129 protein-coding genes, 1 tRNA gene and 1 rRNA gene (1 of these 131 only partly in view) are annotated in these 114,702 nt (G+C 44.8%); 74 read left to right on the forward strand and 57 right to left on the reverse strand.

Annotated features, from left to right (window positions below; genetic code table 11):
* Window positions 1-193: 193 nt before the first annotated feature.
* The 5 genes from NZ952_04480 to NZ952_04500 all read right to left on the reverse strand — a co-directional run bounded on the left by NZ952_04480 (window position 194) and on the right by NZ952_04500 (window position 5,570).
* A complete protein-coding gene (locus tag NZ952_04480; protein ID MCS7120441.1) occupies window positions 194-1,186 on the reverse strand; it encodes an NAD(P)-dependent oxidoreductase in 993 nt (330 codons plus the stop codon).
* Window positions 1,183-2,139 carry an SDR family oxidoreductase gene (locus NZ952_04485; protein ID MCS7120442.1) on the reverse strand — a complete coding sequence of 319 codons (957 nt, stop codon included), beginning with the start codon at window positions 2,137-2,139 and terminating at the stop codon, window positions 1,183-1,185. Before NZ952_04485 ends, NZ952_04480 begins: the two co-directional genes overlap by 4 nt.
* Complete coding sequence (locus NZ952_04490) at window positions 2,099-2,602, reverse strand: dTDP-4-dehydrorhamnose 3,5-epimerase family protein (protein ID MCS7120443.1); 504 nt, start codon at window positions 2,600-2,602, stop codon at window positions 2,099-2,101. The genes NZ952_04485 and NZ952_04490 overlap by 41 nt, the downstream gene beginning before the upstream one ends.
* 40 nt (window positions 2,603-2,642) lie before the next feature.
* Window positions 2,643-3,686: a glucose-1-phosphate thymidylyltransferase gene (locus tag NZ952_04495; protein ID MCS7120444.1), complete on the reverse strand. Its 1,044-nt coding sequence runs from the start codon at window positions 3,684-3,686 to the stop codon at window positions 2,643-2,645.
* Between the two features lie 105 nt (window positions 3,687-3,791).
* Window positions 3,792-5,570, reverse strand: a complete 1,779-nt coding sequence (locus NZ952_04500; protein ID MCS7120445.1) for a DUF2070 family protein — start codon at window positions 5,568-5,570, stop codon at window positions 3,792-3,794.
* A 247-nt stretch (window positions 5,571-5,817) separates the two neighbouring features.
* On the opposite strand from NZ952_04500, the gene NZ952_04505 reads away from it, so the two are divergent.
* Window positions 5,818-6,087 (forward strand): hypothetical protein, encoded by a 270-nt coding sequence (locus NZ952_04505; protein ID MCS7120446.1) that lies wholly within the window; start codon window positions 5,818-5,820, stop codon window positions 6,085-6,087.
* Window positions 6,088-6,132: 45 nt separating this feature from the next.
* Here the strand turns inward: NZ952_04505 and NZ952_04510 are convergent, their stop codons facing one another.
* Both NZ952_04510 and NZ952_04515 read right to left on the reverse strand, forming a co-directional pair.
* Window positions 6,133-7,008: an RNA methyltransferase gene (locus tag NZ952_04510; GenBank protein MCS7120447.1), complete on the reverse strand. Its 876-nt coding sequence runs from the start codon at window positions 7,006-7,008 to the stop codon at window positions 6,133-6,135.
* Window positions 7,009-7,695: 687 nt separating this feature from the next.
* Window positions 7,696-7,830, reverse strand: coding sequence for a hypothetical protein (locus NZ952_04515; GenBank protein ID MCS7120448.1), 135 nt, complete (start codon window positions 7,828-7,830; stop codon window positions 7,696-7,698).
* 152 nt (window positions 7,831-7,982) lie between these two features.
* Between NZ952_04515 and rrf the strand changes: the two genes are divergently transcribed.
* Window positions 7,983-8,102, forward strand: a 5S ribosomal RNA gene (gene rrf, locus NZ952_04520).
* 10 nt (window positions 8,103-8,112) lie between these two features.
* On the opposite strand, the gene NZ952_04525 is transcribed toward rrf, so the two are convergent.
* The 4 genes from NZ952_04525 to NZ952_04540 form a co-directional block, all read right to left on the reverse strand.
* On the reverse strand, window positions 8,113-9,984 hold the full coding sequence (locus tag NZ952_04525; GenBank protein MCS7120449.1) for a glycoside hydrolase family 127 protein: 1,872 nt from the start codon (window positions 9,982-9,984) through the stop codon (window positions 8,113-8,115).
* Window positions 9,985-10,045: 61 nt separating this feature from the next.
* Entirely contained in the window at window positions 10,046-12,265 is a 2,220-nt protein-coding gene (locus tag NZ952_04530; protein ID MCS7120450.1) for a DEAD/DEAH box helicase, read from the reverse strand.
* A 37-nt stretch (window positions 12,266-12,302) separates the two neighbouring features.
* On the reverse strand, window positions 12,303-14,345 hold the full coding sequence (locus tag NZ952_04535) for a minichromosome maintenance protein MCM (protein MCS7120451.1): 2,043 nt from the start codon (window positions 14,343-14,345) through the stop codon (window positions 12,303-12,305).
* A 22-nt stretch (window positions 14,346-14,367) separates the two neighbouring features.
* A complete protein-coding gene (locus NZ952_04540; protein MCS7120452.1) occupies window positions 14,368-14,916 on the reverse strand; it encodes a hypothetical protein in 549 nt (182 codons plus the stop codon).
* 388 nt (window positions 14,917-15,304) lie between these two features.
* Between NZ952_04540 and NZ952_04545 the strand changes: the two genes are divergently transcribed.
* On the forward strand, window positions 15,305-15,904 hold the full coding sequence (locus NZ952_04545; GenBank protein ID MCS7120453.1) for a DUF99 family protein: 600 nt from the start codon (window positions 15,305-15,307) through the stop codon (window positions 15,902-15,904).
* Between the two features lie 46 nt (window positions 15,905-15,950).
* Here NZ952_04545 and NZ952_04550 read toward each other — a convergent pair whose 3' ends face one another.
* On the reverse strand, window positions 15,951-16,220 hold the full coding sequence (locus NZ952_04550; protein MCS7120454.1) for a 50S ribosomal protein L35ae: 270 nt from the start codon (window positions 16,218-16,220) through the stop codon (window positions 15,951-15,953).
* Between the two features lie 149 nt (window positions 16,221-16,369).
* On the opposite strand from NZ952_04550, the gene NZ952_04555 reads away from it, so the two are divergent.
* Window positions 16,370-16,789 carry a toprim domain-containing protein gene (locus NZ952_04555; protein ID MCS7120455.1) on the forward strand — a complete coding sequence of 140 codons (420 nt, stop codon included), beginning with the start codon at window positions 16,370-16,372 and terminating at the stop codon, window positions 16,787-16,789.
* An 81-nt stretch (window positions 16,790-16,870) separates the two neighbouring features.
* Entirely contained in the window at window positions 16,871-18,007 is a 1,137-nt protein-coding gene (gene dnaG / locus NZ952_04560) for a DNA primase DnaG (GenBank protein ID MCS7120456.1), read from the forward strand.
* Here the strand turns inward: dnaG and NZ952_04565 are convergent.
* Entirely contained in the window at window positions 18,004-20,391 is a 2,388-nt protein-coding gene (locus tag NZ952_04565; protein ID MCS7120457.1) for a DNA polymerase II, read from the reverse strand. The genes dnaG and NZ952_04565 overlap by 4 nt on opposite strands.
* A 130-nt stretch (window positions 20,392-20,521) precedes the next feature.
* Between NZ952_04565 and proC the strand changes: the two genes are divergently transcribed.
* Window positions 20,522-21,319 carry a pyrroline-5-carboxylate reductase gene (gene proC, locus NZ952_04570; protein MCS7120458.1) on the forward strand — a complete coding sequence of 266 codons (798 nt, stop codon included), beginning with the start codon at window positions 20,522-20,524 and terminating at the stop codon, window positions 21,317-21,319.
* Window positions 21,320-21,324: 5 nt separating this feature from the next.
* Here the strand turns inward: proC and NZ952_04575 are convergent, their stop codons facing one another.
* Window positions 21,325-21,876 carry a nicotinamide-nucleotide adenylyltransferase gene (locus tag NZ952_04575; GenBank protein MCS7120459.1) on the reverse strand — a complete coding sequence of 184 codons (552 nt, stop codon included), beginning with the start codon at window positions 21,874-21,876 and terminating at the stop codon, window positions 21,325-21,327.
* Between the two features lie 52 nt (window positions 21,877-21,928).
* Entirely contained in the window at window positions 21,929-23,038 is a 1,110-nt protein-coding gene (gene hypD / locus NZ952_04580; GenBank protein MCS7120460.1) for a hydrogenase formation protein HypD, read from the reverse strand.
* A gap of 303 nt (window positions 23,039-23,341) precedes the next feature.
* Between hypD and NZ952_04585 the strand changes: the two genes are divergently transcribed.
* Window positions 23,342-23,467 (forward strand): hypothetical protein, encoded by a 126-nt coding sequence (locus NZ952_04585; GenBank protein ID MCS7120461.1) that lies wholly within the window; start codon window positions 23,342-23,344, stop codon window positions 23,465-23,467.
* Window positions 23,468-23,555: 88 nt separating this feature from the next.
* On the opposite strand, the gene NZ952_04590 is transcribed toward NZ952_04585, so the two are convergent.
* The 3 genes from NZ952_04590 to NZ952_04600 form a co-directional block, all read right to left on the reverse strand.
* The gene (locus tag NZ952_04590; protein ID MCS7120462.1) at window positions 23,556-23,792 is read right to left on the reverse strand and encodes a HypC/HybG/HupF family hydrogenase formation chaperone; all 237 of its coding nucleotides are present in this window, start codon (window positions 23,790-23,792) and stop codon (window positions 23,556-23,558) included.
* 34 nt (window positions 23,793-23,826) lie between these two features.
* Window positions 23,827-26,190 (reverse strand): carbamoyltransferase HypF, encoded by a 2,364-nt coding sequence (gene hypF / locus NZ952_04595; protein ID MCS7120463.1) that lies wholly within the window; start codon window positions 26,188-26,190, stop codon window positions 23,827-23,829.
* A gap of 71 nt (window positions 26,191-26,261) precedes the next feature.
* The gene (locus NZ952_04600) at window positions 26,262-27,470 is read right to left on the reverse strand and encodes a methionine adenosyltransferase (GenBank protein ID MCS7120464.1); all 1,209 of its coding nucleotides are present in this window, start codon (window positions 27,468-27,470) and stop codon (window positions 26,262-26,264) included.
* 182 nt (window positions 27,471-27,652) lie between these two features.
* Here NZ952_04600 and NZ952_04605 point away from each other — a divergent pair, with 182 nt between their 5' ends.
* Window positions 27,653-28,198, forward strand: a complete 546-nt coding sequence (locus NZ952_04605; protein ID MCS7120465.1) for a CBS domain-containing protein — start codon at window positions 27,653-27,655, stop codon at window positions 28,196-28,198.
* Between the two features lie 41 nt (window positions 28,199-28,239).
* Here the strand turns inward: NZ952_04605 and NZ952_04610 are convergent, their stop codons facing one another.
* Window positions 28,240-28,710, reverse strand: coding sequence for an Lrp/AsnC family transcriptional regulator (locus NZ952_04610; protein ID MCS7120466.1), 471 nt, complete (start codon window positions 28,708-28,710; stop codon window positions 28,240-28,242).
* Window positions 28,711-28,873: 163 nt separating this feature from the next.
* On the opposite strand from NZ952_04610, the gene glnA reads away from it, so the two are divergent.
* From glnA to NZ952_04630, 4 genes are read left to right on the forward strand one after another with little or no spacing between them, the layout of a single operon-like run.
* Complete coding sequence (glnA, locus tag NZ952_04615; protein MCS7120467.1) at window positions 28,874-30,334, forward strand: type I glutamate--ammonia ligase; 1,461 nt, start codon at window positions 28,874-28,876, stop codon at window positions 30,332-30,334.
* A gap of 23 nt (window positions 30,335-30,357) precedes the next feature.
* Window positions 30,358-30,591 carry an Lrp/AsnC ligand binding domain-containing protein gene (locus tag NZ952_04620; protein MCS7120468.1) on the forward strand — a complete coding sequence of 78 codons (234 nt, stop codon included), beginning with the start codon at window positions 30,358-30,360 and terminating at the stop codon, window positions 30,589-30,591.
* Between the two features lie 22 nt (window positions 30,592-30,613).
* On the forward strand, window positions 30,614-30,877 hold the full coding sequence (locus NZ952_04625; GenBank protein ID MCS7120469.1) for an Lrp/AsnC ligand binding domain-containing protein: 264 nt from the start codon (window positions 30,614-30,616) through the stop codon (window positions 30,875-30,877).
* 38 nt (window positions 30,878-30,915) lie between these two features.
* Complete coding sequence (locus tag NZ952_04630) at window positions 30,916-32,130, forward strand: 2-isopropylmalate synthase (GenBank protein MCS7120470.1); 1,215 nt, start codon at window positions 30,916-30,918, stop codon at window positions 32,128-32,130.
* A 128-nt stretch (window positions 32,131-32,258) separates the two neighbouring features.
* Here NZ952_04630 and NZ952_04635 read toward each other — a convergent pair whose 3' ends face one another.
* The 3 genes from NZ952_04635 to NZ952_04645 all read right to left on the reverse strand — a co-directional run bounded on the left by NZ952_04635 (window position 32,259) and on the right by NZ952_04645 (window position 34,683).
* Window positions 32,259-32,528: a hypothetical protein gene (locus NZ952_04635; protein ID MCS7120471.1), complete on the reverse strand. Its 270-nt coding sequence runs from the start codon at window positions 32,526-32,528 to the stop codon at window positions 32,259-32,261.
* Window positions 32,529-33,084: 556 nt separating this feature from the next.
* Window positions 33,085-33,504, reverse strand: a complete 420-nt coding sequence (locus tag NZ952_04640) for a ferritin-like domain-containing protein (protein MCS7120472.1) — start codon at window positions 33,502-33,504, stop codon at window positions 33,085-33,087.
* 252 nt (window positions 33,505-33,756) lie between these two features.
* On the reverse strand, window positions 33,757-34,683 hold the full coding sequence (locus NZ952_04645) for a serine/threonine protein phosphatase (GenBank protein ID MCS7120473.1): 927 nt from the start codon (window positions 34,681-34,683) through the stop codon (window positions 33,757-33,759).
* A gap of 92 nt (window positions 34,684-34,775) precedes the next feature.
* Between NZ952_04645 and NZ952_04650 the strand changes: the two genes are divergently transcribed.
* Window positions 34,776-35,837, forward strand: coding sequence for a Coenzyme F420 hydrogenase/dehydrogenase, beta subunit C-terminal domain (locus NZ952_04650; GenBank protein ID MCS7120474.1), 1,062 nt, complete (start codon window positions 34,776-34,778; stop codon window positions 35,835-35,837).
* On the opposite strand, the gene mch is transcribed toward NZ952_04650, so the two are convergent.
* The 8 genes from mch to rpl12p form a co-directional block, all read right to left on the reverse strand.
* A complete protein-coding gene (gene mch, locus NZ952_04655) occupies window positions 35,824-36,807 on the reverse strand; it encodes a methenyltetrahydromethanopterin cyclohydrolase (protein MCS7120475.1) in 984 nt (327 codons plus the stop codon). The genes NZ952_04650 and mch overlap by 14 nt on opposite strands.
* 28 nt (window positions 36,808-36,835) lie before the next feature.
* A complete protein-coding gene (locus tag NZ952_04660) occupies window positions 36,836-37,645 on the reverse strand; it encodes a formylmethanofuran dehydrogenase subunit C (protein MCS7120476.1) in 810 nt (269 codons plus the stop codon).
* A gap of 11 nt (window positions 37,646-37,656) precedes the next feature.
* Window positions 37,657-39,366 carry a formylmethanofuran dehydrogenase subunit A gene (locus tag NZ952_04665; GenBank protein ID MCS7120477.1) on the reverse strand — a complete coding sequence of 570 codons (1,710 nt, stop codon included), beginning with the start codon at window positions 39,364-39,366 and terminating at the stop codon, window positions 37,657-37,659.
* Window positions 39,367-39,466: 100 nt separating this feature from the next.
* On the reverse strand, window positions 39,467-40,039 hold the full coding sequence (locus tag NZ952_04670) for a 30S ribosomal protein S7 (GenBank protein ID MCS7120478.1): 573 nt from the start codon (window positions 40,037-40,039) through the stop codon (window positions 39,467-39,469).
* A 57-nt stretch (window positions 40,040-40,096) separates the two neighbouring features.
* On the reverse strand, window positions 40,097-41,041 hold the full coding sequence (gene argF, locus NZ952_04675; protein ID MCS7120479.1) for an ornithine carbamoyltransferase: 945 nt from the start codon (window positions 41,039-41,041) through the stop codon (window positions 40,097-40,099).
* Between the two features lie 28 nt (window positions 41,042-41,069).
* Window positions 41,070-43,955 (reverse strand): leucine--tRNA ligase, encoded by a 2,886-nt coding sequence (gene leuS, locus NZ952_04680; protein ID MCS7120480.1) that lies wholly within the window; start codon window positions 43,953-43,955, stop codon window positions 41,070-41,072.
* Window positions 43,956-43,959: 4 nt separating this feature from the next.
* On the reverse strand, window positions 43,960-46,740 hold the full coding sequence (gene alaS, locus NZ952_04685; protein MCS7120481.1) for an alanine--tRNA ligase: 2,781 nt from the start codon (window positions 46,738-46,740) through the stop codon (window positions 43,960-43,962).
* 265 nt (window positions 46,741-47,005) lie between these two features.
* Window positions 47,006-47,314 carry a 50S ribosomal protein P1 gene (gene rpl12p / locus NZ952_04690; GenBank protein MCS7120482.1) on the reverse strand — a complete coding sequence of 103 codons (309 nt, stop codon included), beginning with the start codon at window positions 47,312-47,314 and terminating at the stop codon, window positions 47,006-47,008.
* An 84-nt stretch (window positions 47,315-47,398) separates the two neighbouring features.
* Between rpl12p and NZ952_04695 the strand changes: the two genes are divergently transcribed.
* Genes NZ952_04695 through NZ952_04715 form a run of 5 tightly spaced genes read left to right on the forward strand, consistent with a single transcriptional unit; the run spans window position 47,399 to window position 50,250 of the window.
* Entirely contained in the window at window positions 47,399-47,698 is a 300-nt protein-coding gene (locus NZ952_04695; protein MCS7120483.1) for a protein translocase SEC61 complex subunit gamma, read from the forward strand.
* Window positions 47,699-47,709: 11 nt separating this feature from the next.
* Complete coding sequence (locus tag NZ952_04700; GenBank protein MCS7120484.1) at window positions 47,710-48,201, forward strand: transcription elongation factor Spt5; 492 nt, start codon at window positions 47,710-47,712, stop codon at window positions 48,199-48,201.
* Complete coding sequence (locus NZ952_04705; GenBank protein MCS7120485.1) at window positions 48,194-48,691, forward strand: 50S ribosomal protein L11; 498 nt, start codon at window positions 48,194-48,196, stop codon at window positions 48,689-48,691. Before NZ952_04700 ends, NZ952_04705 begins: the two co-directional genes overlap by 8 nt.
* A gap of 48 nt (window positions 48,692-48,739) precedes the next feature.
* A complete protein-coding gene (locus tag NZ952_04710) occupies window positions 48,740-49,390 on the forward strand; it encodes a 50S ribosomal protein L1 (protein ID MCS7120486.1) in 651 nt (216 codons plus the stop codon).
* 11 nt (window positions 49,391-49,401) lie between these two features.
* On the forward strand, window positions 49,402-50,250 hold the full coding sequence (locus tag NZ952_04715; protein ID MCS7120487.1) for a 50S ribosomal protein L10: 849 nt from the start codon (window positions 49,402-49,404) through the stop codon (window positions 50,248-50,250).
* Between the two features lie 7 nt (window positions 50,251-50,257).
* Here the strand turns inward: NZ952_04715 and NZ952_04720 are convergent, their stop codons facing one another.
* From NZ952_04720 to NZ952_04730, 3 genes are all read right to left on the reverse strand, one after another.
* Window positions 50,258-51,076, reverse strand: coding sequence for a hypothetical protein (locus tag NZ952_04720; GenBank protein ID MCS7120488.1), 819 nt, complete (start codon window positions 51,074-51,076; stop codon window positions 50,258-50,260).
* A 90-nt stretch (window positions 51,077-51,166) separates the two neighbouring features.
* Window positions 51,167-51,391: an Lrp/AsnC ligand binding domain-containing protein gene (locus NZ952_04725; GenBank protein MCS7120489.1), complete on the reverse strand. Its 225-nt coding sequence runs from the start codon at window positions 51,389-51,391 to the stop codon at window positions 51,167-51,169.
* A gap of 16 nt (window positions 51,392-51,407) precedes the next feature.
* On the reverse strand, window positions 51,408-51,638 hold the full coding sequence (locus NZ952_04730) for an Lrp/AsnC ligand binding domain-containing protein (GenBank protein MCS7120490.1): 231 nt from the start codon (window positions 51,636-51,638) through the stop codon (window positions 51,408-51,410).
* Between the two features lie 173 nt (window positions 51,639-51,811).
* Between NZ952_04730 and NZ952_04735 the strand changes: the two genes are divergently transcribed.
* From NZ952_04735 to NZ952_04810, 16 genes are all read left to right on the forward strand, one after another.
* A complete protein-coding gene (locus tag NZ952_04735; GenBank protein MCS7120491.1) occupies window positions 51,812-52,267 on the forward strand; it encodes a 30S ribosomal protein S13 in 456 nt (151 codons plus the stop codon).
* Window position 52,268: 1 nt separating this feature from the next.
* A complete protein-coding gene (locus tag NZ952_04740; protein ID MCS7120492.1) occupies window positions 52,269-52,814 on the forward strand; it encodes a 30S ribosomal protein S4 in 546 nt (181 codons plus the stop codon).
* Window positions 52,811-53,209 (forward strand): 30S ribosomal protein S11, encoded by a 399-nt coding sequence (locus tag NZ952_04745; protein ID MCS7120493.1) that lies wholly within the window; start codon window positions 52,811-52,813, stop codon window positions 53,207-53,209. The genes NZ952_04740 and NZ952_04745 overlap by 4 nt, the downstream gene beginning before the upstream one ends.
* Before the next feature lie 103 nt (window positions 53,210-53,312).
* A complete protein-coding gene (locus NZ952_04750) occupies window positions 53,313-54,155 on the forward strand; it encodes a DNA-directed RNA polymerase subunit D (GenBank protein ID MCS7120494.1) in 843 nt (280 codons plus the stop codon).
* Window positions 54,124-54,495, forward strand: a complete 372-nt coding sequence (locus NZ952_04755) for a 50S ribosomal protein L18e (GenBank protein ID MCS7120495.1) — start codon at window positions 54,124-54,126, stop codon at window positions 54,493-54,495. Before NZ952_04750 ends, NZ952_04755 begins: the two co-directional genes overlap by 32 nt.
* A gap of 10 nt (window positions 54,496-54,505) precedes the next feature.
* Window positions 54,506-54,949, forward strand: a complete 444-nt coding sequence (locus NZ952_04760; protein MCS7120496.1) for a 50S ribosomal protein L13 — start codon at window positions 54,506-54,508, stop codon at window positions 54,947-54,949.
* A gap of 2 nt (window positions 54,950-54,951) precedes the next feature.
* Window positions 54,952-55,362 carry a 30S ribosomal protein S9 gene (locus NZ952_04765; protein MCS7120497.1) on the forward strand — a complete coding sequence of 137 codons (411 nt, stop codon included), beginning with the start codon at window positions 54,952-54,954 and terminating at the stop codon, window positions 55,360-55,362.
* A gap of 28 nt (window positions 55,363-55,390) precedes the next feature.
* A complete protein-coding gene (locus NZ952_04770) occupies window positions 55,391-55,618 on the forward strand; it encodes a DNA-directed RNA polymerase subunit N (GenBank protein ID MCS7120498.1) in 228 nt (75 codons plus the stop codon).
* A gap of 5 nt (window positions 55,619-55,623) precedes the next feature.
* Window positions 55,624-56,874, forward strand: a complete 1,251-nt coding sequence (eno, locus tag NZ952_04775) for a phosphopyruvate hydratase (protein ID MCS7120499.1) — start codon at window positions 55,624-55,626, stop codon at window positions 56,872-56,874.
* A gap of 14 nt (window positions 56,875-56,888) precedes the next feature.
* Entirely contained in the window at window positions 56,889-57,536 is a 648-nt protein-coding gene (rpsB, locus tag NZ952_04780; protein MCS7120500.1) for a 30S ribosomal protein S2, read from the forward strand.
* 106 nt (window positions 57,537-57,642) lie between these two features.
* On the forward strand, window positions 57,643-58,497 hold the full coding sequence (amrB, locus tag NZ952_04785; GenBank protein MCS7120501.1) for an AmmeMemoRadiSam system protein B: 855 nt from the start codon (window positions 57,643-57,645) through the stop codon (window positions 58,495-58,497).
* A gap of 26 nt (window positions 58,498-58,523) precedes the next feature.
* Window positions 58,524-59,507, forward strand: a complete 984-nt coding sequence (mvk, locus tag NZ952_04790) for a mevalonate kinase (protein MCS7120502.1) — start codon at window positions 58,524-58,526, stop codon at window positions 59,505-59,507.
* Window positions 59,497-60,300: an isopentenyl phosphate kinase gene (locus tag NZ952_04795; protein ID MCS7120503.1), complete on the forward strand. Its 804-nt coding sequence runs from the start codon at window positions 59,497-59,499 to the stop codon at window positions 60,298-60,300. Before mvk ends, NZ952_04795 begins: the two co-directional genes overlap by 11 nt.
* Entirely contained in the window at window positions 60,278-61,414 is a 1,137-nt protein-coding gene (gene fni / locus NZ952_04800; protein ID MCS7120504.1) for a type 2 isopentenyl-diphosphate Delta-isomerase, read from the forward strand. The genes NZ952_04795 and fni overlap by 23 nt, the downstream gene beginning before the upstream one ends.
* The gene (locus NZ952_04805) at window positions 61,411-62,490 is read left to right on the forward strand and encodes a polyprenyl synthetase family protein (protein ID MCS7120505.1); all 1,080 of its coding nucleotides are present in this window, start codon (window positions 61,411-61,413) and stop codon (window positions 62,488-62,490) included. Before fni ends, NZ952_04805 begins: the two co-directional genes overlap by 4 nt.
* Window positions 62,491-62,544: 54 nt before the next feature.
* Window positions 62,545-64,284 (forward strand): glutamate--tRNA ligase, encoded by a 1,740-nt coding sequence (locus tag NZ952_04810; protein MCS7120506.1) that lies wholly within the window; start codon window positions 62,545-62,547, stop codon window positions 64,282-64,284.
* Window positions 64,285-64,344: 60 nt separating this feature from the next.
* Here the strand turns inward: NZ952_04810 and NZ952_04815 are convergent, their stop codons facing one another.
* The 6 genes from NZ952_04815 to kae1 all read right to left on the reverse strand — a co-directional run bounded on the left by NZ952_04815 (window position 64,345) and on the right by kae1 (window position 69,082).
* On the reverse strand, window positions 64,345-64,614 hold the full coding sequence (locus NZ952_04815; GenBank protein ID MCS7120507.1) for a KEOPS complex subunit Pcc1: 270 nt from the start codon (window positions 64,612-64,614) through the stop codon (window positions 64,345-64,347).
* Window positions 64,592-66,055 (reverse strand): DHH family phosphoesterase, encoded by a 1,464-nt coding sequence (locus NZ952_04820; GenBank protein MCS7120508.1) that lies wholly within the window; start codon window positions 66,053-66,055, stop codon window positions 64,592-64,594. The genes NZ952_04815 and NZ952_04820 overlap by 23 nt, the downstream gene beginning before the upstream one ends.
* Before the next feature lie 11 nt (window positions 66,056-66,066).
* Window positions 66,067-66,507: a 30S ribosomal protein S15 gene (locus NZ952_04825; GenBank protein MCS7120509.1), complete on the reverse strand. Its 441-nt coding sequence runs from the start codon at window positions 66,505-66,507 to the stop codon at window positions 66,067-66,069.
* 294 nt (window positions 66,508-66,801) lie between these two features.
* Window positions 66,802-67,410, reverse strand: a complete 609-nt coding sequence (locus NZ952_04830) for an XTP/dITP diphosphatase (GenBank protein MCS7120510.1) — start codon at window positions 67,408-67,410, stop codon at window positions 66,802-66,804.
* Between the two features lie 6 nt (window positions 67,411-67,416).
* Entirely contained in the window at window positions 67,417-68,055 is a 639-nt protein-coding gene (locus NZ952_04835) for a Kae1-associated kinase Bud32 (protein ID MCS7120511.1), read from the reverse strand.
* Entirely contained in the window at window positions 68,039-69,082 is a 1,044-nt protein-coding gene (gene kae1, locus NZ952_04840) for a KEOPS complex N(6)-L-threonylcarbamoyladenine synthase Kae1 (GenBank protein MCS7120512.1), read from the reverse strand. Before kae1 ends, NZ952_04835 begins: the two co-directional genes overlap by 17 nt.
* Window positions 69,083-69,195: 113 nt before the next feature.
* Here kae1 and NZ952_04845 point away from each other — a divergent pair, with 113 nt between their 5' ends.
* Both NZ952_04845 and NZ952_04850 read left to right on the forward strand, forming a co-directional pair.
* Window positions 69,196-69,579 (forward strand): MarR family transcriptional regulator, encoded by a 384-nt coding sequence (locus tag NZ952_04845; GenBank protein ID MCS7120513.1) that lies wholly within the window; start codon window positions 69,196-69,198, stop codon window positions 69,577-69,579.
* Window positions 69,576-70,181, forward strand: a complete 606-nt coding sequence (locus tag NZ952_04850; protein MCS7120514.1) for an RlmE family RNA methyltransferase — start codon at window positions 69,576-69,578, stop codon at window positions 70,179-70,181. Before NZ952_04845 ends, NZ952_04850 begins: the two co-directional genes overlap by 4 nt.
* 22 nt (window positions 70,182-70,203) lie before the next feature.
* Here NZ952_04850 and NZ952_04855 read toward each other — a convergent pair whose 3' ends face one another.
* Both NZ952_04855 and NZ952_04860 read right to left on the reverse strand, forming a co-directional pair.
* Complete coding sequence (locus NZ952_04855; GenBank protein ID MCS7120515.1) at window positions 70,204-71,385, reverse strand: hypothetical protein; 1,182 nt, start codon at window positions 71,383-71,385, stop codon at window positions 70,204-70,206.
* Window positions 71,386-71,508: 123 nt separating this feature from the next.
* Window positions 71,509-72,147: a hypothetical protein gene (locus NZ952_04860; protein ID MCS7120516.1), complete on the reverse strand. Its 639-nt coding sequence runs from the start codon at window positions 72,145-72,147 to the stop codon at window positions 71,509-71,511.
* A gap of 330 nt (window positions 72,148-72,477) precedes the next feature.
* Here NZ952_04860 and NZ952_04865 point away from each other — a divergent pair, with 330 nt between their 5' ends.
* On the forward strand, window positions 72,478-72,624 hold the full coding sequence (locus tag NZ952_04865; GenBank protein MCS7120517.1) for a hypothetical protein: 147 nt from the start codon (window positions 72,478-72,480) through the stop codon (window positions 72,622-72,624).
* Between the two features lie 23 nt (window positions 72,625-72,647).
* Here NZ952_04865 and NZ952_04870 read toward each other — a convergent pair whose 3' ends face one another.
* Together NZ952_04870 and NZ952_04875 are read right to left on the reverse strand one after the other, a co-directional pair.
* Window positions 72,648-74,405, reverse strand: coding sequence for an ATP-dependent DNA ligase (locus NZ952_04870; GenBank protein ID MCS7120518.1), 1,758 nt, complete (start codon window positions 74,403-74,405; stop codon window positions 72,648-72,650).
* A 39-nt stretch (window positions 74,406-74,444) separates the two neighbouring features.
* Complete coding sequence (locus tag NZ952_04875; protein ID MCS7120519.1) at window positions 74,445-75,335, reverse strand: zinc ribbon domain-containing protein; 891 nt, start codon at window positions 75,333-75,335, stop codon at window positions 74,445-74,447.
* Between the two features lie 171 nt (window positions 75,336-75,506).
* Here NZ952_04875 and fen point away from each other — a divergent pair, with 171 nt between their 5' ends.
* From fen to pheT, 3 genes are all read left to right on the forward strand, one after another.
* Window positions 75,507-76,541: a flap endonuclease-1 gene (gene fen / locus NZ952_04880; GenBank protein ID MCS7120520.1), complete on the forward strand. Its 1,035-nt coding sequence runs from the start codon at window positions 75,507-75,509 to the stop codon at window positions 76,539-76,541.
* A 118-nt stretch (window positions 76,542-76,659) separates the two neighbouring features.
* The gene (locus NZ952_04885; GenBank protein MCS7120521.1) at window positions 76,660-78,168 is read left to right on the forward strand and encodes a phenylalanine--tRNA ligase subunit alpha; all 1,509 of its coding nucleotides are present in this window, start codon (window positions 76,660-76,662) and stop codon (window positions 78,166-78,168) included.
* Window positions 78,169-79,875, forward strand: a complete 1,707-nt coding sequence (gene pheT, locus NZ952_04890) for a phenylalanine--tRNA ligase subunit beta (GenBank protein MCS7120522.1) — start codon at window positions 78,169-78,171, stop codon at window positions 79,873-79,875.
* Window positions 79,876-80,313: 438 nt separating this feature from the next.
* Here the strand turns inward: pheT and NZ952_04895 are convergent, their stop codons facing one another.
* The 4 genes from NZ952_04895 to NZ952_04910 form a co-directional block, all read right to left on the reverse strand.
* Window positions 80,314-80,520, reverse strand: coding sequence for a 50S ribosomal protein L24e (locus NZ952_04895; protein MCS7120523.1), 207 nt, complete (start codon window positions 80,518-80,520; stop codon window positions 80,314-80,316).
* Window positions 80,521-80,569: 49 nt separating this feature from the next.
* Entirely contained in the window at window positions 80,570-80,788 is a 219-nt protein-coding gene (locus NZ952_04900) for a 30S ribosomal protein S28e (protein ID MCS7120524.1), read from the reverse strand.
* Window positions 80,788-81,168, reverse strand: a complete 381-nt coding sequence (gene rpl7ae, locus NZ952_04905; protein ID MCS7120525.1) for a 50S ribosomal protein L7Ae — start codon at window positions 81,166-81,168, stop codon at window positions 80,788-80,790. Before rpl7ae ends, NZ952_04900 begins: the two co-directional genes overlap by 1 nt.
* A 140-nt stretch (window positions 81,169-81,308) precedes the next feature.
* Window positions 81,309-81,530, reverse strand: coding sequence for a NifU family protein (locus NZ952_04910; protein MCS7120526.1), 222 nt, complete (start codon window positions 81,528-81,530; stop codon window positions 81,309-81,311).
* Window positions 81,531-81,911: 381 nt separating this feature from the next.
* Here NZ952_04910 and psmA point away from each other — a divergent pair, with 381 nt between their 5' ends.
* The 20 genes from psmA to NZ952_05010 all read left to right on the forward strand — a co-directional run bounded on the left by psmA (window position 81,912) and on the right by NZ952_05010 (window position 92,487).
* On the forward strand, window positions 81,912-82,646 hold the full coding sequence (gene psmA / locus NZ952_04915; protein ID MCS7120527.1) for an archaeal proteasome endopeptidase complex subunit alpha: 735 nt from the start codon (window positions 81,912-81,914) through the stop codon (window positions 82,644-82,646).
* The gene (locus tag NZ952_04920) at window positions 82,646-83,335 is read left to right on the forward strand and encodes a ribosome assembly factor SBDS (protein MCS7120528.1); all 690 of its coding nucleotides are present in this window, start codon (window positions 82,646-82,648) and stop codon (window positions 83,333-83,335) included. Before psmA ends, NZ952_04920 begins: the two co-directional genes overlap by 1 nt.
* Window positions 83,336-83,349: 14 nt before the next feature.
* Complete coding sequence (rrp4, locus tag NZ952_04925) at window positions 83,350-84,048, forward strand: exosome complex RNA-binding protein Rrp4 (GenBank protein ID MCS7120529.1); 699 nt, start codon at window positions 83,350-83,352, stop codon at window positions 84,046-84,048.
* Window positions 84,045-84,791, forward strand: coding sequence for an exosome complex exonuclease Rrp41 (gene rrp41 / locus NZ952_04930; protein MCS7120530.1), 747 nt, complete (start codon window positions 84,045-84,047; stop codon window positions 84,789-84,791). The genes rrp4 and rrp41 overlap by 4 nt, the downstream gene beginning before the upstream one ends.
* The gene (gene rrp42 / locus NZ952_04935; GenBank protein MCS7120531.1) at window positions 84,788-85,585 is read left to right on the forward strand and encodes an exosome complex protein Rrp42; all 798 of its coding nucleotides are present in this window, start codon (window positions 84,788-84,790) and stop codon (window positions 85,583-85,585) included. Before rrp41 ends, rrp42 begins: the two co-directional genes overlap by 4 nt.
* The gene (locus NZ952_04940; protein MCS7120532.1) at window positions 85,586-85,852 is read left to right on the forward strand and encodes a 50S ribosomal protein L37ae; all 267 of its coding nucleotides are present in this window, start codon (window positions 85,586-85,588) and stop codon (window positions 85,850-85,852) included. It begins immediately after the preceding gene.
* A gap of 160 nt (window positions 85,853-86,012) precedes the next feature.
* Window positions 86,013-86,450, forward strand: coding sequence for a hypothetical protein (locus tag NZ952_04945; protein ID MCS7120533.1), 438 nt, complete (start codon window positions 86,013-86,015; stop codon window positions 86,448-86,450).
* Window positions 86,447-86,737 (forward strand): KEOPS complex subunit Pcc1, encoded by a 291-nt coding sequence (locus NZ952_04950; GenBank protein MCS7120534.1) that lies wholly within the window; start codon window positions 86,447-86,449, stop codon window positions 86,735-86,737. The genes NZ952_04945 and NZ952_04950 overlap by 4 nt, the downstream gene beginning before the upstream one ends.
* Window positions 86,738-86,866: 129 nt before the next feature.
* Entirely contained in the window at window positions 86,867-87,187 is a 321-nt protein-coding gene (locus NZ952_04955; GenBank protein ID MCS7120535.1) for a ribonuclease P, read from the forward strand.
* 120 nt (window positions 87,188-87,307) lie between these two features.
* Complete coding sequence (locus NZ952_04960; GenBank protein MCS7120536.1) at window positions 87,308-87,763, forward strand: 30S ribosomal protein S19e; 456 nt, start codon at window positions 87,308-87,310, stop codon at window positions 87,761-87,763.
* 15 nt (window positions 87,764-87,778) lie between these two features.
* A complete protein-coding gene (locus NZ952_04965) occupies window positions 87,779-88,111 on the forward strand; it encodes a DNA-binding protein (protein MCS7120537.1) in 333 nt (110 codons plus the stop codon).
* 1 nt (window position 88,112) lies between these two features.
* The gene (locus NZ952_04970; protein MCS7120538.1) at window positions 88,113-88,268 is read left to right on the forward strand and encodes a 50S ribosomal protein L39e; all 156 of its coding nucleotides are present in this window, start codon (window positions 88,113-88,115) and stop codon (window positions 88,266-88,268) included.
* Between the two features lie 151 nt (window positions 88,269-88,419).
* Complete coding sequence (locus NZ952_04975) at window positions 88,420-88,683, forward strand: 50S ribosomal protein L31e (protein ID MCS7120539.1); 264 nt, start codon at window positions 88,420-88,422, stop codon at window positions 88,681-88,683.
* 4 nt (window positions 88,684-88,687) lie between these two features.
* Window positions 88,688-89,410 (forward strand): translation initiation factor IF-6, encoded by a 723-nt coding sequence (locus NZ952_04980; GenBank protein ID MCS7120540.1) that lies wholly within the window; start codon window positions 88,688-88,690, stop codon window positions 89,408-89,410.
* Entirely contained in the window at window positions 89,361-89,567 is a 207-nt protein-coding gene (gene rpl18a, locus NZ952_04985; GenBank protein ID MCS7120541.1) for a 50S ribosomal protein L18Ae, read from the forward strand. The genes NZ952_04980 and rpl18a overlap by 50 nt, the downstream gene beginning before the upstream one ends.
* Window positions 89,548-90,027 carry a prefoldin subunit alpha gene (gene pfdA, locus NZ952_04990; GenBank protein MCS7120542.1) on the forward strand — a complete coding sequence of 160 codons (480 nt, stop codon included), beginning with the start codon at window positions 89,548-89,550 and terminating at the stop codon, window positions 90,025-90,027. The genes rpl18a and pfdA overlap by 20 nt, the downstream gene beginning before the upstream one ends.
* Before the next feature lie 6 nt (window positions 90,028-90,033).
* Window positions 90,034-90,945 (forward strand): signal recognition particle-docking protein FtsY, encoded by a 912-nt coding sequence (ftsY, locus tag NZ952_04995; GenBank protein MCS7120543.1) that lies wholly within the window; start codon window positions 90,034-90,036, stop codon window positions 90,943-90,945.
* Between the two features lie 35 nt (window positions 90,946-90,980).
* On the forward strand, window positions 90,981-91,556 hold the full coding sequence (locus tag NZ952_05000; GenBank protein MCS7120544.1) for a DUF998 domain-containing protein: 576 nt from the start codon (window positions 90,981-90,983) through the stop codon (window positions 91,554-91,556).
* A 146-nt stretch (window positions 91,557-91,702) separates the two neighbouring features.
* On the forward strand, window positions 91,703-92,017 hold the full coding sequence (locus NZ952_05005) for a MoaD/ThiS family protein (protein ID MCS7120545.1): 315 nt from the start codon (window positions 91,703-91,705) through the stop codon (window positions 92,015-92,017).
* Between the two features lie 29 nt (window positions 92,018-92,046).
* Window positions 92,047-92,487 (forward strand): molybdenum cofactor biosynthesis protein MoaE, encoded by a 441-nt coding sequence (locus NZ952_05010; GenBank protein ID MCS7120546.1) that lies wholly within the window; start codon window positions 92,047-92,049, stop codon window positions 92,485-92,487.
* On the opposite strand, the gene NZ952_05015 is transcribed toward NZ952_05010, so the two are convergent.
* Window positions 92,476-94,020, reverse strand: a complete 1,545-nt coding sequence (locus tag NZ952_05015) for an FGGY family carbohydrate kinase (GenBank protein ID MCS7120547.1) — start codon at window positions 94,018-94,020, stop codon at window positions 92,476-92,478. The two genes, NZ952_05010 and NZ952_05015, sit on opposite strands and share 12 nt — an antisense overlap.
* 35 nt (window positions 94,021-94,055) lie before the next feature.
* Complete coding sequence (locus NZ952_05020; GenBank protein ID MCS7120548.1) at window positions 94,056-95,318, reverse strand: L-rhamnose isomerase; 1,263 nt, start codon at window positions 95,316-95,318, stop codon at window positions 94,056-94,058.
* Between the two features lie 114 nt (window positions 95,319-95,432).
* Here NZ952_05020 and NZ952_05025 point away from each other — a divergent pair, with 114 nt between their 5' ends.
* Both NZ952_05025 and NZ952_05030 read left to right on the forward strand, forming a co-directional pair.
* Window positions 95,433-96,113 (forward strand): class II aldolase/adducin family protein, encoded by a 681-nt coding sequence (locus tag NZ952_05025; protein ID MCS7120549.1) that lies wholly within the window; start codon window positions 95,433-95,435, stop codon window positions 96,111-96,113.
* Between the two features lie 83 nt (window positions 96,114-96,196).
* A complete protein-coding gene (locus NZ952_05030) occupies window positions 96,197-96,943 on the forward strand; it encodes a HesA/MoeB/ThiF family protein (protein ID MCS7120550.1) in 747 nt (248 codons plus the stop codon).
* Window positions 96,944-96,992: 49 nt separating this feature from the next.
* On the opposite strand, the gene NZ952_05035 is transcribed toward NZ952_05030, so the two are convergent.
* The 3 genes from NZ952_05035 to NZ952_05045 form a co-directional block, all read right to left on the reverse strand.
* Window positions 96,993-98,585, reverse strand: a complete 1,593-nt coding sequence (locus tag NZ952_05035) for a B12-binding domain-containing radical SAM protein (protein MCS7120551.1) — start codon at window positions 98,583-98,585, stop codon at window positions 96,993-96,995.
* Window positions 98,586-98,745: 160 nt separating this feature from the next.
* A tRNA-Glu gene (locus NZ952_05040) sits at window positions 98,746-98,841 on the reverse strand.
* A gap of 200 nt (window positions 98,842-99,041) precedes the next feature.
* Window positions 99,042-99,257, reverse strand: coding sequence for an NFYB/HAP3 family transcription factor subunit (locus NZ952_05045; protein ID MCS7120552.1), 216 nt, complete (start codon window positions 99,255-99,257; stop codon window positions 99,042-99,044).
* A 177-nt stretch (window positions 99,258-99,434) separates the two neighbouring features.
* Here NZ952_05045 and NZ952_05050 point away from each other — a divergent pair, with 177 nt between their 5' ends.
* Both NZ952_05050 and NZ952_05055 read left to right on the forward strand, forming a co-directional pair.
* A complete protein-coding gene (locus NZ952_05050; protein ID MCS7120553.1) occupies window positions 99,435-99,662 on the forward strand; it encodes a 30S ribosomal protein S17e in 228 nt (75 codons plus the stop codon).
* Window positions 99,663-99,728: 66 nt separating this feature from the next.
* Window positions 99,729-100,091, forward strand: coding sequence for a hypothetical protein (locus NZ952_05055; protein ID MCS7120554.1), 363 nt, complete (start codon window positions 99,729-99,731; stop codon window positions 100,089-100,091).
* A gap of 35 nt (window positions 100,092-100,126) precedes the next feature.
* On the opposite strand, the gene nucS is transcribed toward NZ952_05055, so the two are convergent.
* Window positions 100,127-100,903, reverse strand: a complete 777-nt coding sequence (nucS, locus tag NZ952_05060; protein MCS7120555.1) for an endonuclease NucS — start codon at window positions 100,901-100,903, stop codon at window positions 100,127-100,129.
* 56 nt (window positions 100,904-100,959) lie between these two features.
* On the opposite strand from nucS, the gene NZ952_05065 reads away from it, so the two are divergent.
* Together NZ952_05065 and NZ952_05070 are read left to right on the forward strand one after the other, a co-directional pair.
* On the forward strand, window positions 100,960-101,544 hold the full coding sequence (locus tag NZ952_05065; protein MCS7120556.1) for a class I SAM-dependent methyltransferase: 585 nt from the start codon (window positions 100,960-100,962) through the stop codon (window positions 101,542-101,544).
* Window positions 101,545-101,578: 34 nt separating this feature from the next.
* Window positions 101,579-101,740: a 30S ribosomal protein S30e gene (locus tag NZ952_05070; GenBank protein MCS7120557.1), complete on the forward strand. Its 162-nt coding sequence runs from the start codon at window positions 101,579-101,581 to the stop codon at window positions 101,738-101,740.
* A gap of 26 nt (window positions 101,741-101,766) precedes the next feature.
* On the opposite strand, the gene NZ952_05075 is transcribed toward NZ952_05070, so the two are convergent.
* Complete coding sequence (locus NZ952_05075; protein ID MCS7120558.1) at window positions 101,767-101,949, reverse strand: MarR family transcriptional regulator; 183 nt, start codon at window positions 101,947-101,949, stop codon at window positions 101,767-101,769.
* A 162-nt stretch (window positions 101,950-102,111) separates the two neighbouring features.
* Here NZ952_05075 and NZ952_05080 point away from each other — a divergent pair, with 162 nt between their 5' ends.
* Both NZ952_05080 and NZ952_05085 read left to right on the forward strand, forming a co-directional pair.
* Entirely contained in the window at window positions 102,112-103,233 is a 1,122-nt protein-coding gene (locus tag NZ952_05080) for a radical SAM protein (GenBank protein MCS7120559.1), read from the forward strand.
* Between the two features lie 133 nt (window positions 103,234-103,366).
* Window positions 103,367-104,194, forward strand: coding sequence for a class II glutamine amidotransferase (locus NZ952_05085; GenBank protein ID MCS7120560.1), 828 nt, complete (start codon window positions 103,367-103,369; stop codon window positions 104,192-104,194).
* 4 nt (window positions 104,195-104,198) lie between these two features.
* Here the strand turns inward: NZ952_05085 and NZ952_05090 are convergent, their stop codons facing one another.
* Window positions 104,199-106,475: a glycoside hydrolase family 3 C-terminal domain-containing protein gene (locus NZ952_05090; protein ID MCS7120561.1), complete on the reverse strand. Its 2,277-nt coding sequence runs from the start codon at window positions 106,473-106,475 to the stop codon at window positions 104,199-104,201.
* Between the two features lie 211 nt (window positions 106,476-106,686).
* On the opposite strand from NZ952_05090, the gene NZ952_05095 reads away from it, so the two are divergent.
* Entirely contained in the window at window positions 106,687-107,514 is an 828-nt protein-coding gene (locus NZ952_05095) for an aspartate dehydrogenase (protein ID MCS7120562.1), read from the forward strand.
* Window positions 107,515-107,627: 113 nt separating this feature from the next.
* The gene (nadC, locus tag NZ952_05100) at window positions 107,628-108,479 is read left to right on the forward strand and encodes a carboxylating nicotinate-nucleotide diphosphorylase (GenBank protein ID MCS7120563.1); all 852 of its coding nucleotides are present in this window, start codon (window positions 107,628-107,630) and stop codon (window positions 108,477-108,479) included.
* A 5-nt stretch (window positions 108,480-108,484) separates the two neighbouring features.
* Here the strand turns inward: nadC and NZ952_05105 are convergent, their stop codons facing one another.
* Window positions 108,485-109,714: a tRNA (guanine(10)-N(2))-dimethyltransferase gene (locus NZ952_05105; GenBank protein ID MCS7120564.1), complete on the reverse strand. Its 1,230-nt coding sequence runs from the start codon at window positions 109,712-109,714 to the stop codon at window positions 108,485-108,487.
* 108 nt (window positions 109,715-109,822) lie between these two features.
* On the opposite strand from NZ952_05105, the gene NZ952_05110 reads away from it, so the two are divergent.
* Window positions 109,823-110,797 (forward strand): hypothetical protein, encoded by a 975-nt coding sequence (locus tag NZ952_05110; protein MCS7120565.1) that lies wholly within the window; start codon window positions 109,823-109,825, stop codon window positions 110,795-110,797.
* 37 nt (window positions 110,798-110,834) lie between these two features.
* Here the strand turns inward: NZ952_05110 and NZ952_05115 are convergent, their stop codons facing one another.
* Entirely contained in the window at window positions 110,835-111,323 is a 489-nt protein-coding gene (locus NZ952_05115; protein ID MCS7120566.1) for a PqqD family protein, read from the reverse strand.
* A 130-nt stretch (window positions 111,324-111,453) separates the two neighbouring features.
* Between NZ952_05115 and NZ952_05120 the strand changes: the two genes are divergently transcribed.
* The 3 genes from NZ952_05120 to NZ952_05130 form a co-directional block, all read left to right on the forward strand.
* Window positions 111,454-112,257 (forward strand): NAD+ synthase, encoded by an 804-nt coding sequence (locus NZ952_05120; protein ID MCS7120567.1) that lies wholly within the window; start codon window positions 111,454-111,456, stop codon window positions 112,255-112,257.
* Between the two features lie 13 nt (window positions 112,258-112,270).
* Entirely contained in the window at window positions 112,271-114,169 is a 1,899-nt protein-coding gene (locus NZ952_05125) for an ASKHA domain-containing protein (protein MCS7120568.1), read from the forward strand.
* A 66-nt stretch (window positions 114,170-114,235) separates the two neighbouring features.
* Window positions 114,236-114,702 carry the 5' portion of a pyridoxal phosphate-dependent aminotransferase gene (locus NZ952_05130; protein MCS7120569.1) on the forward strand. The gene runs 703 nt beyond the window's last position, so the window shows 467 of its 1,170 coding nt (coding positions 1-467); it begins with the start codon at window positions 114,236-114,238; the stop codon falls past the right edge of the window.

Genomic DNA, 114,702 nt, shown 5'->3' on the forward strand with positions numbered 1-114,702 from the left:
ATCACAAGATCAATCTTACCAACCAACGCCCAGCAACCGCCTCACAACCATCAACCTACCTGCCAAAATAATGCATTAAATTAGATAAAATAAGTTTTTGTCTCTGTATTCATTGAAAAGACAATGGTTCATTTTGTGTTAACTCTTTGCTCTCACTCGTTTTGGAAAAATAATTTATTTTTTGTAGCCTTGCTTAGAGTGCGGGGTTCATTTCAAATAGTTGCTTATACCACTTTATCACATAAGTTTCATCTGTATCTTTTAATATGCCCTGTTTCAGGTTATCAAAAATTTCTTTTGCCCCCTTTCCAGGCGTATAAGCAGCCTTAAATCCCAATTTATTACTTATCTTATCGAAGTTGACAATATATGACCTTGTGTCAGGTTCGCCATACCATTCTATCTCATAGGATACGCCTATGGATTCGCCTATCAACTTTGCCAAATCATAAATTCTGAAGTTCTGATCGTTCGATCCAACATTAAAGACTTCTCGGTTAACTGTCTCACTATCAGCCTCCATAACTTTCAGAATTGCTTCGGAAACATCCTTTACATGAACGAATGGTCTCCACTGCGAACCTGGTCTCATTACCCGAATTTTGCCGCTTTTGAAAAGTGATAGGGTCATGCCATTTATGACTAGGTCGAACCTCATCTTGCGTGACGATCCATAGCATGTTGCAAACCTTAGAATGGTTACGCAGAATTTGTCGTTTGAGAGGGGTAGAATCCTCTTCTCAGCCTCAGCTTTTGTTCTTCCGTATTCTTCTAGAGGCTTCAGTGGAGATTGCTCATTCAGGATTTCAGTTTGAAATCCGTAGACGCTGCATGTGGAGGCGAATATGTACCTTCTAACTCCATATTTCTTGCTGAGGCTTGCGACTCGAACTGGCCCCTCAAGGTTCATCTGCATAAACCTGATCGGATCTATCTGTCCTGATGGGTCTGGCTGCGATATGCTTGCAAGATCAACCACGACGTCAATGTCCTTTAGTAACGATGGATCAAAACTTCTGGTGTCTTCTTTGATCAGCTTGAAGCATGGGTTTCCTACTAGATGCTTTATGCCAACGTCCCCGAAGAAGAGCATGTCTAAGCATATTGTTGAGTAGCCTCTTTCTAGCAGGTTCTCCATAAGGATGGATCCGATATATCCGGCTCCTCCAGTTACAAGTACGTTCAACCTTGCCCCCTCCCAGCTTCCTCCTTTTCTCTACATAGAATATCCAGTGCGGTTTCGGTTGAATAAAAGTCTGTTTTCAGAATACTTCTGGTAAATGTGGAGTCAAGACTAGAATCCTTAGGTCTTCTAGCAAACCATTTCATGTCACTCATCCTTGCCTCCGAAATTAACCTCTTGTCCAACCCAAGTCTTTCAGAAATCCTTAATGCAAACTCAAATCTACTCATTCTTTCTCCCACAACATGGAATATGCCTGTAAGTCTCCGTTCGATTATTTCTAGGACGGCCTTTGAGAGTAAGGTTGCTTGGGTTGGACTGGTATATTGATCGACTAATGCTTTAACCTGCTCTCCTCTCTCAAGTTTTTCTATGACAAACTTGGCAAAATTCATCCTTCCGGGTCCAAAGCCGTATATAGAGCTGGCTCTAACTATTGCGCAATCTATAGATGCGGATCTGAAGGTGGCTTCGCCTAAAAGTTTTGTTAGGCCGTAATAATTCACTGGGCAGGGCGCATCCAGCTCCTTATAGCCGCCAGTCTCTCCGTCAAAGACATAATCTGTGGAGAGATAAACTGTAAATGCTTTAATCTTTGACGCCATAAACGCTAATGTGAGACTTGGATTTACTGTTGTCTCCCAGGCCAATTGCCTGTCTTTCTCGCAGAGGTCCACGTCTCCAAGTGCAGCCATATGAACTAGAACATCAGGTCTCTCGTTGGCGACGACTTCTCTCAAAGAATTTAGATCAGAGATATCCATGGATATTTTTTTTAACTTCTCCTCCTCAATAGGGATAGGATTTCTCCAATGCAGAGCGACGACTTCATGGTTGCGCTCCAGAGATTCAAGGGTTGTTCTAAATCCTGGGAGACTACTTGCACCTGTAATAAGTATCTTCACTTTTTCTTCCTCATTTGTGCGGTGGATAGTTCCAATCCCAGGTCTTGCCAACTCTCGGGTCATCTGTTTTTCCGTTTACGGACTTTGGCACAATTAATGGGTCGTTCCATGGCCTGCGCTCCTCATCCGGGTCCTTATAGTTGTATAGTCTTGTTACAAAATATAAGGTTAGGGAGGGCTCGTTTCCCAGAGTTTTGGTTCCATGCCAGAAGTTTCCCGGGATTCTTACCACTTGGATCTTATGCTCACTTCCTACTATTTCATCTAGCTCACATGTCTCTTCATCATACGCGCAGATTTTCATTGCTCCTCTTAATACGACGAAATAGTCGATCTGCCCCCTTAGATGCCTATGCCAAGCCCTGACTATGCCAGGATAACTGTATGAAAGGTTCGCCTGTACAATCCATTCGTCCCCGAGGAATTCTCTCCAGTCTTGCCTGAGTATCTCACAGAAGAATCCTCTCTCGTCAGGTATCTTCTTAAGCTCAAACGTCCTTATTCCTTCCAGCATCTTCAAATTCCTCCTCAATATTACCTAACCTAGATCCGCTCTAAACCTCAACTTCGGAATAATCTCCAATATTCAGCCTTATAGAGTTTCCTTCCTTGCTTCCAGTTATTTTGGCGTTTCTCCCAATAAGACTTTCTTCTAGGCGGTTAACATCTCTTATGATCGCATTCTCCATTACCACGCAGTATTCCACATTTGAGCGGATCACTTGTGTGTTGTCCCCTATGCTGGTATACGGCCCTATGAAAGACTTCTCTATGAATGCATTTTTTCCTATGACCGCTGGACCACGAATAGTGCTGTCGGTTATTTTCGCTCCCGCCTCTATTTTCACTCTGCCCTCGATTCTACAGTTTATTGTATCCCCTTTGACTTCGCTTTTGAGGTATTCGTCTAGTATCTTCGCATTCGCGGTAAGTATGTCATCCTTTTTGCCCGTGTCAAGCCACCATGTGTCAAGTATCTCGGCGTTAACTCTGAACCCCATATTGATCATCTCTTGTATCGCATCTGTAATCTCGAGCTCGCCTCTCCATGAGGGTTTGATGCGGTCTACTGCATCGTGTATCTTGCTTGAGAACACGTATGTGCCGACAATTGCTAGGTTGCTTAGGGGTTCTTTGGGTTTCTCTACAAGTTTAAGTATTTTTCCACCGGGGTCAAGTAGGGCCACGCCGAATTTTGTCGGGTCTTCAACCTCCTTCAAAAGGATAAGCGCATCAAGGTTTTTCTCCTTAAACTTTTCTATTAATCCTTTTATCCCTTTCCCCTGCAAGTTATCTCCTAGGCACATGATGAAGTCATCGTCCTCTAGGAAGGGTTTTGCTGTTTTCACTGCATGCGCTAGGCCAAGCGGCTCCTGTGGGATGTAGGTCACCTTGAACCCCCACTCTGAACCGTCCTTCACATATTCCTTGACGTAGACTCCGGTGTCGGGAGCGATGATCACACCGACATCTTTTATTCCAGCTTCAGCCACCTGATCGAGGACATAACCTAGAATCGGTCGGTTAGCAACGGGAATAAGCTGTTTCGCTAGGGTGAATGTTAAGGGGCGAAGTCTCGTCCCCCGACCACCGCTCAAAACAAGGGCCTTCACGAAAGATATTTGGCGGGCATCGAATTTAAAGTTAGTGTGCAATTAACTGGACGTACTGCTCATTTTCAATTCCGTTGGTAGATTGACAGACTACATGATTATAAGCGCCAGTATTAGAGCAAGACTAAATGCCGGGAATATTAGGGCTGAGGACACCTTCGCACTCTTAGAAGCTTCGTTGATAACATTGCATAGTCTCTCAATCTGTCTCTCTCCTATGACTCTGACCCTTGGAACCATTATTTGGCAGCATGAGGCTGATGAGGGCTTGAGTTTCATTACGGACTCTTTGGCTGCAATCTTGATATAGTTTATCAGTTTATCATGATCTATAGCTTCGCCTACAGGATGGTAGCCCCGTTTCGCCATTGTTACTGCGTTGACAATGTGCGTATCGGTTGTAAACACCTCCCCAATGTCAACGCCCACCTCTTTTAGGCTTGAAAGTATCTTTTCGCGTAAACCCGAGACCATGTTGTTCCCATCAATCGTGATGTACGCAGATACCTGTTCGCCAACCTTAACTGCTGTTACGACTATCCCCCCGGGTCCCATTCCATTTTCCACGCTGAAATCATTCGGCACGATCTTAGAAGAGCCTGCGTTGAAGGTTAACCGCTCCAATTTCACAGCCGCATCTAAAACATCAGTGATTGCGCCTTTCATGGGTTCTATCACATTTTCCGGGTTAAAGGCGCCCTGTATACTGTTATGGGCATCAATTGCCATGACAAAGGATAGGCCTCTTTTCCTCGCCTCTGTATTTATGAAGTCAACGAGTTGGGATGGTAGATCCTCCATTGTCTCGGGGGCTAGTGTTAAGCTCAGGATTGCACAGTTGCCAAATATCTGGCAGCAGGCAGTGACTCCGCCCCTCTTTATGCTAACGAAGGGTGTTGCATGATCGGACGCGTCATTAAAGCTCGCGTTTTTAAGAAAATATCTTATCACTTTAAGGTTCTGGGATCTTGATGCTAAATCGAACCCATGGCCTGAGATCCCATGGGGAACTGAAACTATGCATCGCCACGCCTTCTCAACAAACCTCTGGATTAGGCTCGGAAACGCGCTGCTCCCAATATTTTTGAATGGTCCAGGATGGATGTCACTTACTATGATTGCTGCTTTGATCTCGCCGCCAGAGCGGAATGTTATCGCCGAAAGTTTAACATCCCGCATCTCACTTGACGTCTCAAGAATTTCCTCTATAGGCTTCACCTGCCCCTCAGTCCAGTTAGCAATAAAGGCTCTAAACATTCTAATCGTGGGGATGCCTAGGCTCCTAAGTCCAACAGTATTCACTGTTCTGATGAAGAGTTTTGCCGCGGATAAGGAGGCGATTATTGAGACAATAATTGCATAAGCCTCGGATGAAGTGAGCTGCGAAGACTTTGTTATGAGTGGTGATAGGAATAGGAGTGGCTGAAGGGCGGCCGAGATGAAGTTCCTAGAGCTGCTGGAAGATGAAATTGAGTCCATTACGACAAGCCTAAGCGACAATGATGCATATAATCCGAGGCAGTAGACCTTAAAAGAAATGGCAGGTGATAAAAGATTAGCCAAAACAATGAAGATGAGGAATAGGAAGTTTGAAGCGAAAGATAGGAATAGGCGTCTTCGAAGGCTTAGAATATGCTTCTTGCCTAAAATCTTCCCGCTCAAATAGTCTGCAGACACTGTCAACAGTAGAATAAGCAAGCCGAGCTGAAGCCTTTCAAGAAATTCGATGGGTAAGTTCTCTAATGACCCTGTTAAGAGACCTATAAGCATGCATTCGGCTATAACAAGCCCGAGTACCTTACCTAGAGATGGCAGCGTGAATAAAGATGAGTAATGGCTTATAGCCTCATCAACGACCCCTTTTTTCAATGTCTCCACAACCTATTCCCAGAGCATAGATTGTTTAGTTGCAAAAAAATTTTGGGGTATTAATAGAATTATTTTTCATCTTTCATGCTTAACACATGACGTTTGCATCTGCCTTTTTAGTGCCAAAATTGAAAATGTCTATCTGTCAAGGGCGATGATAATGGCCTGTTAGGCTTAATTTTTCCATATAATGGAGAGAAAGGTTTATTTGTCAAATTGGAGATCTAATAACAGAAGATTCATGTCTATGGTTTCTCCTCCGCCTACTGTATTCCATATGCTTGAGCGTCATGTAGGGCGGAGGATACATGTTGTTCTAGATCAATCATTCGGGTATGAGGGGACGCTCGTCGCTGTGACTAGAGAACCTCCGGGAATCTGGCTTTCAGACGCTAAGGCAACAGTATTGCGATCAACGATCGCGCAGCCTATACCGCAGATAGTGAGCAGGGAGGATAGAAGCGAGGTTTTCATAAATCTGAATTCGGTGCACCGGATAGAAGTTCTGCACGAATGATGTTTCACCTTTTTTCTTTAGTCTGTGGTCCACTTTGAAATGAGGTTAATGGTCTCTTAGGTAGTTTAGGATGGCTAATGTCGAGATTAGCGCTTCCTCTGTCCTAACGGTTTCAGTTGCCTGTCTGGGGATGGTGTTGATGATGAAGTCGGCGAGATCTTCAAGTTTGATGCCCTCACGCATTATGATATTGTGAAGCCCCTCATTCGGGGATCCGAATGCTAAGAGAATATTTCGCGATTGGATCCATCTTCTAGACAATTCATCCGATACCCTTGCTATGGGGTCACCGTACTTGGATGTGGCTATAACGAGATCAAATTTCCTTTCTTTGAGCAATTGTCCAAGGCGAAAGTTGGAGATCGTAATTTTATATCCCCAGTAGACTTGGATCTCATCAGTGTTTACAATCCTCGCTATAAGCATCTTTCCAGCCTCAATAATCTTTACTGTTACACGTCTATTCGGTGTTAGGTGAACGTTTGGAACATAGGCGAGCTTTTCAACCCCTACATCTATATGCGATCCTTTTTCATCAGTTGAGACTACCACGCCATCTCTATACTCTCCAACATTTAATGCAGATGCGCGGCTTTGAAGTGGATGATGCGGCGTCCTAAGCGGGGGAAGGATGCCAGCGTACTTAAGCTCAGGTCTTATCTTGAATAAACGTTTCCTCAAATATTGCGGGGTCTCCATGAATGAGAGAATCAATCCAATTAATTCGGCATCACGTTTCTGTTCGTCGGCTCTAATGTCAGGATAAATTATCACTTCGTCTACGCGAAAGATTGCTGCTGCCCTACCTACAATTCCAATCCTGAAGGTTTTCTCTCGGAGATGAGGAATATCTGAGACAAGTGATGCGGGAATGGCTACTGAGAGCCTCTGCCCCCTTTTAATTGGCATGTTGTCATACATGAGCCTTTCCTCTTTTCTTAACTTTTTAATACTCTCCGAACGGGAAGATCTAAATTTAGTCGTTTCCCACGCTTTGGAATGATGATGGATATAGAAAATACGCGAATATTGGGATCGCATTTTCCTCCGAATTATACTGTGATTGATATGAAAGTACCATAATAAAAGGTTGGTCATGCGAAAAGATGAAAAGGTTCGAGAAGACTCTTAAGTTCAAATGAATTGGCTTGCTAATCTGAGGATCCCCTGTAAGGAAATTTGAGGGAAAAATCTTCAAATCAGAATGAGTTTAAACATATCCTCAAGTGAGTTCGTCGAGTTAAAAATATCAGTCCAAACAGTCACCTGCATCTTAACCCCCATGGGTTAATTCGCATCCTCAGTCCGAAACTTGGGAACCAAGGTCTGTTTAAGCAGTAGAATAAAAAACCTAGAGGGGGTAGGGAAAAATAAACGTGAAAATCTGTCTATTTTCCTAGATGAATCGGGTGGTGGGAAAATAAGTGGTCAATCCATTTAGATGGTGAATAACTTAAGCCTTCAGCAACCTATTTTTCCTCTTTCTTAATAGTGCTTATTCCTGCTACCCCATTAAACTCAAGCCATAATGTAAATCTATTATGACCGTTTCAAGATTGGTGGGGCCGGCCGGATTTGAACCGACGGCCTCTGCCCAGATACAAGGCCTTATTTCTGGCTTAAGCCTTGTATCCTACGGGTTTCTTCAAAGCTCCAGAACTTCTTCATCCCATTCTGGTCCGCAAACCCATTCATGCTTCTGGAGCCCTTAACGGCTGCTTTGTTCGCATCAGCTGTCGTCATACCTTTCCAGCAACCCGGCTGAAACAGCCGGATGTTACTAGACTACGGCCCCAGCAGCTAAATCTTTTCCAGAAGATGTGGATATATGCGTTACGCTTTCCTTTAATCTGCGAGCGAAAAGTTAATGAATGCCCTTGTCCAAGACTATCCGGGTTGCCGGCCATAGGGCGCGGGAACCACCCGATCCCATTCCGAACTCGGAAGTTAAACCGCGCTCCGTCTCCGGTGGTAGTGCAGTCTTCGGCTGCGCGAAGCCGGAGAAGCTGGCAACCCACTTCCTATCTATGCACATGTGCGTATCCAGACTGTCATGGGCCCCGGTTCACGATTAGCCCAACAATGATATGGGATCGCCTTAATTCTTGTCTTGTCATACCTCTCATGGACTTCTTCACTTCTCTTATAGAGAGAGTCTTCGAAACCCGTGAAATGGTGGATTAATGCTTCACCCTCAATGGTGACTATCCCATGGAGAAGATTCGGTGTCCACTTTGCTTCTAGGTGAGCATCCCTCGGCAATGTTAATTCCCAAACATCGTTTTCTCCATGATCTGTCTGCTCAACGCAATAAACTAGCGGACCGCGGATCAGTGCTACCCTTCCAAAGTTCTCGAATACGTGGGGATGACACATCATTCTTTCAATAGGCATGGGCAATGAGATCTTTATTGAGTCCCCGTTTTCCCATTCACGTTTGACCTGCATATAACGTCCAGATGCGGCCGCATCCACTAATATTTGCCCATTGACTGAGACCTCAGATCTTCTGCACCATCCAGGGATGCGAACGAATATAGAGAATTCCCTCTTCTTCTCCATTTCTATGATTATCTCTATATTTCCATCCCATGGGTAACTTGTTCTCTGGATTAGAGTAACTTTTTCTCCGTTAAGGTTAATGAATGCTCTGCTTTGAGCGTAGAGATGAACCCATATGCCCTCCGCGGATATGCTGTAGAAGTATCCTGGGAGTGATGCCATTAGTCTAGCTATATTTGGTGGGCAGCAGGCGCAGTCAAACCATTTCTGTCTTCTATGTTTCCCTCGGTCTGCTAGGGGGTTAACATAGAAATATTTTTTTCCATCAAGTGAAATCCCTGAAAGAACCCCATTGTAAAGTGCAAGTTCCATGATGTCAGCGAACCTCGCGTCTCCAGTTGCTAGTAGCATACGATAGTTCCACATCACATTCGCAATCGCGGCGCATGTTTCTGCATAAGCCCTCATATTAGGCAATTCGTAATCCTCGCCGATCGCTTCTCCCTCATGTCGGGATCCAACACCGCCCGTAATGTACATTTTCCTTTCGACCATATTGTGCCAGAGGCGTAAGAGCGCATCGAGTAATGTTCGATCACCAGTTTCCATGTAGACGTCGGTAGCTCCGCAGTTCAAGTATAATGATCGAACTGCATGCCCTACTATTTCGGATAGCTCTCTGAAGGGTTTGTGGTCAATGTGGTATGGTCGGCCACCCACGAGTCCTTTGCCTCTGCTGTCGATGAAAAATTTTGCTAGATCAAGATATCCTTGCTCTCCGGTTGTTCTATACAACTCAACCAAGGCCATTTCGATTTCTGGATGGCCACATGTTCCTTGACGCCTATCCGGACCGAATGTGTCTAGGATATGGTCTGCAAATCTGCGTGCTACCTTGAGAAGTTTAGTGTCTCCCATTGCACGATGTAATGCGATGCCCGCTTGGATAAGGTGTCCAGCGCAGTAGAGTTCATGCATGTCGCGAAGGTTCGTCCACCGTTCCTTCTTCTTCTCAAAGATGAAGTAGGTGTTAAGGTATCCATCCTGATCCTGCGCAGCCACAATCTCATTGACAACCCCCCCAGCAAGATTGAACAGTCTCTCATTAAATTCTTGTGCTAGCGAGAAGGCAACGGCTTCAACCCATTTGTAGGCGTCGGAGTCGATGAAGACGGGCCCCCTAAACTTGTCGGTTTTCTTTCCCGCAGCCCTTCTAAAGTTTGACAGGCACCCGCTTTCCTCAAGCATTTTATATTGCTCGGGGAGGGTTACCTCTATAAGTCTCTTTAACCTAGGAGCCCAAAAATTATCCTCTAAACGGACGTTCTCTATTGGAACCGGGTGTAACCTTGCAAATGGGCTCTTTGATGTATCAACTACGAATGTCAATTCCACATTCCTCCTACAAGTTCAAGGTGTCTGAATGGGAAGAGGGTCAGTACACAAAGACGAAAAGTCAATAATATTCCATAAGAGCTTTTTGTTCCCCTTCATTCCTGCTTGAAATCTTTCTCCAATCTTCCTTCCTGACATATCCGCCTATTTGCTCCTTTATCTTCTTAGCTGTACTCTTCCCAATCATTGGTAATCTCATAAGTTCTTCAAGATCAGCCCTTTTAAGATCCTCAATTGATTTAAACCCTGCATCATATAATATGCGCGCTCTAACCCGACCTACCCCCTCAAGCCTTGCAAGCGGAAGAAGCTCTCTCTTTACACCCTTCACAACCCTCTCCCTTAGACTTGAAAGATAAGCGAGGAAATCTTTATAGCCTAACAGACTGGCTAACTCATGTGATGCGTAGAGGAGCCACTCAGCCGTTGACACAAGTCTATATAGGTCTCCGGGTTCAACGCCAAATTTTTCTATCATCTCGTCTTCCGACATCTCCTCAATCCAGGACTTGAGTATCAGAGCTGTTTTTACTTCGCCAAGGAATTCCTCATAGGCTAACCTATCATCCCATTCTGCCGGCGGCTCGAACATGAATTCGTCACAATTCGTCTCAACATACATGCTTACCTGATCAAAATCTCTTCCAGTACATCTGAACTTCGGAAACATGTCAGGAGTATGGCTGACTAGGTGGAGAAATGTCATATCCGTGATTTTGGCTGGAATATTACGCAGACCATCCCGAATTATTATCGCCGATAAGGGGTCAATATATAGTTGCGATACTCTCCTCCCAAACTGTGTTGCTCTCAAGCTTGGTCCTTCTGCCTCAATCATGCCCTCCTGGTAGAGGAACTTCAATATCTTTGAGATCACGCCCCTCATCGCCCGAAGATCATATTGATGGGCGTAAAGGGTTCTCCCAAAGAATTCGAATACTCCATTCTCTGTGAAGGCAAACTCAGAAGCGATTGTGGATAGCACATGCGCTCTCAGAACCTTTTCAACGCCAAGCTTTGACCATATCCTCTCTGGCTTTGCAAGGACATAATTGCTGAACAGATAATCAAGTTCCTCCTCAGTCTTTGCTAGAAGTATAGATTCGCCTATCTTATCGTACTTTGGTCTCCCGGCTCTCCCCGCCATCTGCTTATATTCAAGCACCGTTATGGGATAATAGCCGTATCCCGGCTCATATCTGCGGTAGCTGCTGATGATCACCATCCTGGCTGGCAGGTTCACTCCAAAAGCAAGTGTCGGAGTCGCCGTCAGCACCTTGATTTTCCCATCACGAAAATAGTCCTCAACAATCTTCCTATGCTCTGAGCCTAGCCCAGCGTGATGAAACGCTACGCCATTTCTGACAAGATCGGCCAATGTCCTGCTTATTCTGGTTCTCTCCCCTGAGGCGCTTATCTTCTTGGAGATATTGTCGAGGGAGCGTTGGAGAGGTTTAGAGATTAAGCCCTTCATATGACCAGCAATTTTGGTAGCTAGGCTTACGGCGCTCTTTCTGCTGTCGGCGAAGATGAGTGTCTGACCTCCTCCCTCAACGCCATGCAACGCAAGATTGATCACAGGATTGCTGATCCTCCTCTTTATTTTTAATGAGTCCCCGTCAGAGAACTGGATTTCATCATTTATTAGGACGCCTTCCCTAAGGGTTACTGGCCTCCACTGGGTCATAATTGGAATGGCCCTAAGCCACTCTGCTATCTCCTCAGCGTTTCTGACGGTTGCACTTAAGGCTAAGACTTGAATATCAGGCTTGATTTGGAGCAGGCGGGCCAGAACAACTTCTAATGTGGGTCCCCTTTCACCGTCATTTAGGAGGTGAACCTCATCGGCCACTAATAGGGAAATATTGTCGATCCAATGTGCCCTATGCCTGAGCAGCGAGTCGCATTTCTCATTGGTAGTTACAATAATGTCGAATTTTTCAAGCCAAGGGTCGCTGCTGTCAAAGTCGCCTGTGCTTATCCCTACTCTTACTCTTCTTCCATTCGGCTTCCTGATCACCTCATACTTTCTGAATTCTTCATATTTCTCGTTTGCTAAGGCGCGTAGAGGGGTTAAGTAGAGAACCTTTCCATCTTTTTCGAGTATATGCTTTAATGCGCATAGCTCAGCGACCAGCGTTTTTCCGGAGGCTGTTGGACTTGCCAAAAGAATATTCTTTCCTTCTAACGCCCCCGCATTTACTGCCTCCTCTTGAGGAGGGAATAACTCAACGATTCCCGAATCAATTAATAATCTTTGAACCTGATCTGGTATCGCCAATTCCCTCAACAGCAAGACAAGACCCTTTTTTCAGTTTTTACGTCTTTTTCAGATAGCCCTCTCTCGGCTCATAAATTGTGCCCTCTCTTAGTAGCTGCCCGATCAGCCTCTCAGCCTCTGGGCGTTGAATGTCAAATTCCCTTTCGAGCTTGTCAATTAATTCTGTTTTCTGAACAATTCCCACATCTTTCTCCATTTCTACAAGGACGTTAAGTATTATGCGGAGCTTGTCCTGCATGCTCTTCGGCTTCCCAGTCATGATTATATCGATGTCGATTTTCTTGGATGATATGTCTATTCCTGATTCTTCAAGCGACCTCTTCATTATCGCTATCGCGTATTCAGCATCTTCAGGCAGAACCTCTCTCCTTAAAGCGGCTCTCGCCCTTGCCTCAGCAATTCGGACAAGTGACTCAAGCTGACGTGCAGTTATCGCTATCGGCGAACCTTCAGTCTCGCTTGCAGCACGCATTTCCATATAGAAATCCCTTATCCGCTCGAGCGCCTCGGGCGTCAATACTGGATTTATCCCTCTGGCATAAGCGATATATTTTCTAAGAAGGTCAGGAGGTATGGGAGGCGCAGTAGGAGGCGCCCCCTTCCTATGAAGCTCAAGAATGTGTTCACTCATCCGGAGGTCGCGTTCTTTCTCGGGAATATCCTTCAGCACAAATATGAGATCGAACCTTGATAGAATCGTTACAGGTAGAGAGATGTTTTCAGCGACTGTTCGATATGGGTCATACCTTCCAAGAGCCGGGTTCGCAGCGGCGAGAATCGCCGCCCTCGCGTTAAGTGTAGCAACGATCCCACCCTTCGCAACTGAAATCGTATGTTGCTCCATCGCCTCATGAATAGCTACTCTGTCATCTGGACGCATCTTGTCCATTTCATCTATGCATGCAATCCCTCTGTCCGCTAGTACGAGCGCGCCGGCCTCCAATGTCATTCCTCCGCTAGCCGTGGGGAGAACCGCAGCCGTTAACCCAGCTGCCGTGGTTCCTCTTCCGCTGGTATACAGGCCTCTGGGAGCTATCCGAGGCACGTACCTTAAAAGTTGTGATTTTGCCGTTCCAGGGTCTCCTATTAGGAGTATGTTCAGCTCACCTCTGATGCTGATGTCAGGTAAATGTTTAGGGACACCGCCGAATAGAAGATACATTATAGCCTCCTTTATATGCTCGTATCCGTAGACTGAAGGCGCTATAGATTGAATGATTCTTCTGTGGATCCATGGGTCCTTGGAAAGTTTTATGATTTCCTCCTCTTCTTCCGGGGTGATTACAAGAGATTCTGGCTCCTTACCCGCGGTATCAACGAAGTTTGCCTCCACAAAGAGGGAGAATGCTCTAAGTTTACCTGTTCTAGGGTAGGTCTTCGCTTCTGCTCGGACGATCCCAACGACGTAGACGCGGTCTCCGGGGCGGGCGGCATCTACCATATCCTTACCTATTAATTGGATGTCTAGGGAGCGGGGTGTCTGACCAGGAGGAAGATCTTCTGGGTATTCTTGGATTCTGATTTCCTGAGAGTCGATAAATTCTGATTCTTCTTGTATAAGCTCGAAGTTGTTGCCAGATGCTTTGCATGTTGGATTTAAACATTTATGCGGAAAAGTTATGAAGTTTCCAGTTTGGGGTACCTCTATCTTCTCGTCGCACCTCTTGCATTTGAAGATCCCATTAACTAGAAGCGGTCTTACACTTGTAGAACGGATTACGATACCCTCCAGCATAACGAGCTTACCAATATGCTCGGATCCCAGATTTCTTAGGGGCGTCGTGTATGGAAGATTCCTAATCCTAACCCTTATCTTTATACCTTTGATCTTCTCCGCATATTCACGATCCTCAATTAAGAGTTGATCATAGACCGCGTTGCTTGCATGCTCCAGGCTCTCATCAGGATACTGGATCAGGTTCTCTGCTAGCTCATTGTCGGCGATTAGTAGATCTTCAAAGTCTATTATGAGCGATGTAACCCCGCTCAGAGACATCTGTGCAATTCTATGCCGATACTTATCAGACTTTAGGAAGTTCTGAAACCTTTCCTGAGGGTTCTCGAGAACTAACTCTGTCATGACACTGGCCTCGCTTAGTTAACTAGAGAATCATAGATCTCCAATCGCTTATGATCTTTTCTAGCCTCTCATAAAGGTATAGCTCCTCAGGAGTCAAGTTTCTCAGCGCTTGGCTCTTCTGTCCAGGCGTCGAAGCCAATGAGACTATCTTCTTAAGCCTACAGTTAATAATATCTTTAGAGAGTTTTTGTGCGTTCTCGTACTCCCTCATCTTTTCGGGGCTAGATTTTGAAGAACGTTTCAATTCATCCACAAGACGGCGGATTCTTGGATAAAAATCTTCGGGTAGTTGGGATAGGTCAAGCGCCGGTTGGATCCGTTCTTTGTGGAGTATTTGGTAAAGCCTTGGAGCCGTCAAGGTTTCTTCCTTTAGCCTAACTATGCCTGTTTTCTCAAGCTCATCGGCTATCCAAAATTTAACTTCATACTCGATCCCTTCCTCGAAAGGTCCTAAAGAAAGCCCGGCTAAATCGATCTTTGGAGAGTTCCTTACCGCGATAACTTTTGTAAGCCTATTTTCGAAGAGGAAAATTGATCTCTCTATTCGAGAAACGGCCTCCTCATTATGCAAGATCGCATCCTCCCATACTATAAGATTATTTCTACTGCTAACCATTTGCTTACCGGAAAAATAAGGTGAGCGGAAGGTTTTGATAAAGCCTTTTTCTCGCCTCAAAATCTTGATAAACCTCTTTTTATCATTCATCGGAGGCCGCTTTGTCTGATCTTTTCTATATTTTACTGGGTTGACTCAAAAATTCTCTGGGAGGGGTTGGGCTTTGTAGAGTTCAATGTATATTGTTAAATCGGTATCTGCTTAAGATTGAAAAGTACACTTTAATAGATTGAAAGTATCATTCTTGTTGTTGGAGGATGCGAACCTACAATTTAAAATGGAAGAATCACATACGTGGAAAGTATAATTCTTGATATTTTCTGGATTATAGGGTGAACGCATCATGATTGCTGGAAGGAGTTATCACGTTCACAAGAAAGCAATAAGAGCGTTAGGTATTTCTGAGAGCTTTACGAAAGGCTTAAGCGAAAAGTCTGTTCTGGCCGGTGTTGTAATGAGGTCAGATATGGTTATAGATGGGTTTGTCTTCTCGACAGCAACGGTTGGTGGAATGGATGCCACGCAAAAGATCATAGAGATGTATGAGAGCTTAGGTAGGGCTGATCTAAATGTTGTGCTTTTAAATGGCTGCGTCATAAGCTGGTATAATGTAGTTGACCTGCATGAGGTTGCGGAGAAGACCCAGCTCCCCTTAATATGTGTGACCTATGAGGAGTCTGAAGGTCTAGAAAAATACTTCATGAAGTTTTTTCCAGAAGATTGGAGGATTCGAGTCGAAACATATCGTAAAAATAGGGCGAGGACTCCTCTCGAACTAAGGACCGGGCATACAGTATTTGTAAGATTCATTAACATAGATGAGCAAGAAGCTAGGGTGACGCTTGACAAATTCACAGTTCACGGATCAATTCCAGAGCCCTTGAGAGTTGCTCGACTGGCTGCAAGGTCGGTGTCAAGGGTCTTTGATCGCGAATTACATTAACTAGCAGGAATCGCTTCCTTGTAACTCAAAAATATATGATGCATTTTCAGCCGACAATCTCAACGTAGGTTCCAAGGACTTGCCCTGGAAGACCCCTTCTAAAGCGGGCTCTTACAACCCCATTCTTGCCATGAGTGGCTAATATCTTCCCAATACACCTCTTCGGAGCTAGAGGCCAAGCAACCTTCCTACCTATTAGCTTTGCCGCCTCCTCTCTTGTGTCAATGTTCGGAAAGCGTAGCAGACACTCCTTTGGTTTCTGGGTTTTTGGGCCCTTCCTATATGCAAGGACAACCCCTTTAATAGCTTCACTCATATCTCTTCACCGAGCTTCCGATGTTATGGAGGCAGACGTTGAATTCAAATGTATGCAGCTATTTTTACTAAGAAAAGAAATTACTGAAAGATTGGCATTTATATACTTCACGGTCTTAGCATTTCTATGATGTTGAACGAGTGATATGCATGTCTACGCTCCTAGGAAAAAAGAGAGAAGAACTGCTGGAACTTATAGACGATCTGCGCGACTGTCTAAACGAGGGAATGCCGGTGATCGTGGAGGGAGAGAATGATGTGGAAACACTTAAGTCATTAGGTGTAAACGGAGACATTATAGCGGCGAAAGCGTACGGAAAAAACTTTCATGGAATACTGGAAGAGATCGAATCTAGGAAGAAAAGTGAAGTCATCCTGCTGATGGACTTTGATAGACGTGGTAGACAGATGACAAAGAAACTGCAAGGCGATCTTGAAAGGATGAGGATAAAACCTAACCTGAGAATCTGGAGAGAATTGGTTAGGCTTGCTGGGAAGGACCTTAAGGATGTTGAGGGGCTTCTAACATACATGAGAACTCTTGAAAGGAAAATAGGTAAGAATATATGATTGAGATTATAGAAACTTATAGACAATGCTGTTAGGAAAGATTTAGAAGCTAGGTTTTAATTGAAAGGAAAGGTGTGAAAATTGACGGCTCAGCCTTTTACAGTTAAGTATGTTATCCGAGCGAGATTCGAAGTTGAAGGGGTAGTTGAAAAACCTGACGTGATCGGCGCGGTATTTGGACAGACAGAAGGTCTTTTTGGAACAGAACTCGACCTTAAAGAGCTGCAGAAATCTGGAAGAATAGGTAGGATCGAGATAAACTTGACGTCACAGAAGGATAGGACAACCGGTACAATAATGATACCTTCAAGCCTAGATAGGGTTTCAACAGCGATTATTGCGGCTAGTGTGGAAAGTATAGAGAGGATCGGTCCATGCTCTGCGGTTGTTAAACTTGAAAAGATTGAGGATGTGAGAGAGACAAAAAGGAAGGCGATAATTGAGAGGGCGAAAGAGATTCTGCAGAATTGGAACCGTGAGATGCGGCCTGAAACAGAGGAGATATTTAGGGAAGTTTCTGACATTCTGAAAGTTTCGAAAGCTCAACAGTACGGTCCGGAAAAGCTGACGGCAGGCCCGGCTGTCGATTCTTCAAAAGAAATTATTATTGTTGAGGGAAGGGCGGATGTGATAAATCTTTTGAAGACGGGGATCGAGAATGTCATAGCGCTTGAAGGTGTGAAGGTTCCGGAAACAATTATAAAACTAACAAAGGAGAAAGAGGCAACAGCTTTTCTGGACGGCGATAGAGGCGGCGACTTAATCCTGAAAGAGCTACTACAGGTAACAAATATAAAGTATGTTGCAAGAGCACCTCCTGGAAAGGAGGTTGAGGATCTCACATCAAAGGAGATCGAAGAAGCTCTTAAAAGCAGGATTCCAGTCGAAGAGCTCGTAGAGAAAAAGAGGAAGAGAAAGAGGGTTCTCGTTCCACGCGAGATTGTGGATACCGTGAACAAGTTGGAGGGTACACTTGAAGCCATTCTGTTGAATGATGAGTTAAAAGAAATCGCCCGCCTTCCAGTCAGTGAGCTTGCTGAGAGATTAAAGGAATTTGAAGGCGTGAATACCGTGGTCTTTGATGGTGTAACAACTCAGAGGCTTGTTGACCTTGCAAGCGAAAAGAACATTAAGTTTCTAGTTTCAGCCCGTATATCGGATGTCATTAAGCATCCTCTCGGTGTGCATTTACTGACATTCGATGATGTGGCAGGCTAGCCTAGGAAATCCGCCAAAGTTTTCGGTTTTCTTGTTGAATGCTTGGGGAGTATGTCCTCCTCCCTGACCCCGAACATGGATAGGATCCGCAGGGCCGCTGGGATCACTTGGTTAGCAATATAATATTCTACGTCGACCTCATCAAGGCTTGCCAGAATATGCGGCTTAGCTCTTTCATACAGTTTTCCAGAACCTTGAACAATAACATAGCCGATCTTATCCCCAACCGAAAGAGACCAGCCTTCCTTCTCCAATAATCTTGCAGCCTCAACATGTGGAGCGTTAACCTCGTACTCATCAAGGGGCTTCGTAAGGGTCTTCCAGATCACTAGATCAGATAATGGGATTTTTCGCTGTCTAAGTTTATTGATATACTCTTGAACGAACTCAACAGCCCTTCTTTCCGATCTCTCCCTTAATATAATGCGTAGCACATTTTCCTGAGTGTCTTTCGCAACATTCGCCCAGTCTCCTCTTACAACCTCTAAACCGACAATGTCTAGACTCCCGTCCTCAAGAAGGCCGCAGTAACGCTTCTTTGCTTCGGTGAAGAAAATGCGGGTATAAAATTTATCTGGCTTGATCTCTAAGCCTGTGGTCTCTCTAATTATTCTACAAAGTCTGTCAACTTTTTCAGGGTCATTCATCACAAAGATGCTGTCTGTATCGCTATATATTACGTTAAGGCCTAGCTCTTCTGCTATTTTGATGCTGGTCGCTATCGTTTCTCGACCCCAGGCAGTTGTGGCTTCGGCGACAGGTTTTATAAACCACCTGGCCCCGATCCAACCTGCGTATCCATATGCTGCGTTCGTAATAACCTTGACCGCCTTCTCTCTGGCGCTTAGAAGCCGATACTCTGGACTTTCAGGCGACAAATCCTTTAACTTTCTCTTTACATTCTCTCTTACTGAAATCAGTCCTGATAATACCCTCTTATACAAGCCGGGCGGTCTCTTGCGGAACATATGCTTAACTTCAGGGGCTACATAAACCTCGGAGGAATCAAAATGGCATGTGAGAGGAACATAAGTGTCTGGTGATATATTCTTCTCTATCATGATTGTCGGATACATAGATTTGAAGTCGAGAACCACTATATTCTCATGTATGCCGGGTTTTGGTGCAAGTACCATGCCGCCAGCATACGGTACGTATGGTCTTTCAGTTCTTGCCGGTATAAGTTCACCCATCTTAAAAGATTCCCTAATGATATACCATTCTATTCTGAAGCCTACTGCAGCCTTTCCAATCTGATCTAAGGGTATCCCGACAAGCTTTGACAGTTCTAATGAATATTCGAACAGTTTTTCAAATATGCCCAGTAAGCATTCGGCCGCTTCAGAGGAGAATTGTAGCAAATCCCTTTTTCTCGAGGGGTTGTCCCAGTACACTGAAAATTCCGCTTCTTCAATAACCGTCCACTCGCTCATCCTTTTTACACCTAGAAAGTCTGCCATGCTCTCAAGGGTCTTAAGTTTTAGTTCAGGAAACTCGTCAAAAAAATCGTGTGTATCCATTCCGATTCTGCCAGTTATTGAGATGTGGCCATAAACGCTTAGATGCGGCAGCCCACCAGCTCTGTCAATAATGAACTTTATCCCCAGCGCATCTGCTCTGTTCTGCAGGTATTGCCAATGACGCCGATTACTCTCATATCCGATAATGATGTCCGGATCAAAATTCTTGATAAAATTTATGAAGTCCATTAGTATCTCAGCGTCGTTATGATCGCGTGCAGTAAACTGTTTCCTCTCGCCTGTGTTGGTAGATGCAGCGATAACTACTACAGGATCTCTTTGCGGTTTAGGCGTCCCCTTTGGGCAATAATAAATTGGGAAGAAGCTTAGCACCCTGAGGTGTGGGATGTCTTCTCTTTCCATAGGCTTCGGTGTTGACTTTGCAATGTATACTTTTTCAGCTTGGACTTTTATGAGCCTCTCTTCTTCGGCCTCAACTTGAAGCCAGCTGCATGGTCTTATATCATTGTCTATGAGGTATCGCATCGAATAACGAATATCATCTTCTAAGCATTTTTCCACACCGTCAATCTTTGAAAGTTGAATCGCATACTTGGAAACTACGTCTGGATCTTGACAGTAAACCTTTATGGCGTTAACAGGTTGTCCAAATAGGCGGCGTGAAACTATCTCTATGCCTGAAATGAATGGAAAATCATCACTTAATTTTTGTACTCTTTCAAGAATCTCCTGAGGTTCTCTATTCTGCTCTATGACCAAATAAAAATAAGCGGAAAAATTTCTATCTATTACCAGAACCCGTTTTCCTTCCTCATCTATTCCCCACAACCAAATCTCTGCCTTTCTAGAATCCTTATCCACCTCATAATTTATGTCTAGTAGCCAAAAACTGACTCTTTCCATTTTATAAGACGCCTTCCCATCCACTGTATACAATAAATGGAATAATGTTAAAAGAAGATTTCGGATGTTTTTATTTATGTCATCAAGATACAATTCAATCGGGATTTTCTAACACCAGGATGGAAAAGTCATGAATGTCGGCATAATAGGCGCCGGAGTAATAGGAAGCGCCATAGCGAAAGCGTTAATCGCAAGCAGCTTTGTTGAGGTGGTCATCGTCTCCGACAAGCTTGCTGCAAGATTAAGTGATTTGGAGAAGATTGGAGCAAAAGTTTCAATGGACAATAAACTGGTTGCAAAGAGATCTGACGCCATTATAATAAGCGTGAAGCCTAATAATGTAGGAGAGGTTCTAGAAGAGGTTCGGAATGAGGCGGGAGAGAAACTTATTATATCTGTTGCTGCAGGTGTTAGGCTTAAATTTCTAAAGAAAATTGTTCCTGAGGGAAGATTTATAAGGGCTATGCCTAATATCGGGGTCACGATGCGCCAGTCCTTTACGGCGTATTGTGTAGATGAGGATGTAGGGCCTAGAGAAAGGGAGATTGCCGAAAAAATACTCAGCGTTTTCGGTAGAGTTGTACAGGTAGAAGAACGCTACATGGACGTGGTGACAGCTCTTAGCGGCTGTTCTCCCGCATATTTATCGATGATAGTCGACGCTATGGTCGATGCGGCTGAACAGTTTGGGCTATCTAGAGATCTAGCGCTTAACTCCCTCGCACAAACCATGATAGGAACAGGGATGCTTATTCTGGAAGGAGGTAAGAGTCCATCAGAGATAATAAGCATGGTGGCAACGCCGGGAGGCGTAACAGAAGAGGGTCTTAATGTATTGAAAAGATATCCGGTAAAAGAGGCTCTTGCTAAAACAATTGAGGTGGGAGTTAGAAAGGCCCAAGCATTATCTCTCAGCCTAGGTGAGTAGTTAATCTACGCTTTATCGCTCTTGGCTAGGTCGCGAAGCCTCTCAACCCCTTTTATTTCTCTAATATACCTCGCTACGCTCCTTGGCAGGAGGTCTTCCCATCCCCAGTCATTTAGCATTCTCTGCCTTATCTCCGTCGCTGAACATAACTCTCTCTGGAAGAACGGGATGGGCTTTGTTATGAACCCGGCTTCAATAAATAGTCTTCTGGTTAAAGGCTCATTTGAATACACTACATCAAATTTTGGGACAAGTGAGCATACGTGGGAGACCCATATGCTATGTATTTTCAAGTCCATGACAGGTATTATATAGTATCTTGACGGATCAACTCCAGCCTCGTTGAGGGCTAGTCTAATCATAAAGATTCTTTCTCCAGATGTGAACGGGTTCCTTAAAGTGTGACTTTGCAAAGCGCTTCCAACCATTATAATAACCTCGGACGCCTCTCCAAGTATGTGTTTGACCGCCTCCAGATGGCCAAGATGAAAGGGTTGAAAACGTCCAGGATAGAGGCCCCTTTCAAAGTTCTTATTGCCTTCCGAAGGAAAGTGCAATTTTTTCGGCTTCCCCTCTTATTTTAGCTAAAACAAAGAGTGCATCTAGAATTTATCTATTTTCTGTTGTTTGTCGGCTTATGTTGATTCCTGCCTCGGCCCAAATCCTGCATGTTCCCTCAATGCTGACCATGCATGCGCCCATTGGATTTTGAGGGGTGCAAGATTTCATGAATAGCGGGCATTCGATTGGCTTTATTCTTCCGACTATTACAAGGTTGCATTTGCATCCTGGTCTGAGATCCGCTCCCTCTTCTATTTTCATCCCGTATTTGATGTGAGCATCAAAGTTCTCATATTCCCCTTTTAGAGAGAATTTTGATGATGGTATGACACCTAGGCCACGCCACTTGCCATTTTCGATATTGAAAACCTTCCGCATAACATTTTGGGCCTTAATATTCCCTTCATATCTTACTGCCCTTGTATATTCGTTTTCAAGTCTGCTTTCCCCCTCAGACAATTGTCTAAGGATCATGAAAATCGCGATGAGTATGTCTGTGGGCTCAAACCCTGCTATAACGGTTGGGATCCCGTATTGCTCAGGGAAGATTTGATATGGTTTTAAGCCTATCACTGTACTCACGTGACCTGGAGCTATAAATCCGTTAAGCATGAGATCCTTTGTCTCGGCTAACAGCTTCATAGCGGGCGGTATGAGACGATGCGATATTAGGAAGGAAAAATTTTTCGGAGGTTTGCCTAAAATCTCTACTGCGGTGGACGGCGCTGTAGTCTCAAATCCGACGGCTAAAAAAACGAATTGCTTATCGGGGTCTTTCTTAGCTATTTTAATAGCGTCGGAGAGACTGTAAACGACTCTGACTTCTGCCCCCCTCGCCTTCGCATCTAAGAGCGACAATTCAGATCCTGGGACCCTGACGACGTCACCGAAGGTTAATATCCCCACGCCTTCTAGTGATATTTTGATGGCTTCATCGATCTCGGATGATGGAACAATGCAAACTGGGCATCCCGGGCCTGCTATAACTTCAACTGTCGGAGGTAAGAGTGCGCGTAGCCCAAAATGTGTGATGACCCATTCATGAGTGCCGCATACATGGCAGATTTTTATTATTTCATCTTTAGGTGCAAGCTCACGGAGTCTTTCAGATAACTGTCTTACAAATGAGGGGTCTCTATACCCGAATGTCAGGGTCATAATGATTCATTGGTGAATCTCTGTATTTATCTTATTACATCTTTTAATCATCGTTGTTTTTTGGCTTATCATTAGATGAGGCGTTAGTGTGGACGTCTATCTGACTGTTTTATTCTTAATTTGCTTTTCGATGCATGATTTTGTATTTTTATTCTTGAATAGGATTAAATTTATACTGTAATTCTCCTTCAGGTAAAAATTAAATCTTTAATTCGAAGAAAAACTTTTTTTGTCCCTTCGCTTCCTTCATAAAGATTTATTTGGATGTCCTGTAAGAATCAAGACCCCTATAAGGTGTCATGTATGTCGAGAAAGAAGCCTTCACTGGATGAGGAAGAGGAAGAGTGGGAAGAAGAGGAACCTGAAGAAGAATGGGAGGAAGAGTGGGAAGAAGAGGAAGAGTGGGAAGAAGAAGAGGAAGAGTGGTGAATCCACCCTCATCCGCAGAATAAATGGAGAACCGTAGATACCCACTCCTTTTCCCCTTTTTATTTGAAAGAATATTCTCAACTTCTCTTTATCTTGTTCCACTATTAGTGCTGCGGTTCAATATTTCTTTCCAAAGTCTTAAAGTTTCCTTTGCCTCTTTTTCGTCAAGGACTTGGATCGCATATCCCGCATGGACTAACACATAGTCGCCGACTTTTGTATCGACAAGCATGATGTTTGCTTCCTTGGTCACGCCGCCTCCGAAATCGACGATGGCGATGTGGTTTTTAATGGAGACAACTTTAGCGGGGATTGCTAAACACATGCTAACCGAGCATGTAATGGAGGATGGGGGATAATTATGTTTCGTTTTTAGCTGCTAATATGGCTTGTCCAGCGGATAAACCGCCATCGCCGGGTGGTACGCATTGGTGAGTTAAAAATTTTAGACCAGCTTTCTTGATGATTCTACGCATTATTGAGGTGATGATTTGATTGTATGCTACACCCCCTGTGAAGCCTATATGCTCTATATCTTCCTGGAATGCTTTCTCTATGGCTATGGAGGCTAACCCCTCGGCTAGGTATGCATGTGCTAAGTACGCTAGATCGGCTCTATGGAATTTTTCCCTATTCTCAAAAATCTCACTGACTATGAATGTGGTGTTCAGTATACCGTTCTCGATTCTAGGCTTGACCTTGAACGGCAACTTACCATCGACCGCTATGGACTCAAGTTTCATGGCTGGTTCTCCTTCATATGTGCGTTCGAAGCAGACGCCTAAAATCGCCGAGATGGCATCCAAGACTCTTCCACAGCTAGAAGTTTTAAGATTATCTTTCTTATGCTCAAGTTGATGAAGAAGAACGTATACTTCCTCTCTTCCATGAGGAAAATATTTCTCATTACTTAATAACCATTCTTCGATATTGACTTGCCCATACAATATGTTAGCAGCCATTCTGAGGGGATAACGGGTTGCCAAATCGGCCCCGACGAAAGGTTGTTCCTGAAGATGCGAAAGCCTTTTGAAGTTTCTAGAGTCACGCTCACATAGAAGTATTTCTCCACCCCACGCACCGCCGTCAAGACCATATCCATACCCGTCGCAGCATATTCCAATAATCTGGTCCACCCCATGCTCAGCCATAAGTCCAGCGATATGTGCTTGATGATGTTGCACTTCAATGAGATCCCATCCATATCTATGCGTGAGATCCCGCGCAAGTTGAGTGGTAATGAATCTCGGGTGCATATCACATGCAACTGCGCCTACCTTCGCATTCGTTAAGTGTATCATGTGATGAACTGTTCTTTCAAGAAAATCTCGGGTCTCAACATTTTCGACATCGCCTATATGCGGTGATAAGAATGCTTTATCGTCGAGGATTATGCATATAGTGTTATTCAATTCTCCTCCTAGCCCGACAGCACATTTTTCCGCCTTAAACCTAAGAAAAATTGGTGCAGGTGCATATCCGCGTGATCGTCTTATATGTACTGGCATACATTCGTGGACCCTCACTACTGAGTCGTCGCATCTCTGGGCTATCTGGCGGTTGTGAATAAGAAAATAGTCGGCAGTCTCTCTCAGTTTTCTAATAGCCTCTCTCTCATCTACTATTATTGGCTCGTTAGGCGGGTTCGCGCTTGTCATGACGAATGCAGGGTCTGCTACTTGGCTGAATAGTATGAAATGTAGTCCAGTGTAGGGTAGCATAACGCCTATATTATGAAGGCCTGGAGCGACCAGATCGGACAGGAAGTAGTGTCTGCTCTTCCTTAAGAGGACTATAGGCCTCGCGTAGGATGTCAGTAGCTTAGATTCCATTGGACTTATAATGGCAAAGGTCCGTGCGGTTTTAAGGTTTGGAGCCATAACAGCAAATGGTTTCTGTCGACGGTGCTTTACCCTTCTCAGCCTTGCAAGCGGCTCATCTAGGACTGTTGAAGCAGCGAGGTGGAATCCGCCAAGTCCTTTCACTGCAACCAGATATCCTTCAGAAATCAGTTTTCCCGCCTCTGCTATTGGATCCTTGAGGTAAAGTTTTTGCCCATCATTTGTGGTGAGGTAAGCTTCGGGACCGCATTTAGGGCAGGCTACCGTTTGCGCGTGAAAGCGTCTGTCAAGGATGTCCTGGTACTCTGTGTAGCAGAGAGCACACATTGGGAAATCGCGCATTGTGGTGTTTTCCCTGTCGTAGGGGAGTTTTTCTATTATTGTATATCTTGGCCCACAGTTTACGCATGTTATGAAGAAGTAATTGAATCTGTGGTTGTCAGGCGATTTAAGCTCTTTTAGGCATTCGCTGCATATCGCTATATCAGGTGGTATAATTGATCCTGAATTCTCCACTATTTTTGTGCTTTGTTTGATTCTAAATCTTTTGTTCTTTTCTCTCCCCTCAAGTTTTCTCTTCTCTATCTTATGAATCTGGGCGATAGGCGGCTTCTTCTCTATTACATCCTTAAGGAACTTGTTGATACTCTCCTCTCTGCCTTCTAGAAGTATCTCTACCATAGCATCTCCTCTGTTTCTCACATATCCCGTTAGGCCATGTTTGATTGCGATCCTGTAGACGAAAGGGCGGAAGCCCACTCCTTGAACTATTCCGCTAATTATAACTTTTAGACGCAAATTTCGGCATCCCTTTCCTCTGCAGAGACGATCTGTATCCTCATTAGCGTTATCAGAATAAAAGGATGCGTCATATCTATACATGGTGAAAAACTGCGACCTTTAATTCTATGTTCGTTAAGATGGGAGAAGATTATGGAAGAAAATGAGTTAATCTAGCATACAGTGATCTTACCATATGCTAGTTCCATACAAAACTTGTCTATGTTATCCAACTCATATTCCACTATCTCCTCTGCCTTCTTCTTTATATCATTGAAGATGGCATTTGGCTCTGGGATCAATTGGATTGCTGTTAGTGTTGGCTGGTCGATGGGTCTGCCTATTTTGCTTACCATCCAGACATACACTTCCCTCGTTTCGGGGATTTGCTGGTTTATTTCATTGGCAATCTTGTGGGTCAATAGATTGTATATTTTCCCAACGTGGCTCACAGGGTTCTTTCCAGCAGCGGCTTCTGAGCATTGGGGTCTATTAAGCGATATCACGCCATTCACGCGGTTCCCTCTGCCGACCTGTCCAGAGTCCGCGCCGTCTGCGCTTGTGCCGAGAACAGTTAGATAAACGCCGTCTACACCCCTGCCCGGAGCGTCAAGAGTGTTCAATTGAACAGTGATCTTGTCAAAATCGTTGTTCTCCTTGGCGAACCTGATTATCTCTTCTAAAACTTCGTCCTTCCTTCTAAAATAATGTTTTTCACTTTCCACTAGGTGATCGACGAATGCTATAGATATTGTCAGTTCGAGTTCGTTTCCCTTTCTGAGACCCATGACTTTAATGTCTTCTCCAGTTTCAGGGAACATCTTCTTAAATTCGGCGGAATTCAGGTACTTCTCCATCGACAGGACAGCTTTTTCAGTTCTGGTTAGCGGTGCCCAGCCGACGGCGGCCGAGGTGTCATTCGCCTCTAAAACTTTGCCGCCTCTCCGGAAAATGTCTGTCAGGGCTGAGGATCCTGGCTGTATTTCAATCTGGTACTTGACGTGTTTGTCTGGGTCTACGAACCTCATATTCTTCTTGAACCACTCTTTAGCGGTGTTTATCGCGATCTCGTCGACCTGTACATCGACGCTGCCTATCTTGTATGTCGCCCTATCTCCGAAGATGAGCTTCATCGGTTTCTTAACTATTCCTCCGCCGAATCTTGTTTCCACTTCGCCAGCCGCAAGAAGCGATTTGTCAATGTTATGGTGGAGTATTGTGCCCGTCTTTTCTATGTATTCTTTGCTTAGGTTTACAGAAACCTCATTCATTATCGAGTCGCATATCGTGTCTGGGTGCCCAATCCCCTTTCTTTCGACGACCTCGATCATCTGATCCTCCAGCGGAACCTGACTTAAGGGTGCGACAATTATGTTTCTCATGTATTTTCGCCTTCCCTTCTGATAGCCGCTCAATAAATATATAATTTACGGTATAGTCTGAGGGGTAAAGATGCATTATTTTGCATAATTCTCTGTTAACCATGCTGCCTTAGCAGAATATATGCTTAAAAACATGCTAACTAATAGTAATATTCGCTGTTAATAACTGGAGGTTATGATCTTTGCTACTTACGGGCTCAACCTTAAAGAAGCTCAGGATGGAGGCGGGTTTGACGCAGGGGGAACTTGCGAAGATGGTAGGTGTGTCGCAGGCTCACATAGCGAAGATTGAAGGAGGAAAAGTTGATCCGCGCTTATCGACTGTTAACAAGATAATCCAAATTTTGGTTGCTAAGCAGGGGAGAAAATGTAGTGATATAATGACCAACGGCGTCATCGTGACGGGTCCAAAGGAGAAGATTAGTAAGGTGTGTGAGACTATGATAAAGCATGGTATATCGCAATTGCCTGTGATAGAGGATGGAAGAGTAGTGGGTATGATTACGGAAGAGAGTATCGTGAGGAACTTGAACCCTCATATTGCGGATGAGCCTGTTGAGAAAATAATGGAGCCTCCGCTTCCATGCGTATCCGAGGATGACGATATAAGTACAGTCAGAGGTTTATTGGTTAAGTGTCCAGGTGTGCTTGTGACGAGGAAAGGTAAGTTAACGGGGATTATAACGCGTTCTGATCTTTTGAAGGTGATCTTGAATCTGGTTTATTGAATGGTCATTATTATTTCCAGCAATATCTTGGGTGAGTATGGTTACGTTAAAGAGACTTTGAAGTTTTCTTTGACCACGTTTAGGACCACATTCGTAACGGTTCTTTTGACATGAGGAATGGATATTAGGTTCTTAACGAACGAGTTTAATCTGTTCCTGTCTTTAAATCGTGCTATAACAGCAATGTCGAAGTCTCCGGTAATGTCGTACACGCAGATTACATTCTCGTTTTTTGCAATTTCCTCCTCCACTTCCGTGAGGTGAGCTCCCTCAGCCTGTACCAAAATGATTGCCGTGAGGGTTAAGCCTAGCTTATATGGGTCAACAACCGCTGTATACGTCTTGATTATACCCTTTCTTTCTAGATTCTTAATACGATTGTAGGCTGTTCCAACTGATATGCCGATTTTTTTGGCGAGGTTGTGAAAGCTGATTCTGGAATCTTCCTGAAGCATTTTAAGAATCTTTAGGTCGATTTCATCAATTTTTTCTACTGATTCTTCATCGTTCATGAAGCTCAATCTGGTAATTGATCCTCCGTTCAAATTTCGCTATAAATGAACAATATTCAATTTTTTCTAGTAATATTTAAGATTTGTTTTTCAAATGGGAAAGATTTATATGTGACTTAGTCATCCACACTTCATTTTGTTGAACAATCTCAAGGTGTGATCGTTGGAGACGGATCCTCTCAAAAAGGCTGTAGAAACATTGAAAAAGAACAAGATTAGATGGGTCCACTGCGCTTTTGTAGACATCAGAGGTCTGATGCAGGACATGGTTGTTCCGGCAAGGGAGTTCATCGAAGGGTCAGCATTCACTTCAGGTTTAGGTTTCGACGGCTCATCGGTTAGGGGATTCAAGTCGATAGACGAATCTGACATGAAGTATATGCCGGATCTAGGAACGTTGGCGATAATACCTTGGACCAACAATGAAAGTCAAAGAAGCGCTATCGTCTTAGGCGATGTCTACGAGGCTTTCGGCGGCGGGCCATCTGAGGTTTGTCCACGAGGTTATGTGGCGAAAAGAGCAGTCAAAAACGCTGAGGATATGGGTTATGTGGCGAATGTAGCACCTGAACTAGAGTTCTTCTTGTTCTCATCTATAGATCCCACTAAGCTTGTGTGGGATCTTTGGGTAAGCCCAAAAGGGGGCGATGGCGACTCTTGGGGTGCACCGAGGGTTGTGCCTGAATCGCCTGAGATAAAGCCTGGAAACTTTGTTCTTAGGCCGAAAGAGGCTTATTATAGACCGCCTCCCGAGGACACAACGATAGAGTACCGGAACGAGGTCTCCTCAGTCCTAGAAGATTATTTTGGTTTTAAGATTGAGAAGCATCACCATGAGGTGGCAACGGCTGGGCAGATAGAAATAGCCTTCAAATTCGGCGCTCTGGTGGAAACGGCTGACCGAACTATCTATTATAAGTTTGTCGCGAAGAATGTGGCTAAGAAGCATGGGCTAATCGCCACTTTCATGCCGAAACCTGTCTACTTGGATAATGCCAGTGGGATGCATACCCACCTCTCTTTATGGCGGGATGAAAGAAATGTGATGTATGATGAGAGCGATGAGTATGCGGAGATCAGCCAGACTGGGCGATACTTTATAGGAGGTCTTCTGGACCATGCCAGAGCCTTGACAGCTGTCTGCTGCTCCACTGTTAACTCTTACAAGCGATTGGTGCCTGGTTTTGAAGCGCCTATCTATATAATGTGGTCTCGTCGAAACAGGTCTGCATTGGTTAGGATCCCCGTTTATCATAGGGGATCTAAATACGCTGATCAAAAGAGAGTTGAATATCGTGGTGTAGATCCCTCCTGTAATCCATATTTGGCTTTCGCATGCCTGTTGATGGCTGGTCTTGACGGCGTTAAGAAGAAGATGGATCCAGGGGATCCGGTGGATGAAGATGTGTATAAGATGGCTCCAGAGAGGCGGAGGGCTTTAGAGATAAGAGAGTTGCCAACAACTTTACGTGAAGCCTTGGATGAGATGAAGAGTGACGAAGTAATACACCGAACGCTTGGAAGCCATATCTTCGATGCATTCATTGAGTATAAGACGAATGACTGGAATCAATACTGCCTTTACGTAACACCTTGGGAGATTATGAAATATCTTGATTATTAAGTTGAGAGGTGAGGGAAAGTAAAATGAGAGCGTATATCTTCATAAAAACAAAACCAGGTACATCTGAAGAGGTTGTGAAGAGGATAAAGCGTAATGTGAAGGAGGTTGTGCAGGCGGACTCGATCTATGGGAGATTCGATGCTATAGTGATTGTGGAGACGCCGAATCTTGAGGACATAAACGAGATCCTCTATAAGGTTATCGAGAGAGACCCAAACATAATCCATACAGAGACGTCTCTTGCACTTTCGAGCTGACAAGAATGTAGGGAGATTGTGTATGGCGTCTGCTAAGGATTTGCGTAAGAAGGCTTTGCGGGCTTTTGTGATGGTTACGGTGAAGCCGGGCACTTCGGAAGAGATTGTGAGATCTCGAAGGATAAGAGGTGTCAAGATGGCTAACTCTGTGCTTGGAAGGTTCGACGCTGTCTTGGTAGTTGAAGCGGACAGCTTGGAAGACCTGAGAAGAATTATTTATGAGATGATTGAGCAGCACCCCAATGTTGTTCATACCGAGACTCTCATCTCCATATTCCATCATTAGCTTCGTGAAAATGCTTTTTGACTTGGAGGGCTTGAACCATGAAGATTGATCCAGCCGAGTTTGGATTGAATGTGATCCCGCTGGAAGTCGAGCCAATAATCGATGATACGACGCTGAGAGACGGTATCCAGATGCCTGGTTTGGCGGTTTCGCCTGAAGACGCAGCTACTATAGCCCAGATGCTTGATGAGCTTGGGGTCGAGAGGATCGAGCTTCATCACTTCCAGGAGCCGGATAAGAAGGCCGTGAAGATCATTAAGGATCTGAGTCTAAATGCCAGTATCGCAGGTTGGTGCAGGGCGGTTAAGGAGGATGTGGATGACGCCTTAGAGTGCGGCTTCGACGATATTGGCATCTCTCATCCTGTTTCCTACATCCATTTCAGGGCAAAATGGCCTGACAAGACACCTGATGAGCTCTTGAATAGGGTTGTCGAGGTAGTCGAATACGCCGCTAAAGATCATGGGTTAAGGGTTTTCGTTCACGGGGAGGACAGCACGAGGGCGGATTGGAATTTTGAGAAGAGGTTCATTAACGCTGTGGAAGATGCTGGAGCGGAGTGCTACCGAATCTGCGACACGGTAGGTGTCGGCCTATCATCCCCCACTGCCCCCCTGCCGAATGGGATCCCAATGAAGATCAAGGCGATTAAGGCTGAGACCAAGATCAAATGCGTGGAGATTCATGCCCATGATGATTTTGGAAACGCCGTCGAGAATACTATTGCGGCGATCCGCGCCGCGTCCGGCATATGGGACAAGATATACGCTAGCACAACCTTCCTTGGGATAGGCGAGAGGGCTGGAAACGCTGAGACTGAAAAAGTCATCATGAACCTCCTCATGCATCACGGTGTCAAGAAGTTTGAGGGAAAGGTGAAGAATCTTAAAAAGATTGCCGACTTCATTGGCAAAGCTACGGGTTACGTTGTGCCTCCAAACAAGGCCATAGTCGGAGACTATGCCTTCGCGCATGAGTCTGGAATTCACACTCACGGGGTTCTGCGAGACGCATTAACATACGAGCCCTATCCGCCTGAGCTTGTTGGGAACAGGCGCCGATTAACAATTGGCAAGCATTCAGGAAAAGCAATAGTGAAACATAAGATCGAAGAGGTTACTGGTCAGACACCTGCGCCTGAAAAGCTTGAAGCCATCATGAATAGGATCAAGGAGATCTATGCTGAAGGTAGGAAAGCTTCGCTGAGGGAAGAAGAGTTTAGGAGAATTCTCCGCGAATTCGGATTGCTCTGATCGATCACAAAATCCATAAAACCAGAACCCGATTCGGCTGTTTCCACATTAGCTGCGAAGTTTTTCTGGAAGATTAAGAATTAGAAGACTGTATAATAAAATAGAGCTGCTAAAAAATAAACAATCCTCTATTCGACGTCTTTTTGGTTTTCAGCGTCTATTCTATCTAATACCTCGAATCCCTTCAGGAGTATCGTGCTTCTACATTTATTGCATTGCAGGCTCAGAGTCAAGATTGAGCCGTCCTCCCTGGTTTCAACATCAGTTATGGTATAAGCTTCCTCAGTCTCATCATCAGGAGATATTATTGACCCGCAGCAGGGGCATGGAAATTCTCCTTGGCCTTCAATCTTCGTCAGGTCTATCGTGTAAATCGCTAACTGGCCGGTCCTCCTCATTTCCATATACCTCTCTTAAAGGGGTGATGGAGATATCTTTTTAAGATTTAAGAACCATGAGTCCGTATTATCACTTAATTGACATGATAGTTATTGTTTCCACCTTCCAGACATTTTTTAATCATTGCATATATTTTTTCGCGGTATCTGTTAGAGAGTGTGACTGGTACATGGCGGTTAGAATTCTAGAGATTTGAGGAGAGATTAATGAGGTGTTCGGATGCCAGGCTAATGATAGTTTGTTGTGGAACATCCAAAAAAGGTTTCTAAGAAATACCTTATAAAATGTGGTAGATATTTAGAATTGACTTTGGAAATGGTTCGTTGAAGTTTTTGCGTATGCTACGTTTAGAATTAGCTGGAGATAAAGGTCTTCTACGATAATGTAGCCTAGGTGAAATTGTTAATTTTCAAGGTGAGATGGCTAATGAAAAGAAATAGGTGAGCGTTAGTTTAAACCTTGGCTCGCTGATGCCTCCTTGGGTGGAGACCGTGTATAAATGTGAAAACCACTATCATGTTCTGCAATCTTAGCGGTCTCTGATGTTCTAGGCTGCTAGATTTCTTCCATCAATGTTGTGAAGGTGTCGTGGTGTTCTTCCTCGTCCTTCAATATCTCTTCAAGTATGAATGCTGTGGTTATATCATTTTCTGAACGTGCCTGGGCTATTATCTCCTTATATAATTTGATTGCGTTTTCCTCATCTTTTATGTCGCGTTCTATCATTTCCTTAAGTGTTTTACCGACATATATTTCAGCTGGCTTTGTTGTCGGGGTCCCGCCTAAATAATTTAGTCTTTCTGCAATGGCTTCTGCATGCTTCATTTCTGTGATGGCTATTTTCTTCAATTCTTCTTGCACTGCTAAACCCTTAATACCTACCCATTGAACGTGTTGCCACATATATTGAATTGAAACCTGCAATTCTCCGGCTAAAGCATTATTCAACATGTCCAGCAATTTTTTAGAAGCCATAATCTCACCACACATTTAGCTTTGCAATTATTTTTTTTTATTTTAGCCTTAAAAGCTTTGTCTAAAGGCATTGAAAAAACCCTTTAGTTTTTTCTCATTAGGATAATAAGCGTAATAGATGGGAAGAACTAAGGAACTTGCCCTAGCCTAAATTAAGCCTCTATGCTTCGCATACCAATAGTTAGCTAGGGCTCCCCTAATCTACATCGGGCCTCTTGGAATATTGGAATAATTAAGGTGAGGGACTCATCACTAGAATTTTCTAATGTATGGCTCGAGGCTCAGTGCGGATTCGTAGGTTCCGGAGAGATCGAACGTGAGGTATGCTCCTTGGCTGTTTGAGTAGGGCGGGCCCTTCCTGGAGAATAGGGTCAGTATCCTGCCGCTATGATTGTATTTGTAGCCCATTTCTGCAGGTTCATGACCTCTTATAACAAAGCGTATTCTAAGCATTCTTATGAAAGATTCCGTCACATCCTCGCCAAATATGTATCCCGCACCACGTGATGATGGGATTGCACCTCTGATTTCATCCGACGGATCACTCCACAGGATCTCTTCGAGATGGCTCTCCATAGGATGTTTCTCAAACGCGTAGGCTACATCGTCGATGGTCCTTGCTTTGCTTGGTACCCCGCCATGAAGCATGACGCATTTTTCCTCAACTAGGACGCATGTGTAGAATTTTCTGAATAGCTCGCTTAGCCTACTGTAGACGGATTCCCATCCTGCACCCATCTTCATTTTGATGTGGATAGGTAGATCATGCGGATGGGCTAGTAGGTCTTCTGGCCCCTCGTGGTTCCCTTGCAAAAGTATCACATTGTTGGGGAACATGGACTTCAGGTTTAAGACTACATAATAGACTTCTGGAGATTGAAGTCCTCTGTCCCCATAATCCCCCAAGAAGATGATGTACTCGTCAGGTTTGTCCGCTCTCTCCAAGAAGTTGGAATCCGCCAAAATCTTTCCAAGGCTCTGCATATCCCCATGGATATCGCCGATGACGGTCGCTCTTCCAGAGGCAGGGAGACGGACCAGTCTTCCGATAATCTTAATCTTCTCCGAAGTTCTTTCTCTCTCAGAAACTAAGATGCGCTCAACTTTATCCACTAAGCTGAGAATGCTATCTGAATCTGAATCCTTCGCCTGCTCTAGGATCTCTGAAAGACTTTTCATACAAAACGTCACTGAAATGGATCAGTGAGAAATGATTTATTAAAGTTTGTGAATTACGTAACGATTTGCATTATGGTCAGGTGCAGCCCATAATGCCAACTGCAAAAAGAATAGGTTTAGGCTTCAACGAGACTTTGGGCGCAACAATCCTGCCCTCACGTTGCATTGGATGCGGTTCATGCGTCGCAACTTGCCCAGCCAGCTGTATCGAATATATTGATGGAAAACCATCCCTCAGGGGAGAATGCAGGTCATGCGGAATATGCTCAAAGATTTGTCCAAGATACGAGCTGCCCCTGTCAACTCTGGAGGAACTTGCTTTAGGAAGAAAAAGGGGTCCAAATGAACCGTTTGGTGTCTATAGAAGCTTGTGGGTGGCAAGAAGCATGGATGACAGAATATTAAGGGTATGCCAAGATGGCGGCGTCGTAACCTCTTTACTCAACTTCGCCCTGAAGAAGGGAATTATTGACGGGGCAGCTTTGTCTGGAGTAGACGAGAATGAGCCCTTAAGAGCTGTCCCCCGCCTTGCTCTCACAGAAAACAATTTGGTCCAATGTGCTGGGACACGATACAATTACTCGCCAAATATTCTCGCATTCGGAGAGGGATTAGAGAGGGGGAAAGAGCGGCTTGCCTTCGTTGGAACCCCCTGCCAAATACAAGCTATTAGAAGAATACAGCATTTGCCGCTGAGAAGATTTTCAGACCATCTGAGCCTAACCATCGGTCTCTTTTGTAGTGCATGCTTTACCTATGATGGTTTAGTAAAAGACTTCATATCTGGAAAGATGGGAATCGATCCATCAAGCATAAAAAAGCTCAACATAAAAGGTCAGCTAATCATAACTATGAAGTCTGGAGACGTGAAGACGGTGCCCCTTAAAGAGATAAGGAAATATACTGCTAGATGCGTTGAAGGATGCTCAGACTTCTCCGCAGAATTGGCGGACGTGTCAGTCGGCGGCTTAGGCCTGGAAGACTGGACAATGACGATACTTCGAACAGAATTTGGCGAAAGAGTCTTCATGGAAGCCAAGGCTAATGGCATAATTGAGGCGAAACCGTTAGATGAAGTGGACGGTAAGATCCTAGATCTACTTATAAGAATGTCGGTTAGGAAGCGTGAAGCTTCAGTTCTCACCCGTGCTTAGGGGATGGAACTGGATTAAAGTCTAGAGACTTCATCAACATCTCCTTACTTGTCTCTCCAGCGCTGTAGATCCTCCCCGTTTTAATATTGTGGATCAAGGTTTTAGCTGGAGCGAAGGCTTCTGGATCAATCTTCTGGAAGTTGAAATCTGCCTCCTTAAAGATCTCCCTAAACAATCTGCCATAATACTTTGATGATGAGAAGACGGTTCTTGAAACGAGACTCTGGAGCACACCTTCATCCTCCCAATTTAAGGTGCAGCCGAATATGCCGCCATATAATACGGCATCGTTACCTCGACCCATCGCTTCAATAATGTCTGGATGGGGCAACATTATGGGAGCAGATCCCCATGCAGCAGCAATCCTCATTGGATCTACGCCCAGTTCAAGAAGCCTGTAAACACCTGTCTCGACTATCCGGCCCGAAATCTGCGTCAACCCAGCAATAGATCCCGTCGGCACAAGGATCAAGAACAAATTTTTTGGATCGACATCACATAAGCCGGCTATCATCTCGATAACCTCAGTCGGCGGTCTCCTTTCAGCTTCTAGCACAAGGACAGCAACATCCGATTTCTCACTATAGCCTATCCTCTCAAAAATACGCTTTGGCTTAAGAGCCAAGGCCCTGGCAGGACCAGATCCTATCGCCTCATAATCGCTAACTCTAATATGCCAGCCGGCAAGCTGCGCCCCTAGAGTAGATATGGCCGGATGATCCGTGTATACCGAGATGTAGGGAAGGCCAAAATCTTCTTGGATGCTCATCGAGATACTTGCTTCACCGAGCCCGCCTAGGCATATCTCCGTTATCTTTTCGCCTGTCAATAGCCCTCCCTGCGCCTCTAACCCTGCATCAATAAGTGTAGCGCCCAAACCGGCCTCTTCAATTTTCACGCCATACCTATTTGGCTGTTCTATGATTTCCTCCAATATTTTGAATGCGTTACGATTCATTTCAAGGCTCATAATATACCATCCCAGTTTCAGACACTAACTAAAGATATTTCTCATAGGATCTTAGTTGCGGATTCTTCTCCTTGGCGACGAAAAGCTTCCCCTCACCGCCCTCCGCAATATCTCCGATGAAACGATAAAATGGTCCCTGGATCACTTCACCGTCTATTTTAACATTTTCTCTAATCGAATCAATGATAAAAGTTGGGAGAACAGTTGGCATATAGCCGCACACTATGATCCTGCCGTTAAGCATATTGGCCCCTGCCCTCCCACCACAATCACCACCTACAAGTATTGATCCGTCCTTCATGTTGGCGCCTGCAAACTCGCCCACATTCCCCATTATCCTTATGAATCCCCCCATCATGTTGCGTCCAACCTCATTACCAGCATTTCCATGCACGACGATTGTTCCGCCCCTCATACCATTCACTTCTCCCCGAAGTGTCGAGCCCACATGATCGTCTGCAGAACCGAAAATCTCGATCCTTCCTCCCATCATCATGCACCCGACCCAAGAGTCCGCATCACCCATAACAATTATTTCGCCTCCAACCATCATCTCGCCCAAACGCATCCCTATATTTCCCTCGATGAATATCTGACCGTTTGTCATCTTGGCACCGACCATCCTAACTTTGTCCAGGTCACCGTATATCTGGATTATGCAAGGCTCTGGGTATTCTTTATCACATCTAATCTGGAACAGGTCTTCTAGGTGGCGAAGCTTATTTCCCTCCCAAACCGTGAATGAGGACACTTCTTCGATAGCTCGGCCTGAGAATCGATCGGGGCTTATGCATTCCGCGTAGACAGGAACCTTGAATTGCTTTCTAGGAGTAAGTATGTACTTAATTTTTATACCTCCGCTTTTACAGAGATAGGTGATGAGTTCCTAATGAAACCTTCATGAATAAAATAATTGTCCATCTCAACCGTCCAATAATCTCTAAACCTCTCTTTTAAGTCCTTAATCGCTGTCTCATAAAGTTCCATTCGTGAATGGCAATTGAACCTCACGTCCACCCAATAGGTGCGCCCCTCAGCAGATCTAGTTACTTTGCCATCCCATACGATAATCTTTCCACCCTTGATCACATATTTAGCGTTTTGAAATGCCTTCCGAACATTCTTATGCCTTCTTGAAAGGTCGGTCTCTCGCGGGTTTAAATCATAGATGGCTATGTCCGCATCTGCTCCCACACCCAGGTGCCCCTTTGTGGTAAGCCCAAGAGATCTGGCTGGACCGGCACGAGTGATAATAGCAACATCGTAAAGGTCATACTCTCTATCGATGCTTGGTAGGAGACTTCTCTTCCTAGCCTTCGCATTAGCCTTATTAAGGGTCGCCTCTCGCGACCTGCGACTAACAAGCCAAGAGATTATTCTAGGATATGTTGTAAAGGGAGCCCCGTTCGGGTGGTCAGTGGTCAGGAATATTTTCCATGGGTCCCTAATCAGTAATGCGAGCTCAAGCCCTATAGACCACATTATGGCGTGCACATAATTCTTCCTTCTATACTTGAATGGAACTATGCCTGCTCCTGTCTCGGTCTCTACATCATGATTTACCCATTTATTCCCACTCAATCCGTAAAGCGTGTATTGCCAAGGGCCGTCAGCAGTCATCGTTGTTGTATCCACAAACGCTATCTGACCCATGTCTATAGTCACATGAGTGTGACTGTTAACGTAACTGGAGATCTCCTCGGCCCCTGACCTCATCGTTCTCCAATCCTCTCCCTTGAATGAACTGAACTGGCAATGCGTAATGTGTAGTATCGGCTTATTTCCAGATGCTAGATCCTCGACGCATCCCATCGTCTCTAAGGTCGTCTCATAATTCCCCGGCTGACCCAGGCGGTTAGTGTGCAGATGTAGGGAGTGTGGCATATTCAAGATCTTGTTGACCTTGCAAAGGCCGCGGACTATCTGCCTAGGCGTAATACCAAAATATGTGATCTGATCATCGAGGCTTTCAACATTCCCCCCAAAACCCCACGCTTCAACTCCGCCTGGATTAACAACCTTAATCGCATAGCCCTTAGTCGCACTGATCATCCAAGCAACATGCATCGCACACTCTTCAATCATGTCCCTGCTAAGATACTCTAGCACAAACCACCAGTCGCCGAGCAGGGGAAAAGTGACCTTATCAAGGATCGGCGTGTCCGCAAGTTCCTCATGGGCGTGCCGGGCCTCAAGCGGCGGCATCGATGGATTGCATATCATAGTGTAACCCATTCGAGCATAACGGTAACCAGTTATGAAGGTTGTCGGAACCGAATGCCCAACCCCCGATCTTAACCCTGAAGTCTTAGGCTCAAAATCCTTGAAATGATCTTCAGGCCTTATGAGACGCCCCATATTGACCTCGGATCCTGCGATATGAGTGTGAATATCAACACCACCTGGCATAACAGTCCTGCCTGAAGCATCAATAACCTTAACTACCTCGCCCTCTATCCTATCGACAACTTTGCCATCATCAATAAGAATGTCCATAATGTCTCCCTTCACGCCGTTCATGGGGTCGAAGACGAAACCGTTCTTGATCAGTAGTTTCAAGATTCCACCTATCCAGACAGTCTGTCAGCGCTGAAGAAGTAAGAACAGAAACGAACTTTCCATCAGGAAGTATAAAATCTTTTACGCCCTTAAAGAATGTTTATCGCGCATGTAGGGCTATTCTTTCCATCTCGTTCCTTTTCTGCACTGCATAGCTTCCCGGATCCTTGTTCGCTGCTGCGATTATCTCGTCAGCGAGGCATTCCTCAAAGGGTTTAGGATTACCAAAGGCCGCTTTCCTAGCGCCTTCCGCTATGAACCTTAGGGCCAAGTCGACCCTCCGCTGGGGGGATATGTCAACCGCCTGTGGATAGGCAATTCCGCCATAAATAATCCTTGTAATGTCCTCACAAGGCGCTGAGTTCTCGACCGCTCTTACGAGAACCTCAACTGGATTACGTCCCGTGCGGAGATTAATGATCTCAAAAGCTTTTCTGACGAAGTTTATTGCCCTAGCCTTCTTTCCCGCATTCTTTCCTGGTCGCATGAGGCTGTTTACAAGTCTTTCCACTATGTTTAATCGGGATTTGTGAAACCTGTGATGTTCATGCCTTCCCATTGTGTGTGGCAAGTGGACTGGTGTTAGGGAAATGTACCTTTGTAGCCCTAAATCCTTAACCTCCACGTTGAAGTCCCATTTTCCGAAGATCTTTAAATTCTCCAGCTCGCTCAATCATTTCACCATTCAATAGGGTGGATTAATCTTGAACATTACATCATTATTTAAGCATTATGAAAGCGTCCATTTACCTAAAACATAAGCGAAGATCGCCTTGGAAGAGTGAAGCCTATTCTCAGCTTGATCCCAGACTATCGATCTCGGACCGTCGATAACTTCGTCCGTCACTTCCTCCATCCTATGCGCTGGCAAACAATGCATGAACAACACTTGGTCTGAGGCTTTCTCTAAGAGTGCCGATGTTACTTGATATTTTGGAATGAAAACCCTCAGCCTCTCCTCCCTTTCAGCCTCATCGCCCATTGAGACAAACGTGTCTGTGTAAACAATATCCGCGTCTTTGACAGCTTCAACCGGATCCCGGACTAACCTTACTTCTGACCCGCTTAATCTCGCGTTTTCAAGCGCCCACTTAAGTACTGTAGGATCAGGCTCAAAATTTTTTGGGCAGGCTACGGAAATATTGATTCCAACTTTACTGCATGCAATAAGAAGGGAATTGCAAACGTTATTTCCGTCTCCTACGTATGCGAGCTTTAAGCCTTTAAGCGAACCATGTTTCTCCCATATAGTGTATAGATCTGCAATGGCCTGGCATGGATGATGCAGGTCTGAGAGCGCATTGATGACTGGTATTAAAGCATACTTAGCCATCTCTTCAAGATCTGAATGTTTATGAACCCTCATAACCAATCCGTCTACATACCTGCTTAGAACCCGAGCAGTGTCAGCGATCGTTTCTCCCCTTCCGAGCTGCGACTCGCTCCACCCCAGATAGATGGCGTTTCCACCTAGTTGATGGATCGCCACTTCAAATGAAAGCCTTGTCCGAGTGGATGGCTTCTGGAACAATAAAGCGATATTAAATCCGTGGAGAAGCTTCCCCACCCTATTGGCTTTCTTCTTGAATGTGTCTGTGGCCTCCAGCAGTTTCCAGATCTCTTCTTCTGTGCACTCTTGGAGTGTGAGAAAGTCGCGGCCCCTCTTCTCAATCATCTTCCATTCCCCATTCACATCCAGCTCCTCAGGCACCCTCCACATAGATAGCGGGCCTTAAAGGTTTTGCAACCCCTGCTTTTCCTTTTGGGTCATACTTCTCCGAATCATCCTCACTATATACATAAATTTCGGTATTCAGCTCGCGTCTCAGCAGACTGGCGGCGTCCATGATTATTTCCTTCTCATCTATCTTCCCGGCTCTAATTCTTCTCTCCCTTATCGCCTGTGGAAGAGAATTGATTTCACCCACTATCTTCGAGATGTATTCAGCAGTCTTCCTCGCTTTCTCTTTTTCCCCTGCAAACTCTTTCATGACGTCGCGGATCTCAACCTTTCTCTCCAAGGACTTTCGGAGAATATTTAGGTAGATGTCCCATTTCCACTCTGAGCAGACGTAGTAGCATATCCTTCTGGGCGACACCTTAGTCGCCTTCAAAATATTATTTGTGTCCTCAAGCAGAGCTCTAACGTAATCCTCGATCTCTTCTGCTGCAGCATCAATCAAGGATTCATCATATCTCGGCCACTCTGCAACTGAGATGAAGCCTTTATTCCCAAGCAGCTGCCATAGTTCCTCACTTAGGTATGGGATAAATGGTGATAAGAGGCGAAGCCAGATGTTAGCAACTTCCCTTAAAACTTTTGGATTAGGCTTCTCCGTCCTACGCATATACCAGCGAATGTCATTCCAAACCTCGAAGAACGCTATTTCAGCAGCCGTCCTAGTCTTCATGACTTGAATGGCCTCAGTTACCGCCCTGATTCTCCTATGAAGAACCGAGAGAAGCCATCGGTCGATGCTCCTCATCTCGCTGGCGCCTTCAAGGTTTATCATCTCATTTATGAACCTGTATAGAGCTCTTAGCTTCCCATCTATGCTTCTGGCATTCTCCTCCCGCCAGTCAGGATCATCCATATCCTCAGCCGCAAGAAGCAGAGTCAACCTTGTAACATCGGCGCCTAAACGGTCAAGTGCGCTCTTAAGTGTTACAAAATTCCCCTTAGACTTCGACATCTTATCGCCTTCGATTGTTAAGACTCCATTGACACCGATCCCTTTAGGCCAATATTTTCTCGGGAATAACGCTACATGCTGGAAGATGAAGAATGATAGGTGATTCGGCACTAGCTCCTTGGCTGAAACTCTAAGGTCAACTGGATACCAGTACTCGAACTCGCTTTTCATCTCCGCCAAAATTTCACGGCTTATACCTGTCCTATTAGAGATTTCCTCAGCATTTCCATCTCCGAAAAATATGTAGTCGAAAACTTCATTCATTAACTGTTCAGCTTTGACTCCATGCTGCCTTATGGGTTTTGCAATCGTGTAGAAGGCCATGTAGATTGTCGAGTCGCTTAGAGTCTCAACTATCCAGTCTGGGCTCCATGGGAGTGGGGTGCCCAATCCGGTTCGCCTTGCGCATGCCCAGTCTCGAAGCCAATCGATCTTATCGTGGAAATAGGCACGAGCCGCCTCAGGGTATATTTTTGCCTGATCAACCGCTTCATGAGCCAGCTTCTTCCAGTCATTGTCTGAGTATCTTAAGAACCATTGATCTGAAAGAACTTTCACAATGCATGGAGTTGTGCAGCGGCAAATGACCTTCTGGGGCAGATCATACATTGAATCTGCTATTCCCATCTTCTTGAAGTCTTCTATGAGCTCCGCCTTAACATCTTGAACTCTTCTGCCAGCATACTTGCCAACAATTGACTTCAAGATGCCGGTATGAAACTCCTCCCTATATATAATTGATGTTGCCTCTTCAACTCTAGAGTCAAACTGGTCTTTTATGCCCATTCGTTCTACAATTTCTATGGCTGGATAATCGCCGAAATCTTTTATGCTGATTAATGAAATAGGCCTAATCGATTTAACGACTTCAGGTTGTATACCGAATTTTTTAAGTTCCTCTGGTTTTGAAATCAAATCTTTGATGGCGATCCAATCTGCAGGCGCATGGGCTGGAACGCTGTAAACCACGCCTGTCGCAGAGTTTGGATCCACAAACCATCCTGGCAGTATCGGAAGTTCTCTACGAGATACTGGGTCAATAAAGTATTTTCCTATTAGCTCGGCTCCCTTAAACTCACGGATCTTCTCAATGTTCTTGAGCTGCTCCTTGAGTTTGAAGGCGGCCTCTCTGCTCACGATCCAATTCTCGCCGTCTACCTTTGCCTCAACGTAAACCGCATCTGGATTTATGAACATGTTTGTGACGCCATAGATGGTTTCGGGGCGGAAAGTTGCGGCAGGCAGATATGAATCGCCAAATCTAAACTTTAGCAAGGTGTATTCTTCTGGTGATACGCCTTCTCCCTCCAGTCTATCATGGTCGCCTGTAGGGCTTTCGCATTTTGGGCACCAGACAACAGGATGGGTTCCCCGGGCCACATATCCCTTCTTCCGAAGCGTCTCATACTGCCACTCAATAAATCGGCTGTATGTAGGTTCAAGGTATGTTGTGTGAAACTCTCTTCTCCAGTCTATTGAGAAACCGATCCTCTTAACTGCCTCTCTACTTTCCCTCGTATAATACTCAGCCATATAAATAGGGTCTACGAACCTCTGAAGATCATCATCTTTGACGCCGTCAATCTCCTTAAGCGCTCTAATCAAGTCTTTATCACCCATCTTCACCCTGAGCGCAGCTCCAACTATAGGCTCACCCGTCCAATGCCAAGCCCAGGGCCAAAGAGTGTTGAATCCTCTCATACGCATGAAACGCGCGAAGACGTCAACTCGAGTCGCAGTGAACGCATGACCAATATGTAAGGGGCCATTCATGTAGGGATATGGAAACGTTACAAAGCATTTCTCCCGTCTAGGATCAGGGTCAGCCTCGAATATTCGGCTTTCCTCCCACCTAGACCTCCACTTATCTTCTATCTCTCTCCAATTAAGTGACATCCAATCACCCTAGGATCATTCGTCTAACAACCATTTTTGCCTTTTCCAAGGCCTTAGAAGCTCCCTCAACATTCTTTCCACCTCCCTGAGCGAATTCCAGCCTCCCGCTCCCCCCTCCGCCTAACTCGGGTGCCGCCTCCTTAACTACCTCATTAGCTTTGACTCCCATCTTCAGCGCTTCCCTTCCAACCATTGCCACGAGTCGAGCGTTAGTGGCATCTGTTAACAGGAAGATGACGATGGCTCTTTGGTCCAAAGTAATTATTTCACTTGAGATTCTAATCGCCAAGTCCACGTCGAAGTCTTCGCTGCTGAATATTCCTGAGACCAAATGAAGGCCTGAGATATCCTCGGCGGCTGACAAGTGTTTTTCCGCCAACAACTTTGCCAGAAGATCGGTGAGCCGTTCTTTATCACGACGCAGTTCCCTATACTCCGTAATCGTCTGTTCAAGGGTCTTTGCCACACTATCCTTCTGGACACCCAATAAATTGGCAGCTTTTATGAGATTAGATTCCTCCTCTTGCGTGAACTTTAAAGCCGAGAGCCCTGTTGAGAATACGATCCGCTCCACCCCATCCTGGATCCTTTCGGTATGAACTATTTTGATCAATCCAATCTCTCCGGTGCTCTTGCAGTGAGTTCCCCCGCACGCTTCAACCTCCCAGTCCCCAGTCTTCACTACCCTTATCTCCCTTCCAGGCACAACCCCGCCTTGATACAATCTGAAACCGAAGAGCTTTTCCGCTTCTTCTCTAGGAAGCAAAAAGACTTCGATGGGTATATTCTTCATTATAACATCGTTTGCAAGCAGCTCTATTCTATAGATCTCGTCGCTGGTAAGCCGCTTTGGATGTGAAATGTCAAGTCGCCCCTTGTCAGGCTCTTTCTGCGCGCCAGACTGCCAAACATGTTGGCCGAGCACACGCCTCGCCGCGCCCATGACGATATGCGTTGCAGAGTGACTTCTCATCAGACCGCGCCTATACTCCTCGTCGATTATTCCTTCCACATCATCTCCGATTCTAGGCACAGCGCCCTCTAGAAAATGTGCTATGTGTTTCCCGATCTTTTGGACATCTACCACCCTAGCTCTTGAAAGATTAAACTCCAAGTAACCCTTATCTGCTGGTTGTCCCCCGCCCTCGGGATAGAAGGCAGTCCTATCCAACACTACCACATTCTCATGTACGCCGATAACTTTAGCGGAAAACCTTGTTAGATAAGCGTCCTCATAGTAAAGTTTTCTAGTCTCCGGCAGATCGGAGAATATTCTACTCAGCTCTTCTATCTTAACTTCTGTGGAACCCTCTAAAGACCTTGGCGCCTCAACATGCCTTTGAGCTACATAACTATAAAAGTTGTCCGGTATCCTGACCTTTATCCCCTCGGCCTCCGCGTTTTCAAGTACAACCTCGGGTGTAAGTCCATGCGAATCGTATAACTCAACCATTTTCTCTAAGGGTATCTCCTGGAATCCCTTTGCCCGCAGATCTCCAATCGTCTTCTTTATAAGATCTCTTCCCCTCTCAATGGTTCGTGTATACTTCTCTCTTTCAATCTCGATTAACTCGAATATCTCGTCCCGCATCTCTTTCAATTGCGGAAAATCTTTCGACCAGCGTGATATCTGCATGTCTATTATCTCGAGTATCCTATCCTCTATGGAGAGCCTCTTCAAAAGCCTTAGAGTTCTTCTAATCATTAACCTTGCTAGGTAACCCTCCTGCACGTTGGACGGAACTACGCCCTCCGCAAGTAGGAAGGTGAGGCATTTTGTGTGGTCTGCCACAGCGAACACATCGACAACCGGGCTTAGGATAGAAGCGATCTCTTTCTCATCAAAACCTAATCTTTCCGCTATCCTTCTGAAATTCTCGGCTCTGCTGTACGTTCTCGTAACCTGGATTCTCCCGGAAACCTTGGAAATCCTAGCTAAAAGTTTTTCGTCGAACCTCTCTATCCCAGCCATCTGCCTTATCTGATCTATAAGGTCACCGTAAACCGCCTCAAATCCACTCGGGCATCCCCTTGAGAGCCATGTGAACCTTTCAATCCCGTAACCCGTGTCAACCGTTCTTATGGGAAGCTCCAAAAACTCGTCATTAATAACCTTATATTTCATAAAGACGAGTGTGGCAACTTCTAGCCCTTGAATTATGCTTTCAAGGTCAGGTCCAGCATTTCCTCCCCCTGACCATATCCCCTCCTTATAGGTAACATCTTCAGAGTTGACACCCAATTCCTTGGTTACAAATTCGTGATGAAACCTGACCGTCTCATCCTTCCAGTAAACTTCCTTGTCCGGATAGTTGAATGCGTGGTGTCCTCCCATCTCGAATATGGTTAGGTGGCGACCAAAGGTGAGGCCTACACTGTCAACATCGGGAAATCGTAGGCATGGCTGGCTAATCACCAATGGGTTTGATGGTGGCGGAATTATTCCCTCGGTAACGTAAGGCTGAAAGTTGATGATGCTGGCGTTGGTGAAATAAACGTCATCTCTCCATCTGGCTACCACTGGATATGGTTTGATTCTTGTATGGCCTCTCTTCTCAAAGAAGGAAAGGAAAGCCTCTCTCATCTCTTCAAGGGTGTAAGGCTTTTTTGTAGGCGGTTTGCCGATAAAATTGTAGTCTGCACATCCGCTTGCCGAAGATTCGCCGCATAGTTCTAGGTCAGATCTCTGTGTCCAGAAGTACTCCCCGCACTTAGGGCACATTTTCCTTACAAATCCATTCTCGTCAAAGAATGGTAGATGATATTCGGACTCAGGAAAGCGCATCCGCACTCATCCCTGGAATCAGGCGTCCGTTGCAGTTAAGAGTAGAAGCCATCATAAATTTAAACTTATATTATAACATAAGAGACTGGCTAATTCCGCTGATATAATTGAATATAATTGAGCACTAATTCGCCGTTATGAGCCTAAATCTCTTTGGCCGCCTGATAGGTTATTAACTTCTGCTCCTCAGATGCCTATACATAGATCATCCATTGATTAGGAAGAGTGAAAGAAGGATTGCGATTGACCAGTGATAGTTGATGATCTAGCCGAAAAGTGCTCCAAGCCCCGCTAGGGCTTCCTCCTCTGTCTTCTCTTCCTTCTTCTCTTCTTTTGGCTTTTCATGTGTCGTGGGGGCGGATGGAGCTGCTGATGGTACTTGTGGCGCAGCCATGAAGGGTGGTGCAGACTTTATAGCCTCCGAAATGTCTATTTCGGATAGCGCCGCCACTAAAGCCTTAACTCTATGCTGATCAACCGTTATGCCAGCTGCTTCCAGAACTTTTGTTATGTTATCTTCATCGATTGGTTTTCCAGCTCTGTGGAGAAGCATGGCCGCATATATATACTCCATTACTCAATCACCATCAGACTATTCGGAATTCTGAAGATGCGTGTTCTAATACTTAAATATGTCGGAAAATCTTGGTGAAAACAGATGCCGCATAAACTTCTACAAACCAGTTTTTCTTTTCCCTTTCTAGATTTAGTGATACTCTTATATAGAAGACGTTTACTCCTTTCTGTTAAGAGTCTATTAGGAATGGATGGGTCAAATTTGGGCTTAGCGTCATTCATCAAAGCCTGTTCAAGACTTCTTCATTTGGCTAGAAAGCCGGACAGGAATGAGCTTTGGCAGACCGTAAAAGTCTGTGTTTTGGGAATAACGACCATTGGCACATTGGGGTACATAATTAAGATTCTCGCCTCATTCATGATGGGAAGCATTCCTGGGTAGGCGGCTTCATTATGGGCGGTAAAAACTCGAGGACAATGGTGTACGCTGTGCGAACCACTGTCGGCCAAGAGAGAAATGTTGCTAATCTTGTAAATAACAGGGTTGAAGCCAACAAGATACCGGTTAAGGCGATACTTGTTCCCGAAACTTTGAGAGGCTACATCTTTATAGAGGCTGAGGGTCCACACATCATTGAGGATGCCATCTCAGGAGTGAAACACGTCAGATCGAGGGTTCCCGGAGTTGTTTCTTTATCAGATGTGGAGAAATACATTATTGTCAAACCTATCATCGAGGAGCTTAAAGTAAACGATATAGTTGAAGTGATAAGCGGCCCATTCAAGGGTATGAAAGCGAAGATAACGTCTATAGATAGAACTAAGGAGGAGGTTACAATGGAGCTCCTGGAGGCGACTTTCACGATGCCGATTACTGTTCACGCAGACTACGTTAGAATAGCGGAAAAATCGGAAAATGTTGAGGGTGAAGGTGCAAATGCCTGAGAAAAAGGTTGTTGAGGTTCTCGTAAGCGGCGGGCAGGCTACTGCGGGTCCGCCGATTGGCCCGGCATTAGGCCCATTAGGTGTGAACGTTGTAGCAATAGTTAACAGAATAAATGAGGAGACAAAGGAATATGCGGGAATGAAGGTGCCGGTAAAGATAATTGTGGATGTGGAGACGAAGAGCTTTGAGATCTCTGTTGGAATACCGACCACAGCCGCCCTGATTGTTAAGGAGGCAGGGATTCAGAAGGGATCGGGAAAACCGAATACTGAAAAAGTTGGCAATTTATCCTTTGATCAGGTTGTAAAGATAGCGAGGATTAAACGTTCAACACAACTTTCAAGAGGTCTAAAGGCCTCAGTGAAAGAGATTATAGGAACCTGTGTGAGCATGGGCGTAACCATTGATGGGAAAGATCCGAAAAACGTTCTCAAAGAGGTTGATAAGGGACTTTACGATCACATGCTCATTGATAAAGTTGATAAGTAACGTTTTTATTGTTGACAGAGCAACTTGATAATTTCCAAGGCGTGTAAAATGTCTTTAGAGATGAAGAGTATTAAGGCAGCGATTCAAGAGATGAGAAATAAATCCCCAAAAAGGAATTTTGAACAATCGGTAGAATTGATCATAAACCTTAGCGGCGTTGACGTGAAGAAACCGGAGGAAAGAATACAGGAAACGGTTGAACTTCCTAGACCAATAGGCAAGAAAGTGAAGGTAGCTGTGATAGCGAGTGGGGACATGGCTTTAAGAGCTAGGAAAGCTGGCGCAGACCTGGTTCTAGAGGGTTCAGATTTGGAAGGCCTAGCAACTGATAAGAAGAAACAGAGAAAAATTGCAAATGAGGTTGACGCGTTTATTGCGTCAGCTCCGCTTATGCCTCTGGTAGGCCGTACCCTCGGCGCCATCCTTGGACCAAGAAACAAGATGCCAACGCCAGTTCCGCCCACAGCGAATATTGAAGAAGAGATTGAGAGGCATAGGAGAATCGTGCAGATTCGAGCGCGTGGACAACCTGTTCTCCAATGTAGAATTGGAACAGAAAGTATGGCGGATGACGACCTCGCTGAAAACATACAGGCGGTGATAAACAAATTGAGGGGTCGCCTTAAGAGGGGTCTCAGTGATATAGGCGGGGTCTTCATAAAAACCACTATGGGCCCGCCTGTAGAGATTAGAATCTAGAGGGATGAAAGTTGCAAAGACAATCTCTCATGCGGAAAGCGGAGAAGGTTGAAGAAGTAGCTATCTTGATCCGCAATTATCAGATCATTGGGATAGCGGATCTATATAAGGTTAGAGCTTCTCAGCTCCAGGAAATTAGGAAAAAACTGGATGGAAAGGCTGTCTTACGTGTGATAAAGAATACCCTCTTCGAGAAAGCGCTTATAAAAATGGGTAAACAGTCGGTTCTCGACAAGATAAGAGATCATTTGAGAGGTTCTAACCTTTTTCTGTTCACAAATCTCAATCCATTCAAACTTGAACTAATTCTCGAGAAGAGCAGAGTAAAAGACTTCGCAAAAGCTGGAGATATTGCCACAGAAGATGTGATAGTTCCAGCGGGGAATACTGGGCTTCCCCCCGGCCCGATTATTAGCCAGCTAAGCTCGGTTGGTATTATGACGAGAATAGAGTCTGGAAGCGTCTGGATCAACCGGGACACGGTAGTAGCTAGGAAGGGTGAGAGAATATCGGAGAGTCTCGCGCCGATTCTGTCGAAGCTGGGGATAAAAGCTGTTGAGATGGGGCTCACAATTAAGGTTGTATGTGACGGCGAATCCGTTTTAACTGAAAAAGAATTGAAAATGGATTTGGACATGTATAAGAAGCATATAAGCGCCGCCCATGAGGAGGCCATGAAGGTTTCGCTTTACGCGGCTTATCCGATGAGAGAAAATGTTCGGATCCTTATTTGGAGAGCGATTCAGGAAGCCCATAACCTCTCCGTTAACTCGGCTTATCCTTGCAGCGAGAATATCAGAGATCTAATAATCAGGGCATACTATGAGGCTCTTGCAATATCGAACAAGATTCCTGGCTGATCGAAGACTACACCTTCTGAACTTCTAGATTGGTATCAGATACGAGGCGCATGAGTCTTTCCTTATCTTTTCCTTCTATCCCCTTCCAATCCAAAAGTATCTTTTTCACTGGCTCAAGGTTTCTTTGGATGCAATGCATCAAAATATCTTTGTCAAGTACTTTAACCATGTACTTTGGAATTATGTGACCGAAAGCTGTCTCCGTCTCAAGCGCCATTCTTGTGAATTTCATATTGTAATGTGGTCCGCCGATTCCCACAACTGTCGGGCTTATGTTACGGTTTGAAGCGGCTGCAATGGCTCCCTTCGCCACTATTGCAGCGGCCTCCGAAGATGTCCACTCCCTCATCGTGCTTCCAAGCTCAACAAACAATGTGGGGATGTCGAGTGAAGGTCCATGGTGTGTGCACTCATACGAAACTTCATACCCAAGGTCCGCCTCCTCATGAGCCTCTTTCATTGCTTTAAGGGCTTCCTTCATTGCGCTTGCGGGAGCTATCGAAACTTTTCTTGGAAGCCCGCCTAAAGATTGTTCCCCAATGTTGCCTGGAACGTGAACTGATAAAGTAGGCCTCCCACTTTCACTTTTATGTCTAGAGATAAATATTACCAGTCGGGTATCAGGTGGAAATTGGATGGACTGCGAATTTACAGATTCCTCATCTATGAAGCAGAGTTTTAGGGTCTCCCCGTCATTAAGACTTTTTGCGTAATATTGGTTGCCGAACATTATTGAATCCTGCTTTTCAAAATGATAGTCTTCAATGAGATGTTTGGCAATGTTTAAGGCGGCAACGTCAAGGTTAGATGCAATTATAAGCGACATACCTTTCCGGCTCTGCTGGAATCACGTTCTGAAGAGTTAAAAGTCTCTCTAACTGGCGAACATTTGAAAGATTAAAAAATATTAAGGTGATTAAGCCTCCGCGAGAGTTTCGCTGCTTCTAACGCCTTCGATTCCATTAATCTCGCTTGTCGCTCTTCTCAGCTCTTTGTAGTCTTCAACCTCGATGAAGACAACTAGGTCGAACCTTCCATAGCATAGATATGCCTTTCTGACACCTGAGACTGCGCGAACTTTTCGTAGAATAGTCTCAGCCTTTGTAGGTACAATCTTTAACAGTACACATGCATTCAGCATTCTATTTCACTCACCTTTAAATTTTGATTTCTACAAGAGTCTCGGTAAATACGACTCCTGCAAGCCTCCCAATCCTTAGCACTGTGGACTGTAGCTCCATAGGTTCAAGATCGCCTAGATCAACCACGACATCATATCTGCCTAGAACTGGAAAGACCTTCTCAACACCCTTAATTTGCCGAATTTTTTGTACAACCTCATCAAATCTGCCGTGTGAAGTTCTCACTAACACGCATGCTGAAACCATTTTGATCCCTCGAGGATGGTTATATGCCTAGATTTATTAATATGTTTCCTAACTTTGAATGAGCGTGACGTTGCAAGTTTTCCGTTTTCTCTAAATTTGCAAGTTTGCTTAGCGCAAACTTTAAATAAAATCCAGCATCTTCCATGATGATCAACGGTCTGAAGGCAAAGTTGATGTCCAGAGAATTCAAGCATATTGTCCGCTTAGCAGGTAAAGATTTAGATGGATCCCTTAAGGTAGCTTATGCTCTCAGCGGCATAAAAGGGATAGGCGTTAGACTTGCTAACGCCATTATTAGCAAAGCCGAGATTCCGGCTGAAGAACGTTTAGGCTTTCTTTCGGAGGGCGATGTAAGAAAGCTGGAAGAGATAATCAATAATGTGGAAAAATTTGGTTTTCCCTCGTGGCTTCTAAATTACCGCAGAAATCCGGAAACCGGTGAGGACAATCATCTTATTACATCCGACCTAGATCTCCAGGTTAAAACCAATATTGAGAGGATGAAGGAGATCAGGTCGTGGCGTGGATATCGGCATGCATACGGTCTTAAAGTGAGGGGACAGAAGACAAGAACAACTGGCAGGAAAGGCAAAGCGGTAGGTGTGAAAAAGAAGAGGGAGGCGAAGTAGGCTGGGCGATCCTAGAAGACAGAAGAAGAAGTATGAGTCTCCACGTTTCCCTTGGCGGTCAGACGTTTTGGAGGCTGAGCTCCGTCTCCTAGGAGAGTATGGTTTAAGAAACAAGGTTGAGCTCTGGCGTCATAAGACCATGTTGTCAAAGATTAGGGGGATAGCGAGATCGCTCCTCAGCATGCCACCTTCGGAAAGGGCTGCCCGTGAATCTTTACTTCTGGGGAGATTGAAGAAGCTCGGAATCTTATCGGAAGAATCGGTTCTGGACAATGTTCTCGACCTGACAGTTGAGGATATTCTCGAAAGAAGACTTCAAACACTTGTCCTCAGGAAGGGACTTGCGAAGACGATTTATCAGGCTCGGCAACTAATAGTCCATGGACACATAGCAATAGGGGATAAAAAAGTTTTCTCTCCAGGGTACCTTGTTCCCAAGGTGGAAGAGGAGAAAATTAGGTACGCGCCTACAAGCCGATTATCCAGCCTAGATCATCCTTTAAGGCAAACAATTTTAGCCGTGGCTAAGGAGGAGAATGCTGGATGAGTAAAAAAGAGGAAAAATGGGGTGTTGTTCACATATATAGCTCATACAATAATACGATTGTCCATATAACCGATCTTTCTGGAGCTGAAACCATAGCGCGAGCTTGCGGTGGAATGTTTGTAAAGGCTGATAGGCTGGAGTCCTCACCATATGCTGCCATGAGGGCTGCTGCGCATGCCGCAAGCATCGCAAAAGATAAGGGGATAACGGCGATCCATATTAAGGTGCGTGCGCCCGGGGGATCTGGTGCAAAGACTCCTGGACCGGGAGCCCAAGCTGCCATCCGTGCTTTGGCTCGTGCAGGTTTCAAGGCGATAGGAAGGATAGAAGAGGTTACGCCTTTGCCTCATGATGGAACTAGACGAAAAGGCGGTCGGAGAGGACGCAGAGTCTAGCCTCCATATACTGGTAAACATGTTGGCGAAAAGTTGAAATAGCTCTCCAATCTTATGTGAGAAAACCTAGGCCAAGATGGATTTTCCATTATGAGGTTTAAAGATGAGCTTTCGGATAATGAGCAGGACTGAAAGTTCGATGACCTTCCTTGTGGAAGGCGTGTCGGCCCCTCTAGCGAATACTCTAAGGAGGATCATGCATTCAGAGGTTCCGACAATGGCCATAGACGATGTGGTGGTCATCGAAAATTCATCGGTTCTCCATGATGAGATCTTGGCTTTAAGGCTAGGCCTAATCCCGTTAAAGACAGATCTGGATGCTTATAATCTTCCTGAAGAATGTGAATGCAGAAGTGAACTTGGATGCAAGCTTTGCCGGGTGATCCTAACGCTTGACGTCCAGGCCGAAGGCTCTGTCAGAACAGTCTATTCGGGGGATCTGGTCTCTGAGGATCCAAGAATCATTCCTGTGAGTGACAGAATCCCCATAGTCAAGTTGGCTCCTGGTCAGAGGATTAGGCTTGAAGCATATGCGAAATTGGGTCGCGGAAAAGACCATGCCAAATGGCAGCCTGTCTCTGCATGTGTTTATAGGCATGTGCCCATAGTGGAAATAGATGGGAAGGTCTGCGATGCATGCGGAGCATGCGTTCAGGTTTGCCCCAAGAAAGTTCTGAAGAAGTATGGAAATAGTGTTGAAGTGGCGGATTTGATGAGCTGTACCTTATGCGAAGATTGTGTAAGAGCGTGTAAGAAGGATCCTTCCGCCATAAAAGTGATGAAGAAAGAAGATTCCTTCATCTTCTATATAGAAGGAACAGGCTCTCTCCCGATTGAGCGGATCCTAACCGAAGGTTTGAAGATTTATGAGAAAAAGTTTTCCGAATTTGTTAAGAAGTTAATGGAGATTCAAAATGAGCCCCAAGAAGCGGTTGAGGAGCACTAATCCGGAGCTTATAAACATCATTCGGTTGCTAGAGAAAAAATCACGGGAGAATGATGCGCCAATCTGGAGAGATATAGCGGAAAGGCTCTCCAAACCGAGAAGGAGAAGAATAGCCGTAAATGTGAGTAGGATAAACCGTTATGCCCTACCCGATGAGGAGGTAGTTGTGCCTGGAAAAGTCTTAGGAGCAGGAAAAATAACTCATCCAGTAAAAGTTGCAGCGCTCTCGTTCTCGGAGCAGGCAAGGCTGAAGATAATGGCTGCGAAGGGGAAATGCTTATCCATTCCGGAATTAATTGAGATGAACCCAAAAGGCTCAAGGGTAAGAATCATTGGGTGAAGTTGCATTGATGGGGGAATCAGGAAAGGCTGAGGTTACGGTGATAGATGCTAAGGGTCTAATTCTTGGAAGAATGGCCAGCATAGTTGCTAAGAGGCTTCTTGCAGGCGAAAAAATAGTCATAGTTAATGCTGAAAAGGCGTTGATTTCTGGGAAAAAAGCGAGTATAATCGAGGAGTCGATGAAGTTTCTTGAGGTTGGGCATTATAGGAAAGGTCCAATTCACCCAAGAAGACCTGACACCATCGTCAAGAAGGTGATCCGCGGGATGCTTCCCCGGAAAAAGCCCCGGGGGATCCAGGCATTAAAGAGGTTAAGAGTATTTATCGGTGTCCCTCGAGAATTTGAAAATGTAGAAAGGGAAACTATCTCGGAGGCAGATGCGGGAAAGCTTAAATGTCCATATATTACGGTGTCTCAACTTTCGCAGAGTATCGGTTGGAAGGGAGAATAGATATGCCCGAAGCGAAAAGAGTTCTGGTTATCAGCGGAAAACGTAAAACAGCCTTTGCAAAGGCGATAATAAGACCCGGAGTTGGGAGAGTCAAGATAAATAGGGTTCCACTGGAGATACTTAATCCTGAGGTTGCAAGGGAAAAGATTCGTGAACCACTGTTGCTAGCGGAAGATGTCTTAAAAGGGGTGGACATCGACATTAGGACGAGGGGCGGCGGCTTCATGGGGCAGGCTGAAGCCGCCCGAATAGCTATTGCAAGGGGATTAGTGAAGTGGACGAAGAGTACACATCTAAGAAGCTTATTCATGAAGTATGACAGGACGCTCATTTCAGGAGACCCTAGGCAGAAGGAACCGAGGAAGTTCGGTGGGCCGGGTGCGCGAGCACGTGATCAGAAGAGCTATAGGTGACATGATCGCTGAAAGGAGATGAATGAAAATGATAATACCCGTGAGATGCTTTACCTGTGGAAAAGTCATAGGCGATAAATGGGAAGAATTTGCGAGGAGAGTTAAGGGTGGGGAGGCAGCTGGAAAAGTCCTTGACGAGCTTAAGATAAAGCGTTATTGCTGCCGCAGAATGCTTCTATCTCATGTCGACATTATTGATGAAATTATCAAATTTTACGATAAAACGATAATTGAGAGCAAGAGTAAAGAGGAGTGATGAAAATGTCTACCGTGATTGAAGATGTGGTAGCACGCAAGATAATAAATAGTAGGGGAGACCCGACGATCGAGGTTGACGTCTTCACCGCTGAAGGGTTTGGCAGCGCTTCAGCGCCCAGCGGGGCAAGTACTGGACGAGCTGAAGCCATACCATTTCCTAGAGGCGGAGTTGACGAGGCAATTAAGAAGGTTGAAGAGATCATCGCGCCGGAGATTATTGGACTATACGCCGACGACCAGTATGAAGTAGATAAAATATTGCATGAAATTGACGGTACAGATAACTTCGCTAACATAGGGGGAAACACTGCCTTCGCGGTCTCACTCGCCGTGGCAGACGCGGCCGCAGATACTTATGGTCTTCCATTATTCCAGTATCTCGGAGGCTTTCTTGCCTCAAGTTTGCCGTACCCTCTTGGAAATGTTCTTGGCGGCGGAAAACATGCGCTTGGAAAGGCGACTGATATCCAAGAGTTTCTGGTTTTACCGGTCGGTGCGCCTTCCTTCGCTAGGGCGGTTGAAGCAAACGTGGCCGTCCACAAGAAATTGAGGGATATCCTGAAGAAGATTGATCCAACGTTTACTGGGGGAAAGGGGGATGAAGGAGCTTGGGCGCCAAACATCACAAATGATGAGGCGCTCGAAGCAGTGTTCACCGCATGTGAAGAGGTAAGCGAGGAGGTAGGTTTCTCTTGCAGAGCCGGTTTGGATTTCGCATCATCATCCCTTTGGGACCCGGAGAAGAAAGGATACGTCTATTCACGGGATGGGCTGATTAGAAGTACGGAGGAGCAAATGGAATACGTCATCAGCCTGATTGAAAGATATAAGCTCGTCTATGTAGAAGACCCGTTCCATGAAGAAGACTTTGAAAGCTTCGAAAAACTAACCTCAAAAGTCAAGGACTGCCTTATCTGCGGCGACGACTTATTTGTGACCAATGTTGATAGGCTAAGGTTGGGTGCGGAAAGAAGGGCTGGTAACGCGATAATCATCAAGATGAACCAGGTTGGTACTTTATCTGACACATGGGAGACGACGAAATTTGCGAAGGACCATGGCTATGTTCCCGTGGTTTCTCATAGATCTGGAGAGACAACATCTACACATATTTCTCATTTGGCTGTTGCTTTTGATGCACCAGTAATTAAGACCGGGGTCATCGGAGGGGAAAGAGCAGCCAAGCTGAACGAGTTAATCCGCATTGAAGGGATTATTGGACCCAGAGCAATGATGGCAAGACTAAAAATCTAGAGGAAGAGTGGGAAATGGCTGAAAAGGAAGGCGAGGTTTCTCAACCAGCAGCTGAGGGACTACTGCTCCCCCAGGACGTAATGCTGTCCGCTGGCATCCATATAGGCACAAAAATAAAAACAAAGGACATGGAGCAATTCATCTATAGAGTTAGAAGTGACGGATTATTTGTGTTGGACATAAAGAAGACGGATGAGCGGATTAGGACCGCGGCCAGGTTCCTGTCGCGTTTCGATCCTTCAAAGATAGCGGTGGTTGCGGCTAGATTATATGCGCAGGAGCCAGCCAAAAAGTTCTGCGAGGTCGTAGGCGCAATTCCGATAACTGGTAGATTTGTCCCCGGAATGCTTGTCAACCCAGTCTATCCAAAACGTATAGAGCCGGATGTCATCTTGGTATCGGATCCTAGGGCAGACATCCAAGCCATTAAAGAAGCTTCAGCCTTGGGGATACCAGTTGTCGCCTTATGCAGCACGGACAACGACTTCGCAAACATTGATCTGGCGATACCAACAAATAATAAGGGGCGGCGGGCTCTGGCCGTGATATATTGGCTCCTTGCCCGTCAGATTCTCCGTGAGAGAGGGGAGATTCCGCCTGACGGCAACATATCTCTCTCCATAGAGGACTTTGAAGTGAAAATAACTGAGAAAACAGAATAATGCTAATTTTCTACAAGCCTCTCTAATCTTTAAAGGCTTTTATATTCTTAGATAGACCAGAATAATTGATTCTGCATAGCTTCCTGATGCGGGGAGGAGATTCACTCTGGTAAAGAAGATTAGAAATGCATGCGTATCGGGTAGCTTCTATTCCGGGTCACCGCAGTCCCTGAGAAGACAGATAGAAGAATGCTTCAAGCATGAGTTTGGACCCGGCAGCATTCCAACTGTCAATAAGGATGGGCCTAGAAGAATTGTAGGGTTGATGTCGCCGCATGCTGGATATATGTACTCTGGACCCGTGGCGGCCTACGCCTATCATCGTCTTGCCCTCGACGGATTAATAGAGGTTGCGGTAATTCTTGGTCCGAACCATACTGGATTAGGAAGTGGAGTGGCTATGATGGAGGAGGGGGTTTGGCGCACACCTCTGGGGGACGTAGAAATTGATACAGGCTTGGCAAGGCAGATTAGGCGGGTATGCGGCATCATCGACATAGATGAATCGTCCCATATATATGAGCATTCAATCGAGGTTCAGCTCCCTTTTCTACAGTATCTGTACGGGTCTTCATTCAAGATTGTTCCAATATGCTTTATGATGCAGGATCTTGAAACATGTAGAGATGTTGGAGAATCTTTGGCCGAATCCTTAAATGATAGGAACGCTGTTGTGATTGCGTCCACCGACCTAACCCATTATGAACCGCAAAGGGTAGCGTATGGAAAGGACATGAAAGCCCTGAATGCCGCATTAAAACTTGATGAGGAACTTTTCTACTCAATAATTCAGGAGAATAGGGTCTCAGCATGCGGGTATGGTCCTGTAACTGCTATGATTAGATCTGTGAAAAGAATGGGAGCGGGCAAAGCCGAATTATTGGCATACAAGACCAGCGGAGACATCACCGGGGACACATCAGCAGTTGTTGGATACGCTTCTATGGTATTCGAGAGATAGAGCAAACCTTCTAGGAAGTTACAGGGTTGAAAGAATCTGCATCCGCTTCTGCGCCTGGAAAAGTCATACTGTTCGGTGAGCACTTTGTTGTGTATGGAAAGCCGGCTTTGGCGACAGCTATCGATATGCGTGTGACCGTCAAGGCTAGGCCTAGAAGGGATGCAAGAATATTCGTCAATTCAATAGATGTGAAGGTTTCGGGGTACTGTGATGGTGATGTGATTCATATTTGTGATGGTGATTCAAAGGCTGGGCGGAAACTTGAGCCCATCTTCTCAGTGGTAAGGCACTTCCAAAATGTGACTGGAAAATCCGGTGGGGTCGAATTAGAGATCAAATCGGAGATACCTGCCTCCTCTGGATTAGGCTCGTCTGCCGCGGTCTCTGTTGCCTCCGCATCCGCGTTGGACCGTTTATTCAATACTGGATTGTCGAGGGATGAAATCCTCAAGATATCCATGGAGGCCGAGAAAATCGTTCACGGAAACCCTTCAGGGATAGATCCCGCCGCATCCATTTACGGCGGGTTCATCTTGTATCAGAAGGGGAAAGGGGTCGAAAGGCTAGATTTAGACATTGACCTACCCATCATTATTGGGGATACTCAAATGGAAAGGTCGACTGGCGAAATGGTTAATCGTGTCTCTCAACTTAGAACTAGGTATCCCGCCCTTATAGACAAGATCGTATGCCTAGGTGAAGAGATTGTGACCCAAGCTCTCGAGGCCCTCAAGAATAGGAATCTTGAAGCCTTAGGCGAAATAATGAATATCAATCATTCCCTCCTAAATGCTATTGGCGTATCAAATATGCGGATCGAAAGGCTTGTTCAAGCCGCAAGAGACGCGGGGGCTCTGGGAGCTAAGCTGACAGGCGCAGGTGGCGGAGGATGCATAATTGCTCTTGGTACCCGCGACAAAATTTCCGGCATTGCTGAGGCTATACAGAATGCTGGTGGAAGGCCCTACATAACCAAGAGATCAATGGATGGAGTGAGATTTGAAGAGTAATCTCATAGTGTTGAAGCTCGGCGGATCCGTCTTAACCTTCAAGGAGAAACCTATGTCTCCTAACTTCGAATCAATCCGAAGACTGTCTAACGAGTTAGCTCGGGCCCTAAGCATGGGGTCAAAGAAGATAATCCTCATCCATGGCGGGGGAAGCTTCGGCCATCCGATTGCATGCCACTATAAAATTGCTGAGGGCTTCATCGAGAATGATCAGTTGTTCGGTTTCGCCGAGACACATGCGGCTATGCTCTCACTTAACCGTCTAATCTTGCAGGGTCTTCTCGATTCCGGTGTTCCCGCTTTAGGCATGGCGCCCTCCTCATTCATCATGACTAAGAAGGGTCGAATTCACCTATTCAATTATAGACCCCTGCTTAAGGCGCTTGAGATGCGTTTGACTCCGGTTCTTTACGGTGACGCCGTACTTGATGTCCATCAGGGATTCTCGATACTTTCAGGCGATCAGATAGCGGCGCACATAGCCGTCAAATTTGGAGCTGAGAAGATGATAATGGGCGTAGATGTGGATGGACTGTATGATTCTGACCCTAAGTTGAACTCTGCGGCTCAACTAATAATACATGCCACGGTTAAAGACCTTAAACGCATGTGCAAAACATCAGTTAGGGGGAGTTCTTTAGACGTGACCGGTGGGATGATGGGTAAAATACGTGAGCTTATTGAACCGGCGAACCGTGGTGTCCAGATCTTAATAGTTAACGCTTCGAAGCAAGGTAATATTGAGAAGGCATTGAAGGGGGAGGAAGTTATTGGAACAAAGATCACGACGTAGGTTTGGGGATAAGGAAATCGTGGAACGAAAGGAGGAGCATATAGATATCTGCTTAAGAGAGGATGTCGAGGCAAGAAGGATGAGTGCAGGCTTCGATGACGTCTTTCTGGTTCACAGGGCCGCGCCTGAGATAAACCTGAGCGACATTGATTTGTCAACGGTTTTTCTCGCGCATAAATTTTCAGCACCCATTTTCGTAGAAGCTATAACCGGGGGAACAGAAAACGCTGCGAAAATAAACGCCGCCATCGCAGAGGCGGTTGAAGATCTAAATATTGGGATGGGGGTTGGGAGCCAAAGAGCCGCCCTAGAAAAGTCTGAACTTGAAAGTACGTATAGGATTGCAAGGGAAAAGGCGCCAACGGCTTTTCTCGCCGCAAATATTGGCGCCTCACAGATCTGCATGGAGGGTGGCGCAAGATTAGCGGAGAGGGCTGTGGAGATGATAGACGCTGATGCTCTCGTAATTCATCTCAATCCACTACAAGAATCGATACAACCTGAAGGCGAAGTAAACTACTCCGGAATACTTGGAAAAATAGATGAGATCTCTAGGGCATTAGATGTGCCGGTTATCGTGAAGGAGACTGGTGCCGGCATATCTGCGGAGGACGCGAGGAGGTTGAAGGGTGCTGGCGTCTCGGCTATAGATGTCGCTGGGGCTGGTGGAACAAGCTGGGCAGCTGTCGAATATTATAGGGCGAAGAAACGTCAGAACCATCTTAGAGAGGAGCTTGGGATAAGTTTGTGGGATTGGGGGATACCAACAGTTGTCAGTCTAGTCGAGGTCTCGCAGTCAGTAGATTTACCCCTCATAGCGTCAGGAGGTATTAGGTCGGGGCTGGACGCGGCTAAATCGTTAGCTATAGGCGCGTCGCTAGCAGGGTTCGCTCTTCCAATACTTGAAGCAGCCTCGAAGGGCAGCGAGAATGTGAAGAGAAAGATCGCCCTCGTCATTCACGAATTAAGAACAGTAATGTTTCTTAGCGGCGCATCAGACCTTGAAAAGCTGAGAAGCGTACCAATTGTGATAACTGGGAGGACAGCCGAATGGTTAAGAGCCAGAGGTTTCCAGATTGAAACATACGCTAGAAGAGGGGGATTAAGAGAATGAGAACAGATGATGTGGAGAAGATACTCAGGGAGAAAGCAGAGATTATAGATAGGTGTATTGAAAAGTTTGTGCCAAGAGAGATGACCGAAGCATATGTGCTTTCGATGATTAGGCCGCTTAGAGGCGACCTCGACCTCGTCGCCTTGAATGAAACGATATCCAAACCCTTCTGGGAGTTTCTTGATAGGGGAGGAAAACGTTGGAGAGCCACACTCTTCCTTATGGTGTGCGAAGCCTTAGGGGTCAGATCAGATGATTTCCTAGATCTGGCGGTCATCCCTGAGATAATTCATAATGGCACATTAATAGCGGATGATATAGAAGATTCGTCAAGTTTTAGGAGAGGCAAACCGTGCACTTATAAGATATTTGGATTAGACGTAGCCATAAACCTCTCAAACTTCATGTATTTTATCCCATTACTGGCGCTTAGGGAATATGAAAAGAAACTTTCCAATGAGAAGATTAAGAAGCTCTATGAGATCTACGTTCAGGAGATGGTTAACCTTAGCCTTGGGCAGGCGATAGACATAGCGTGGCATAGAGATCTGACCCCCAAGTTCAAAGTTTCTGAGAGGCATTACATGCAGACCTGTGCCTTCAAGACTGGAACGTTAGCAAGGATGGCGGCGAAGATGGCGGCCGTGATCGCTGGTGTTGGTGACGAGGTTGTTGAGAAGATTGGACGATTTGCAGAGTCTATTGGTATAGCATTCCAGATCCAAGATGACCTGCTAGACCTTACTGGACAAAGATTCGCCGAGGGGAAAGGTGGGTTGGGGATGGACATAACAGAGGGGAAGCTAAGCCTAATCATGATACATACTTTAGAGGTAGCGGAGGATGGTGATCGGAAAGAGCTTGAATGGATACTCAGGATGCATACAGAGGATGAACGCGAGAAGAGGAGGGCGATCTCGATAATCAATAAGTATGGGTCGATTGAATACGCCCGGAAAGTAGCGGCAAGGATCGTAGAGGAAAGCTGGAGTATGGTGGATGGGTTCCTCCCCCAATCGCCGGCTAAAGAGATGTTGAAAGCCTTAGCCCATTACCTAATTGAGAGGCAAGTGTGACGTGTCGAGTATCTGACGCTGATCATTTACAAACATGAATCTTTGGTGGGTTGTTTGTCATCTCAGGATATTAGGGAAATTGTTAGGAAGATCGCCATAGCAAATGCGATCGCTCATAAGGGTAAAGCCCAGAGTGGCCCTGTTCTTGGAAGACTGCTCGCGGAAAGGAATGAGTTGAAGTCGAGGATAGATGAGATCCGCAAGATAGTTGAGGATGTGGTCCAAGAAGTGAACATGATTCCTGTGGAAGAGCAGATTGAGATTGCGAAGAAAAATTGGCCGGAAATCCTTTCAAGAAGCAAGATTGAGGAGAAGAAGGTACTTCCACCCTTGCCTAACATTGAGAAGTATTCGCAGATTGTAACAAGGTTTGCTCCAAACCCGGACTGCGTTCTACATCTCGGATCTGCCAGGGCGATAATTCTCAGTCATGAATATGCTAGGCTGTACAATGGTCGTTTCATACTTAGGTTCGAAGATACTGATCCGAGATTAAAACGTTCGTCGCTAGAATTCTTTGATCTGATAAGGAATGATTTGGAATGGCTTGGTTGCAGGTGGGATGAGGAGTATATCCAGAGCGATAGAATGGAAATCTACTACCAGTATGCTGAGAAGCTGCTAAGAGATGGAAACGCGTATGTTTGCACTTGCAAGCGAGAGGATTTCCGAAGGAAGGTTATGAAAAGGGAGGCCTGCCCCTGTCGAGACTTAACTCCGGAGGAAAACATGGTCCGGTGGAAAAGGATGATTGATGGAGGATATGAGGAAGGGGAGGCGGTTATGAGGATCAAGACGGATCTCGAGCATCCTAATCCAGCGGTTCGCGACTGGCCTGCTTTCCGTGTGATATCGCCGAAAAAGTATCCTCATCCTAGACTGGGTGCAAAATATTATGTGTGGCCGCTCTTTGCCTTTGCGAATGGTGTTGATGATCACCTAAACGGTGTCACCCACATCATCAGGGGAAAGGAGCATCTTACCAATCAGATGAGGCAGGAGTATCTGTATCGATACTTAGGATGGAAGTATCCGGAGGCAATTCATTATGGGAGACTAAAGATTGTTGGCGCCTCTTTAAGTAAATTTAAAATCCTGAGGGGCGTTCAGGATGGAACATATACGGGGTGGGATGATCCGCGCCTTGCAACTTTCATGTCGCTTAGGAGGCGTGGCATAACGCCTGAAGCGATTAAGCGCCTCATCATAGAGATTGGCCCCAGACCCGTGGATATAACACTTAGCTGGGAGAATCTGTACGCCATCAATAGGAAGATTGTCGACCCAATTGCGGATAGATACTTCTTCGTAGATGATCCGGTAAGGCTCGTAATTAATGAGGTTCATAAGGAATTCGTAGCTAGAATCCCCCTTCATCCGGATAAACCTGAAAGGGGAAATCGTGTACTCAGGGTTGAGCCGGATGGGGGAAAGGCTGAGATTTATGTTTCAAGCCGCGACATGGGACTTTTGAATGTTGGAAAAATTGTTAGGCTGATGGAGCTATTCAATGTGAGGGTTCAGAGTGTTGGTAGTAGAGAAATCACCGGAGGGTTCGTAAGCGAATCTTATGAGGATGCTAGGAGGGTTGGGGCGCCTCTAATTCACTGGTTGCCGCCTAGGGATACAATTTCATGCCACGTCGTGATGCCAGACGCATCAATTAGAAAGGGGCTGGCTGAAGGGAACCTACGTGGGGTCTCAGTTGGCCAGATCATCCAGTTTGAGCGTTTCGGCTTCGTCAGAGTTGACAAGACAGGTGAACCGACAATAGTGTTTTTTGCTCATAGATAACTGCAAACCGCGAAAATCAGATTCCTTTGACTACTGTTAAATAAGAATTGACTGAATCGATTATTCTTTTTCTCTGTCCGCCTTCTTCAAGGTTGCTAAGGCCTTTTCGGCTACTGAAACGCAGCTTAAAAGGTCATCTATCGTTGAAAGAAAGGTCATAAGGTTCTCGTCTTCGTAGGTTATTAAAACTGAGACTTGGTTTCCTCTTCGTGAGGATTTTATTGAGATGTTTTTGGGTGTTTTGAGATTATCTGGTGAGACTGCTTTGAAAATAGCTTCAGCCTTTCTTGAATCATCATATTCAAGGCTAATTTTGGCTTCCACTTTCACTCAGACTCATCAAGCTAGCCCTTACTAAATCATTAACGTATGCGATGAAGCTTTTAATATGCTCGATGGGAACCTGTGCCCCTGCGGCAATATTATGGCCTCCTCCGATTCCTGAAAACTTCTCTGCCGATATTCTCATGATCTCCCCTATGTTGAATCCCTTTTCCGTCATTTTTTCATTTGTTCTCGCCGAGAATTTCGCTATGTTTTCCTCTGGAACAATTGAATAAGCTATCAATGGTTTCTCGCTTTTAGGCAGGTTCGTTGCCAGTATTGATGAGATTGTGCTCACTAGGCTCTCATTAATGTTCTGGCCGCCATGTATCACGTAAATGCTGTCCATCTCCTCTATCCTTTCCTTATTCGTTTCTAACAATTTTAGGTGCTCTGAAATGAGCTGCCTATATTCCTCGAGGGCTACATTCGCTTCCGCTAAAGCCGCGTTGCGGTCGCCTAAGCATATCGCAATTCCTACACCAGCCCTTCCCGTTCTTCCTACAGCGTTTAAAAGCATGGAATACTCTCTGGCGTCTCGAAGTGGGGTCCAAGGCTCTTCACGCTTAAGCACGTAGGCTGTGCCGATTAGGCTTGTGGCGGACTCGCTTCTGTAACCCTTCGACAAGAGGTACTCGCATAAACCAGAGAAGATTCTTTGTTTCTCTTCATGTGAAAGGTCTCTTAAAGCCAGCCACTTCTCGTCCCTTTTGAGCGGAATTCCCAGCTTAGTGAGAAAGGCTATGGATCTATCCTCCTGTCCACTTATACCCGGTATATACGGGTTGGTTGTCAACGCTAGCGCTTTATATATGGGTCTTGTCTCCCTTCCGAATAGTAGGAGATCGGTCTCTTCTTCTAGGTAGCCAGCTTTTACCGCATCCTCAACAATGATTTCGTTAACGCCGCCTAGCCTCCTCTCCTCATACTTGTCTTGCATATCGCCTAATGCTCCGATTACGGCGAGATGGGCTAGGTCAACATTATTCTCCGAGATTGCCTTGGATGCAAGATAGACTGTTCCGGCTCCGCTTAATTCCTTTCCGCCGTCTATCCCGCAAAGTGTTGGATTTATATGCAGTATACTTTCGTCATCCCTACCATCTTCAGGTTGGTGATGATCGAATATGATTATGTTTTTCGCTTCAGCCTTTTCTTTTATTAAGCCCAGATTTCCCCCGCCCATGTCACACATGATTATGATGGAATCCTTTTCCAAGGAAATTTGTTGTAGAACCTTTTCGTCAAGCCATCGCTCGATGCGTATTCTAAATGCCGCATCCAGCCTAGATAAAAAAGCTCCGGCAATCCCGGCTGCAGATATGCCGTCTGCATCTCGATGAGATATGACGAGAAAACCTAATCCGTTGTTCGCTGCCTCTAAAATCCTTTCGGCAGCCTCTTTCGCCCTATCCATTAGGTCCGAGGTTCTCTTGTTAAAGGCCATAATAATTCAGGCTACCTCGTTGTGAGCACCAGCGGCGTGTACTTCCAATCCGGTGGTAATACGCCTTTCCGTTTATAGTATTCTGATAGGTTGTGGATTTTAGACTCGACGATGAGGATGGCCCTCTTATTATACTTGTCGGCCTTATGTTTCTCGACGTGAGCGCGTAGTCGGGCCGCTTTCCTGAGGAGAGATTCGAGATCCTCTGGAATAGAGGGTGCGATCCCATGCTTCTTCAGTATATCTGTTATGCTCTCTCCTGTGGCAGCCTTAACGAGCGGTATACCGTATTGATCCCTCAGTATCACGCCTATCTTGCTTGGGGAATTGCCCTCCCTGGCCAATTTGACAACTAGCGCCTCCACCTCTTCAGAGGTGTATTTTAGCCAGGCGGGGCTCCGTCTGCTAAGCGGTCGAGTGGAATGAGTCTTCCCCTTCTCCTTCTTGGGCACTTCTTATCCTCCGTCAGGGTCTTTCATAACTGGAAATCAGATATTTAAAAGCTTTGTCAGAATAGTATTTTTATTATGTTAAGATGTTTAAAGACTTCCAAATTGCAGTACTTTTTGTCGCGAATTTAGGCGTCTGCAAATATATGTTTTAGAGACTGATGATTTCATACATCCGAACGTTAAGATTTAGTTATTTCGTTGAGTTGTTCGTTTTAATTTGCAAGGCATCAAATACGTATGCCATCCGCATAATGCAGTAGTAGATCTTCGCCAAATATGAGTCAAGTTCCTAGATCATATGCCGCCCTCAGATTTGTACCATACCGCGAATTTTCGTAATGCTTGAGCGCGGTGAGAGAAGAGGTTCTTCTCATCGATAGGCATCTCTCCAAACGTTTTACCGATTGAGTTATCCGGTTCAAATATTGGGTCGAATCCAAAACCCGAATCTCCACGGGGCTGCAACACTATTCTTCCTTCGGCAACACCTTGGAAACACTTGACGCCTCCTCTTCCATTGCAGAAGGCGACAACTGACTTAAAGAAGGCCCTACGATCATCTTGGCCCTCTAAGAGCTTTAGAACCCCTCTTACCCCTATTGTTCTATAGACGTAGTTGGAATACGGGCCTGGAAAGCCGTTCAACGCATTTATGAATAGGCCAGCATCCTCCACAATTATGGGCAAGTGCAATTGCTCTGATGCCTCCAAGGCGCTTCGAATAGCTATCTTCTCAATGTCGTCTTCTTGAATTTCCACTGCTTTGATCCTGAGCATGGCTAATGATACTCCGAACTCTCTAAGAACTTTACGTGCCTCATTAAACTTGTTTATGTTCGAAGTAACCATGAATACTAATTTTCCAAACGGGAAAACATTTGATGCTAAGCCACCACACCCCATAGCCTTTCATCTCTCCGCCACGTATCTCCCCCTCTTCTCTATCTCCATAATCTTCCTCATCACTTTCTCGGTCTCTTCCTCTCCCATAACCTTCATGTACCCGCTTATAACCGCCTTGAAGCATTCGTCCGCATACCTGTAATGCGTGCTGGCAAAAGCCCTCTTCATGAGATGCAGATCTACGCCCCTAGGCTCCAACTCACTCGTCTGCTCGCTTAGACCAAAGTCGACGAAGACTATTCTGCCCTGCGGCGTCAAAATTAGATTTGAAGTTGTTAGGTCACCGTGCACTATTCCGGCCCTATGTAGTTTACCGATCAATTCCCCGATTCTGACGCATATATTTATCTTCTGCTCCCTGGGTAGCCTATCAAGAACATTTTTAACCTGTTCACCCTCAACATGCTCCATCACTATAGTCGCCTCCTCAGGTTCAACTAGGAATATGATGGGTGTCGGAACACCAGCCTCCTTAGCCCTATGCATGATCATAGGCTCATGCTTCGTTCTATACTCCCGAATCTGCCTATCAAGCTCAGCTATCCTATACGCTTTTGGAAGCCTCTTCTTGATTACTACTTCCCTACCATACCATTCTTCGATGTAGAGGCTTGCCTCCGCACCCTTCTTAAGCAACATCTTCATTCTTCACCCACGGTATTTCAACCTCGTCAAGCCGCCACTTAAGCTTGACGAAGCTTCTTTCGATTGGAATGGTAAGAGAATGCTTGAATGCCAATATGCCTGTCCACGCTATCATTGCCCCATTATCTAAAGCGTATTCCTTCGGCACCGCATGGAAACTGGCATTATGCTCCTCCGCCATCTTCTCAATCATGGTTTGAAGCCTCCTGTTCGCAGCAACCCCGCCGGTAAGAAGTACCTCCCGTTTCTCGGTGTAGGCTAAAGCCCTTTCAGTCACCTCAGTTAGCATGGAGAATGCAGTCTCCTGAAAACTGAAGCATATGTCTTCAATTCTATATTTTCCGCCTTGAAGCAAAGAAATCGCAGAGGTCAGTAAGCCACTGAATGAGAGGTCCATCCCCTTCACGGTATAAGGTAAAGGGATAAGTTTCTCGCCTCTAGAAGCAATTTCCTCAACGATTCTTCCAAGAGGCTTACCCCCATCCCGCCTTAGTCCCGCCTCCCTGGCGAATGTGTCGAAACAGTTTCCAACAGCAATATCCAATGTCTCACCGAAGACCCTATACCTTTTCTCAGCGAATGCTGAAACTATAGTATTCCCGCCAGACACGTAAAGAGTAATGGGATCCTTCACGCCGCAAACAAGCTTCCCAATCTCTATATGTGCGACACAATGGTTCACCCCAACGAGAGGAAGGTTCAAGTAGGATGCCAATGCTCGGGCTGCTGTTGCACCAGTCCTCAAGCAAGGACCAAGCCCAGGCCCCTGCGAAAAAGCTATAACGGCCAGATCTTCCGGCCTAAGTCCAGCCCTTTTTAGAGCCTCAGCCAAAACTTTACCTGCAACTAATGCATGATGCCTAGCAGCCTCCCTTGGATGTATGCCGCCCGCTGGAGGAATATACGTGTCATTAACATTTGCCAAAACTTCGCCGTCGAATGAGACTATGCCGACTCCGAAGTCGTCGGCGGTGCTCTCAATCCCAAGGCAATAACGATCCTGCATTCGAATCAATGATTTATACAAGTTTCTTTCTTAAAGGCGTGACTACCGAAAGCTTGACCGGAACAATCTACTCGCATATTTTTATCTACGGTCCGCAAATAATAATATATGTGATACTTAATGTGGTGGCTGCCATGACGAGACAAGAAGATATGGAGCAGAAGGCCCTACAGATAATCATGAATTCAGGTGAAAAAGGGATACTGCAATCTGAGCTTTGGAGACAGATGAACGCAAGTAGCAGGGAAGGGTCACGCATCTCAATTAGGCTTGAGAAAAGGGGGCTCATCCATCGCGAGCGTACTCTCTCGGATGGAAGATGGACCTACAGGTTGTTCTCGAAGAGGCAACCTATCACAATTGACTCAATCCTCTCATGCCCATGCCTAACATGCAATGAAAGCCTGAGATGCGGCGCAGGAGGAAAGACTAGCCCAAATGACTGCGAACTGTTAACTCAATGGATACTAGACTCTTCAGCGAAAGAAACTGAGGCATCGGGTGGAGGGGATGATTGACTAGCGACTGGAGAAGACGAAGGAAAGATCACTTCAGTAAGATGGCTAAGAAAGAGAATTATAGGTCACGCGCATCCTTCAAGCTTCTAGAAGCCATAAGAAAATATGGCTTCATAAGAGACGGGGACGTTGTAGTAGACTTAGGAGCCTACCCAGGAGGGTGGCTCCAGGTCGCGAGAGAGATAGTTGGCGATAACGGTTTTGTCTTGGGGGTGGATCTTCGAAAAATAGAGCACTTAGGCTTCGATAATGTCCAAACCATCATCGGAGACATCCTAGATCGCGAAACTGTGAATAGAATAAAGGCCATATTGCCAAGGCAGGCCGATGCAGTGATCTCGGATGTTTCGCCAAATGTTTCTGGAGTATGGGAAGTTGATCACGCAAGGCAGATAGAGCTCGCTGAACGCTCGCTCAGCATAGCCATTTCAATTCTGAGGGTTGGAGGGTCATTCTTCGTTAAGGTCTTCAGAGGTGAACTATTCGAAGAGTATCTAAAGCATGTTAAGAATTTCTTTCTAGATGTTAGAGTATTCAAGCCTAAGGCAAGCAGAACCGAAAGCGCAGAGATCTACGTGCTCGGCCTGAATTATCAGGCTTAGCATATGCCGTAACCTTCAATATTCACCCTGCTGCAATTTTAGAGATGATCTCGACTGCCGTCTTTAACCCGTCATATCTGGCGACTACTCTCCTGATCTCCTCAACATTCCTTCTATATTCCTGATCGGTTAGCATCTCCATAACCGCGTCAATAATAGTTTCCTTATTCACGCTCTCTTGCTCGAGCACTTTAGCTATTCCCATCTCATATGCCCTCTTAGCATTATTGATCTGCTCTGTGTGGCTTGGAGTGGGAATGAGAATAAGCGGCTTCCCATAAATAATGCCCTGCGTCAAAGTTCCATGCCCCGCCCTGGATATGAGGATGTCACAAGCCTTAAGAAACTCGAACCTATTTGGAATCCAGCTATATACAACCACATTCTTCTTACGCGCCAATTCAGCGGAGTTTCCAGGATTCCCAAGAGAAACCACGACTTGATAATTGTCCGGAAAGTCTAATGCGATGTTTTGTAGGACCTGAGCTATGTAAGCCCTTTCTTTTACAGGCCCGCTAATAGATATTAGAACTAATGGAAGATTGATGTCGAAACCAAGCCTTTGCCTGATCTCATCCTTACTAGGCAGCTCCTCCGGTCTCACCGGCAGTATTGGACCAATAAGCTCCACACGCTTCTGATAGGCGTTAGGTATCCTCAGGTTCCCAGCAGACAACGTGTATGGCGGCGGAAAGTCAGGTATCAATAGATACCCAGATCCACTTGTCCAAATCTTGCCGATTATGGCCAATGCTCCTGTATCAACAAGCTTCGCTAACCTCAGTAATCTTGATCTACGAGGTATAATTATCTGAAACTGATTCAGGATACATACGTCAGGAATGTTTAAGGCTCTTGCCGCCAAGAGAGGCGAGACCCTGGAGTCTGAAACTACTACATCAGGCTTGAATGCACGCATATACTTTATTTCGCATTCAATCTGATGAGTAAGAATCAACGACGCCAAAAATGGACCGGGATTAGCCACGGTCTGCCTAAAATCAACAGTCCCATCAGGCTTCACTCTGAACTCTATTGGAGGCGCCTCAAAAAATGGAAGACCCTCCTGTTTAAGATACTCGACTGCATCCCCGTAAGTCGAAAACAAAACCTCAGCACCATATTTGGCAAGATGCCTTGCGATTGGAACACATCTTCCTACATGCCCAAATCCAAGCCCGCAGACGCCGAAATAAACCTTCAAATCCCCTCACCGAACCTTATGAAATTTGTGACTGAGCATTATTGAAAGTTTCGCGAATCACAATATTCAAAAATAAATGAAAGCCTATGAATCTTTCATAATCATTGTCGACAAGAAACCATCCTACTTCTCTAACCCGAACATGTCTCGAAACCTTTCGCTATAGGTCAAGGGGTCAGTTTCCCTTACCGTCCCACTATCCACATCAACAACATATATGGAATGAAGCCTTGCGTTCCTTATTTCCTCAAGAGTAACAGGAGGATTGCTATAATACAGATCGCAAAGATCCTTCGCCTGTCTTATCTCCTCTTCACGGCGATGGCGAGGCGGCCTCAAAAATATTGGATGAATCGGCATTACATAATGAGGTGGAATTGCAAGGGCAAACTTGTCAGCATAACCGCTATATCTCGTGATCTTACTGGTTATCCTAGCATTTATATACGTTGTCGGATCAAGGGCGTGCTCCGGGGGGACAAACCCTGTTTCAACCTCGACTATCAGGCGTCCCATGCCCTTTTGCCCAAATATATCACATGAAATATTGTTCAAAGTCTTCTCAACCTCTACAGAATAGCCGGATAGAATGAGGTGCTTGGCGCAGACTAGCTCCATAACTGAATGGTTGATCTTTACCAAGTTCCTCCTATATAAAGCGATTAAATGATCCCTCAAGATGACCATTTCTCTGAGAATATTTTCATCATCCTTACAGAGTCTACTTACCAGCTTATCCAAGTCTTTCTCAAATTTCCCCAATCTTTTTTATTCCACCCGGATAGAGAAATTAGACATAGCCTCCACATTTAAGCTTTTATTTTAATCAGCAAAGAATCTTCAGTCAAAAGGGCTAGATCTCGCCTCAAGCAAGAAATAGAAGGCAGGAAACATAATGGTCGCCATAAATTAACTTCATAAGAGAATTTAGCCAAATATTAGGCTCTACTCAAAAATGCTGTACCTCTTAGTCAACTCTTATGTGCAAAAGACTTATATGTTACGGGGAGAATTTTTATTTCCCCGATCAGAGGGCAAGCTTCAAGTATTGCATTGAGGCAAGGACGCATTAACCGAAATGGCTGAAGGTTAATGCGTGAGAAAGACTTGCCTCAATGGGCCACTCAATACTTTAGGCGCAATGCGGTTAGGCCTCGAGCATACCAGTTTAAATGGCTGGAAAACTGGTATGCGACAAAGACGGTGCCTAACCGGGCTAAGCTTGCGCCGGAGGCTTAGTTCTGATCGGGGGTTCCAAAATTTTAAGACTCGACTGTTCTCAATCGACTTCTATACATCTCAATTATCTCTGATACTGTTGTCGCGTCTTCAGCTGATTTATCAATTCGATAGTTTCCAGTAAACCTTGGAAATCTGATGGCTAGGCCGCTTCCCCTTCTTATAACATCTTGCGCACATGTGTGGATTGGACTTAATGTGATTTCTGCACCTATTATTTCAAGAACAACCTTAGGCTCGAACCAAATGTCAGCTTCAATTTTAGATTCAACCCTTGGATGACGATGTGTGATCTTATGTTTCTCCATCATCTCCGGAATTTTGAGGAGGTCCTCATCTGTGAACCCTGATCCACACTTGCAGACCGTTTCGAAAACATCATCTTGAGGGTTGTACGCAGCAAGCAAAAGTGCACCGAATGTTCCCGCTCTCTTTCCCCTTCCATGAAAGGCTCCGACCACCACTAACTCTACAGTATCTATCATCTCACTCTTATAGTCTCGTTTATACTTGATCCATAACCATCCCCTCGCCCCGGCCTGATATATAGAGTCTTCGCCGATAGACTTGCATACAAGTCCCTCGCAGCCATTTTCTATAGCCTCCTCAAAGAAGCGTTCAAGCTCCTCAGGATTATCCGTCAGAATATAATTCGCTATGTTAATTCTCTCATTTGGTTTAATTATCTGTTCAAGGACCCTGTGCCTAGTCTGGTAGGTCTCAGCAGTAAAGTCTTTTCCGTCTGCATATAACACGTCGAAAACGAAAAGTGAGACCGGATATTCCTTGACGGCTTCTTCTATACCATACTTCCGCCTTCTATGCATCAGTTCTTGGAACGGCTTCATCTCGCCAGTGTCAAGATCCACCGCAACACACTCAGCCTCAATAATGGCTTGATGAGGAATTATCCATCCCCGAACTAATTCAACAGCATCTGGATACTGATCCGTTATATTCTCAAGTCTCCTAGAAAAAAGTATGACTTTGTCCCCGTCCTTGTGGGCCTGTATCCTTTCTCCATCATACTTGTACTCAGCTATGCATCTTCCACCAAGTTTTTCCAAGATCTCCCTTGGCGAGCTTAAACGTTCGGCAAGCATAGGCCTGACAGGGCATCCTATCGAAACCTTAAAATCCTTAAGCCCCTCTACACCCATCTCAGCAGCGGCTTTTGCCACCTTCCCAAGGTCAGAGGAGACATTATATGCTCTCTCGAATAGGGGTCTTGTCTCTTTCCCGCCACCGTAGGCGATGGCTAATGCGTCGAGAACAGTCATATCTGCGATGCCGAGGCGTAGCTTACTTGTCACCGTCCTTATGAGATACTTCGCCTCTTTAGGTGTAGCATCCATGAGTAGGCCAGTCAAAAGATTTATCTTCTGATCAGTGGCGCCTGCCCCTGTGGTCTTCGCCATCTTGTCAAGGGTGTGATATACCCTTTCAACTGTAAGGGGATGAGTGAAAAAAGTAGACTGGAGCCTTTTTGCCAGCATCTTCTGAGCGGTCTCCCCTAGATCTCCAGTTACCTTCAAGTCTTCTTCAATCTCACTTTCCTTTCTACCACTAGCTCTTGCAACAGCTCTTACAGCAAGTTTCTCAGCCACTCCTATCTCAATCCCAGTAAAATCTGGGTAAAGTTTTCCCTGCGTTAAATAAACAACTTTATCGATCAATGTCTTCGGAGTTTTTCTAAAAAACTCTACAAGGTAATCCGTCATCTCAAGCCTCTTAGTTGTATCTTCAATTTTTTCATATGCCTCAGCAACCAGAGAATACATCAAATTTGATTCCCTCTAATAACTTGGTTAGAAGCAACTTCACTCACGTACCTTCACCCCACAATTTGGACAGTAGATTGCGTCGATTGGCAGTCTCTGCCCACATTTATAGCAGAATCTGGGATTAAAGGCTACAGGAACGCTCTGAATAAGTTCTACCTGTGTTAATGTCTCTTCACTTTTACGCAGCATGTGGTACAGGTAAGTCATGCTGATTGGCTGAAGAGGTTGCATGATGGATGTAATAACACTTACAATTAGCCAACGTGCAATTACGTTTTCACCCGCAACCGCATTTCCAACAAGATATCCCAAACCATACATCAAATAGGTCAGGGCTAGAATCAGAAAGACCCTCATCCAATAGTTGCTGGCCAGTTTTCTGCTACGCCGAAAACTCACGATTACCCCTGCATCCTCAATAACCGCAACTTGAACAGATAAGCTGAAAAGAACAAATGCGTAGAGACCTGGAAAGATCAAAAAAATTGTTCCCACAACCACAAGAAAGCTATAAGCCAAACTGACCATTAATACTGACCAAACATTCGAGAGGAAAAGGCCCAAACTTTTTCTTAAACTCATTTCTCGACCTCCAATGAGAAAATGGGTGCATGCAGTAGCTATCCCATATGGTAAAGAATAAAAAGTCCATATCGCCACTGTCAATGCGCCAGCTATCGGAACCGCTATCGAAAGATAATTTATCAATGAAATAAGAAATTCCTCAGAGAAATTCTCAGTAAGAGTGAAGGATGGAAGAAAACATTTTGCGAGCCCAACGATCCAGATAACCGCAATATTCGTTAGTAAAAAAGGAAGATAGAAGACTGCAGGCTGTGAGACATAGATCCTGAAAGCTTCACCCATAACCCTTCCAACAGAGGGTACATGAATGATGTACCGATCCTCAAATGATTTAGGAAACACTTGATCTTCGCACCTTTAACCATTAAGGATTACTTGGCAGCCCTGAATCGATAATTAAGCTTATATTCCTCGCAATTATTCTTTGCGTTGCAATGATCGCCTCAAAGTCTCATGTTTTATATTCTACTTTCCTATTATAAGGGATAGTGACTGCGAAGGAATCGGGCGGGCATGGGCGTAGATTTAAGCGGACTTGTACCGAAGACCCCTGTCGATCTGAGAAGTCTCAGCGGTAAGCGGGTCTCAATAGACGCGTATAATGCTCTCTACCAATTCCTTGCGATAATTAGGCAGCCCGACGGCACTCCCCTTAAGGACAGGAGCGGAAGAATAACAAGTCATCTCAGTGGCTTGTTCTACAGAACATGTAACCTACTGGAGTTAGGAATCAAAGTGATTTACGTATTCGATGGAACCCCACCAGACCTCAAAGAAGCAGAAATAAAAAGAAGATCAAAGATTAAGGAAGAAGCCCAGCTCAAGTACGAGAAGGCATTAAACGAAGGCAGGATAGAGGAGGCGAGAATGTACGCCCAGATGACCTCCCGTCTGAAGGATTATATGGCCGACGACTCAAAACGTCTCCTAACATACATGGGGGTCCCTTGGATCCAGGCTCCCTCCGAGGGAGAAGCACAGGCGGCACATTTAGTAAAAAAAGGGGACGCAGACTACTGCGGAAGCCAAGATTTCGACAGCCTACTATTCGGGGCCCCCCGTCTCCTCAGAAATTTAACGATTTCCGGCAGGAGGAAGCTGCCGAGGAAGAATGTTTACGTCGAGGTTGTACCTGAAGTTGTCGAACTTGAAAAGGTTCTAAAAGAAAACGGCATCACAAGAGAGCAACTAATCGACATAGGAATACTGATCGGCACGGATTTTAATCCGGACGGCGTGAAAGGCATGGGACCAAAAACAGCACTAAAACTTATTAAGAATTACGGGTCTCTTGAGAACGCTCTCGCCGTCTTGAAGGATTTAGAATTTCCCGTGAACCCCGCATCAATACGAGAAATTTTCCTACATCCACAAGTAACCGACACATACAGGATTGAATGGAAAGAGCCTGATGTTGAGGAAACTGTAAAATTTCTCTGTGGAGAAAGGGACTTTTCTGAGGATCGAGTTCGAAAAGCCCTAGAAAAAGCCATTGAAGGCATGAGTGAATCTAAGGCTAAGAAAACGCTGGAATCATGGTTCAACTAATCATTTCATGTAAAAAGGTGGTGTATAAATACAAGATTTATTAATTGTTCGAGAAGCAATATTTTCCGCCAAACCTGAGAAAACAAGATGGGGGGAAAGTAAACACGGTGAATCCTGTATGAAGATCCGAGAAAACGAAGCATTGATCCTCAAGTTACTAAAGGAAGCTGGAGGCCGTCTCCTCCTGAACGATGTTGTGAAAATCAGCAAACTAACACATGCAGCAGCTATGCGTGCAGCAATGTCCCTCGAGCTCAAAAATTTGATTAAAATAAGTGAGAAACAAAGTTCAATAGCAAAACTGACCGATGAGGGAAGATCATACGCGGAGAGTAAGCTCCCGGAGAGACTCTTGATCGAATCTCTTCAAAGTCTCGGCGGCGAGGCGTATATTGAAGATGTTCTACGACAAGCCAATTTAAGAAAGGAGATGCATGTCATTTCTTTGGGGTGGGCCATTCGTAAGGGATGGGTGAAGGCGGAGCCGCAGGGAGGTAAGATCCAGCTCATAGGGGAGCCAGCTGAGGGAGAAGACGAAAAACTTCTTTCGCTCCTAAACAAGAGAGGAACAATTAATATTGAGGACCTTGACCCTCAACTTCAAGAGGCCCTCAAGGTTCTAAAAAGAAGGAACCTCGTCATCGTACGCGTTGAGAAACTTATAGACCTAGAGTTGACTAAGAAAGGTTTGGAAGAGATTGAACGTGGAATCGAAGTTCTGAGGGAGGTCAGTCAACTCACGCCGGAAATAATAGTTTCTGGAAAATGGCGTGAATTAGCATTGAAGGAATATGACATTAGAGCGCCCGTGGCTCGCACATGGCCGGGAAAGAAACATCCCTACCTGAGATTCTTGGACGAATTGAAGGAAAAGTTGGTTGCCCTAGGCTTCAAAGAGATGACGGGGCCAATTGTGGAGATGAGCTTCTTCAATTGCGATGCACTCTACATGCCGCAGGATCATCCGGCAAGGGAAGTTCACGACATGTATTTCATAAAGGATCCGGAATACGGTGATCTCAGCAGGTACAGACGTTTCCTTGAAAATGTAAGAGAGACGCATGAAGGAGGATGGAAAACAGGGTCTAAGGGATGGAATTACCCATTTTCAGCATCAGAGGCTGCGCGCCTAATGCTTCGCAGCCAGACGACATCATTAAGCGCTCGGACATTAATGAGCGAAGATCTAGAGATTCCTGGAAAATACTTTGCAATAGCTCGCTGCTACCGACCCGACGTCATTGACAGGACGCATTTGACAGAGTTCAATCAAGTGGAGGGTATAGTTGTCGGAGAAGGATTAACCCTCCGAGATCTTTTAGGGATACTGGAAAAATTCGCTAAGGATGTTGCAGGCGCCGATAAAGTGAAGTACAGACCCGATTACTTCCCATTTACTGAACCAAGTGTTGAACTTATAGCCTATAAGGAAGGGTATGGCTGGATGGAGTTCGGCGGATCAGGTATTTTCCGTCCAGAAGTCACTTTACCCCTTGGAGTAGAGGTTCCTGTCCTTGCATGGGGTCTAGGGGTTGACAGGCTATTCATGATGAAGGCAGGAGTCGACGACATTCGCTATCTTTTCACTCATAAGCTTGATTGGCTAAGGGAAATGAGGGTGGTTTAGATGCCGACGGTGGAATACATAAGAGAAGACTTGGAATCTCTAATAGGCACACCGCTGCCAAGAGAAGATGGCGCCTTAAACGAGATTCTGCTATACGTAAAAGGCGAAGTAAAACACGTCGATGATGAAGAAATCCACATAGAATTCAAGGATAGTAACCGTGCAGACCTATGGGGCGCAGAAGGACTTGCAAGAGCATTAAGAGGAATCATGGGATTGGAGAAAGGATTAAAGAAATATGAGATCAAAGGCAACTCAGGTGTCGATGTATTCGTTGACAGAAGACTAAGCAATATCAGACCTTATATCGCTTGTTCAGTCGTCAAGAATGTCAAGCTGACTGGCGCCGCCATTAGACAACTGATGCATTTCCAAGATAAACTCGATCAAACTTATGGGAGAGATAGGCGGAAAACATCGATTGGACTATACAACTTCGACCTGATAAATCCGCCTCTAGATTATAAAGTAGCCGAACCGGAAGAGATCCGCTTTATCCCATTAGATTTTGATAACGAACTATCACTAAAGGAGATATTAGAACTTCATCCTAAAGGGTTGAAGTATGCCCACCTAGTCAGGCCGCATCCAGTTTGGCCCATATTCATGGACTCTAAGAAAAAAGTCCTTTCTTTTCCACCAATCATAAACTCGAATGACTTGGGAAGAATCACAGAAGAAACCGTCAATGTTCTGGTCGAAGTCACCGGGACATCCCATAAAACGGTGCAGGATACCCTGAGAAATGTAACTTTCGCCCTAGCTGACCGTGGAGGAGAAATCTACACAGTGAAAGTTCACTACCCCTGTGAGAATATGGGCGTTGAAGTAACCCCGCGCATAGAGACCGAGAAGCATAAAATAGAGATTAGATACGTGCAAAAGATACTTGGATTAGACATTAACCTATCTCAAGTCATAGAATATTTAGAGATGTTTAGATACGGGGTAACTGAGATATCGGAGTCCCACATATCCGTAGAGGTGCCTTGTTATCGTGTGGACGTTTTACATCCAATCGATATAGTTGAGGACATCGCGATAGCTCATGATTACAACAAGATTCAGCCAAGATGGCCTCAACTCTCAACCGTTGGAGGGCTATCTGAAAAGACGCGATTAGCAGATATTACGCGGGAACTCATGATCGGCTTAGGGTTCCAAGAAGTACTCACATACTCCCTGACTAGCCAAGAAATTCTATTCGCGAAGATGAATGTAGAGCCGGAAAAAGTAGTTGAAATTGCAAACCCAAAACTCACTTCTATGACTTGCCTTAGGAGCTGGTTGCTTCCTTGCCTTATGGAATTCTTAAGCCATAACCTTCATGTGGAATACCCGCAAAGAATCTTTGAGGTGGGTCCATGCGTTATCCCTGACCCAAAAGAAGAGAATAAAGTCCGTGAATTCAACGATCTCGCCGCGGTGATCATTCACTCCGAAGCCAATTTCACAGAGGCGAAATCGATACTAGACGCATTCCTTTCGAACCTAGGAATCGCCTATGAGATTTTAGAATGCGATCACGGCAGCTTCATACAGGGAAGGACGGGGAGAATAATGGTCGGTGATGAGGAAGCCGGCATAATAGGAGAGATACATCCACAAGTTCTCTGGAATTGGAATCTTGAAAATCCTTCAGCCGCATTCGAGATTAACATTGACAAACTAAGAAAGCACCTCAAAACCTCTGGCAGAGGCACATAGATTAAATTAAATCTCCAGTTCTCTTCAAATTTTAATTTAGGAAAAATTTATTTTCCCCTGCGCAATCACTTTCAAATGGTTATGAGATGAGCCAATAATCCCGCCGACCCTCATCTATGAGGTCCGCCTAAACGGACTCGACCGAGATGGAAACCTTATCCATCTATGGGGGAGGGCGTACCCAGGGGCGGAACAAGGCGGGCGTGGGTGTCAAAACTCCGCGTCAGAGAGAGCCCAGTTGAGAAGAGCGCGCCCGCTCTGCAGTGAAACTGGGTGTTAGTAACGCGGAACACATTGACACCCACGATAAAATTCTACGCAGATATGAATATCTGGAAGAACGAAGATGATGTATGCTGAGAGTTCATTTTAGATAATGGAACATATTTTAATCCATTACGCAGTGGAGGAAAAATTTCGGCGAAGAGAGATTACACCTTACGTCAAACTTGGCTTAGCTCTTTCTTCCTTCATATAATAATCTGTCCACTTTAGTTTGCGGGGATCCCGCTTCAATTTGATGGCATTCTTCCGACATTTACTGGAACAGAACCATTGTACAGTTCCATCATTATTAACATACATTATCCCAGTTCCTGGATGAAATTCATGACCGCAAAAACTACAACTTCGCGACTTTGGCATTAGTAACACCGGCCGCTATTTTCAACAAACCGAATGAGGCTCACTCCCTTCATTTAATTTTTCTAGCTTCTCTTTCAGTCTCTCGCAGCATGAGTATATCGTCCAGCCTTACAGGACCTTTAACATTCCTTGTTAATATTCGTCCCTTCTCCGGACCATCGAGTATTCGAACACGAACAACCGTCACTTCACCCGCAACCCCTGTTCTTCCAATAATCTGAATGACCTGCGCAGGTGTCGGTACTTCCTCTTCTTCTTTTCGGCTCATCAGCCTGATCCTTCCCTAATCTTCGCAACCCTTGCGATTATTTCTTTAATCAAGTCTCCAGCTTCGCCAGGATCTATTATTGAGGCAGAAGCAGAATTCACCTCAATACCCACGGAGGCGCCTAATTTAGCCTTGCTTGGAACAAAAACGTAAGGTATCTTCCTTTCATCGCATAGGATCGGCAGATGAGCAACCACTTCTGGTGGATCAACATCCTCGGCGATCACAACAAGCTTCGCCAAACCACGTTCAATAGCCTTAGTGGTTTCGTTAGTTCCCTTACGTACATTTCCCGTCTTAGAGGCTATTTGCAAAGCTTCATAAGCCGCGTTCGCAACTTCATTTGGAACTTGAAACTTAACATAGAACGGCTTCGACATCCAGACCACCGAAACCTCATCAACATACGTTTCAGTTTGCAACCAGGCTCCTAACTATTATGGGATCTCCCTATATATGTTGCGGTTTAATGATTTTTAACGGTCGCTCTAAAGACTATGGGGACGGTGTTGTCATGGATCTAAACTGTTACTACCCTTTTAACCTCCGGTACTCTTGCCTTCAAATATCTCTCTACACCGTATTGGATGGTCAACTGCGACATCGGACAACCAACACACGCACCCTTAAGTCTAACCTTCACTGTCCCATCGTCGTCCACATCGATCAGTTCAATATCCCCGCCATCAGCCCTAAGCCTGTACTGTATCTCACTTATGGCTTTCTCAACTTCCTTCTTCAATATTGCGCACCTAACCCTACCCAATAACCGTCAACATGAAAATATAAGTGTTTCCAAATATTACGTGCAGGTTATCTGGTCTTGATAATCGAACAGAATGCGTCCCATCCTCTGAGAAATCCGGAAAAATTGCCTCGATTACACGAGGATTTCCTCACGTATGAAGGATGCTTTTGGATGATTTTCTAATTTGACGAAACCTTCGTCCTAACCATTTTTTTTCCTTGCACATTCGCTCATCCGGGTTGGCAACTAAGGCTTAATCAACAATCTTCCCCCCCCCAACGAGGATAATGTTTTTTAGTTTCCATAGGTATCTTCTCAAGATAAATAAGTGGGTCCGAAGATATCCTATACTGGTTTGATGGAGAGGTGATGTGGATGTCCGTATTCGCAGTTCCCGGAGCGTATGATCGTGCAATAACCGTATTCTCACCAGACGGCCGACTGTTTCAGGTGGAATATGCGCTTGAGACGGTCTATCGCGGCCCAACAATAATCGGTATTGTATCCTCCGAGGGTGTAGTCATCGGAGCGGAGGAAAAGATTGAGTCAAAATTGCAGGATCCTAATTTCAGTCAGAAAATATATGAGGTTGATGAGCATCTCGGAGCCGCTGTTGTTGGCATAAGTTCTGACGCGCGTATATTGATCGACGAGTCAAGAGTGTATTCTCAAAGCAACAGACTGCTTTATGACGAAGCCATCGATGTAGAGATAGTTACAAAGAGAATAGGGGATATAATGCAACTCTACACGCAACATGCAGGGGTTAGACCTTTCGGAGTCTCCATAATCTTTGCAGGTGTAGATAAAGTTGGACCGAGACTTTTCACAACAGATCCAAGCGGTTCATACAGAGCATATAAGGCAGTTGCTATAGGGGTCGGAAGGGAAACATGCGAGAATATTCTTAAAGAGGAGTACCGAGATGACTTAACCCTTGAAGAAGCAATAAGATTGGCCGTAAAGTGCCTCGCGAAGTCTATCCAGTCGAGGGAAGAGCAGCCAAGGGTTAAGATTGCCGTTGTCCCCGCTAAAACAAGGAAGTTCAGACTCTTATCTGATGAGGAGGTTCAGAAGTACCTTAAAGAATTCTTAGGCAGTGGAACGTGATGAGTAAGAATTACACGGTTGCCAGAATAAATATAGATGGAAAAACTTTTGAACTTTTGGTTAAGCCAGAACCAGCCCTATCTTATAGAGAGGGAAAGCCTGTCTCCCTATCCGATATACTTGTGACTGATACTGTATATAGTGACGCAAATAAGGGTCTACGCGTCTCAGATGAGGATCTTAAGCATGCTTTTGGAACATTAGATATTCAGAAAATTGCGCAGACAATACTCCGGAAAGGTACTCTCCTACTTACCTCCGAGCAGAGACGCCGAATGATCGAGGATGTTAAAAAACAAATAATCGCCTTCATTTCCAGAAATGCTGTTGATCCGAAGACAAAGCTTCCCCATCCACCCACAAGAATAGAGCAGGCCTTGGAGCAGATACATTTCTCTGTAGATCCATTTAAGAGCGTTGAAGAGCAAGCTAATGAGGCGATCAAGCTTCTCCGATCAATTCTACCTCTAAGCGTCGAAAAAATAACAATTTCCGTAAAGATACCCGCGCAATATGCAGGCAGAGCTTACGGCGCTGTTAAATCTTTCGGCACAGTCAAAAGCGAATCATGGTTGAGTGATGGGTCGTGGTCGGCGACGGTGGAGATGGCTGCAGGATTTTATGGACCATTTCTCGAGAAGATCGGAGAAATTTCTAAAGGAACCCTTGAGGTAAAAATTCTAAAGTAGAAGGTGGTTTAGGTTTGTCAATTTTTTTCGGCGAAAGACAGATTGTAACCCCTGGGGATTTGTTGGCGGAAGGAGATTTTCTATCGGGCCATAACACCTACAAGTACGGATCCAAGATATATGCCAGCAGGCTTGGACTAGCTGAATGCAAAGGAAAAAGCATACAGGTTGTTGCGTTGAATAATTTTTATATTCCATCCGTCGGCGATCTTGTTATTGGAAAAATAGTTGACATAAACATGCATGGATGGACTTTAGACATAAACTCGCCCTATCTCGCAATACTGAAAGCTTCTGAAGCTCTTAAGAAACAGTTTCGGCCACAGAAAGATGAGTTATCCGAGTTTCTAGACGTGGGTGATTTGGTTTTCGCTAAAATTATCGCCTTTGACAGGACGCGGAATCCGAGCCTAACTATACGTGAACCCGAACTGGGGAAAATTACACATGGCCAAATTGTAAAAGTATCACCTGCAAAGATTCCTAGGATTATTGGAAGGAAGGGTTCCATGATTACCATGCTGAAGAGGGAGACCGAATGCAACATAACAGTCGGACAGAATGGTTTAATCCATATATCTGGCAAAGATCCGGAAAATGAGAGGATCGCGATTTTAGCGATAAGGAAGATCGAGCAAGAGGCTCACACCTCGGGATTAACGGACCGCGTAACTGAGATGATTAGAAAAGAAAGAGGTCAGAAAATAGAATGAGCAACCGTGTAAAACTCGTTGATGAGAATGGAATAAGGATAGATGGAAGAAAACTGAATGAGTTAAGACCTTTAAAATTAGAAGTAGGCGTACTAAGTAACGCGGATGGCTCCGCCTATATAGAGCAGGGCAAGAACAAGATTCTCGCCGCTGTATACGGTCCAAGAGAGGTTCATCCCAGACACCTCGCCCTGCCAGACAGAGCAATACTAAGATGCAGATATCATATGGCCCCATTCTCTGTAGAAGAACGAAAGTCGCCAGCGCCATCCAGGAGGGAGGTTGAACTTTCTAAGGCAATCAGAGAGGCGCTTGAACCAGCCATCTTCCTAGAAAAATTCCCCGGAACATCTATCGACCTATTCATAGAGGTGTTACAGGCGGATGGAGGGACAAGATGCGCTGGGATAACCGTAGCCTCGCTCGCTTTGGCGGATGCTGGCATACCAATGAGGGATCTTGTTGTGGCATGCGCGGCTGGAAAAGCCGATGGACATCTGATCCTAGACTTGAACGACGCAGAAGACAAGGAGGGAGAAGCTGACGTGCCAATAGCCTATATGCCAAACTTCAATGCGATTGTACTCTTACAGATGGACGGCTTATTAACTATTGAAGAGTTTAAACAAGCAATTGAGCTAGCATTAAATGGATGTAGGGAGATATACCGCCTCCAAAAGGAGGCTCTAAAAGCCAAATACCTCGCCATAAAAGAGGAGGTCGCAGAGGAAGTAGAAGAATGAACTCGATAATGATCTCCAAATTGAGGCAAAAACAGATTGCACAGCAGATTTCAGCGGGTAAGAGGCTGGACGGCCGGGGGCTAACCGAATATCGGCCGATCACCATTGAGACGGGAATAATTGAAAAGGCGGAAGGCTCGGCTAGGGTGCGATTAGGCAAGACGGAAGTTATGGTCGGGGTTAAGATTGGCCTGGGCGAACCATTCCCGGATCGTCCTTATGAAGGTGTATTAACAGTTAATTCAGAATTTGTTCCATTGGCTTCCCCCGAATTTGAAGCGGGTCCGCCGAGTGAAGAATCCGTCGAACTTGCAAGGATTGTAGATCGAGGGATCAGAGAATCAAAGGCGATCGATCTAATGAAACTCTGCATTATTCAAGGCAAGAAAGTATTTGTGGTTTTTATTGACATATACGTCCTAAATCACGATGGCAATCTCATCGACGCCTCAGCATTAGCTTCGCTAGCCGCATTAATAGATTCTAAGATCTACAAATACGAAGTAAGGGATGGAGATGTCGTGAAAAAACCGGGTTACGATCCGCTGCCAATCCAAAATTACCCAATAGCAGTAACTTTTGCCGACATAAGCGGCAAACTCGTAGTAGACCCCTGGCTGGATGAAGAGGAAGTTATGGATGCCAGAATAACTCTCAGCTTCGACAAAGACGGGAAAATATGTGCCGTACAGAAGGGGGGCTCTGGCATGCTTACTCCGCAACAGGTTATTGAAGCGGCTATAACGGGGAGAGAGAAAGCGGAATATCTAAGAAGAATGGTGGTGAAGGACTAGATGGGTAAGAAAAAAAGATTGAAGAAGATGGGGCCTGTAGGCGGCTTCGGCGTAAGATATGGTGCAACAACAAGGAAAAGGTATATCGAAGTCGTAACAAAGTCGAGAGACCGCTATACCTGTCCGCAATGTAACACTGAGAACGTCAAAAGAGAAAGTGTTGGGATCTGGATATGCGAGAAATGTGGATCAAGGTTTACCGGAGGCGCCTACACACCATTTACAAAACTTGGTGTAACTGCAGATAGAGTCTCAAGAACGAAATAAGAATGGAAATGTAAACAATACATGAGGGTTTAAACAGCGCAACCTATCCTCAGAGATGATTCTAATTACAACCTCGCGAAGACCTACTCGAAGAATAAGGTCACTCTGTAAAGACATGAGTCTTTTAATACCTAACACGGTGAGGGTTAACAGGGGGAAAATGAGCATTAGAGAGGTTGCTGAAAAAGCCCTTACCGTAGGCGAAGGCAAAGCGTTAATCATCGACCGAGGTCAGAACGGATGCGCTAAGATTAGATTTATTAGGGTAGAAAAAGAAGCCGCAACAATTCTAATTTTGCATATAAAGGGATTTAAGCTGATGAGGGAATTTAGAACAAAAATCTCAAAAGAACTGTACAGGGCTGCTTGCATAGAAGATAAAAAATTCCAAGATCAAGACGAGGAAAGACTTAAAAGGTTCTTGTCGGATTTTCTCGATTTGCCGCTCATGAGTCAAATTGCAATGAAAAAGGATCACACATATATTTCCTTATCATCTCAGTCGGAGCATCTCTTGAAACTTTCCTTTTATTCCTATCCGGGCAATATTGAGATAGGGCCACGTCTAACCATCTTAAGGGTTGAGTGGAAAACTTGACCAAGAAAGCTGAAGCGTTAATCCAGATTTATTTTCCCTCAAAAGAGGATGCAATAGTAGCTGAGAAGTCGTTGAGACCTGAAGAAAGAAGCTTGCCATCTGAACGTTCAAAGGTTCAGATTAGGCGGAGAGGTAGAAAAGTAACATTATATTTTGAATCGAAGGATGTGCCGGCGCTGAGAGCCTCTATAAACTCATTCCTATGTTGGATGTATCTTTTGAGAAATCTGCAGAATTTCATATACTTAGGCATAGAGAATGATGAATGTGACAAAGCAGAGAAATAAATTATCCTACAAAAGTCATGAAAACCTTATATGTGATCTCCATAAACACTAGGCATTATTGTTTAGACAGTTAAAGGTTCTCGCCAAATTCTTTAGAAGACTGTTCATGCTTGGCTTAAGATGGTGAAAATGAGCGCAAACATTAAAAAAATAGCGTTAGAAAGGATAGCTACCCTATTCCATCTCGCGAGAGAGGCGGCGAATGACAGACCGGAACTTGCGGACAGATATGTTGAAATTGCTAGAAAGATAGCGATGCGTTCACGTGTTAGAATTCCAAAAGAGTACAGAATCTTTTTTTGTAAACGCTGCAAACGTTTTTTGGTTCCAGGGGTTGGTTCACGAATACGAATACAACCTCGGAGAGAACCACACGTAGTAATCACATGTAAGCATTGTGATGCAAAAAGAAGAGTGCCGCTAAGAAGATCCTATAATAGAAGGAGTTGACTAATCTAAAAGTTTGTTCATCAAGAATGATTCAGGGGCAATCTCTATGAGAAACTAAAAAGTATTTATAAGACTCTGCAGAATAAGACAAAAGATGCCGCAAAGACGGAAGGAATGATATTGCCAACCCCCTATGACGTGCCCGCTCATATGCTAATCGAACGGCTCGCCGCCCACCTAAAGAATAATGTAGAGAGTATAAGGCCTCCTGAGTGGGCTCCATTCGTCAAGACTGGTGTATTCGCCGAAAGGCCTCCTGAAAACCCTGACTGGTGGTACATTAGGTGCGCATCTATCCTACGTAAGCTTTACATGAAGGGTCCAATTGGCGTTGATCATCTCCGCCAAGAGTATGGAGGCAGGAAAGATAGGGGAACTAAGCCTGAGCATACTCGTAAAGGAAGCGGGGCAATAGTGCGTAATGCTCTTAAACAACTGGAAAAAGCCGGGCTCGTAAGAACAGAGGAGAGAAAAGGACGGGTTATAACCCCTGAGGGGAGAAGGCTACTCGATCTAATCTCAACAGATCTCAAGAAAGAGTTGGAGAAACGTATACCAGAGCTCAAAAAGTACTAGCGGGGGTAACTTTTTTTGGGCGAAGATGAGGAGCTTGAGTCACTGCGTAGGAAGAGGCTGATGGAGATACAGCAAAGGCTTGTTGAAGAGCAGCAGCAAGCAGAATCTGAGAGGCGGCTCGAGATGCAGAAGCAAGCATTACTCAGAAAAATACTTACCCCCGAGGCAAGGCAAAGGCTGACAAATCTAAAGATGATTAAACCGGAATTTGCCACGCAGGTTGAATTACAGTTGATTCAAATTGCACAACAGGGAAGAATCAATCTGCCTATTAATGATGAACAGTTGAAAGAGATCCTTTTCAGGTTGCAGAGTGATAAGAGGGAGATAAGAATTAGGAGAGCTTGATATGGCTAGACATAAGCCTAAAGCGAAGAAGAAGAGGTTGATTAGAGCTAGTAGACTCAGCAGAGCTGTTCCAGCCTGGGTTATGGTTAGGACTCATGGTAAGGTAAGGCTGAGTCCTAAGAGGAGACACTGGCGAAGAACAAAAATAAAGCCGTAATGGTGCGTCACTAACCATGAGCAAGGATGAAACTGAAGAGAAGGGAAAAGTCGTCTCGGAACAAGAGTCCAAAAGTGAGGCTCAAGCTTCGATAAAAGAGGAAACCAGGGAAGAGGAAGAGGTAACAACATCTGCAAAGGAGAAGAGAGACATCGTTGAGGAGCGAGTTTACACAGTTCCACTAAGAAGAGCTTGGTTAGCCCCTCGCAATGTGCGTAGTGAAAAAGCTACGAGAACACTTAGAGAGTTTATTATGAAGCACATGAAAACCGGAATTAACTCCATAAAGATAACTAATGAGGTTAACGAGAAGATATGGAGTAGAGGCATTCAGAAGCCCCCCCGAAAAATCAGGGTGAGAGTGGAGAAAGACTCTGAGGGTGTTGTAACAGTCTATCTTGCAGAGAGGAGCTAGCCTGTTGCCGATCTTCCTGCTGGACGTGTTCGGCAGCCCCAGCATCGGTGTCTTCATAAAAGTTACTGAACGTTTCATTATAGTTCCCAACCATTTGCCAGAAAGCAAGGTGAAAAAGCTCCAAAACTGGTTTGACATAGATGTCGTAAGAACCAATATTGGAGGCTCAATCGTAGTTGGATCACTTGCCTGTGCGAACTCTCATGGAATCGTTCTACCACATTACATTTGGGATGAAGAGTTGGAGAGACTGAAGACACTAAAGGACGTGAACATTACAGTTGCAGACACCAAAAGAACAGCATTTGGAAACATGGTTCTAGCTAATGATTATGGAGCGATTGTAGACCCAAGACTCACAAATAGAGAGAAAAGGATAATCTCTGACTCTCTAGGCGTTGAAGTCGTTTCTGGAGAGGTTGCTGGGTTACCATATGTTGGAGCATTGACAACGGCAACAAACAAAGGTGTCTTAACCCATCCATTAGTCAAGCCTGAAGAAGAGAAGCTCTTGGAAAGCATCTTGAAGGTTTCTGTGGGTAAAGGAACGGTGAACTGCGGAATACCTTATATAGCGACTGGACTTATAGGAAACAGTAAAGTTGCGGTTGCAGGTTCCCTGACAACAGGGCCCGAGATATTCATGATCGGTCGGGCTTTGAGGATGGATGAGCAATATGACCGAAGTGAAAACCTACTTGATCTCCGGCAGAATAAGGAAACCTAACCTCAAAACGACATTCAAAAAGAGGATAAGGGCCTTAAAACCTGAAGACGCGATAGAGGAGATTTTCAAAACTCTTGGAAGCAAGCATAGGGTCAAACGCTATCATATAAAAATCGAAAGGATAGAGGAGGCCAAAGATGACCAAGCCGACAGTTGATGGTGAAACGAATTCGGCAAGTCAATCTGCGGAGACACCCGAGGAAGAGGCCAGAAGGCTAATCGTAGAGCTAAGGTTGCTTGAAGGAACAGCTGAAGCCCTACAATCGAGAATAAACTTCCTAAACGCCGCCTTCAATGAATTAACCCTTGCAAGTAAAACTCTGGAAGGAATCGAAAAAGAAAACGTTAATGCCTCGATCTTCGTACCCATAGGAGGCGGCTCATACATAAAGGCAAGTCTCAGCGAAACAGATAGGGTGGTATATGGTATAGGCGCAGGAGTGGCAATTGAGAAGTCGATTAGCGAAGCCAAAGATGGGATAGCGAATCGTCTATCCCAGATAGAAAGGACAAGACAGGCCTTAGAACAACAACTGACACAAGTCTTTCACCGCATCCAAGAAGACCAGAATAGAATCCAAGAACTGTCTAGAGCCTTGAGAACCCGTGAGAGATAATTAGGAATGTTTGAGAAGATTCGGCAAGGCGTATCAAACTTTATAGATAGGGTCGCCAAAAGCGAGCTGAAAAGCGAAGATTTGCAGGCAGCACTCCAGGATTTCAAGTTAACCCTCATTGAGAATGATGTTGCGGTTATCGTGGCGGACCATATATGCGAAGAAATTGAAAGAAGGCTGGTTGGCCGGAGAATAAATAGGTTCGAAGACAGGAGAGAACTGGTCAGAGAAACGCTGTTTTCCATCCTAATGGAAACATTGCAACCCACAGAGACTGTAGACCTCTTCGAATTGATTAATGGTAAGAGGGCAATGCGTGAACCGTTCACAATGGTCTTTATAGGGATTAATGGAACGGGAAAAACTACAACGATAGCAAAAATGGCTTACCACTTAACTAAGAATGGTTATTCCGTGGTGTTAGCATGTAGTGACACATTTAGAGCTGGGGCTATCGAGCAGATTGAGACGCATGCTAAGCGTCTAGGTCTCCCAGTGATTAAGCATAAATACGGCTCAGATGCTGCCGCCGTGGCTTTTGACGCGGTTCAATATGCGAAGTCAAGGGGGATAAACGTTGTGCTAATAGACACGGCAGGTCGAATGCAGACAAATAAGAACCTACTTATGGAGATGCAGAAGATCGTGCGTGTAATCAATCCGGACATGGTCATTTTTGTTGGAGACGCCCTCGCCGGCAATGACGCTGTTATGCAAGCAGAGGAGTTTAATCGATTCGTTAGGATTGACGGATCAATTATGGCGAAATTGGATGCAGATGCTAAGGGGGGAGCGGCGATTTCAATAGCCTACGTCACAAGGAAGCCGATTCTATTCGTAGGCACCGGACAGAAATATGAGGACCTAAAACCTTTTGATCCGGAGATGATAGCTAAACAAATAATTTATTCGCGGTGATTAATCTCTATTTAAGCGGAAGGAATGAGATTGCTATGAAAATAAAGCCTCCTCTGATTCTAGGTATACTTGGACCATTAGTAGCCTATATTTTTATATGGGTCTCGATTTCTTCATCTCCCTGGTTTAGCTGGTATAAGAATGCTCTTAGTGACTTGGGACATGCTGGAAGAAGCTCGTCCGCGCCCTTCTTTAATTTCGGTCTTGCCTTATCCGGATTTATTAATATAATTTACGCATGTACCGTGTTCAGGAGACACGCAAAATACACGAGCTACTGTCTAGCCTTCTCGGCATTTATGCTTCAACTGGTCTCCGTTTTCGACGAGATATACGGATTTATACACTTCATCGTGTCAGTATGCTTCTTCATTTCCGCAGCCATATCCTGTCTTGTATACGCTGTTGAAAAGAGATCATTCTTCGCTCTTATCGCCTTCGTTATTGGTTTAAGTTCATGGGTGCTCTATTGGTTGGGCATTTATAAAGCTGGTGTGGCAGTTCCAGAAATTATCTCAGCGATTGCAGTCACCTCTTGCATTTTCTTGTCTGTTTGGAGGATTGGAACCGAAACGGATGCAGAGAATAAAGCTAACGTGACTGTAGCGTAAGACGGTTCAAAATAAATTCAGTTTTTCATGTTAATGCAAGTAGTGACATCGGTTAAGATTTGAGTTTTCAACAATTAAAAAAAAGATTTATGTTGAGAGGACAAGATTTCCGATGGGAAACTGCATACTCCCATAGAGGATCATGTATGAAGGTCGCTGTGAGATATTTTGGAAAGATCAGAGAGTTATTTAATATTAAGAGAGAAGAATATGAAGTTCCTGAAGGTATTTCAATTGCAGATTTAATTGTAAATGTAATTCCCGAAGCACACAAGGAAGTCGCTGAGGTCTGGAAGGGAACGATCTTCAGAACTTTTAAAGGTGAAATATTGAAGGACAAAAATGGGATGCCGATTCTTCAAGAATACCTAATCCTAGTGAATGGTCGATCATGCAGACTCGAACATAAACTTAATAATGGAGACGAAGTTGCTATTCTCCCACCCTTCGGCGGGGGATAAAAAATGAAAAGAAGGTTTTGGTGTCTCTTATGAGAGTTAAGGTGAGCGATAAACTTGACGAATTGATAGATCTAATAGGCAGCTTAAGGAGAACGTCTGAAGAAATAGGTGCAATAATGGTGTTTATAGGAATTGTTAGGGGATCAGCAAACGGAGAAAAAGTCAGACACCTTGAGTATGAGGCACATGAGGAGTTGGCGGCTGAAGCGCTGCAAAGGATAATTGGGGATCTAAGAGAAAAGTATGGCATAATCGACGCAGTCCTAGAGCATAGAGTTGGTGTAGTAGGGGTTGGGGGAGACATTATGTATGCGATAGTGGCATCTAAACATCGGGAGGAAGGCTTTAAGGCATTAACTGAAATGGTTGAAAGAGTTAAACGTGAAGTACCAATATGGAAAAAAGAGGTAAGAGAAACAGGGCCTTGCTGGGTAGAGAATATTACCGAAGAGAGAGATTCATGCGTTTAACCTGCTTAGTTGATTAAAGATCTTCTCAATAGTTCTGTAAAGGCTTTTATACGTGCTGTACTTTGTCTCATAGAGTTTCTCTGCATCATCTTTCGGCGAGAAGCTCTGCTTTTCTTTGCATATTTTCGATGCAGCTTCCTCCACGCTTCTGTACGCCTTGACTCCAACACTCGCCAATATTGCTGCTCCTAAGGCAGCTGCCTCAGTCACATTTGGAACGATCACATTTCTCTTAGTGACGTCTGCCTTCATCTGGAGCCAGAATGGTGATTTCGCACCCCCGCCGATGGTGCGCAGTTCCGTTATGGGGGTTCCATGAGATTCAATGGCCTCCACATTGCTACGTAGCTCGTAACATAGCCCCTCAAGTATAGCTCTGATGACCTCCTTTTTGCTGTGAGCCAATGTTAATCCGATAAATGCCCCACGAGCATTTCTGTTGAATGTCGGTGTTCCGCTACCCTCAAAATATGGGAACAAAAATAGATCTATGGAGCCTATCGGAGCGTTTGAAGCCATAGAAGTCAGTATATCATATGGATCCACACCAAGCCTTTTCGCCTCTTCCTTCTCCTTATCTGCGAAATTGTCTCTAAACCATCTTAAAATGACTCCGCTTGTGGGATTGAAGCCGAACATGAAGAACTTGTCTTCAATGACATAGTGATGAACCGCGAATCCCTGCTGCCGCATCCTCCTTGTTAATCTCATGGACTTGAGGACAACGCCTATACATTCTACGGTTCCAGTAGCATCCATTGCAGGGCCCGTCGCAGTAATTCCGGCCCCTAGTGCACCGCATGGTTGATCATGTCCTCCAGTGACGATTACGGTTTCCTTGGAGAGTCCAGTCTTCTTGGCGACTCCCTCATCAATTTCGCCTACTACATAACCTGATGGACGAATTTCTGGAAGACTGCTCTCTTCAAGTCCCGCAGCCTCAAGTATTTCGGACGACCACTTCTTCTTTTTAATGTCGAACATCATTGTCCGGGATGCCACTGAGTAATCTGTCACGGTTTTCCCGCAGAATTTTAAGTTAAGATAGTCTTCCCAGCAGAGAAACATCCACGTCTTTCGGTATATTTCCTCCTCGTTCTCTCTGAGCCATTGTATTTTGGGAAGAGGGTAAATTGGCATTAAGGAAGTTAGGGGTTGACCGGTGATGGCGTAAACCTCGTCTTTGCCGAAGTTTTCCTCCAGCCAGCGAGTCTGTCTTACCGCCCGAGCGTCGAAAGTGGTCATACTCCAATATAATGGGTTGCCATTCCTGTCAACTGGTATGAATGCGTCGCCAAGAACGCTGGTTCCTACTGCTGCAATATGCTTAGGATCTATCTTTCCATTAATGATGCTGGATCTTATTACAGAGATTATGGTTGTCCATACCTCTTCTGGATTTAGCTCAGACCAGTCTGGTCTGCGATGATAGAGTTTGTATTCTCCGTATGCCGACGAAATTATTTGCCCGTCAACATCAAAGATGACTGACTTACATCCAGTCGTACCGACGTCTAAACCGAGTATGTACATGATGGACACCAAACTTATAGTGTGATGTTTCATCACTAATTTTTTGCAGGCGCCCTTTCAGACTCGATCTTCTCCTGATAGCCGGATTCTATATAGGCTTCGATAGGATCTAAGGGTAAACCTTTCTCGAGTCTAGCCATTCCAATGATCGGTCTCACATCAGTGAGAAAAGCGTCTAGGAGAACCCTAGTGGAAAGTATTATCTCATTCTTTTTTTGGTATTTCTCAAGAGTTTCACGATCAACCGTTAATGCTTTGCAGTATGATATCATAAGGGAGTCAACAGAGTGAAGAACGGCATGCATCCTGTTCTCAAGCGCTGAGCATTGATCAATCACGTATGTCCAGTCTTTACCCTTATCTCTGTTACCGATAACACCGCCGCTAACTAATTCATGAAAAATTCTGAATAGCTGAATGTTTGGTTCAACAGCATGATCGTCGTCAGCAGCATATCTAGTGTTGAAATGCATTCCTCCCAACATCTCCTTGTCAATTAATCTTGCCACAATATGTTCTACATTGACTCCGTGAGGATGATGGCCTAAGTCAATGATTACCCCTGCTCTCTCGCCAAGATCCTCCGCTAGATCACAGGCAACGCCAAAATCTGAGATCACCGTATGATACGTGCCGGGCTCGAAAAGCTTATACTCGATCAACATCTTCACGGAAGTAGGCATCATTTCGTAAACTTTTTTTAATGATTCTCTAAGGTTTTTTTGTGCAGTGCGCATGTTTACTTGTCCGGGATAAAGAGAGCCGTCTGGAAACCATAATGTTAGAACGTTATTCGCGTATCTTGCAGCTATCTCCGCGGCTGTAAGACTGTGGTTAATTAGTCTAATCCTGACCCTTTCGTCATTATTTGATAGGCTGCCAAAATGTGTACCTTCAAGAAAGTATGTTGGGCTCACCGTTCCTATCTCGAGGCCAATCTTGTTGGCATATCTCTTCAGCTCCTTAAAAGATTCAGGACTTATCTCATCAAATGGAGATTGAGTCGGATCGTCCCAGCCTACGTGAATACTAACTCTGGGTGTGGCACCTGTTAACTTATGAATGAAGGCTGCATCGTCGAATTTCTCATATATGTTTCTTGCAGCGCCAGGCGGAATGTACCCGCTGAATCTTCCACCACCAAAGGGTCCAAAGACCCATGAAGGAACCTCAACTGTGAAGTCAGAAACTTTTCTCTTCACCTCATCTATGTCAATGTTCCTCTTTGTCAGCTCCTTTTCCAAGCTGCTATACTTAGTAGATATCTCTTTCTCGATGTTTTTGAAACTCTTCATCATCAACTTCACCATCCGGGAAAAATGTGATATTTCTTATTAATATCGGTTAAGATAAATCTTAATTGCCGGATTTTTTATCCCAATATGTAGAATCGATGGGATAGTGACGGCTGAATGAGTGGAGGGGAATCAGAAGAACTGAGGCTTATAAAAAAGATTGTGGAGGTCTCTAAGAGGCTTTATAATAGGGGGCTCGTCTCCGGTGCTGGTGGAAACGTTAGTGCGAGGCTTCCGGGTTCAAGTGAAGTCTTCGTCACGCCTAGCGGATTATGCAAAGGCTTCTTGAAGGCCTCTGACATCATTAAGGTTGATTTAGAAGGAAGGTTAATTGAGGGAAAACTTAAGCCAACATCGGAGACTCCGATGCATACTGAAATTTATAAGGTTAGAAGCGACGTTAATGCGATAGTGCATGCGCATCCCCCAGTTTGTACAGGCTTTGCTTGTGCTGGAATTTCACTTAACGTTCCGGTTTTCCCGGATTCAATCGCTATGGTTGGGGACATTGGAATAGTTGAATACATTACGCCTACGACTGATGAATTAGCGAAGAAGGTTGCTGAATACTCGAAAAGTTACGATGCTCTCCTACTTCTAAATCATGGAACAATAACCGTTGGTTCAAGTCTCGAGCAGGCTTATCAAAGAACCGAAATACTTGAAGATCATGCGAAAATAGTATTGGTTTCAACCTTGCTTGGGGGACCCAAAGTCCTATCAGAAGAGGAGGTTCTGAAAATAAGGGGACTAAAAACAGAGAAATACCGTTTGGATGTTGTAGGTAGACAGAGATAAATATTCACAACTGCCGTTAAGCCAATCCTGCTATGCTATGGATGATGGGCTTCAGTTTTAAATGTTTGGAGACCCGTATCTAAATGGATCGTATTGAACAAAGTTTCGAACGTTACCAGAGGCAGATTCTAATCGATGGCTGGGGTGTAGAGGGGCAAAGAAAGCTTAGGGCTGCAACGGTAGCGGTTGTAGGTGTTGGAGGATTAGGCTGCACATCATCAATACAACTGGTTGTTACAGGTGTCGGAAAGCTAATACTGATAGACCATGATAAAGTAAGTTTAAGTGACCTGAACCGTCAGATCCTCTATTCGAGTCCTGATGTGGGAAAGTATAAGGTCGAGGTTGCAAGCGTCAAGCTTAGGCTCCTAAATCCCGACGTCCAAGTAGAAGCGTATGTCGAGAGTGTTGATGAAGAGAATGTATCCTTTCTATTGAAAGATGCGGAAGTTATTGTTGATGGGTTGGATAAATGGAAGACCAGATTTATAATAAATGACTATTGCTTAGAGAGGCGGGTTCCGTTTGTTCATGCAGGGGTTTCAGGCTTCTGCGGTCAAATCTCTACTATTTTACCTGGTAAGGGGCCTTGTCTCCGATGCATTTTTCCGCAAGAGCCTGCCGAGAAAGATGTGGTTCCCGTTTTAAGCGCAACGCCCGCACTACTGGCATCTCTCCAAGCAATGGAGGTGATCAAGCTTCTGCTGGGAATAGGCAAGCCTCTGATAGGTAAGCTACTTTTCATTGATGGGGAAGAGTCGTCCTTCGAGGTCATTGACGTAAAGATCAACCCTAATTGTCCGGTATGCGGAAAAATGGTTAATGAATAACATCTGAATACCTTAATCTTCTTTACAGATAGATCAACTTTTTGGCTGCCTATTTTTGAAGGATGGGAATTCTCGTCATTGCTGACAATAGCCTTATAGGTGATTTCTTCTCTCTGAAGTCTCTTACCATAGCTGCTAAATCATAATTGTATTCTGTCTCACATGTTTCGATAAGCTTCTTTACTCTTCTCATCCCATATGAGAAGATGAAGTTCAGCCCGGCTCGCTGTAGCGGGTTCTTTAAGCTAACTCTTGCCCAATCCCTTATGAGTTCAGGCGCCCAATCTAAATTATGTTTCCAACATTCTAAAAATAGTTCGGCATGCGTAGGCGTCATTCTTTCAAGCGAGAAGGATTCGGTCTCTTTTCTAAGCCTTCCAGCAGTAACTAGGAATAGGGGTACAATCAGGCTTTTGAAGGGCCGCAAATTCTTAATCAATTCTAGGGTGATTTCCGCATCTTTTTCTGTCTCTCCAGGAAGGCCGAACATTAATGTTGCACATGGAACCCAATTGTTGTCTGATAAAATTTCAAAAGCCTTGACGACGATTGAAGGCCACTCCTCAGGCTTGAATGGTCTGCATTTCCCCATCATGTGCCGCTTAATTAGATTCGGGCTTCCGGTCTCGATTCCAGTCTGACCGCTTAACCAGCGTTTTTCATTAACATTCAAGATACAAGAGATTTCTTCAACCAGATCTGGCGCGGCAGCAACGGATGCCAACGCGAAATGGCTAATCCCAACTCCTTTGACACCCGGATGATTCTTCACTGACCTGAAAAGTTCAAGAACGGCTTCTCTATTGACATCGATGCCCCTCGCTCCATACCGTAACACATCTTCTGCATGTAGGAGAGGTTGTCTTCCAGCCCTCAGATTCACTTCGACTTCCCGTAGAATATGGGGGATTGGGAGACAACGGTGTCGCATCATCGTCGGCATGCAGAAGGCACAGTTTCTTCCGCAACCCCTAGAGATTTCAACTAGACCGCATATCGTTCCGCCTTTTATCACCGGAATCTCCTCGATAGACGGCGTATCTCCGTAGACAATTCTTGGTAACTCTCCCCCCTCAACGGCCTCCTTAAACAGTGAGGGTACAACTTTTTCACCCTCGCCAATGACCACACAGTCTACGCCCAATTCTCTACGTGTCTCTTCATCCTCGAGCTGCCAAGCACCAGGTCCTCCTACAATAATCTTGGGTCTAAACTTCTTGACTACTGGGTTTTTCAATATCTCCATAAATTTTATTCTGTTGTATGCTTGACCTCCGAATATTGCTGTAAATGTGGTTGTCGCAGGACCGATTCCAAGCGGGTCATTCTCAGTTAATCCCAGAACCTTCGTCCGCGAACCGATCACCTTCTCCAGGTGATCCGGGTGCGCAACAATAACGTCCTCCCTTGCGAAACCGTGCTCGAGCAGAGTAGCCTCAACCTTTCTTGTTCCGCAAGGCGCCACAGTGACGGAACCGTCATCATTAACGTCTATGGGAGGACAGAAGACTGAAAAATAAACCTTATCGGGCACTAGACCCTTAGGCACGCAGGCGCTGAAGCCTAGGAAAATGGCTCCACCATACTCGCTCATCAATGTCCTGTCGGCAGTAAGCACAATAGGGTAACCAAAATCTCCCATCAGACCAGCGCCTCCTAAAATGGTCTGAGGAATTCTTCATATGACTTCAAGAGATATAAGCTTTTATGATAGCATAGACTTTCATAGTTCGGCTGCAGCACTATGCAGCTTACATGTCTAATATTTTAAGATGTCTCTCAATGGAGACTTTTAGGAGATTTGGTGCTCCGGCCGGGATTTGAACCCGGGTCTGCGGCTTTCTCTTGCTTTTAGCAACGAGAGGCCGCCATACTTAACCGGACTATACTACCGGAGCCTGTAAATTATTGGTTTTTTATTTCCGTCATTCATTCAATCCGTCTCTATGTATTAGCTTTTCGCTTTCTAAAAGAATAGCTAATAATTTTTTGGTTTAAAAAAGGAGTCTTTCTCAAGGATTTTTGGAAAAAATAGGACATGCAATAAGTTTAGTTATGATAATATTGTGCGCATAGGGAGAAGTGCCGATGGGTCAGGCTATCTGCCTAGGATCTTTTCCGCAGCTCTTCGGATGTCTTCTGCTTTAACTGTCTTTCGACCTGCGTGCATTGACCAGTCTATGGCTTCTTTGCCAATTTTTATACCTATTTCCTCGAGGACTCGACCCATCTCTCTTGCCGCTGATTCACTTACTCTCTCGGCTCCAGCCTTTTTACATATCCTATGCATGGCAGCTATTGCTAACTCGCCCATATTTATCCCTCTTTTGTGGCAGTAATTCTCTTATTAGGTTTATTTAATGTTTTTCGTTTTTGCTGATTCTTCATCTGCGCAGATGTATGATTTATATACCGCCATAAATATTGTGAAGAGAATAAAATGTTCGGCCTAGGCTCATGTGTAATAGACTGTGAGAGAAGATGAGGCAAGTTGGGAAGCGTTCGTCCGGAGAGAGTTAAGAGGATTGCAAAGATGCTATACGAGAAATACCCGGGCAGATTTAGTAGCGACTTTGAAGAGAATAAGAAGATTATAGAGTCCGTCGCTAACATACCGTCAAAGAAATTTAGGAATATGATTGTTGGCTATGTAACACGCCTAGCAGCTGAATATGGAACGGCGGATGCTACAGGAAAGGAGAGTGTTGAGAAGTCATAACTTATATAGTACGTCTCCTATAATTTTTCCCCCAAAAGGAGTTTTATGGAAAGCTGGCATATGTTAATGGTGGATGATTATAGAAAGGGCTGGGCACTTAGATATCTTCGCGAAGCCAAGGATGAAATTAGAGCGTCTACAAAGAATTTAGCCTCCCTTGACCTAATCATTGATGCCGCTAGGAAGGCACAGGCCGCCATATACTTCGTCCTAGGCGATCCAATATCAATCCAAAGCATCGTCAACCAAGCCCTCTTAGATGGAAAACCAGTAGAGAATCCGGTCCTAAGATGCTTAGTTGGAATTGAGCGAGCAGTACAGAGGATGGAGAGTCTCCATCCATCGAGACATCGTGAAGCCTTGAAGGATGCTGAAGAAATCGTCAATATTGCATCCGACATCGTAGATTTGATAACTTCAGAAGATTGATTCCTGAGTTTCCGCGCAAAAAGAAAAATATGGAATCAGTAAAAGTCCAGTAACCTTTTGGTATTCTTGTCGCCTAATACCGTTGAGCAGGTCCTTGGATCTAACCGTCGAAATTCCAAAGAAAAAGTCTCCAGGAGATTCTGTGCACCCTTAGCAATAGTTGGGGCCACTAAAATTCCCCTTACATCACGGTTCACTATTCCTCTTACTGATTCAACATACTTTGCTAGTTGCAATACCGCGTCTCTACCAGCGGCTCTTCTCTTTATTTCGATAACAACCATTCTGCCCTTATTGTCTTCGCAATAAACATCCACAAAGCCCGGATCAACTTTCTTTTCAAATGTAATCGGTTTCAACCCATCCTCAATTAGAGATGGTCTAGCTAATATAGCCTTTTGCATATCCTCTTCACTGGCGTAGAGAAAGAACCCTCCTCTATCGACAAGATCTAATACCGAGATTTGGAAGATTTGATCTAAGAATATTGACATAACTTCCCTAGGCGTTTTTCTAATTGCCCGGATTACAAGCGTATCCCTCTTTCTGTCTGTATGAAGAATGCAGTCTGCTGGCTGCCAGTTAATTGGTTCATATCCGCATGCTCTGTGAACGAGAACAGAAGAATCCTCTTTTATAATCAGGATCCTCTCTCCCGGCTCAAGTTTTGACTTTGCTCGTCCCTCATAATTCACCCAACAATTGCCTATGATTATGAGAACTTTTCTTTTTGAAATTGCTGATTTTATTATATTTAACGCTTCATCGATAGCCGGATTTTGAAATGTTACTGTAGGTTTTCTATTGCTCAAGACTCACTCGCCAAAATCTTTTATGATCTCCAGAGATAAATCTTATTTTCTGGAGCATGTCCAAACTGGAGTTCCGCAGAAAACGTGGTGCGATGAAACATTACGATCGAATAGCTGATCTCTATGATTCGTTGTACAAGCATGAACAGGATAAAAAAATCTACTCGACTCTAAAATATGTGGGATTAGCAGCCTCTGATGTCGTTTTGGATGCTGGATGCGGAAGCGGTCTCCTCTTCCCTTGGCTTGATGGAAAGGTTAAGGTGATCGTTGGCGTCGACATATCCCGGTGTTTGCTAAGGATTGCAGCAAGCCGCTCAGGCGGCTCATCCGGTACAGAAACCCATTTGATTCTCGCTGATGCATCCTATCTCCCCATAAGGAAGGAGATTTTTGATAAAATCTTTGCTATTACACTCATGCAAGATGTTCCAGAAGTAGATGTAGTCGTTGAGGAAATTTTTAGGGTTGCAAAAAATAGCTCCGAGATAATAATCACTTGGCTTAAGAAAGGCGGCTCCGTTAAAGGGCTGAAAAAAGCAATAAGGGACAGAAATGCGCGGCTCTCAATCATAGATGTTGGGGGGGAATGCAAGGACCTCATAATCTACGCTTCAAAACTTAGGGATAAAAATAAATAGTGGACTATTCACAGTCTGTTTAGGTGAATAAAGAATGCCGACCCATGGAAGCCTTTCAAAGGCGGGGAAAGTACGTTCCCAAACACCGAAAATCGAGCCGATGCCGAAGAGTAGGAAGCCGCCTAGAATTAGAGTGAGGAGAAATTTTGAGAAGAGAGTCTTACTCCAGAGAAGACCGGGGCAGAACTGGCTTTAATTTTTCCTTCTTTTAGCTTATGGCCATTATTGTTCTAGACGGTATCGGCGAGTTTTAGGATCGCAGGATATTTTTTCTTCCTCGAATAGCTTCCTGAGGGCTCTGAAGACAATCTGTGGCTTCTTTCCAAGTTTTTCAGCGATCTCATATAATGTGAGGGGCTGAGAGGAGCTAAGTAGATTCAAAATTTCCTCATCTGTCTTTCCCATAACCTTCACCTGCCTCTCTCTATTCAACAAAGTTATGAGATATATGTTTTATTAAATATTGAAGGGTCGAAAACTATGGAATGTCCCCCCTGTTTAAGAAATGGGTGGCTTAATCGCAAGGGAGAAAATAACAATAGGAGCTTTTAATTATGTTAAAATATAGTGGCTAGTTTGGGCATTTGCGCCATCTGCGGTGATGAACGGCCAACAATTTCAAACTCTCTTAAGGTCTGCTTAGCATGCATAAGGAATAACCCTGAAAAGGCCATTAGATACACTGACGAAGCCCATGTCAGAACCAGAGATGCCTTTGGTCTTCCTCCACTCCCCCCATCAGCAGATAAAGGATTGGAATGTGGTATGTGTGGAAACCAATGTGTAATCGGTGATGGGGGGAAAGGTTTCTGCGGTCTAGTCTCAAATATTGGGGGGCGCTTGATCCGCAATGGCGGCACGCCGGAAAAGGGGATACTGGAATGGTATTATGACCCTCTTCCAACCAATTGTGTAGCATGGTGGTTCTGCCCAGGTTGCACAGGCTTAGGATACCCAAAATACGCCAAGATGCGAGGCGCTGAAAAGGGCTATAGCAACCTTGCCGTTTTCTATGGATCTTGCAGCTTTGACTGCCTTTTCTGCCAGAACTGGCATTTTCGATATCTTTCTCAAAAATTGAGTCCAGCAGTTTCAGCTTCAGAACTTGCGGAAAAAGTTGACGCGCATGTTTCATGCATCTGCTTCTTCGGCGGGGATCCTTCAACACAAATGCCCCATGCTTTAATGACAAGTGAGCTGGCCTTAGCAAGGGCTAAAGGGGAAAAACGCATCTTAAGGGTGTGCTGGGAAACAAACGGTAATATGCAGCGCAATTTCTTAATTAAGGCGGCTGACCTGTCATTAATGTCCGGCGGTGTTATGAAATTTGATCTGAAAGCATGGGACGAGAATCTTCATCGCGCACTTTGTGGTGTCTCTAACAAAAGAACCTTGGAAAACTTCAGGGTGATTGGAGAAGAATACTTCAAGGAAAGGCCGGATGTGCCAGTCTTGACAGCCAGTACGCTCCTCATTCCAGGCTATATTGATGCCGAGGAGGTGGAGCGAATAGCATCCTTTATAGCCAGCATTGATCCAAAAATTCCTTACACCTTGCTTGCTTTTTACCCACAATACGCCATGAGAGACCTCCCACTAATTGACAGGATCCAAGCAGAAAAATGCTATCAAGCTGCCAGGAAGCACCTGAATAACGTCAGATTGGGAAATCTCCATCTAATCCAATAGTGATCCGTCATTATTATCTCAAGGTATAGTCTATTCATCCTATAGATCTTATAGCATTATAGATTGGCGCTTGAGTTCGGCTAATAAGACTTATCAGAAGGATCAGGTGATTTCTAAAAATAAGTGAGCATCTATGTGCAGGCTGCTAGGCATGTTCTCTATCACGCCAACCAGCGCGGCCAAATATCTGGTTGAGGATCCCTGCAGTCTATACGTTCAGAGCATGTGCGACAAAGAACGACTGCAGTCTGATGGTTGGGGTATAGGCTATTATACCGAGTCCGGCATATGTTTGCATGTAAGCGAGAAACCAGTCTATGAAGAAACAGAAAAATTCTTTAAAACTGCGGCAAACGCGATTTCCCGCATAATAATAGCGCATGTTAGAAGGGCAAGTAATCCACGTGAATTGCCTAGGCATATGTTGATCTCGAAAGAAAATTCTCAGCCATTTAGATTCGAGAATTATTTGTTCGCCCACAACGGAACTATCACAATTCCTGATGAAGTTGCTGAAAATTTAGGCGAATGGAAATGTAGAGTAAGAGGGGTCAACGACAGTGAAATCTATTTTTGGTATATTATTAAGGAGATGAAGAATGGAGCAAGTTTTGCGGAGGCGTTGACAAAATTCGAAAATGATCTTTCGGATATCTGGAATAGGAACAGGCATAAGTATCCGAATAAAGAAAGGCCTTTCATAGGTTTAAACACCGTCTTCAGCGACGGCCAGAATCTCTATGCATATTGTAGGTACCATGAAATCGATGTGAAAAACAGGTCTATCTGCTTCGGGGATCAGCCGTCTCTACAAATGTCTTATCTTAATCTCGGCGAACTTGTGGTGATAGCGTCGGAGAAAACAAATAGGGAGAAATGGGATAACTTAAGGAGCGGTGAGCTTTTAACGGCAACGGTTGAAGGTGGAGAGGTGAAGGTGGCCATTCAGAGTATAACATAAAGCGTTACTTTATGTAGACTTCACTGAAAAATGTGCGCGTAGAAGGTGTGACCTTAGCTTCGCCAACCACTTCGAATAGTCCCTCCAGCCTGATATCATCAGATGAGCTGCCTATCATTACCTTGAAAACTCCCGGCTCAACTATCAACCTCATATCCCTATCATAGAAAGCAAGTTGATCCACAGAAAGTCTAAAAGTAACAGTCTTTATTTCTCCAGGCTCAAGTGTTATCCTCCTAAAGCCTTTAAGTTCCTTTAAGGGTCGAGTGACAGAGGCCACCTCGTCACGTATGTATAGCTGAACTACTTCGTCTCCTCTTTTATCGCCAACATTCTTCACCATGCAGCTTATCGTTATCTTTCCAGCTGGTCCGACCTTTTCAGGCTCAACCGTAAGAGAGCTGTACTCGAACTTTGTGTAGCTCAATCCGTGACCAAATGGAAACAGAGGCTTTGATGATAGAAAGACGTAGCTACCAAACGATGTGGATCTTCTATTATAGTTTACAGGAATCTGACCAACGTGCTGAGGAAAAGATACTGGAAGTTTACCGCCTGGATTATAGTCGCCGAAGAGGACATCGGCCACAGCGTTTCCACCTTCCTCCCCAGGGAACCAAGCTTCAAGCAGGGCGGCGCATTTCTCAGCAATCCATTTTACCGCTAATGGTCTGCCATTTACAAGAACGACTACTATCCTCTTGTTTACTTCATAAATAGCTTTGACTAGATCTTCTTGCACTCCTGGAAGATTGAGATCTGCTTGATCCCTTCCTTCACCAGTAACATCGGTTGGCGATAGTCCGGACTTTTCTCCGAGAACAGCAACTACGACCTCAGCGTCTCTAGCCGCTTCTACGGCCTCTTTAAAACCATCCCTAGATAGATCGGAAATATCGCATCCTTTCGCGTAGCATACCTCAGTTTCCTTTGAGACCTTCCTCTTTATTCCCTCTAGAATGCTTACAATGCGGACAGAATCACTCTTACATGAGAAATGCCCAGTGTAGCTGTAGTCGCCAACCAGATTTCTTGTGCTGTCCGCATTAGGTCCTATAACAGCTATCTTAGTTAAGTTCTTGGCGAGTGGCAGTATGCCGTCATTCTTTAGAAGTACGATAGATTTTCTTGCAGCTCTAAGAGCGAGATCACGATCTTCTTGTGTCTCGAAAGCCTCGGAGGCTGCTGCTTCATCCACATATGGGTTGTCGAAAAGTCCTAAAAGAAATTTTGCTCTCAGAACTCTTGAGACAGCCTCGTCAATAACGGCTTCAGATATCTTTCCATTCTTAACGGCGTTAAGAAGAGGTTCATCGTAGTATTCGCTGTGTGGAAGTTCAACATCTATGCCGGCCTCCAAAGCTTGGATCGCGGCGTCCTCCTCATCTTTAGCAACATGGTGAAAAGTCTTCAGCATGCGGATAGCCCAATAGTCCGAGACAACAAACCCCTTGAATCCCCACTCATGCCTGAGAATCTCTGTGAGAAGCATTTTTGAAGAGGCGCATGGAACGCCGTCTATGTCATGGTATGCATTCATTAGAGAGAGTGCTCCCGCCTCCTTTACTGCTGCCTCGAAGGGAAAAAGAAAAACTTCCCTCAGTTCCCTTGGCGGAACGTGCACAGGAGCCTGGTTTCTACCCCCCTCGGAGAAGCCATGTGCCGCGAAGTGCTTAGGTGTCGCTATTATCCCATCTCTCAAATCCTCTCCTTGAAGTCCTTTAATATATGCAACCCCAATCGATGCTACCAGATATGGATCCTCTCCAAATGTCTCCTCGTTCCTCCCCCATCGCGGATCCCTAGTAACATCTAGCACGGGTGCAAGTCCTTGATGTGCGCCTACCGCCCTCATCTGCCGCCTAATTGACGTAGTTACCTCTGTAACAAGATCGGGATCCCATGTGCTCGCGAGACCTATTGCCTGAGGAAATGTTGTCGCCCCGTAGGCCATAAGCCCGCTTAGGCATTCCTCATGTATAATTGCTGGTATTCCGAGTCTAGTTTTTTCAACCAAAAAACGTTGAATCATATTTGCGGTTTTCGCGATGTCCCTTGGGCTTACTCCCTCGCCCATTCCTCCTGCTAGACGTGTTATTTCTCCTATTCCCTTGCCTAGTAATTCCCTCGCTCTCTCCTCAGAAAATCTGTTTGAATCTAAGAGTCTCTTGGCAGATTTTCCTGAAGCCTCACAGGAACCTAATTGAGCTATTTTCTCTTCAAGAGTCATCTCTTTTAGTAGGATTTTAATCTTGGATTCGATCTCTACAGTTTCTCTCATCATTTCATTCCGCACCTTGAATGGAAAAATGATCACAAGTTGAAAATATTGCCTTACATGAAGTTATTAACGTTTGCGTAACATTTTCCCTCCCCCTATTATAGTCGCAGAAAGATTTTCGGCTTTCTCCATCAGTCTTTTAGAAAATCTTATCTTGAGCTGAACCCATAATGATCGCGCAAAACTCTAAAATTGAGAGAAGCTGAGCCTGATGAAGATTGGCGCAGGTCTAATCGGATGCGGTTCTATAGGAACAGTTATATCAAGGGCGATAGATGAAGGGAAAGCGGGGAATATTGAGCTGGTTGCTGTTTACGACCTTATTCAAAAGCATGCTGAAAAGTTGGTGCAGAGTCTTTCAAGGAAGCCAGTAATTGCAAGAAGTGCAGACGAACTCTTCGAGAACATAAACATCCATTTAATAATTGAGGCGGCCTCGCAGGAAGCTGTGAAACAATATGCATTCAAAGCCGTAGAAAAAGGAAAAGATTTAATGGTTCTTAGCACAGGTGCTCTTCTTGACGACGAATTCTTAGCGAATCTAACAGATCTTCTTAGAAGAAAAGGAAAGAGATTGTTTATCCCATCGGGAGCAATCGTCGGAGTGGATAATGTAAAATCTGCAACAATTGGAAGAGTGCATGAAGTTACACTTATAACTAGAAAACCTCCCATTAGTTTCGAAGGCTCCGCATTCATAGCGAAAAGCAAAATTGACCCTTCAAAAATCAAGGAGCCGATTGTATTATTTGATGGCTCTGCAAGAGAAGCTGTGAAGCTTTTCCCTCAGAACGTGAACGTTTCGGCCACCTTAAGCTTGGCTGGAATAGGACCTGACAGAACTAGAGTGAAGATAATAACAGATCCAAACATTAAAGAAATTACACATGAAGTTTACGTGAAAGGTGACTTTGGCGAATTTTGGACAAAGACAGTCAATAAACCATTCCCATCGAATCCGAGAACAAGTTATGTTGCCGCGCTTTCCGCAATAGCGGCATTAAAGAGAATAAGTGAGAATATAGTCGTCGGGACCTAATTCGGCATCCCGCACGCATAGCATCTTCTCACAAGGTTAATATGATTATCTATTTATGATTTTAGTGTGTCTTTGCAAGCGGAGGTCAGGTTTTGAGGATTAGTGAAATATGTTTGGCGCGTAAGTTACAAGAATTTTTGGAGGAGGATATTGGCTTAGGAGACATCACAACAAATGCGGTGGTTCCTGAAGAAACCCATGTGAGGGCAGAAATAGTGGTCAAAGAGGACGCCGTCATCGCTGGGATTATGGAAGCTAAGGTTCTTCTTCAGATTGCTGGCTTGGACTTTGTCTTTCATGTGGAGGACGGTGAAGAAGTCAGTTCGGGTAAGGTAATTGCAGAAGTGAAAGGAAACGGTCGCACGGTTTTGTCGATAGAAAGGACGCTACTAAACATAATGTCACGCATGAGTGGAATCGCAACAATAACTAGGAGGCTTGTTAAGATGCTTCAGGAGGATGGCTTAAATGTTCGGATAGCTGCTACGAGGAAGACTGCGCCTGGTCTTCGATATTTCGACAAGAGAGCTGTCATGATAGGTGGGGGGGACCCACATCGCTTCAGGCTTGATGATGCTTTCCTGATTAAAGACAACCATATAGCGGTAGCCGGGTCGATAAGCGAGGCTATGATGAGGCTACGTAAGAATGCAATGTTCTCCAAGAAAATTGAGGTCGAGGTAAAAACTAGTGAACAAGCTGTGGAAGCTGCGAAGCTTGGAGCTGACATAATAATGATTGATAACATGACCATTGAAGATGCGAGAAAGACCACACAAACTTTGGTGAACTTGGGTCTTAGGGATAAGGTTCTGATCGAGATATCGGGCGGCATTAATGAGAATAATCTGCTCGAATATGCAAGACTTGGCCCCGACATCATCTCGCTTGGATACATCACCCACTCTGTCAAGTCAGTCGACTTAAGTCTCGAAATTGTCGAGGTTATGCCTGGAAAGAAATGAATTGGTCAGAATCGCGTAAGAGCTCTTTTAATTGCATCTCGCATCATGTTGACAGAAGCATCTGTCTTCACTCCCTTGCTACTGAAGTGTGTTATAGCCGCTTTAAGGTTGTCCTTCCGTAATTCTTCAATAACATCATTTGTTTTTGGGACGCTAAGGTTCATCTTATCGCATATCTTATCTATCTCGTAATATGTTGTAGGCGCATCAGCCTCCTCTTCAAGTTTCGATAATAGTTTTAGAATAATGTTTTTTCCTTTGAGATCACGATTTTCTACTTCATCCCTAACTTTACCGCAGAATTCCTCTTCGCATATCCTCCCAATCCAAAGGGGACCCGCAACTCTCATGATTGAACCGCACTCCGGACACTGGAGCCTTAGGGCCTTAAAATGATTCTTTATGACCTCTCGGTGAAGACAATTAAAGCAGTGAGCGATGAAACCTATTTCATTAAGACTTTTATCTGCATACCTAGCTCCATACCTAGATGTGGCATAGATGCGAATATAGTGGCCGATTCCATAGCTCAACAGGATTTTTACTCCCACATCATATTTTGCAGCTATCGAAGCAAGGCAGCTGCAGACTAGCCTAACAGCTAATTCGCGAGAGTATTCAGTTCTTAAAGGATAGCCGCCGTATCTTCTAAAGGCGGTCTTCGGATAGACACCGCATAAAGTAGCAAGGTCAGTTGCCGTTATAGCAATTATGCCGCCGTCCCGAAGAGCTCTAATCACAGAGTCAATATATGGGGCAGGTGACCCAAATGGATCTATGTCGACATAATCGAATCTTCTGTGCGGTCCTGAAAAGCGGGCTAAGAATAAATTTGCATCTTCATTTGAGAGTGATATAAGGTCAGTTTGGGAGTTCAATTTGACATTGAACGTCGCAACCTTAATAGCCTCTGGGTTAATGTCGTTTAAGAAAACCTTTGCAATACCTCTCACTTCCTTAGCCAAACGTATCCCCCTCACTCCACAGCCAGCAAGAGGCTCCGCTGCCGTGATATTTCTGTTCAACAACTTCTGGAATACTTGGACAACGGCGACAGCAATATCACGGTTAAGCACCATCGCAGGGTTGTAGAATACTGGAGATTTGGAAGGAGAGCGAATGTTTGATCTCGCGGATTTTGGAATAAGGATTTTAGCGGCTCCCTCCTCTAAGATGTCAACTGGGAAACCGAAAAGTCTATTGGCCGCGATTAGGGTTTCTTCATCGAGTTTCAATCTGGTCACTTCTAAGATCAGATCCGTAAAAATGATTAATGCGGATGTTTGAATTATCTTTTTGTAGATATATCAAACCTTGATAGTCAGTGGGTGTGTGTGGAGCATTTGAAGTTTAAGGAATTCGGCTGGAACAACATCTTTCTTGAAGTGCCTGATGAGATGCGTTTTTCCCGCCAAGGCGGAAACTCTAAGAATGGAACGTTTGTTTTGGAAGCGGAAAATTATTTTATTGAAGCCAGATGGGAGGAGTTCGACCCAAAGAAAATTCGGCCTCTATCGGATGTCATAGACGGTCTTGTTGAACAGATGAAGAAGAAATCTAAAAAGAAGGATTTAGAGGTAAAAGTGATGGCCAGAGAGGATACTTTCATAGGAAGACATAAAGCGTTATACGCTGTTGTGAGATCCAGCGTTGATGATCGCTTCTACCTTTGGTACTGCGACGACTCATCCAGAATTGTTATATTACGATTCGCCTTCAAGGCCTTTGATGAAGATAGTAAGCAGATTATCAGGAGAGTTGTTGATTCATTCGATTGCCATGGAGAGAAATCGAACATATGGTCCGTTATGGAGGTTAGATTCAGCCTTCCCCGATCCTTCCTTTTGACAGATACAAAGGTTTCTGTTGGAAGAGCACACTTTATGTTCACGGATCAGAAACTTTCAGCTTTCACTGAAAAGACGAGGAAATTGCTCATAGAGTATTTTTCGATGGCGAACTTAGTCTTCAAAGATTCTTATAGAGACCTTGAGAAATGGTTCGCACAGAATTACTTGAAAGACTTACGCAAGAAACTTGGCGAGGGAAAGGTTGAATTTAAGACAGTGGAATCAAAAAAAATAAAGAGACACAATGTTCTAGTGAAAAAAGCGATAAAGTCTTCGGGTATTAGCTCAAGAAAAAGTTCGATTTTGGAAAACCTTACTTGGTATTGTTCTGGATCGAATAGAATATATTCTGTGACGGCAGCGTCAAGCGTTAAGCGGCCCTTCATATTTAAGAGAGAAATAGATGAAGAAGATTTTAATAAGATGATGGAAGAGTTAATGCTGACTTTCCAGTGTCATCAGGCGTGAGCAAGACTAGTGAATTAGCATTATAGATCTAACTGTCTCAAAACGGAAATTTTCTCTTGCCCTTCTTCTCAGTTTCTTTCTTGGAAAGCTCCTCTAAACGGGCTCGAGTTTCCTCTGGTACAATGAATCCAACAAGCCCCTTTTGAGACAATTGATTAAAATAAGTGTTAAGCGATACTTCCGCTTCACTTAAAAGCATCTTATACTTTTCGTTCAAGTATCTTGCAATATCTTCAATGGTGTGTTCCCCATCGCATAGATCCCATACAATAGACCCAACACTATCAAGTTCAATTCGTCTTTCTTTCGGTGGAGGAGCGAGTGAATCTAGGATTGACCGTCTCTTTTTCCCGCCTGATTTTCCTTCTTCGGGACGCTGAAGTGGAATTATGATGACCGTATTCCCCTCCTTATTTTTCTCAAACTTAAGCACAGGATTTCGCACTGGTTTCATCTTTAGAAATTCGCTTCTAGGTATCTCGGCTGGCTTAGGTTTCTTCCTACCTAATAATCTGCCTAGCACCATCTATCTTTCTAAATAGGATATTAGCACCTTAAAAAAGATTATTGAAGCATTGCACATTAAATTCATAAAGGCTTTTTTAGGAATGTGAACTATCAATAGATGGCCTGTTCTGGGACGAGGTGTTGCTAATTTGGATCAGCTGTGGCAAGACAGGTTAAAGTTTGATGCTGATCTGGAGATCAATAAGATATCTGATTTCATCAGAAAGGTAATCGAAAATTCAGGTTCATCTGGAGTAGTTTTAGGTTTGAGTGGCGGAGTAGATAGTGCCTTGACCGCTGCCCTATGTGCACACGCATTGGGTCCAGAAAATGTTTTAGGAATCATGATGCCCACTGCCTTCACTCCAATAGAAGACATGAAAGATGCTGAAGAGGTTGCTAGCATGCTTGGAATAAACACCGAGAGAATTGACATAGATGAGATCTTAAAGGCCTTTGTAAGCGCTATCAAGACAGATGTGAGATCCGAAAGTTTGAAGATTCCAATTGCGAACTTACGGGCGAGGATAAGAATGCTAATCCTCTACTTTTATGCGAATGCCTACAATTACTTGGTTGCGGGAACTGGAGATAGAAGCGAGACCCTGATTGGTTATTTCACAAAATATGGGGACGGTGCGGCCGATTTCTTTCCGATCAGACATCTATATAAGACGCAGGTTAGGGAATTAGCGCGTCATGTTGGCATCCCTAAAAGGATTGCAATGAAGCCTAGTAGTCCCCAGCTCTACCCTGGACACAAGCTGTCTGATGAGCTTCCGCTGGATTATGATCAGTTGGATCTGGTACTTATTGGACTTTTCGATCTTAAGCTAACTCCTGAAAGGGTGAGCCAGATGACAAATGTACCATTGTCCATTGTAGAAGAGATTCTAGAGCGGCACAGGAGAACTGAGCACAAGCGTAAATCACCAGCAAGTCTAATCGAATAGAGAGGATAGTAAATTGTCCACCTACACCACGGTGATTTTCCAGCCTTATGGAAAGAGAATCTTAGTATCTGATGAATGCTTAATTATTGAAGCAGCGAGAAAGGCTGGTGTCGGCATATTATCACTTTGTGGAGGCAGGGGTTTATGTGGAAAATGCAGGGTTATAGTTAGGCAGGGGATAGAAAATCTTTCAATTCCCTCAGAGTCTGAAAAACGAATACTCTGCGATGAAGATTTAAAGGATGGATGTAGATTAGCATGCCAGTCTAAAATCATTTCTCAAGGCCAAATCGTTATAGAGGTTCCTCGAGAAAGTCAAATTGAGCAACAAAAATTGCTTCTTCTAGGAATTGAAAGAGCAGTAAAAATTGAGCCTGTCGTCAAAAAAATAACAATAGAAACGGAAAAGCCCTCTCTAGATAATTTGAGGGCAGATGTTGACAGAGTGATTGACGCTGTAGAAGCAGAAGTAGGCTTCCGCCTTAACATTGACTATAAAGTCTTAAGGAGCATTCCTAGGGTTCTGAGGCTTGGAGATTGGATTGCTACACTTACAATCTGGAATGATAAAGAGATAATTGGCGCAGAGCCGGGTTTAAGTAGAAGCCTTTATGGTGTTGCGTTCGACATAGGGACTACGAAAATTGTCTGTTTCCTCGTGGATTTGAATAATGGTGAGATTTTGGCCATGAGCTCAATGATGAATCCTCAAATCCCATATGGAGAAGACATCATTTCAAGAATTCGATACACTTTGGAGCATGATAATGGGTTGGAGACGTTACACAAGTCCCTGATTAGCGGCGTTAATAATCTCATAGAGGAATGTTGCAAAAGTTATGGAATCTCAGCGGATGAGATAGTGGACATGACCTTCGTTGGCAACACAGCGATGCATCACTTCTTTCTCGGCATCGAAACGCGTTATGTCACATTTACACCGTACCCGCCAGCTCTCTCATTTCCAGTTAATGTGAAAGCTAGAGATGTTGGTATCAGAATAAATGAAGGCGCATATGTTCATGCCTTGCCAATTATCGCGGGCTTCGTTGGAAGCGATGCAATCGCAGATATCCTTGCGACAGGGATACATGAGTCAGACAAGCTTTCGATGATAATTGATATAGGGACAAACACCGAGATCATTCTGGGAGATAAGAAAGGACTATGGGCTTGTTCATGTGCTTCTGGACCTGCTTTTGAAGGCGCACACATAAAATATGGGATGAGAGCGTCGACAGGCGCGATTGAGCACGTTTGGATAAACCCGGAAAGTCTAGAAGTCGGATATACAGTGATAGGAGGAGAGAAACCTAGAGGATTATGTGGATCGGCAGTGGTAGACGCTGTTGCGGAGATGCTAAAAGCTGGAATAATAGATAGAACTGGCAGGTACACCGGAACATATACGATTAATAGATTGAGGCGAAAAGATGGGATCTCAGAATTCGTGATAGCTGGAGGTGGCGAAACAGCTATCATGAGCGACATAGTAGTTACGCAAGAGGACATAAGAGAGATCCAACTTGCGAAAGCGGCCATATATGCTGGTGCATCCATCCTAATGAGAAGAATGGGAATAACATTATCGGATATTGAGCAGGTTTATCTTTCCGGAGCATTCGGCAACTATGTTGACCCGCAAAACGCGAAGATCATCGGCATGTACCCTGATGTTCCCTTAGAGAAAGTTAAATTTGCAGGTAATACAGCTGGTTCAGGCGCCCGCATGGCTCTTCTATCCTCTGAGGTTCGACGTGAAGCGGAGAGAATTTCACGACGCGTTAAATATGTGGAACTTGGCGCCGATCCCAGTTTTCAGAAAGAATTTCTTGAGGCGACATACTTGCCGCACCATGAGATTGAACGCTTCCCAAACGTTACAAAATTGTTAATAGACATGAAAACTTGATTATCTCTGCATACCTTAAATGTTAGATATTCATGTTTATTGTTACAAAATTTGGAGGAAGGCTTCGTGTGGACATCAAAGAGGATGGAACGCATTAAACCTTCAGGAACAATTGCAATGGCTGAAAAGTCTCGACAGATGGAACAAAGCGGCGTAAAAGTTTATCACCTAGACATGGGTGAGCCTGACTTTGACACGCCTGAACATATAAAAGAAGCGGCAGTGGAGGCGCTGAGGAATGGTTTCACCCATTACACATCGAGCCGGGGTATTTTGGAGCTTAGAGAAGCGATATCTGAAGACTTGAAGGCAAGAGGTTTAGAGGCTGACCCCGCAAAGGAGATTATAGTCACCCCTGGCGGAAAGCATGCAATATACTGTGCATGTCTTGCAACCCTCAATCCAAATGAGGAGGTTCTAGTTCTAGCACCAACTTGGCCTACGCATTTCCAATGTGTTGAGATGGCGGAGGCGCGACCGATTGAGGTTCCCTGCGGGCAGGACTACAGACTAGACGAAGAGATCTTGAAAAG

The organism is Candidatus Bathyarchaeota archaeon (assembly GCA_025059045.1).
Classification (GTDB): Archaea; Thermoproteota; Bathyarchaeia; order Bathyarchaeales; family DTEX01; genus JANXEA01.

Bases quoted from the DNA above. Each gene is read 5' to 3' on its own strand.
- NZ952_05015 (MCS7120547.1), bottom strand. From the start codon at position 94,020: ATGTACATACTCGGTTTAGACGTCGGTACGACTGGATGTAAGTCAGTC.
- eno (MCS7120499.1), top strand. From the start codon at position 55,624: ATGTCTACCGTGATTGAAGATGTGGTAGCACGCAAGATAATAAATAGT.
- hypD (MCS7120460.1), bottom strand. From the start codon at position 23,038: ATGACCCTGACATTCGGGTATAGAGACCCCTCATTTGTAAGACAGTTA.
- NZ952_04735 (MCS7120491.1), top strand. From the start codon at position 51,812: ATGTCCAGAGAATTCAAGCATATTGTCCGCTTAGCAGGTAAAGATTTA.
- NZ952_04550 (MCS7120454.1), bottom strand. From the start codon at position 16,220: ATGAGTGAAGCTATTAAAGGGGTTGTCCTTGCATATAGGAAGGGCCCA.
- NZ952_04640 (MCS7120472.1), bottom strand. From the start codon at position 33,504: ATGGCTTCTAAAAAATTGCTGGACATGTTGAATAATGCTTTAGCCGGA.
- NZ952_04565 (MCS7120457.1), bottom strand. From the start codon at position 20,391: ATGGAAAGAGTCAGTTTTTGGCTACTAGACATAAATTATGAGGTGGAT.
- NZ952_05030 (MCS7120550.1), top strand. From the start codon at position 96,197: ATGGATCGTATTGAACAAAGTTTCGAACGTTACCAGAGGCAGATTCTA.
- NZ952_05065 (MCS7120556.1), top strand. From the start codon at position 100,960: ATGTCCAAACTGGAGTTCCGCAGAAAACGTGGTGCGATGAAACATTAC.
- rpl18a (MCS7120541.1), top strand. From the start codon at position 89,361: ATGACCGAAGTGAAAACCTACTTGATCTCCGGCAGAATAAGGAAACCT.
- NZ952_04505 (MCS7120446.1), top strand. From the start codon at position 5,818: ATGGTTTCTCCTCCGCCTACTGTATTCCATATGCTTGAGCGTCATGTA.
- rrp41 (MCS7120530.1), top strand. From the start codon at position 84,045: ATGAGCAACCGTGTAAAACTCGTTGATGAGAATGGAATAAGGATAGAT.
- NZ952_04635 (MCS7120471.1), bottom strand. From the start codon at position 32,528: ATGAGGAGGACCGGCCAGTTAGCGATTTACACGATAGACCTGACGAAG.
- NZ952_05095 (MCS7120562.1), top strand. From the start codon at position 106,687: ATGAAGATTGGCGCAGGTCTAATCGGATGCGGTTCTATAGGAACAGTT.
- fen (MCS7120520.1), top strand. From the start codon at position 75,507: ATGGGCGTAGATTTAAGCGGACTTGTACCGAAGACCCCTGTCGATCTG.
- NZ952_04770 (MCS7120498.1), top strand. From the start codon at position 55,391: ATGATAATACCCGTGAGATGCTTTACCTGTGGAAAAGTCATAGGCGAT.
- rpl7ae (MCS7120525.1), bottom strand. From the start codon at position 81,168: ATGTCGAAGCCGTTCTATGTTAAGTTTCAAGTTCCAAATGAAGTTGCG.
- rrp42 (MCS7120531.1), top strand. From the start codon at position 84,788: ATGAACTCGATAATGATCTCCAAATTGAGGCAAAAACAGATTGCACAG.
- NZ952_05075 (MCS7120558.1), bottom strand. From the start codon at position 101,949: ATGGGAAAGACAGATGAGGAAATTTTGAATCTACTTAGCTCCTCTCAG.
- NZ952_04835 (MCS7120511.1), bottom strand. From the start codon at position 68,055: ATGAAGATGTTGCTTAAGAAGGGTGCGGAGGCAAGCCTCTACATCGAA.
- NZ952_04865 (MCS7120517.1), top strand. From the start codon at position 72,478: ATGCGTGAGAAAGACTTGCCTCAATGGGCCACTCAATACTTTAGGCGC.
- alaS (MCS7120481.1), bottom strand. From the start codon at position 46,740: ATGCGCTTTCCTGAGTCCGAATATCATCTACCATTCTTTGACGAGAAT.
- NZ952_04760 (MCS7120496.1), top strand. From the start codon at position 54,506: ATGGGGGAATCAGGAAAGGCTGAGGTTACGGTGATAGATGCTAAGGGT.
- NZ952_04510 (MCS7120447.1), bottom strand. From the start codon at position 7,008: ATGTATGACAACATGCCAATTAAAAGGGGGCAGAGGCTCTCAGTAGCC.
- NZ952_04820 (MCS7120508.1), bottom strand. From the start codon at position 66,055: ATGGCCTTTAACAAGAGAACCTCGGACCTAATGGATAGGGCGAAAGAG.
- NZ952_04705 (MCS7120485.1), top strand. From the start codon at position 48,194: ATGCCTGAGAAAAAGGTTGTTGAGGTTCTCGTAAGCGGCGGGCAGGCT.
- NZ952_05090 (MCS7120561.1), bottom strand. From the start codon at position 106,475: ATGAGAGAAACTGTAGAGATCGAATCCAAGATTAAAATCCTACTAAAA.
- NZ952_04895 (MCS7120523.1), bottom strand. From the start codon at position 80,520: ATGCCAAAGTCGCGAAGTTGTAGTTTTTGCGGTCATGAATTTCATCCA.
- NZ952_04600 (MCS7120464.1), bottom strand. From the start codon at position 27,470: ATGAGAAACATAATTGTCGCACCCTTAAGTCAGGTTCCGCTGGAGGAT.
- NZ952_04900 (MCS7120524.1), bottom strand. From the start codon at position 80,788: ATGAGCCGAAAAGAAGAAGAGGAAGTACCGACACCTGCGCAGGTCATT.
- NZ952_04725 (MCS7120489.1), bottom strand. From the start codon at position 51,391: ATGCTGAATGCATGTGTACTGTTAAAGATTGTACCTACAAAGGCTGAG.
- NZ952_04585 (MCS7120461.1), top strand. From the start codon at position 23,342: ATGTCGAGAAAGAAGCCTTCACTGGATGAGGAAGAGGAAGAGTGGGAA.
- NZ952_04750 (MCS7120494.1), top strand. From the start codon at position 53,313: ATGAGCTTTCGGATAATGAGCAGGACTGAAAGTTCGATGACCTTCCTT.
- NZ952_04745 (MCS7120493.1), top strand. From the start codon at position 52,811: ATGAGTAAAAAAGAGGAAAAATGGGGTGTTGTTCACATATATAGCTCA.
- NZ952_05035 (MCS7120551.1), bottom strand. From the start codon at position 98,585: ATGGGAGATTTTGGTTACCCTATTGTGCTTACTGCCGACAGGACATTG.
- NZ952_04625 (MCS7120469.1), top strand. From the start codon at position 30,614: ATGGCGTCTGCTAAGGATTTGCGTAAGAAGGCTTTGCGGGCTTTTGTG.
- pheT (MCS7120522.1), top strand. From the start codon at position 78,169: ATGCCGACGGTGGAATACATAAGAGAAGACTTGGAATCTCTAATAGGC.
- NZ952_04590 (MCS7120462.1), bottom strand. From the start codon at position 23,792: ATGTGTTTAGCAATCCCCGCTAAAGTTGTCTCCATTAAAAACCACATC.
- NZ952_04515 (MCS7120448.1), bottom strand. From the start codon at position 7,830: ATGACGACAGCTGATGCGAACAAAGCAGCCGTTAAGGGCTCCAGAAGC.
- NZ952_05115 (MCS7120566.1), bottom strand. From the start codon at position 111,323: ATGGTGCTAGGCAGATTATTAGGTAGGAAGAAACCTAAGCCAGCCGAG.
- hypF (MCS7120463.1), bottom strand. From the start codon at position 26,190: ATGTATAGATATGACGCATCCTTTTATTCTGATAACGCTAATGAGGAT.
- NZ952_05020 (MCS7120548.1), bottom strand. From the start codon at position 95,318: ATGATGAAGAGTTTCAAAAACATCGAGAAAGAGATATCTACTAAGTAT.
- NZ952_04955 (MCS7120535.1), top strand. From the start codon at position 86,867: ATGAGCGCAAACATTAAAAAAATAGCGTTAGAAAGGATAGCTACCCTA.
- NZ952_05000 (MCS7120544.1), top strand. From the start codon at position 90,981: ATGAAAATAAAGCCTCCTCTGATTCTAGGTATACTTGGACCATTAGTA.
- NZ952_04845 (MCS7120513.1), top strand. From the start codon at position 69,196: ATGACGAGACAAGAAGATATGGAGCAGAAGGCCCTACAGATAATCATG.
- argF (MCS7120479.1), bottom strand. From the start codon at position 41,041: ATGATTGAGAAGAGGGGCCGCGACTTTCTCACACTCCAAGAGTGCACA.
- NZ952_04830 (MCS7120510.1), bottom strand. From the start codon at position 67,410: ATGGGGTGTGGTGGCTTAGCATCAAATGTTTTCCCGTTTGGAAAATTA.
- NZ952_04610 (MCS7120466.1), bottom strand. From the start codon at position 28,710: ATGAACGATGAAGAATCAGTAGAAAAAATTGATGAAATCGACCTAAAG.
- NZ952_04920 (MCS7120528.1), top strand. From the start codon at position 82,646: ATGAGTAAGAATTACACGGTTGCCAGAATAAATATAGATGGAAAAACT.
- ftsY (MCS7120543.1), top strand. From the start codon at position 90,034: ATGTTTGAGAAGATTCGGCAAGGCGTATCAAACTTTATAGATAGGGTC.
- NZ952_04940 (MCS7120532.1), top strand. From the start codon at position 85,586: ATGGGTAAGAAAAAAAGATTGAAGAAGATGGGGCCTGTAGGCGGCTTC.
- leuS (MCS7120480.1), bottom strand. From the start codon at position 43,955: ATGTCACTTAATTGGAGAGAGATAGAAGATAAGTGGAGGTCTAGGTGG.
- NZ952_04620 (MCS7120468.1), top strand. From the start codon at position 30,358: ATGAGAGCGTATATCTTCATAAAAACAAAACCAGGTACATCTGAAGAG.
- NZ952_04700 (MCS7120484.1), top strand. From the start codon at position 47,710: ATGGGCGGTAAAAACTCGAGGACAATGGTGTACGCTGTGCGAACCACT.
- psmA (MCS7120527.1), top strand. From the start codon at position 81,912: ATGTCCGTATTCGCAGTTCCCGGAGCGTATGATCGTGCAATAACCGTA.
- rpl12p (MCS7120482.1), bottom strand. From the start codon at position 47,314: ATGGAGTATATATATGCGGCCATGCTTCTCCACAGAGCTGGAAAACCA.
- NZ952_04970 (MCS7120538.1), top strand. From the start codon at position 88,113: ATGGCTAGACATAAGCCTAAAGCGAAGAAGAAGAGGTTGATTAGAGCT.
- NZ952_04630 (MCS7120470.1), top strand. From the start codon at position 30,916: ATGAAGATTGATCCAGCCGAGTTTGGATTGAATGTGATCCCGCTGGAA.
- mch (MCS7120475.1), bottom strand. From the start codon at position 36,807: ATGAGCCTTGAAATGAATCGTAACGCATTCAAAATATTGGAGGAAATC.
- NZ952_05045 (MCS7120552.1), bottom strand. From the start codon at position 99,257: ATGGGCGAGTTAGCAATAGCTGCCATGCATAGGATATGTAAAAAGGCT.
- NZ952_04885 (MCS7120521.1), top strand. From the start codon at position 76,660: ATGAAGATCCGAGAAAACGAAGCATTGATCCTCAAGTTACTAAAGGAA.
- proC (MCS7120458.1), top strand. From the start codon at position 20,522: ATGAATGTCGGCATAATAGGCGCCGGAGTAATAGGAAGCGCCATAGCG.
- NZ952_04535 (MCS7120451.1), bottom strand. From the start codon at position 14,345: ATGACAGAGTTAGTTCTCGAGAACCCTCAGGAAAGGTTTCAGAACTTC.
- pfdA (MCS7120542.1), top strand. From the start codon at position 89,548: ATGACCAAGCCGACAGTTGATGGTGAAACGAATTCGGCAAGTCAATCT.
- NZ952_04555 (MCS7120455.1), top strand. From the start codon at position 16,370: ATGTCTACGCTCCTAGGAAAAAAGAGAGAAGAACTGCTGGAACTTATA.
- NZ952_04805 (MCS7120505.1), top strand. From the start codon at position 61,411: ATGAGAACAGATGATGTGGAGAAGATACTCAGGGAGAAAGCAGAGATT.
- NZ952_04490 (MCS7120443.1), bottom strand. From the start codon at position 2,602: ATGCTGGAAGGAATAAGGACGTTTGAGCTTAAGAAGATACCTGACGAG.
- rpsB (MCS7120500.1), top strand. From the start codon at position 56,889: ATGGCTGAAAAGGAAGGCGAGGTTTCTCAACCAGCAGCTGAGGGACTA.
- NZ952_04710 (MCS7120486.1), top strand. From the start codon at position 48,740: ATGTCTTTAGAGATGAAGAGTATTAAGGCAGCGATTCAAGAGATGAGA.
- NZ952_04945 (MCS7120533.1), top strand. From the start codon at position 86,013: ATGAGCATTAGAGAGGTTGCTGAAAAAGCCCTTACCGTAGGCGAAGGC.
- NZ952_05085 (MCS7120560.1), top strand. From the start codon at position 103,367: ATGTGCAGGCTGCTAGGCATGTTCTCTATCACGCCAACCAGCGCGGCC.
- NZ952_04730 (MCS7120490.1), bottom strand. From the start codon at position 51,638: ATGGTTTCAGCATGCGTGTTAGTGAGAACTTCACACGGCAGATTTGAT.
- NZ952_04695 (MCS7120483.1), top strand. From the start codon at position 47,399: ATGCCGCATAAACTTCTACAAACCAGTTTTTCTTTTCCCTTTCTAGAT.
- NZ952_04755 (MCS7120495.1), top strand. From the start codon at position 54,124: ATGAGCCCCAAGAAGCGGTTGAGGAGCACTAATCCGGAGCTTATAAAC.
- NZ952_05025 (MCS7120549.1), top strand. From the start codon at position 95,433: ATGAGTGGAGGGGAATCAGAAGAACTGAGGCTTATAAAAAAGATTGTG.
- NZ952_05070 (MCS7120557.1), top strand. From the start codon at position 101,579: ATGCCGACCCATGGAAGCCTTTCAAAGGCGGGGAAAGTACGTTCCCAA.
- NZ952_04870 (MCS7120518.1), bottom strand. From the start codon at position 74,405: ATGTATTCTCTGGTTGCTGAGGCATATGAAAAAATTGAAGATACAACT.
- NZ952_04545 (MCS7120453.1), top strand. From the start codon at position 15,305: ATGATTGCTGGAAGGAGTTATCACGTTCACAAGAAAGCAATAAGAGCG.
- NZ952_05055 (MCS7120554.1), top strand. From the start codon at position 99,729: ATGGTGGATGATTATAGAAAGGGCTGGGCACTTAGATATCTTCGCGAA.
- NZ952_05010 (MCS7120546.1), top strand. From the start codon at position 92,047: ATGAGAGTTAAGGTGAGCGATAAACTTGACGAATTGATAGATCTAATA.
- NZ952_05005 (MCS7120545.1), top strand. From the start codon at position 91,703: ATGAAGGTCGCTGTGAGATATTTTGGAAAGATCAGAGAGTTATTTAAT.
- NZ952_04645 (MCS7120473.1), bottom strand. From the start codon at position 34,683: ATGAAAAGTCTTTCAGAGATCCTAGAGCAGGCGAAGGATTCAGATTCA.
- NZ952_04650 (MCS7120474.1), top strand. From the start codon at position 34,776: ATGCCAACTGCAAAAAGAATAGGTTTAGGCTTCAACGAGACTTTGGGC.
- NZ952_04720 (MCS7120488.1), bottom strand. From the start codon at position 51,076: ATGTCGCTTATAATTGCATCTAACCTTGACGTTGCCGCCTTAAACATT.
- NZ952_04765 (MCS7120497.1), top strand. From the start codon at position 54,952: ATGCCCGAAGCGAAAAGAGTTCTGGTTATCAGCGGAAAACGTAAAACA.